Here is a 115,343-nt window from a genome sequence, read left to right on the forward strand (position 1 = left end):
ATAATTCTCGGTTATCATTACACGTTGGCATACGGGAATTGGTCTTGACGTCCTGCTTCCGATGATTAGGACCGTTTGACATGAGCATCTTCTCGTAAATTGCCAAGCGGTCAACACGGGGAAGATGGATCAAAAAGTCCAGGGTTTCTGTGAAACAGATTACGTTAGTTATCCAGCAGGTCATTTCAAGATTAATTGGTAAGTTGACTTTTGGACGGTAAAATTATGTGTAGCGTATCTTCTGATACCCCTAAAATGGAAATTACCAAATTTCAGCTGATTAAGACGCCATATTTGTTATTGTCTTCAACGAAAAAATAATAAGGGACGTAAAAAATTGCTGTCTCAAAGGATTTTTCTGTTGGCGATTTGCCTTTTTTTCGTTCAAGAGCAGTTATAATCGTTTGAGCTCTGTTCTATTTACGAGGGCGCTACATGAAGGTACTTAATATTAATCCGTCTGTTGCTGCGCTGAAGCCACCGCCTATTCCATTGGTTCAACAATCTGCTGCACGATATGATGGTAAGTTGGGGCCGCTGATCGACCTGTCGCAAGCGGTTCCAGGATACGCTACTCATCCATCGTTGTTGGAGGCATTGAAGAGCGCTGCAGGCCGGCCTGAATTGCTCGGCTATGGAGATATTGAAGGCGAAACCGAGCTACGCGTTGCCTACGCCACACATGTATCAGCGCTCTATCAAGCTTCAATCTCTTCTTCGCAGACTCATATAACGTCAGGGTGCAATCAGGCATTTTCGGTGATTGCGACAGCGCTGGCGGGTAAAGGCGACAGCATGCTTCTACTGACGCCGCTATACTTCAATCATGAAACCACTCTGGACATGTTTGGAATAAAAATCAAAACGGTTGCGACACAAGCCGACAACCGGTTCCTGCCGGACATCGACGCACTCAGAATGGCGATCACATCTGACGTGAAAGCAATCGTTTGTGTGACACCAAACAATCCAACAGGTGCAATCTACCCGCCCTTACTCATCAATGAGCTTTTTGACTTGTGCGCCAAAAAAGGAATCTGGCTCGTACTGGATGAAACCTATCGCGATTTTGGGCCCTCCGACGCTGCACCGCACTCGTTGCTGCAAAAGAAGGAATGGCAAGATCACTTCATCGGTCTCTACAGCTTCTCAAAGTCACTGTGCATTCCAGGCCACCGCCTCGGCGCAATCTTGGCGGGTGAACAAATCATCCAAGCTGTCACGAAGATCATGGACAATCTGCAAATATGCGCGCCGCGTCCACCGCAAGTTGCCGTGGCTGAAAGACTGAATGAACTCGATGCGTGGCGTGAACAGAACCGCCAAGAAATCCTGAATCGGCAAAAAGCACTTGAAGCCGTAATCGCTGATCTACCCGGTTGGGCCATCATCTCGATTGGCAGCTATTTCAGCTATGTGAGGCACCCATTGGATTTCAGCTCTTCGGTGGAGGCAGCGGCGTATTTGGCGCAACAGCGAGGTGTCGTGACATTACCCGGCGCTTTCTTCGGCAGCGGTCAGATGCCGTTTCTTCGCTTCGCCTTCGCCAACGCGACCTGCGCCGAGTTGAATGAGCTGCGCGGTCGTCTCGGCTGATTGCGTGAAGATTGCTTCGATGCATATGCGACCGTTGGTCGACTTACTTAGTATCATCGGCGCGTCTTTGATGGGCTCAAAGACGCGCTCAAGTGTGTTTTTCTGTTTGATCCTGCAAGCTTGTCCATGAGTCAGTGAGAAATCTATCCACCCTGAGCAGCCTTGCGTTCCAGGATTCGCGAGTACAGAGTTAGAGGCAAGCAAATCAAGAAGAAGATGAGAGCGACAAAGCCGTAAACCTTCAGTGGCTCGAATGTGGCATTATTTATGACCCCGGCCACTCGTACAAGTTCTTCGAAACCGATAATCGAGGTTACGGCAGTGGCTTTGATTAGCTGAACAAGAAAGCCTACGGTTGGTGCACGAACATAGTCGAACGCTTGAGGCAAAATAATGAGACGCATTTGCTGATACCAACTCAGGCCAAGCGCTGCACTACCGTCCCATTGGCCTTTATCGACTGCTTGTACCCCGCCACGCCAGATCTCACCCAAGAACGCGCTGGCATAGAAGGTTAAGCCAAGGGCGGCTGTACCCCATGCGTCGGTCCGAAGGCCTAACATTGGTAATCCGAAGAAAATAATGAAGAGCTGCAGGATCAAAGGTGTGCCTTGAAATAGGCCGATGTAAGCTTTTGCGAGGGTCCTAACATAGCGGCGAGATGAGATACGCATTGTCATGATGCCTAGACCAACAAGACCGCCTCCCAAAAAGGCAATTGCGGACAGGGCCAGTGTCCAGCGTGCAGCAAGAAGCAGATTCCGAATGATGTCCCAGTTGCTAAATTCAATCATGTGATGTCCGCCGAAATAAAGCGTCTCCCAATCGCCACCAAAAAGCGACGCATTGAGATGGCCATGAGCAGATAGATAACCGCCACGACTGAATAGGCCTCAAAAGCACGATATGTCTTAGATTGCCAAAGCTCCGCCATATGTGTGAGTTCACGCACTGCGATCTGTGAGACAACAGCGGACTCCAGCATCATGATTATTATCTGACTGGCGAGCGCGGGATAGATTACGATCAACGCTTGCGGCAAGATAACTTTGAGGAAGCCTATGTGCTTACGCAACCCTAGCGCCTGGAAAGCATCCCATTGCCCGCTTGGCACAGCATCCAGGCCAGCCCCGATGATTTCTGTCGTATAAGCCGTCACATTTAAAATCATAGCGAGAAGGGCGGCGTATACCGGATCAAGTCGGATGCCCAAGGCTGGAAGTCCGAAATATATGAAAAACAGTTGAACCAGGAACGGTGTATTGCGGATCAACTCGACGTAACAAACGACCAGTACACGTAGCAGACGATATCCACTGCGTTTCGTTGCTGCCAAAAGCGTGCTGAGAACAACACCCACCACCGCAGTGACCGAAATCAAAAACAGTGTCATGGAGACGCCTTGCGCGATAGCGCTCAGCGCCTCCTTGAGTACCTCAAGGCTCATGTCCGCCTAATTCCTGACGAGATTCGCCGGATCAAGCGGAACTTTGAGCCATTTTTCAGATGAAGTGTTCAATGCGCCTGACTCCATCATTTCAGCTATCGCCTCCTTAAGCGCAGCCTTCAACGGCTCTTCGTCATGGTTCAAAGCGACATGGGAGGGCGACGTCAAAAGCTGAAACTTCTGTTCTGGCTCGAGGTCCGTCTGTTCTGCAAGAACCCGTGCGCCTACATCATTACCGACTACCATCAGATCAACCTGGCCTGAGATGAAAGCTTGGATGACTGCGCTGTAGTTGTCGAAACGCCGGATTGTCGTGTCATCGGATGCAGCTTTCGTGAGCGAGGTGTCTTCCAATGTGCCTCGGTTCACGGCAACGGTTTTGCCTGCCAGATCTGCTTCATTCTCGATTTTCATAGCTGCCGGCCCGATTACTCCGATGTAATACGGGGCATAGGGTGCCGCATAGTCGATGACTTTGAAGCGCTCGTCGCTGTAGCCGACGCTCATAAGAACATCGACGCGCTTGTCATTAAGAAGTGGAATGCGATTTTGGCCCGTCACGTTCACGAGTTCAACGTCAACGCCCAATTTCTCGCCAATGAAGTTAGCCACGTCGATGTCATAACCCTGGATACTCAGGTCCGAGCTCGCAGAGGAGAATGGCGGAAAGTCGGGAAAGATACCGATTTTGATCGTACCGCTAGATTTGATATCCTCCAGAGCGTCTGCGGCAACCGAGGATAAGCTTGCCCCGACCAAAAGGACCGCCATCCCAAATACGCTTGCCAACTTCATAATCTGTTGTTTCATTTGTGTTCTCCTTTTCTACTGGAATTACATTTTCTGGTGCGGCTTCTACGACCGCTTATGCTTCAAAGACTTACTGGCTGAATTGTTCCCCTGGATGCGTTACAACTCGCGGATTGGTCTTGAGACAGCCGACATGCTGGCAAGACAGACAGTCTGTCTCGGCTTGGCTAGAAGTCGGTGCACAGAACTAGCCTTATTTTTCATGTTGCAACCTTGGCTCAAGGTCTCGAGCGAAGCGGTTTGAAGCTACTGAAATATGGCTGTCCATGAGTGTGACGGCGAGATCAACCTCGCCTTGGCGATAGGCGTCTAGGATTTTGCGATGTTCATCTTGTGAGACGACGCTCTGGCCATGATGCTGCATATAAATGTGTGTGTATCGATGGGCGATCGTATGCGCCCTCGTGATCATCCGTTCGAGATGACGCATTTTGGCTGGAGCGTAGAAAGCCAGATGCAGCCTGAGGTTCCAATGGCTGGACACGGATACATCCGTCAGCTTCTCGAAGTCATCAATCAATGCTTCGACTTTGTCCAAATCGCTTTCTGTTGCCTTTGGGAGTGACTCCCGGACGGCGAACTTTTCCAAGTGAAGTCGAAGTTTGAAACTCTCAAACATTTCGGACACAGACGTCGCAGAGACCACAAACCCACGATTAGGCTCAAAGTCTACTAAACCTTGACCTTCCAGTTGATGCAGGGCTTCTCGCAAAGGAATTTTACTAGTCTGTAGTGCATCTGCGATACTGGATTGCTTTAAAGCAGTACCACTTTGTAAAAGACCAGAGATGATCGCCTCTCGGATCACGTCAGCTGCTCTTCGTGGCGCATTGGAGGAATCCAGATCCATCCGGTCTGCCAATCGTGACAATTGATTCATCGAGTGATCAAAATCCACGATTTCCACCCTGATGTTCACCTGATATCACCTCCAGGAAGCGAATTTCACCTTCTGAGATATTTGAAACCACTAATCTCAATCCCGTCAAACTTCCTGCTATATCGTATACCTATTGCTGGCATAGGGCGTCACAATTCCTGTAAATCGGTAGATTCGTCGCTGCTTTCATTATGATGGTATACTATTTTATAGACCTAGGGGAGGAAAACTATGAGGAATGTGACTAGGCCGCTCATCGCGGTTGGTCTGAGTGCCGTATCTCTAACAATTGCGGCGCACGCTCTATAGCGGATCAATCTGGCTGTAGACAGTCTATAACTTTTGCCACTTTCGTGATCTGCCTGTTGTTATGTTCTGACGTTAGCGGAGTTGAGCATAAACGATGCACGAGGCTGTCACCTCCAGGATACAAAAATGAGAGAAAAAGTCAGTCTTCCAAAAACCGATAAGCTACTCGCAAAACTCAAAACGCCCACCTCCATTTTGGTGCGAAGCCATGGAACTTTATACAGTTGTGGTGTTCCCCCCATTGACCTCGAAAATGGAACCCTGGTGGAAGGATCGGTTGAAAGTCAGGCTGAGGCCGTATTGGCTTTGATGAAGCAAGCACTCGAAGAAGCTGGATCTTCGATGTCCAAGGTTATCAAAACAACAATCTTCGTCACTGACACAAGCCATTTTGGCCCTGTCAATGAGGTCTATAAAAAGCACTTCGAAGAGCCTTATCCAGTGCGATCATTTATAGCTGTAAAACCCTGGTCCATAAACATGGACATCGAGATTGAGTGTATTGCCGAATGTTGAACCAACTCACGAATTGCGGGCTGCCACAACATCTAATGCAATTCAAAATGATTGGATTGACGCCATGTGATAAACGGTCAATGCAGAATTAGGCTTCGCATGGCTTGGGCTGCAAAAAATGGATGTCAGCGATGAGGTGGCGAGCAAAAAGAACAAAGAAAAGTGGTATGGTGCATTCCAGGTGCTCCAAAGCAACAACCCTACTGTCAATTGAGTAGAGTGGATAGTCATCTGCGGTCGGTCCGGTTCTCGCAAGTTGACACTAATCGGATGCATAAATACGCTTGAGGAACAACTGGCAGGTGAAGTCGTGGTTGAAGGTATCGTCTTGCCCTCAGAACTCAAGAACATCAACATGAGCCGGGCCGACGTTGGGATGTGCTTTCATCACTTCAATGCCTCCCAAACCTTACTATTTTTGAAAATTGCGTGCGCGCTGGCGCAAATTTAGGCGCGAAAGACGCCAAAGAATACAGCCGAAAAGACGGCGGTGTGCTTTCTGAATGAGGTGATATTTCCCTGTCCGAAAAAACGCAATTGTTTTTAAGTCAGATACTTGGGCACAATAAGATTGATAAAGAAGCAGGGCATCGTGCCCAATACATACATATATCACTCATCGTTCAAGCTCCTCAAAGCGCAGCTCCCACATTAGGCTGAATATGAGCCCGTCCTGAATCTGATCCGGTACTGCCTCCATCAGTCGATCGCGGAACTCGGTGGCAGCTTTCCGGTGAATTGCATCTGCGACGATACACCCTGTCCGCTTCCTGTGATCAGATCCCTCCCGCGGCATGGAAGTCGATAAGTGCATATCCGGGCTCAAACCGTGAATACCGAGTATTCCAGGGGTAGACTTTGCGATCTCGGCTGAGCTCAGCATCGTAGCACGTGCTAACACCGATTGATTGGTGATAATCAACGAAATGTATGACCCGGTACCAATACCACTAATCCAGTCGACTTTCATCACGCGCCGAAAGGTGTTGGTGATGCGATCCAAGTTGGTTTTGGACCAATAGCTCTGATCTTCAATCGCATTTTGGTACGCTGGAGACGCGAGCACATCAATCGACCCCACCCGGTACAGCGCCAGATATTTCCGGACGCTAGCGTCCGCAGCCTGATAGCGTCGTGCCCAGACGAACCCGGGTATAGCAACACGTTCTGCTAGATGTTCTTTGTCATACCAGGCATTGAATTCGTCCTCATGCTCTGGCGGGATATCCATCCACGTCATTAGTTGTGCAGCGTCAGTATCGCGAAATCTCATTGCTTCTCCAGTTGTTGATGGGTTCATGAGGTTCATCCTGACTAGCCGCCAAGCGGCAATGTTAATTATAGACCATACCTATTTGACGACATGAACCCCCATTTGTTTTATGTCGTTAAAATCGAGGATGGGCGATGCTGAGATCTGAAATAGAAACTGCGCTTTCAAGCCTAACGGGAGTTGAAACAGCGACGATCGGGCACTTCATGACCGAAGGTTTTTTAGACCCGGAAATATCTGCAATTGTTCCTCAGGCGCGCATTTTTGGTACGGCATTCACCTGCCGTTTTGGTGGTGATGATGGAACCGCGTTGGTCCACGCAGTGTCCGAAGTGGAGCCGGGCCAAATAATTGTAGTTGATCGTATGAATGATAGAAAACACGCATGTTGGGGCGCGGTGATGACGGTAGCCGCGCAGGAGCGCGGCGCTGTTGGAGCTGTCATTGACGGCTATATCACCGACAGAGCTGCAATTGTTGAGGCAGGTTTTCCAATCTGGTGCCGAGGCTTTTCACCTATTACGACCAAGATTGGCAAAGGACATGGCTCCATACGCTTAAAGATCAAATGTGGAAACGTGGTCCTGAAACAGGACGACGTCGTTCTTGCCGACGAAAATGGGGTCGTCGTTCTAAACCCGGAAGATGTTGCCGCTATAGCTGCGAAAGCGCACGAGCTCCAAGGCCAAGAACCTAAGGTGATTGAACAGCTCCGAAAGGGAAAGAGTTACGCGGAAATCAACCCACCTCCCGAACTCTTCGATCATCATAATGATATGCCGCCGAAGTAGGGCGCAGACCAGGATGGCCTGGGCGCAATGATGATTACCTCGAAGAAGTAACTAAGACTAGCCAGGGCCGCTTTAACACACGCTCTTGACATGGATGCTCTGGATCAATCCAGGAGCTAAATCCACGTTCTTTGTAACGAAGAATTTCTTGGATGCAAGCCGGGTCTTTGCTTGCAGGATATGACTCTTGAACGAGGTGACTTAAGACGGCAGTCTTTCCAAGTCTGCAAGCGCTTATTGTGTTTGTATAGCCCCTAGAGAGCTTCTGCAAAGAATATCGGGTCAAGTGGCTTCGTGGCCTTCGAAAGGGCTCCAAGTTCACCGAAGGTTTCTTCACTAATTTTAAGGTAGAAGGGCCAAGATGGGCACGGCCAATTGCATTGACCATTTCAAGCGCTGCGCGGTGGCGCATTTCACCGAGCCTGGCTAGCGGTTATTTGCCCACGGGCAGCGCCTAGTTGTGACGCTTCTTTGGTGTGTTCCAAATGCCAGTCGCGTCGGAAACGATTACCTCAGGCCCGACCAACTAGGCGGCCGCGTTTTTCGGGTGCGAGGAAGTCTATGGATAACATAGGGCAACTCTATTTGACCCCGCCCTGCCTACGATCTCATTCTTTCAAGAAAAATAAATGCCACAGTGGAGACGTACCGCCCAGACAGTTTTAAAGCAACGGGGAACACTCAGATGATTCGAAGAATAAACACCGTAACTATAGCTTTTGCGGCGATCATATCGCTGAGCCTTTCCATGCCAGCATCTGCCGGTAAGGATGACAATACATTGAATGTTGCCTTTGCTGCAGAACCTGAACCATTGGACACTTACAAGATTGCAGGTCGTGAAGGATTGATCCTCACGCGGCATATCTACGACGGACTGCTTTACAAAGACTTGGATACTGGCGAAATTTTGCCTGCCTTGGCCGAAAGCTGGGAATTTACAGGTCCGCTAACCATAGAATTTACACTCAGGAAGGGTGTGAAGTTTCACAATGGCGCTGCGTTTTCTGCAGATGATGTCGTAACTACACTCAATACGGTGATCAACCCTGACTACGGAACACGTTATTTGATCTCGGTTGACTGGATCGAGAGTGTCGAAAAAATCGACGACTATAAGGTGCGCATCAATATGTCCAAGCCCTTCGCTGGTGCTGTGGAGATGCTGGCCGACGCATTATCGATCTATCCTCATGAATTCTTTTCAAAGAACGGTACTGACGGCATAAGCAGAACTCCGATCGGCACCGGACCATACCGGCTTGTCGAACAAGAGCCCGGGGTACGCTATGTGTTGGAGCGTTTTGAAGATCATTATGCGGACAGCCCGAAGAGTGGCGCCAGTATCGACAGGATTGTCGTGCGCTCAATACCCGAGATGAATACTCAGTACGCCGAACTCATGGCGGGTGACTTGGATTGGATTTGGCGGATTCCACCCGATCAAGCCGCTAGACTTGAAAGTCGCGTTCAGATCATTAGCGCGCCAATCATGCGTATCGGCTACGTAGGATTTGCACCCGAGGCTTTGAATGGTGACAGCCCTGTATCTGATCCCAAAGTACGTCAGGCCCTTATCCACGCAACGAACCGCGGCGCTATTGTCGACGCCTTTGCCGGTGGCGCATCGAAGGTACTGAACACACCCTGCAACCCAGCACAATTTGGCTGCGCACAAGATGTGGCTCAATATGAGTTCAACCCCGACAAAGCGAAAGCGCTTCTTGCCGATGCGGGTTACGTTGATGGGTTTGAGCTTGAAATGATCTTTGCCGCGATGCCGCGAGCAACTGCCGAGGCAGTCGCCGGCGATTTGGCAAATGTCGGCGTCACAGTGAACTTGAACGAACAGCAATACGCGGCTGGCATAGGTCAATGGCGCAACAAGGAAGTTCCCGCCTTCTTCTCGAATTGGGGAAGTTATGGGATCGGCGACGTCGTCTTTATTCTATCAAACTTTTTTGGGGGTGGAGCAGATGATCTTGTGCAAGACCCGGAACTGGCGCAATGGTTGAAAGAAGCCGACACATCATCAGATCGCGCTGAGCGCGAGGCACTTTACACCAAGGCCGTAAAGCGGATTGCAGAACAAGCCTATTGGATGCCGATGTATAATTTCAACGTCAACTACGGCCTTTCTCCTGATCTGTCTTTCACTCCGCACCCGGATGAATTTGCCAGATGGTGGCAGGCCGACTGGAAATAAAGTCTCCCTCATGACTGAGTGAACTGCTTTGTGGTTCACTCCCTTTTTCTTGTTTGGCCTAAATGACGGTATTCATACTCAAACGGCTCGTGATAGCTTTTTTTGTCTGCCTTGCGGTCTCGGCAATCAGCTTTGCCTTGATGTTTCTCTCTGGTGACCCGGCGATTGCTATCGCAGGCTCAGGTGGCCGCGCAGAAGATGCGGAGGCAATTCGGGTCGCTTATGGATTTGATCGACCAATTCTCGTTCAATATGTGGATTGGATCTGGTCCGCTCTCCAAGGTAATTTAGGACAGTCGATCTACTTCAACATCCCTGTTTCGGAAATCATCGGCAACCGGATTGGTGTTACGTTAACACTAGGATTCATAGCATTTGGCGTAGCTCTGATAGTTGCGGTTCCGCTGGGGATCGCCGCAGCCATGCATCCCAACGGCCTGATTGACCGGATCGCGCTGATACTCGCTGTCACCGGGCAGGCAATCCCCAGCTTCTGGCTTGGATTGATGGCAATTGTTGTCTTTGGTGTCTGGTACGGATGGGTGCCCATCTCCGGCACTGACGAATGGCAAGGTTACATCTTGCCAGTGATCGTACTTAGCTATTACGCACTTCCAGAAATGATGCGGATCACCCGTTCCGGAATGATTGATGTTCTGGCATCGGATTATGTGCGTGCCGCCTACGCCAAAGGATTGCCGGCACGTCAGGTCATCTGGAAACATGCTTTGCGTAACGCTGTACTGCCACTCGTGTCACTGTCGGCTGTGCAACTAGGGCAGCTGTTATCCGGATCCATTGTCATTGAAAGCGTATTCGCCCTGAATGGCATGGGTCGGCTGGCCTGGGAATCATTGTTGCGAAGCGATCTACCTGTCGTTCAGGCGATTATTCTGCTGCTGTCATTGCTTTATGTTGTGCTCACAACATTGGCCGATATTTTTAACGCGCTCCTTGACCCACGATTGCGGGGAGCCTCAGTGTGACCGATCAAGTTGTCAACTCTCGTTCAAGCCCGGTATTGCGACGTATCCTTACAAATTCAGGAGTAACGATAGGTGGCGGTATCCTCATCATCTTTGTCCTGATGGCAATACTCGCGCCACTGTTGGCTCCGCATGATCCGTATGCGCAAGACCTCTCGCGCCGTATATTGCCGCCATTCTGGCATGACCGGTCGGTATCCGAACATCTGCTTGGAACAGATCATCTGGGAAGAGATTATCTCTCGCGATTGATCTATGGATCTCGTGTGTCTCTTGGTGTGAGTGCAGGGGTGATTTTGGTGGCCGGCTCGATAGGGATCACTTTGGGCCTGTTTGCCGGTTACTTCGGCGGTCGCGTCGATATGGTTATAAGTTTTATAATTACAACGCGGTTATCACTTCCCATCGTCCTGGTGGCGCTCGCTGCGGTCGCCGTCGGTGGCGCATCGCTACGCACTTTGATCCTGGTCATGGGCCTCTTGCTGTGGGACCGGTTCGCCGTTGTTACGCGGGCGGCGACACAAAGTTTACGAAGCCAAGAGTTCATCATCGGCCTTAGGGCGATCGGTGCCAGAATTCCCCGAATTTTGTTTTTGGAAATCCTGCCGAACATGCGCAGCACAATATTGGTAGTTGTTACTCTGGAAGTGGCTAATGTCATTCTTCTGGAGGCGGCTCTGTCTTTCTTGGGTTTGGGAGTGCGCCCTCCCACGCCCTCGTGGGGACTAATGATCGCAGAGGGGCGCGACAACATTCTTTTTGACCCATGGCTGATCGCCCTACCGGGCAGCTTGCTCTGCCTGCTCGTTCTTGCGGTCAACCTGTTTGGCGATGGGTTGCGTGACATCACGGGGCCAAAACGCAAATGACCGAACCCTTGCTTGACATCCGCAATCTGCGCGTCTCAATCCCAACTGATGACGGCACGTTGAAAGCCGTTCGAGGTGTGGACCTCCAGGTGAACGCTGGCGAAACATTGTGTTTAGTTGGTGAAAGCGGATGCGGTAAGTCGATGACCGCAAACGCGATCATGGGACTTTTGCCGCGCTATGCCATACAGAAGAACGATGGTTTTTCGATCTGCGGAACAACCCTTAACGGCAATTCTGCTACCGCCCTGCGAAGATTGCGGGGAACAAAGATGGCGATGATTTTTCAGGACCCGACTGCCGCGCTAAATCCGACACTTACTATAGGAAAGCAATTAACCGAGGCGGTGATACGTTTCGAGCGTCTGTCGCGAAAACAAGCCAATGCGCGTGCCATTGATATGCTCGGGCGTGTTGGTATCACCCGAGCAGCCTCACGGCTACCGCTCTATCCCCACGAATTTTCGGGCGGTCAGCGGCAACGCATTATGATCGCTCAAGCACTGATGTGCCGACCTAAGCTATTGATTGCAGATGAGCCTACGACAGCCCTGGATGTTACCATTCAGGCGCAAATCCTGAGATTGCTGAAAGACTTGCAGGAGGAAATGGGCCTTGGTCTGCTTTTTATAACCCATGATCTTGGTGTAGTTGCGGCCGTCGCCACAGAAGTAGCTGTGATGTTTGATGGCCAGATCATCGAACGCGCGCCGCGCGATGAGTTGTTTAGAAACCCTGCTCATCATTACACCCAGAAGCTGCTGAAAGCTATTCCAACTCCGGGGAGCATGCCAAGGCGTCAACTATCGCGCATGTCTCCTCCCGTGATTGAAGTTGATAGTATTGCTAAGGCCTACCACCTGCGGCGCGGCATGTTCAAAGAGCCCGAGAAAATTGTGGCTGTGGACCAGCTTTCTATAGAGCTGCATGAAGGTGAAACCCTTGGCCTGGTTGGCGAATCCGGTAGTGGTAAGAGCACTGCACTGAACATGATCCTTGGGCTGCGCAAGCCGGATGCAGGCGAAGTGCGTATTGATGGGCGTCCAATCGAAAAAATCCCTGTCGCCGAGAGAGTACGGCTCATTCAACCTGTTTTTCAGAATCCAAATGCATCGCTTAATCCCATGCGACGAATTCGCGATCTAGTGACCCAGCCGTTGCGCCTACATGGGGTCGAACAGAACAACAGAGATGTAGACGAGTTGCTTGAACGCATTGGACTTAAAGCCAGGTTGGCAAATGCCTATCCCGGAGAACTGTCTGGTGGCCAGCGGCAACGCGTCGCGATCGCCCGAGCGCTTGTCCTTCGCCCACGTGTATTGATCTGTGATGAACCAACATCTGCCTTGGACGTTTCTGTACAGGCGGAGGTTATCAAATTGCTGCTGGAATTGCGGCGTGACCTCAACCTGACCATGATTTTCGTCAGCCATGATTTGTCGGTAGTCCAACATCTATCCGACCGGATCGCCGTTATGTATCTCGGCCGCAAAGTAGAGGAAGCTACTACGCGTGCTTTGTTCGACACCCCACAGCATCCCTACACACGTTCGCTGTTGGGCTCGATGCTAACTCTTGGTGCTGACGGTGCTTTGCCAGACTTACCGACGGGAAACGTAGCTGCTGATAGCTTTGTGCAGTGAAGTGGTTGTGCTTTCACTCCTGATTGCTCGCATTCGGCCGACAAGTCAGCTTTTAGCTGCACCCACTACGCTAATTTGATGTAACCCCTCCCCAAAGACAGGGCCGCTCGGGTCTTTTTATAGGAAACGTTGCTATTCGCCCCGGTTGTCGGGGCTGCAGGCAAAGCGTGGTCCATGCGGCGGTCTGGTTGACCGTGAGCGGATCGCGACGATGTTCTGGGGGCTGAAAACCGGGCCTCCAACGGTCCAATTCAGTCCTGCTCCAGTGTTGCAGCGCTTGCCCGATATCCCATATCGAACTGCGCACCACATCTTGGATACGACATAATCAGCCCATCGTCTAGTTTACTAATTCAGTAGGGCAATATTCAGAGATAAATTTCAACGAGTACTGATAGAAATCTACTCAGATTGCTGCAGTAACGATGAATTCTACAAAATATCCTGGTGTAGCCAGTTTGGCTTCTCCGCACGCACGCGCAGGGGGATTTTGAATGTCGATCCACGAATCGTAAACTTCATTCATGGCTTCAAAATCAGCCATATCGGCAAGCCAAACTATAACTTGAAGAGCCTTGGATTTGCTCGTACCAGCTTCGGCCAAGAGACGGTCAACTTCTGACAGGGCATCTCGCGTTTGAGTGGCAATGTCGGTTCCCTCCGATCCGACCTGACCGGCCAAATAGACCGTGTCTTTGTGAATGACGATCTGGCTCATCCGTTTCCCTGAATGCATGTATGTCGGCGCCATTTTCACTGTCCTCTTGTTTGGATTCGAGAATACGGATTTCTAACGCCTACCAGGATTCAGTGTCCAACGGACAGCCATAGACAATGCCTATACTTAGTATACTGCTTTTCTATCACACTCGTACTATCATGTTCGTCAACGGGAGACGCAGGGACATTTAAAACTGATGGAAGCGGAAGAGCAGGAGCTGAACTGGAACTTGTTCCGGGTTTTTTTCGTGATCGCGGAAGAAAAGGGGATCACGAAGGCTGCAAACCGTCTCGGCCTGCGCCAGCCTTCGGTCAGCAGTTCACTGCAAAAGCTGGAAGCCCAGCTCGGATGTCAACTTGTCTTCAGGGACAGCAGAAGTTTTGAACTGACCTTGCGTGGCGAAAAGATCTATCAGGAATGCAAGGAAATCTTCCTTTCCGCCGAACGAATTCAGTCTCTTGTGCGTGACGCGACCGCCGAGGAGCGTGGCGAACTCAGCTATCAGATTATCAGCTATCTGCATTCCTCGTTATTGGATGAGCTGTTTCGTCTCTATCATCAGCGGTATCCGTCAGTCATATTCCGCGGCAAAGTTCAGAATAGTCAGGATATTCTGGACAATATTTTGAAAGGCAGCGTGGCTATCGGCATTTGCCTGTTACCAAAACCTGTCGCAAATTTGCCGTCCATCAGGCTGTTTCGGGAAGAGTTCAAAGTCTATTGCGGAGCAGAACATCCCTATTTCGGTCAAGAATCCATCAGTCTGCGCGATCTTCGACAGGAACCGTTTATTTCTTTTTCCTGTGCTTCGGGCGCCAGCGGCCTGGAACCGATGATCGATCTTCGCAACCGGGCGAGGATCGGTGAAAGAACCACAGGCGAAAGCACCAATTTCGAGGAAGTCCGGCGAATGATCGTCGCCGGATTGGGCATCGGCATTCTGCCGTATCCAGCCGTGAAGGATGACATTGTCGACGGGGTGCTATGGCCAATCGACATTGCGGATGAAGCGATCGGAGCTGACGTCTATCTTGTGCATGCGCCAGAGCAGGACCTGAAACCCGCAGAGCGCAAATTCGTCGACCTGCTCAAGGAATTGAAAAAGCTTTACCCAGATCTTGAATAGCGAAACGCGCATCGGTAAGCGCACGAATGCCCGGCAAAAACAGCACTTGCTCCCTTATAGATCAAAGGGGCCGACAAGAAAGCAGCTCAGCAAGCGGTAGATCTGTTTTCTCTGGCTACCGTGTTCACCTGCACAGCGGCAGCGAGGTCTTCAAGCGACACGCCGGCGGATTTGAAAACAGTGTAGCTGTTTTTCGAGGTCCGGCCCGGATGTTCACCACAGCAGAGTGACTTAAGATCAGCCTTTATGTCATTTGGTTGCAAATGCCCGGTTGCCAAAGGCTGTGCAAGATCACCAGCCAATTGCGCGCCGGCGCGATCATCTACAAATACTTCGGCCTGACTGATCGCCAGATCATCGCTTTCCCGCATGTCGGCTCTGAAAGAGCCGATCAAATCCAAATGAGTCCCGGGCCGAAGCCAATCCCCTTGGACGATGGGTGACTGTGAGGCCGTCACTGTCGAAACGATATCCGCTTTTTCACAGGCGAGTTTCAAATTGGTAACCGCTTCGGCAGGAAGCCCAACGCGCGCAAGCTCCCTGGCAATTTGCAGTGCTTTTTCAGGGTTTCGTCCCCAGACCGAGATCTTTTTCGGCGCACGGACAGAAGCGTAGGCTTCGCCGACGGATCGTGCCAACTGGCCAGTGCCGACAATGAGGTGGTGCCGAGCGTCGTTTCGGGCCAGATAGTCGGCCGCCAGAGCAGAAGCAGCCGCTGTCCGGCGGATAGTCAACGCGTCACCATCAAGAACAGTTTGAAGTTTACCGGTCGCTCCATTGAACAACATGTAACCCGCGTTGATCGTGGCCTCACCTTGGCTCGCATTCCACGGGCAATAGGTCACCACTTTGACACCGAGGGCCTCGCCCGGCAGCCATGCTGGCATGATCAGCATTGATCCGGGATCACTGGCCTTGGATCCCGCTGGCGCGGGAATGGACAGCACCTGACGCGGAGGCGCTTCCACTTTGCCGTCCGCGAACCAGTTGCGTAGTTGCTCAATCAGTTGAGGCCAGTGCAAGGCATCTTCTACAGCACTGTGTGATAAGAATTCAGTCACGATCAGCCCTGCCGATTACAGCGTGAAACAGGATGTTCAATCCGGCGACGAAGTCCTCAGGCTCGCAATGCTCTTCATTGTTATGCGTGATACCGTCCTTACACGGTGTGAAAATCATGGCAGTCGGACAGTGAAGGGCCAGATGATAAGCATCGTGTCCGGCCTGACTGTGAATGTCACGCCAGTTGAACTCCATTCGAATGGCTTGCTCCCTCAGCCCCTGAACAAGATTGGTGTCGAAAATATCGCCGCCCCACTGCCACTCGTCCTCAATGGTTGCAGTGCAACCCGTTTTGGCGGCGCTTTCAAAAAGCGCGCGTCTCATTTTTTCCGCCATGACCTTTGTAGTTGCCAAATCCGGATGACGCACATCACACACCGCCTCGGCTGTATCGGACAAGATGCCCGGTTTGTTGGGCCACGCCGTCAACCGTGCTGCGGTCGCTTTGCCATCATAAACCGCATATTCCCAGCCAATATCATCGATTGAGGTCAACCATCGGGCACCGGCAACAAGGGCATTTTGGCGAAGGTTCATCGGCGTCGGACCAGTATGAGCGGTGCGGCCGGAAAATGAAGCCCTCATTCCATGACTTGGGTAGCCGCCAACCACGATCCCGACATCACGCCGTTCCGCATCCAGGATTGGGCCTTGTTCAATGTGAAGTTCATAGTAGGCATCTATGTCACCGGCCTTGCAAACGTCCGGTCCGGCGTAACCGATGCGTTCCAGTTCGTCCCCGAACCGGGTCCCGTCATCACCAATTCGGTCTTTTGTCCAGGCAGCTGAGTATTTCCCCACGAAACAGCCCGAGGCAACCATGGGCGGAGAGAACCTAGCCCCTTCTTCGTTGGTCCAGTTCACCACAACAATTGGTCGCTTCGTATGGTGTCCTGCATCATTCAATTGACGAAGAACCTCCAGGCCAGCAAGAACACCGGCGATACCGTCAAATCGCCCTCCATTTATCTGCGTGTCGAGGTGGCTTCCTATCAGGATCGGAGCAAGTGAATTGTCTCGTCCGTCGCGGCGGGCGAACATGTTGCCGACTTCGTCTACCGACACGGTCAGACCTGCCTCTTTGCACCAGCCGGCAAACACATCTCGCATTTCACGATCGCTGTCGGAAAGGGTTAGTCTGGAGAGCCCACCAGGCCGCCCTTGGCCGACTTTCGCGGAAGCTTCAATCGTGCTCCAAAACCGGTCGATATCGACCCGCATGTCAGCGGAAATACCCATGATTCTCCTCGTGGATTTTCTAACTCTTTGACCCGACGGGCAATCTCATCCCGGCAAATGATACTGCCCTGTCCAATTTCAGCGGGGCAAATAGCCAGAACCTATGCGACACAAAGCGTTCAGATATAGATTATTGAACTGCGATGTAGTCGATTTCGATATCTCACGGCAGCGGTTAGGGTTTGATGGCGACGAAGGCGCGTGCGGCGGAGTTCGGCAGCTACATTGCGACCTCCGCTTTTAAAGAGCCAGGACATGGCTTTACCAAGTCTAGCAAGTCCAAAGGTCGCCAACGACACATCGACAACCTCCCTCATCAATCCTCCCTTTCCGTAAACAACGCAGCTGCAGACCTTTCACAAATCGGCTAGGCCTGAATCAAAAACTAACCCCCTGCGACCGCTATCGAACACATAGTTCCTGGCTATTTGCCTGCGTCCTGCAGCTGGGAGAAAAATAGCGCCTAGCCGGGAACCAACGTGTTCCACCAAACTGCGAAACCTGAGGGGAAAATATGGATCGCCGTTCATTTTTAAAAAATGCCGGGCTGGCTGGCACCGGTGGTGCGACGTTGCTTGCAGCTCCAGCCGTCGCTCAAGAACGCAAAGAATTCACTATAGTGTCGAGCTTTCCGCGCGATTTTCCAGGCCTCGGCATGTCAGCACAGCGGCTTTCGAAACGGATAACGGAATTGTCCAATGGTCGCCTTCAAGCCACATATTATGCGGCAGGCGAAAGAGTTGGCGCATTTGACGTCTTCGATGAAGTCGCGTCCGGAAACGCTCAAGCCTACATTTCAGCAGACTACTATTGGGTTGGAAAAGATCCTGCCTTTGCTTATTTCACTTCTGTTCCGTTTGGGATGACCATGCCGGAGTGGAACGCTTGGATCAAATTCAAGGGAGGACAAGAACTCTGGGACAAAGTTTCTGGAAATTTCGATCTAAAAGCTCTCCCGTGCGGTGGGACAGGAACGCAAATGGGCGGCTGGTTCAACGTTGAGATTGAATCGGTGGACGACCTCAAAGGCCTAAAGATGCGCATCCCAGGCCTCGGCAGCTTCGTAATGTCGAAACTGGGTGTGTCCGTGGTGTCTTTACCCGGAGGACAGATCTATGAAAATCTCGTTTCAGGTGCGATCGATGCCGCCGAATGGGTTGGCCCCTACAACGACTATTTCATGAAATTCTACGAAGCTGCCAAGTACTATTATATGGCTGGCATGCATGAGCCCGGTGGCGGCAATTCTTTCGGGATGAACAAGGTCTGGTGGACAAGCCTAACCGAATGGGAAAGAACTGTCATCGAAGCGGCCTGTATGGAAGAAAATGCCGCTATGAACGAAGAGTTTCTCGCCAACAATGGCATCTACCTGAAGAAACTTGTCGAAGATCATGGCACACAACTCCGTCAGTTTAACGAAGAAACCTGGGACGCATTCGGTGAAGCGGCCATAGAAGTGATTGAGGAAAATCGCGGGCAGTCTGCGCTCACAGCAGAAATTCACGACCACTACCGCGCAGCCCTCACTGAACTCGGACAATTTCGAAAGGGCGCCGAAATCACATATTCCAATCAGAGAAACAGAGTTCTGGGACTTTAGTTGCGCTCCTTGAGCTTTCTTCCCCCGGGGGTAATTTTGAACCCTCCAACTTAACGGCGGGCCTCGGTCCGCTTTTCTTTTTCTTGCCAGTCACTTTTGTTAGTTCGACATGCTCGGTGATGCTGTAAAAGCTGAATACCACCTTGATTTGTAGACACCTTCTTTCCTAATTTTGAGGCGAGGAGGCTATTATGGGCACAAGCAATTTCAGTGACGAGTTCAAGCGGAACGCGGTGGCGTAGATCACCGAGCAGCTACCCCGTTTTGGAGGTTTCGAAGCGTCTGGGTGTTAGCGCACTTTCCCTTAATGTTCGGAAGAAGAAGTTCTCAAAGCCGATCAAGCTGCGAAGGTTCATCGACTGAAGCAGGAACTGGCCCGCATCACCGAGGATCGCGGCATCCTAAAATAGATGAGACGTAGTCGAATGCGTACCTCGCCGAGAATGCAAATTGAGGTACGCGTTTGTGCGAACACCTTCAACAGGGCGTGTTTTTTGGACAATCAACCTATGTATGAGATGCGTCAAAGGGATGTCGCACGCAAACTTGCGCTTGTCGAACAGCACACAGACACTGAAGAACGCATAACCGTTCGCGACGCGGTGGAGCTTGGTCGTACGCCTTTCCTGTCTGCGCTCGGGCCATGGCGTCAGGAAGATGACGTCATCGTATCTGGCGCCCTTGATGCAGTGGATCTGAGCGGCTTTGGGAACCGGTACTGGCATACTTTATCAGGTGGTGAGCGGCAGCGGGTCCATATTGCCCGTGCATTGGCTCAGGAACCAGAAATTCTCCTTCTGGATGAGTCGACCAACCACTTGGATATTCGGCACCAACTGTCAATTCTACATCTTGTCAGAAGCCTTCCGGTTACCAAGATCATTGCTCTACACGATCTAAACCAGGCGCTGATGTGTGACCGCATCTGTGTCATGCAGGCAGGGCAAATCGAAGCCATCGGTTGTCCACCGGATATCCTGACTGAGTCCCGTTTACGTGACACGTTCGGTGTGTGTGGCCATTTCATGAATGACCCTTTCGACGGGACGCCTGTCATTCGTTTTCATAGCGCTCACAAAGGAAACTGACCCATGCGCCTTTTACTCTCGATTTGCCTTTCGCAGCTTTCCGGATTGGCGATAGCGGAGACCTATGAGGTCAAGATGTTAAATCGCAACGATAGCGGGTCGATGGTCTATGATCCTCCCTATCTGAATGTCGAGCCCGGTGACACCGTCAAATTCATAGCGAAAAAACGGGGGCATAATGCAGCAAGCATAGACGGAATGATTCCTGTGGGTGCGGAGCCCTTCAAAGGGAAGACCAACGAAGAAATCGAAGTAACCTTCGAGGTTGACGGCCTTTATGGCGTAAAATGCACGACGCATTTCGCGATGGGTATGGTCATGCTTGTCGAAGTCGGAGAGCCCAAAGCGACAATGGACAATACTCCAGAGGATTTGCCGCGGCGCGCTGCTGAACGCTTTCGCACTTACCTTGGTCATGTCAGCCAGTAATCACAATAGCGTTGCAGCCTATCAACAAGAGACTACCACAAGATCCTTTTGAAGAGTTTTAGCGCATTGTCTGTCTAACCTTATCCAGCATCTGCATACAGGCATCAAGCTCTGATTGGAGGATATATTCGTCCGGACGGTGGGCGCGGGTAATGGAGCCCGGACCACAGATAATCGAAGGTATCCCGGCTGCGTGAAACAGGCCGGCTTCGGTGCCGTAGCTAACTGCCTGAATGGCTCGATGTCCGGAACAGTCTTCCATGAAACCAACCAGGTCCGGATCTTCTACAGGGGCAAGGGCGGGATAGCTTGATAACTCCGAAAAAGTGATCTCAATCGGTTGCCCGGCAGCTTTGGCTTCAAGCTTCAGGTGATCCAGCTTGGCAAGTATCTCGCCGGTGATCAATTTTGGCTCGTAGCCCGGAACGGAACGGACCTCGAACTTCAAATTGGCAGCCTCTGGAATGATGTTCACCGCTGCACCGCCATTGATGACGCCAGCAACGACAGTCGGATAGGGGGGCGTAAAGCTCTCATTGAACGGGCCTTCGCTTTCCAACCTTTTCGCCAGATCACGCAAATAGAGAAGTGTCTCGGCTGCCGGATACAGGGCGTTTATCCCGAGAGCCGGATTGGAACTATGGGCGGAACGGCCTTCGAAGCGCAGTTCCATTGCCTGTTTGCCCTTGTGGGAGAGCACAGGCCGCATGTCCGAGGGTTCTCCGACGATACAGAGCCGGGGCAGGGCACAGAGATCCGGGATGGCGTTGATCAGATGCGGAACGCCCCGGCAACCTATTTCCTCGTCATAGGAAAATGCGATATGCACCGGTTGCTTCAAGTCAGCCGCTTTGAAAATAGGTGCCATAGCTAGAACGCAGGCAAGAAATCCCTTCATGTCGCTGGCTCCGCGGGCTGTAAGTTTGCCGCCGAGATCGGTCAAGATGAACGGATTTGCGGTCCAGTCCTGACCTTCTACAGGCACAACATCCATATGGCCGGAGAGAACTATACCTGGCACGTTCGTTGGACCGATCGTGGCGAACAGATTGCTCCGGTTGCCTTCTGGGCCAGGCAAAATATGAGGCTCAACGCCTTGGTTTTGAAGATAGGAGGTGACCCAGTTCACCATATTGATGTTGGAGGTGCCCGGCAGTTCCGGAATGGAGACCAGTTCTGCCAGAATCTGTTGTGCGGTCATCTCTTGCGGCGTTGCCAAACCGAATCCCTCGTGCATGTATAATCTTGTGAAACTAGGTGTCTGTGAGCTTATTGGGAAACTCAAGAACGTCCTGCTGTTTACCGTTAGTGACGGGATACATCCTGCCGGATTACCTTAAAAACCAGCGCCCGTTCACAGTTGTTCTTCGATAGGCTGTGTCAGTTCTTTACAGTTGAAAGGCATCCAATGCAGTCGTCTCCCCTATCCTCGTTGCAAGTTATGTCCTGGAGCCGGAAAGACGGTTACACGCTTTCGACCGATCAAGACCGGATTGATCTGGAAGTGCTGGCAGATTTTTTGAAAAACGACGCCTATTGGTCCAATGGTTTGCCCGAAGCAGTGTTGAAGCGGGCTCTTGCCGGCTCCCTAGTCATGGGGGTTTATACACCGGACGGGCGTATGGTCGGCTTCGCCCGGCTCGTAACCGATTGCGCTGTCTTTGCCTATTTGCGGGATGTGTTCGTTCTACCGATGGAGCGAGGGAAAGGGCTTGCCGTTTGGATGGCCCGGCAGATCAGAGACCATCCGGACCTGGCGACCATCAGCACCTGGATGTTGGCAACCAAGGATGCACATCAGGTCTATAAAAAGGCCGGTTACCGGCCGGTTAAACACCCCGAGTGGTACATGACCGTTCCTAAACATGACCTCTAAGCATAACCTTAGGTTATGGGAAGTTGAGCTTTTTCGATTGGCGTTGCCTGTTGGCCCGCTCCATTGTCCTCTCGATTGCAGGAGATGGACATGGCATATCGGATTGGGGTTGACGTCGGTGGGTCGTTTACCGACTTCGCGGTTCTCGATGATGAAACTGGTGACTTGGCGACCCTGAAGGTCTTTTCGCGTCCGGATGCACCGGGCGAGGAGATCGTTACAGCCCTGACGCGACTGCAAGAGAGCGGTCAAGTGGAAACCGGGGCAGTTCGCCGCTTCACTCACGGCACGACAGTGGGGATCAACACGGTCATCCAGCGCAATGGCCCGAAACTGGCGCTTTTTACGACCGCGAACTTCGAGGATGTGCTTGAGCTGGCGCGGCTGAAAATCCCGGAAATTCACAATCTTTACTCCAAACGGCCGGTGCCCTTGATCCCGCGCGAATGTGTGATGGGGATCGATGAACGGGTCCTCTCGGATGGGTCAGTTCAAAAGGCGCCGGAGCGGAAGGATATCGAGCGGGCGCTGCAACTGGCGCGGAAGAATGGGGCCGAGGGCATCGTCGTCGCCTTCCTGAACGCTTACCGGAACAGTGAAAACGAGAAAACGGTCGCTGCTGTTCTCAAGGAGATCGATCCAGGCCTGATGGTAACCACATCCTCCGGTACCTGGCCGGTGATCCGCGAGTACGAACGCACATTGACGGCGGTTATCTCAGGTTATGTCCGGTCCAGGGTGTCGCATTATCTCGACCGGTTGGAACAATCCCTGAAAGCACAAGGAGTTACGGTGCCTGCCCTTATCACCAAGTCCAATGGAGGTGTAATGGGTCTTGATCAGGCGCGTGCTGAATCTGTTCAGATGCTTCTGTCCGGCACGGCATCCGGCGTAATTGGAGCAGGTTACATTGCACAGGCGTGCGAGTATGCGGATGTACTGACCCTAGATATTGGCGGCACGTCTGCGGATGTGGCGGTTTTACAAGATGGGCAGGCACAGCATGGTACTGGCGAACTTGTAGGCGAATTTCCAATCCACATTCCATCCGTTGCCGTCAGTTCGGTCGGTCAGGGGGGAGGTTCCGTCGCATGGATCGATCCTCTTGGTGTCCTGAAGGTCGGACCGGAAAGCGCTGGTTCCACACCTGGCCCCGCCTGCTATGGACGCGGAGGCACAAAGCCAACCATCACGGATGCGATGGCGGTTCAGAACCTGATTGGTCACGGTGATCTGGGCTATGGTGCAGTTAGCGTGGACCACAAAGCAGCGCGAGCTGCAATAGAGCCGCTGGCAGCACAGCTGCAGGTCAGTGTGGAGGAGGTTGCCGCCAGTATTGTCGAAATTGCGACCTCCGCCATGTATGCTGAAACACAGGGGCTTGTATCCCGTTTCGGTATCGATCTGCGCGGCTATCACTTGATTGCCTTTGGCGGCGCGGGTCCTATGCTGGCCTGTTATCTCGCTCGTGAGTTGGATGTAGCGGGTGTTTTGGTGCCGCCCACCCCTGGTGTCGTTTCGGCTTTGGGAGGGCTCGTCGCTGACCTCCGCAATGACTTCATCAAAACACTGTTTTTGGAATTGACGTCGCAGAATGTCAGCACGTTGGTGGCGCCGCTTGATGAGATGATGGCGGAAGGGTTGCGCTGGCTCGCAGATCAAGGATTTGACGGAACGCCGCAGATCACCGTGAGCGCTGACATGCGTTATCGCGGCCAGTCCTATGAAATCGAAACGCCTCTCGATCGCCAAGCGGTAGAGAACGGGGAAATGGCGGCTATCGTTCAAGCGTTTCACCGGGAACATGAACGGCTCTTTGGACATTCGGACTCATCAATGCCGGTGCAGCTGATCAATCTGAGGCTGGTGATTTGCGGCCCGACTCCGAAGCCTCGTTTGCCTAAGCCATCGATGGCAGCCAGTGCTCCAGAGCCGGAAGAGGCGGTGCAGGCCTATTTCGATGGCACATCCGTGGATGTGCCGGTCTACCGGAGGTCCAGTCTAGCGCCCGGGCATAAACTGGCGGGACCGGTGATCGTTGCTCAGGACGATACGACAACGGTCGTTCCGCCGGATTTCGGCCTTCAGGTCGATTCCTTTGGCAATCTGCTGCTGACACGGGGGAGTTAAGGCGATGGTGATTGCAAGAAGTCTGCAAGTTCTGGCGAATTTTTGTGGTGCGGCGGCGGATGCCATGGCCCACACACTCATGCGCACTGCACATTCCGCCTTCATCAAAGAAACAGAAGACTTTTCCTGCCAAATCGTGTCGCGGGAGGGATTGGCTTTCGCAAATCCCCGGCACTTTGGCGCACCCTGGTATTCCGGCATCGACTATGGACCGTTGCTTGCACATTTCGACAACTATAGGGCTGGCGATATATGCATTACCAATGACCCGGAAGCCGGTCACGTCTCCACCCACACACCTGACATTCACATTTGGAAACCTGTTTTTCATAATGGAGAAATTGCCTGTTTCGTCGTTGGTCACATCCACAACACGGATGTAGGTGGTGCAGTCCCTGCGAGCCTTTCGCGCAGCTTGACTGAGATCGCGCAAGAGGGCTTGCGAATTCCTCCCGTAAAGCTACTGGAGGCCGGGGTGGAAAACACCTTTGTCGCCGAGCTGATCCGCTCAAATGTGCGCATGCCCGAGCAGAATCTCGGAGACCTGGCGGCACAGATAGCATCGGTGAATGTCGGCGAGCGCAAGATGGGCGAGATCATCCAGCGGTTCGGTATTTCCACGTTTCTGGATGGAGTTAAAGCTATTCTCGATCATGCGGAAGCGCAGGCCCGGGCGGTGATTGCCAATGTGCCCGATGGCGACTACTTCTTTGCGGATTTTGCCGATGAGGACAGCCCAGGCGGTTTGCCGGCAAGGATAGCAATAACCGTACGGGTTCAGGGTAACACGTTGGAACTCGACTATACCGGAAGCGATCCTCAGCTTGCCTCATCGCTCAACATGCCGACCGGTGGCCGGGAACGCCACCCTCTTGTGATGGTCGGTCTGACTTATGTGCTTGCCACCTTGTCGCCTGGTATTTGGCTCAATGCAGGGACTTTGCGCCCGGCGAGGGCGGTGTTGCCGGAAGGCTCGGTGGTGAACTCGGCACCAGGGGCGGCGATTGGGATGCGCTCCTTGACGTGCGCGATGACGCAGATCGTCACGATTGGTGCATTTGCGCAAGCCGTGCCAGACAAGATCCCGGCCGCGGCTCCGGGTGGCAATGCGATCCTCAACATCAAGGCCGCTACCAAGTATGGGCGTCCGGTTATGGCCTCTATCGGTCCGGTCGGGGGTGGTGGCGGCGCGACGCCTTTCGACGACGGAAGTGACGGAGCAGGAGGGACAACGGGTTTCCTTCGCAATACCCCCTTGGAGATTACGGAAGCGGAGGTGCCCATCCAGTTCCGCCGGTACGGCCTGGAGGCTGACTCCGGCGGCCCTGGCAGATGGCGCGGAGGCCTGTCGGCGGTTATGGAATTTCAGGTGTTCTCGCCGGGGACTGTGGTAACGGCGCGCAACCGGAACCGTTCAGTAATGGCTTCTTGGGGGCTGAGGGGAGCCGGGCAACCCAAAGTTTCGACCTTTGAGCTCAATCCGGGAACCGAAAGGGCGGAAAACCTAGGTAACACAGACCTGGTGAAATGTGGCCCTGGCGACATTATCCGGGTAGTAGGTCCGGGAGCGGGAGGTATTGGCCATCCTTTCGAACGCTTAACTGAGGATGTCGCAGCAGACGTCCGCCGCGGCTATGTCTCCGTAGAAGCTGCCAAATGCATCTATGGAGTTGTCTTGAAGAAAGGAGCGGTTGATGACGCTGAAACCGCTAGGCTTCGAACATCGCTTTCTGTCAATAAAGGGCTTTACAGTTTTTCCGCTGAACGCCTCGCGTTCGAGGCTGTTTGGAGCCGGGAACGTTATGAGCTTTTGACAGAGTTTCTGGCGAAACAACCGGTTGGCTGGCGTGCATTCTTAAAGCAGGCCGTTTTCCAAGCTGTAACCGACCGTGGTTCAACTGAAAATCTGGAGACCGGAATGCAGGCAATTTTCGAAGATCTGCAACAGAAACACCATCTGTAACGCTTGCTCGAGGCACCATTTTGTGGCCCTTTATCGGCTATGAATTCGCGTCAATTGGAAGTGTTTCGCGCCATTATGCGCGAAGGAACGCTTACGGCCGCCGCCAATGCACTCAGCGTTTCCCAGCCGGCCGTCTCCAAAGTCTTGCAGCATCTGGAAGACCAGCTCGGCTATCGGCTTTTCGAACGGGCCGGTGGCCGACTAGTTCCGACTGCGGAAGCACAGCTTCTCACCGGTGATGCCGAAAGGGTCTTCCGTGAGTTGGAGGGCTTGAAGGATCTGGCCAGGCGGGTGGGCGAACGAAAGGTTGGCCTCTTACGTCTGGGCGCAGCGCAGCCGCTGGTGCAATCCCTGCTTCCCCGTGCGCTTCAGATCTTCCGGCAGAACTATCCGGATGTGCGGGTACATTTGCACAGTCTCCCGGCGCTAGAAATCGCCGAAGCTCTTAGGGCTGGCGATATCGATCTCGCCATGACGCTGTCACCGATTCTTGCTCCGACCGTGCGCACGCAAACCCTCTGCACTGTTCCGATACGGGTCTTTCTTCGCGTGGATGATCCTCTGGCCGGCAGTGAAGCGCTTTCCCCATCAGATCTGAGCGGCCGTGATCTAGTATCCTATGGCAGCCATGCGACAATCGGTGCTGCCCTTGATGAGGCTTTCCGGGAATATGGTGAGACGCGGCAGGTTGCGATTGAGGTCGCAACGTCGGTTGCCGCCATACCACTTGTCGCTGAGAAGCTAGGGATTGGCCTGGTCGATAGTTTAGCACCTGCCGGCAATGGGGTCGTCAGCAAGCCATTCTTTCCTGAATGTACAATGCCGCTGACGATTTCCCGAGACAGCGCCCGTCCGCAACCGCGCTTAGCCGAGCCGTTTTTGGCAGCGTTCAAAGCGGTGCTGTGATCTTACCGCATAGAATATCGTTGCCGCGTACCCAAACAGTGAATTGGACTGTTGCAATGGGCGCGAAAGAAGCAAGTTTGGCCAAAGAGCGGCTAGAGTGGCAGTGACAATCCGGAGTTCTATATGTCGCTCACCTTTGATCCCACTCAGCCTGAGTTTCGGTCCGCGCACTACATTGGCGGGTCCTACGTCGATGACAATCCTTCCATTCCCATGTTCCGTCCCTCCGACGGACGGGAATTTGCCGGCTGCCCGATTGCAGGCGTAGATACTGTCGACCGTGCTGTACAAGCGGCCAAAGCAGCCTTGAAGACAAGCGGTTGGGGCGGCCTGCGCCCGCGCGAGCGCACCGACGTGTTGCGGCGGTGGGCCGATCTCATCGACGAAAACGCGCTGAAACTCGCTCAGCTCGAAACCGTGCCCTCAACCCGCCTGATCAATCAAATGATCAAGGGGGATATCGCTGTAACCGCCGAGCAGATTCGTTTCTTTGCGGAACTTGCCGACAAGGAAGGCGGAGACACCGCCCCCACTGCCGAGGGGCAACTCGGCATGACAATCACTGAGCCTTATGGCGTCGTCGGTGCGATTACCCCCTGGAATTTCCCAATTTCCATGACGGGTTGGAAGCTTGGCCCGGCGCTGGCGGCCGGCAATGCGGTTGTGCTCAAGCCGTCGGAAATGACGCCTTTCACCAGTCTCTTCATGGCGGAGCTGGCAACGCAGGCAGGTATACCCGCGGGTTTGATCAACGTTGTCCTTGGCGATGGTCCGACCACAGGAAACGCCTTAACCGGTCATGAAGACATCGCCAAGGTCAGCTTTACCGGATCTACCCGGGCAGGCCAGGCGATCATGGAAAACATCGCCAGAAATGGCATGAAACCAATGACGCTGGAACTGGGTGGCAAGAGCCCGCAGATTGTCTTCAATGATGCGGATCTGACATTGGCGGCCGACAACATAGCGCGTTCGATTCTATTCAATGCGGGGCAGGCCTGTGTGGCCGGAAGCCGTGTGTTGGTGCATGAAAGTGTTGCCGATGCTCTTACGGAGGCACTGGCTACACGCATGTCCGGCCTGGTGCCAGGGCCAGCTTGGAATGAAGCAACGAACTATTCCGCCATCATCTCAGAGAAGCAGATTTTTCGTATGGACGAGATGTTGCAACGGGCATGTACAGAAGGGGCAGAAATCCTGCTTGGGGGAGAGCGTTTCGAAGGTCCGGGTTACTTCTACAAGCCCACCCTTGTGACCGGTGCCGGTCAGGACAACACAGCCGTGCGAGAGGAAATTTTCGGCCCTGTCCTGACTATCCAAAGCTTCTCCGATGATGAGGAGGCCTGCGAGGTGGCCGATCATCCGGTGTATGGTTTGTGCGCAGGCATTTATACCAGGGACCTCTCCCGTGCATTGAAGACTATCCGGGCCGTGACGGCGGGTACCGTCTGGGTCAATCGCTACGGGCGTTCGCGCGACCACATCCTTCCTACCGGCGGCTACAAATCTTCCGGTTTCGGCAAGGACTTGGGCAAGGAGGCCTACAAGGCCAACCGTCAGTCAAAGACTGTTTTGATCGATTTGTGAGAACAGCATGAGCAAATATCGTATTGCCCTCATTCCGGGCGATGGCATCGGCATTCCGGTGACTGATGCGGCCATGGCAGTGGTTGAGAAGGTTCTGCCAGGCCAAGTGGAAACCGAGACCTTTCCATGGTCTTGCGACTACTATCTGGAAACCGGAAAAATGATGCCGGAAGACGGGATTGAGACGCTGCGTAGCTTCGATGCCGTTTTTCTCGGAGCGGTCGGCTGGCCGGAGAAAGTCCCGGATTCCATATCTCTTCACGGTCTGCTTCTGCCGATCCGCAAGAGCTTCGTGCAATTCGCCAACATCCGTCCGCACCGCCTGCTGGACGGGGTTGAGGGTCCGCTGCGGAAGACGGATTTTGATATTCTATGCATACGCGAGAACACCGAAGGCGAATATTCGGGAGCAGGCGGCCGTGTGCATCAGAGGACTTCTGATGAGGTTGCTGTCGAAACTTCCATCTTTACCCGCACCGGTGTTGAACGCATCTTACGGTTCGGTTTCGAACAGGCGCGCCAGCGCTCTGGCTGCCTGGCTTCGGTGACCAAGTCCAACGCTCAAAAGTATTCGATGGTGTTCTGGGATGAAGTCACTCAAGAAATCTCAGCGGAGTACCCGGATGTCGAAGTCAGCCAATATCACATCGACGCCCTAGCAGCCCGCATGGTCATGGCTCCGGAGAGTTTGGATGTGATTGTTGCCTCCAATCTCTTTGGTGACATCCTTACTGATCTTGGAGCCGCTATTCAGGGCGGTCTCGGCTTTGCCGCTTCGGCCAATATCAATCCTGAACGCAATGCGCCGTCCATGTTCGAGCCGGTTCACGGCTCAGCGCCAGACATTGCTCATCTGGGTATCGCGAATCCACTGGCGGCGATCTGGTCGGCTGCAATGATGCTGGAACACCTTGGCGAAGCCGAGGCTGCGGGACGGATCCGGACTGCTATGAACAAGACGACCGCTCAAGGCTTCGGTACGGTAGCGGGTAAACACAAGACCGACGTGATCGGTAATGCTGTTCTGGCGGCACTGGCATAGGAAATGACCATGAATTCGATGAAAAGAGTTTCAGACCTCAAGGATAAGAATCTCTTCCGGCAGGCCGCTCTGATAAGTGGCCAGTGGGTCAAGGCCTCCGATGACAGGGTCATCGACGTGGTCGATCCCGCGACCGGGGAGGCAATCGGAACAGTGCCCAATTGCACCCGTGTTGATACAGAGATTGCCATCGCAGCTGCTGACGAAGCTTTCCAGAGCTGGCGCAAGGTTCCCCATGAACAGCGGGCTCTTCTCCTTGAGCGTTGGTTCGATTTGATGCAGGAACATGAAGATGATCTCGCCCTTCTTCTGACTTTGGAACAGGGCAAGCCGTTGGCCGAGGCCAAGGGTGAGATTGGTTATGGCGCATCTTTCGTCAAATGGTTTGCGGAAGAAGCCCGCCGTATAGACGGCGGCCTGATCCCTTCCCCCACATCTGATCGCCGCATCCTGACCCTCAAAGAACCGGTTGGCGTCTCCGCCATTATCACGCCGTGGAATTTCCCCAATGCAATGATCACCCGTAAGGTCGGGCCGGCGCTGGCCGCTGGCTGTACGGTGGTGATCAAACCGTCCGATCTGACCCCTTATTCCGCGCTTGCTCTTGGTGTTCTTGCGGAACGAGCCGGAATTCCTGCCGGTGTGATCAACATTGTCACCGGCATGCCGATCGATATTGGAGCTGCGCTGACCAGCAGCGAAACCGTGCGTAAGCTGTCTTTCACAGGCTCAACCCGTGTTGGTTCCTTGTTGATGGAACAATGTGCTCCAACGGTAAAGCGCCTCAGCCTGGAGCTGGGTGGCAATGCGCCGTTCATCGTATTTGACGATGCGGATCTGGATGCAGCGGTCGGGGGGGCGATTGCCTCCAAGTTTCGTAATGGCGGGCAGACCTGTGTGTGCTCCAACCGCATATTGGTTCAGTCCGGTATCTATAACGCGTTTGCAGAAAAGCTCTGCGCTGTGGTCAAGGCGATGAAGGTCGGTCCGGGGCAGGCCGGGGCGGAGATCGGTCCGATGATCAACTCAGCGGCGATCGAGAAAATAGACCGTCACATTGACGATGCGGTGTCCAAAGGAGCCAAGATCATGGGGCAGGCGAAAACCCCCGACGGTCAATATGCTGCACCGACGGTTTTGGGCAATTGCGACACCTCCATGCAGCTGGCGAGCGAGGAGACCTTTGGCCCGCTGGCACCGCTGTTCCGCTTTGAAAAGGAAGAAGATGCCATTGAAATTGCCAACGCCACACCATTCGGTCTGGCAGCCTATTTTTACACCGAGAGCTTGGCCCGCGCGTGGCGTATGGGTGAGGCATTGGAATTCGGAATGGTCGGGCTGAACACCGGCATCGTTTCGACGACAGTTTCACCCTTTGGTGGCGTCAAACAGTCCGGACTCGGCCGGGAAGGCGCGAAGACCGGCATAGAAGAGTATCTTGAAACCAAGGCTTTTCACATGGGTAACCTTTAAGCGGACCATTCCCATTCAATATGTTTGCGAGAAGCGGCGTCATAAGATGCCGCTTCTCATCTTTGGTTTGGTTGAGCAGTCAGCTCACTTTGTCTTTCATTTTGAAATAGGCGCCAACGAGCGGCAGGAACCAGGGCTTGCCGAAGTGACCGGGAACCGCTGGCCACGGCAGTCCCTGCCATGGGTTGCGATTGGCCTTTCCGGTCATCACATCAGCCATGATCTCCCCCATATGTGTTGCGATCTGCGCACCGTGACCTGAATAGCCCAAGGCGAAGTGCATGCCGTCCTGCTCGCCAGCCCTGGGGTAGCGGTCCTTGGTCATGTCGACCAGTCCGCCCCAACAGTAGTCGATCTCGATCTCGTTAAGCCGCGGGAAGATCTGGGCCAGGCTGGCCTTCAGGATTTCACCGCTTCTGGCGTCAGACGTCTGGTCTGAAGTGGCCGAGAAACGGGCACGGCCGCCGAAGATCAGGCGATTGTCAGGAGCAAGGCGGAAGTAATTCCCCACATTGAGAGAGGTCACACAGGTGCGGTTGCCGGGCATAACGCTGCTGGCTTCCTGATCCGTCAAAGGACGGGTGGCGACAAGGAAGCTGCCGACCGGGATGATGCGGCGGCGGATGTACTTGAAAAAGGAAGGGGTATAAGCGCCCGTTGCCAGGAAAACCTTCTTCGCGTCTACCTGTCCCTTTGGGGTTTCAAGAGTGAAACCGTCAGAGGTTCGGCAGTAGGAAGTTACCGGAGCATTTTCGAGTATCTCTGCTCCTTTGCTTGCGGTCGCCGTGCCCAATCCGGTCACGAATTTACCCATGTGCATCATGGCACTCTTGGGCTGCAACATAGCACCGTGGAACTGGCTGGAACCGATTTCGCCGGAAAGTTCCGCCTTCGAGAGCATTGTAGCTTCCGGGTCGACTTGCCGGGCGAGCTGTTCGCAATTGCGTGCAAGGCTTTCGTAGTGAGAGGCCTTGGACGCAAGTTTCAGTTTTCCTGAGCGCCGGAAGTCGCAGTCGATCTGTTCTTCGGCGATGATCCGCCTGATTGTCTCGATACTGTCGTCAAAGGCTCGATACATGGCGACCGCCTTATTAATGCCGAAAGAACTTACTGCGCTGGCAAACCCGTGAGCGATACCATTGTTCAGGTGACCTCCATTGCGGCCAGAAGCGCCGAAGCCGACGTGTTCGGCTTCCAGCACGACAACCCGGAAACCGTCGGCTGCAAGTTTGCGGGCTGCTCCCAACCCCGTGAAACCTGCGCCGATGACAGCGACGTCATACCGGCCCGTTGGAGACGATTGACTGCCATCTTCGAACCGGGGTGCGGTCTCGTGCCAATAAGAAGCGAATTTCATGCAAACGGCCTTGTTTGTTTTAGAGACCGAATACCCCCGGGAGGCCGGAAATATCCTTGATTTCGGTGTATTCGTAGAAGGGATTGGCAGGCTCGTGGCCACGGTTGACCCATACCTTGGACTTGATGCCCATGTCGTACGCGGTCATCAGGTCATAGCGGAAGGACGAAGATACGTGTGTGATGTCCTCCGGACCGCAACCGAGGGTGTCGAGCATGTATTCGAAGCCGTTCATTTGCGGCTTATAAGTTCCGGTTTCTTCTGCTGTGATGACCTTGTGGAACGGCGCGCCGAGCCTTTCCAAGTTTGACATGATCTGGCTTTTCATGGCGTTAGACAGGATCACCAGTGGTATTTCCTTGGCAACTTTGGCGAGGCCTTCTGGTACATCCGGATGCGGACCCCAAGTCGGTACTTCCTCGTAGATCTGTCTGGCATCTTCTTCGCGGTATGTCACGCCGTTGAGCTTGCAAGTCCGTTCTAGAGAATTTGCTACAACATCGGCATAAGGCTTCCAGGCACCGAGTATTTCATCCAGGCGATATGCAGCGAAGTTTTTGATAAATTTCAACATCTTTTCGTCAGAGAGCTGTTCTCCGTAGACCCTGCGTGCCGCGCCGGCCATGTCGAAATTGGTCAAAGTGCCGTAGCAATCGAAGGTGATGTATTTGGGACGGAAGGTCATTGCGTCTTCTCTGTGCCTTGCCGGGTGAAGGAAACCCGAGTTTGTGTTTATCGGTGATTTCATCTTAACCGGTGTTTGCAAAGCGGCTTGCTGCATTTGCCGCTTGGGAGAGAACAAACGACCGAATAGTCCGTTTCCGGCAGCACCATATTGCGTGAATTGGCGTTCTGGGTTCGGGTTGGTTGGAAATCATGGCCTGGTTAGCAGTAGATCATGCTTCAAGAGGCCGAGTGAACGGCAAATGACACCGCTGTTTGGGCGAAAATCCCGCACCCATGCGTTCCCGGTCGCTGTAAAAAAGAAGAGCGAAATATAAGATCTTTGGGACACCATGCAGACGGACATCGTATTCACGACATTTGAAAAAGAGCACATCGAAGAGGCGGTTCGCCTGTCGAAGGCGGCAAGCTGGCCGCATCGGACCGAAGACTGGGAAATGGTGCTTGATCTGTCTCAGGGCGTCGTTGGTATTGAAGACGGCAAGGTGGTCGCTACAGCACTTGCCACATCTTTCGGGCCGGTTGCGACGATGAATATGATCATCGTTGATGAAACCATGCGGGGCCGTGGCCTTGGCCGGAAGGTTATGGCGACGGCTATGAACACTGTTGAGCCCGTGGAATGGCGCCTCGTTGCGACCAGCGACGGCCTGCCGCTCTACGAAAAGCTCGGCTTCGAAGCGTACGGCGAAGTGGTGCAGTGTCAGGGGATAGTCGCCCAATCGGATGCTGTTGTCGAGATTTCCGACGATATGGACGACGGTCTTGTGTGGGCCGTTGAAGCCGAAGCCCAGGATCTCGCTGAGCTGGACAAGGACGCCACCGGCATGGCCCGCATGCCGTTGCTCGAAGCCTTCCTCAGGCTCGGAAGCGTTCTGACGATTAAGGAAAATGGCACGATTGTTGCCTGGGCCGCGTTACGCTCCTTTGGCCGGGGCCATGTTGCGGGACCGGTTGTAGCCCGCAATCGCGAGGAAGCTAAGCAGTTGCTAAGCCCATTGCTCTCTTTGTGTGATGGCAAGTTTCTTCGTGTCGACACCACCAAGAGCGCAGACCTGGAAGACTGGCTTGCCGGGTTTGGTCTTGCGCGTGCTGGCGGCGGTATATCCATGCGAAAGGGGCCGTCCCAGACGCAGACGACTGGTCACAAGGCATTTGCACTTGCCTCACAAGCCCTTGGTTAGTTCTCCGGAGTTTCAAAATGCGTCCCAATTCTTTACTTGAGCTTGATCGTGCTCACCTGATCCATCCTGTTGCCAGCTGGCGTGGACATGAGGCCGCGAGTGTCAGAGTGCTGTCAAGCGCAAAGGGAGCGACAGTAACGGACTCTGAGGGCCGCCAGCTTCTGGACGGTTTTGCCGGCTTGTGGTGCGTTAACGCAGGGTATGGCCAGGAAGGTGTTATTGAGGCGGCAACTAAGCAGCTGAAAGAGCTGCCCTACGCGACCGGTTACTTCGGTCTTGGATCAGAGCCTGCCATCCGTCTCGCCTCGCGGCTTGTAGATCATGCGCCGGGCGATTTGCAACATGTCTACTTCACACTCGGCGGGTCGGACGCAGTCGATACCACGGTGCGCTTCGTCCGGTTCTATTGGCATGCAATGGGTAAGCCTGAGAAGGACCAGTTCATTTCCGTTGAACAGGGCTATCACGGTTCAAGTTCGGTCGGTGCGGGCCTGACGGCACTGCCGGCATTCCACGCCGGTTTTGGTGCGCCATATGATTGGCAGCACAAAATTCCGTCTCATTACAGTTATCGCAATCCGGTCGGCACCGATCCTGAAGCCATCATTTCAGCTTCCGTTGCAGCCTTGGAAGCCAAGGTGGCCGGAATCGGTGCCGATCGGGCCGGTGCTTTTTATGTTGAACCCATCCAAGGTTCCGGTGGAGTGATTGTGCCGCCGGAAGGCTGGGTCAAGGCCATGCGTGATGCTTGCAAGCGTTTGGACATTCTATTCATTGCTGACGAGGTAATTACCGGTTTTGGTCGCACGGGTCCGCTGTTTGCCAGTGCGGATGAAGGTATTGTTCCGGACATGATTACCGCAGCCAAGGGCTTGACCTCCGGCTATGTCCCGATGGGGGCGGTTTTCATGTCCGATAGGATGTATCAGACGATGGCGGACTACGCCGGACCAGCGGCCGTTGGCCATGGTTACACCTATTCCGGTCATCCGGTCAGCGCTGCGGTTGGTCTCGCCGTTCTGGATCTTTATGAAAACGGCCTGCTCGACAATGGCCGCAAGATGGGCGAACGATTGATGGCGGGACTGGGTTCTCTTGGGGACCATCCACTTGTCGGAGAAGTCCGCGGCCGTGGTATGTTGGCAGCCATCGAAATGGTCACCGACAAGGAAGCAAAAACACCGCTTCCCCCCAGCGCGCAGGCCGGCACCCGGGTGTTCGATCGTGCCTGGAACAACGGTTTGATTGTACGTGCCTTTGCAAATGGGGCGCTTGGCTATGCGCCGCCGCTTTGCTGCACCGCAGACGAAATCGATCAGATCGTAGAAAAAACCGGGAAGGTGCTAGATGAAACACTGGAAGACCCCGATGTTCGCGCGATGATGGCCTGATATATGGCGGTCCTGTTCACATCGACCGCTGAGCGTGGCGTAATTTTCTCCGAACGCTTTGCGCAGGCGATGCCCGATCTGCCATTTTATATCGGTACGGCTCCCGATCCCGCGTTGGTGGAATATTTGATCGCCTGGACCGCTCCTGACAATTTGGCAGAGGCCTATCCCAATTTGAAAATGATCTTTTCTGTCGGAGCGGGGGTGGATCAGTTCAACTTTGATATACTCCCTTCCCAAATTGGGATTGTGCGGATGCTCGAGCCTGGTATCCGCGAACAGATGCGAGAATACACAACCCTCGCGGTACTTGGTCTGCATCGGGACTTGCCGCTTTACATTGCGCAGCAGAGGGGCAGGGTCTGGAAGCAAGCTCTGAATGTTCCCGCTTCGGAGCGGCGGGTCGGTGTGATGGGGCTTGGTCAGCTAGGGCAGACAGCGCTGGATATGCTGAAGCCATTCGGGTTTGAGCTTGCTGGCTGGAGCCGTACGCCCAAAGCTCTGCCGGGTGTCGAAGTCTTTACTGATCGCACAGCTTTTTTGGCGCGCACCGATATTCTGATCTGTCTTTTGCCCCTGACCAGCGCAACCGAAGGCATCCTCAATGCTGAGCTGTTCCGGGAACTGCCAGCCGGAGCCGCCTTGATACACGCCGGGCGTGGTAAGCAATTGGATGGCGATGCATTGCTTTCGGCCCTTGATGCGGGGCATCTTTCGGCGGCTTGGCTGGATGTCACCGACCCTGAACCTTTGCCAGAAAGCAGCGGATTATGGCAACACCCGAGCGTTGTTATAACCCCCCACGTTGCATGCCAAACCCGTGCTCGTGACGGGGCTGACCATGTTATCGCAGGGATAAGAGCTCATCGGGCGGGTGATCGGATTCTTGGATTGGTTAGCCGTGAAAAAGGTTACTGATTTCCTAGTGTGGTGAGACAGGTTTCTGACCCAAGTTAGAACGGCATAAAATGCTGCATTCTGATCGAAATCAATACCCAATATAGGCCCTCAGGGAGCATACTGAATAAATAAATCATGAAAAAAGTCGTAAAATGGCTGTTGAAAGGGATTTAGAGCGTTTGGGGTGATAAGTACAAAATGCTGCATAAATTATAGATTTGCCTATCTTGTATGCGGTCAACTTAATCGTCTCAGTTCCAGAACCGATGGCGTTACGGAGCCTTCAGAAGCAAGAGGAAGCTTCGTGTTCTTAGGGTGATCTAGGGACGGGCGAGAGAGCGCAAACGAACAAACTGGCTGTCTACGTGGGCGCTGCGGCCGGTCGAATAAAGAGCCCGTAACCTGTACAGATGGGGAATGAGAATGACGGATAAATTGGCCAACAACTGGACACAAGCAGACGACCGTATGGTCGAAGCCGCTCTTCGTCAGGGCGCTTCCCGGCGCGACATCATGCGCTTGTTCGTTGCCGGTGGCATGACCCTTGCCGCAGGGGGCGCAATTTTGGGCCGGGCGTCTTCCGCACTCGCTGCAACCCCGGTCAAAGGCGGTCATTTCCGGGCCGCCGGCTGGTCATCTTCCACGGCAGATACACTCGATCCCGCCAAAGCTTCACTATCGACCGACTATGTGCGCTGCTGCTCGCTGTACAACCGGCTCACGTTCCTTGATGAAACAGGTCAACCGCAGTTGGAACTTGCGGAATCCATCGAGAGTGCCGATGCGAAAGTCTGGACGATCAAGCTGAAGCCCGGCATCACCTTCCACGACGGCAAGGCCCTGACTTCCGAGGATGTGGTCTTTTCCATGAAACGGCATCTCGATGAAGCTGTCGGTTCCAAGGTGAATTCCATCGCCAAACAGATGACGGGCTTTAAGGCGGTTGATCCGTTGACCGTCGAAATCACTCTGGCATCGGCCAACGCCGATCTTCCCACCATTCTCGCAATGCACCATTTCATGATCGTGGCCGACGGAACCACCGATTTCTCCAAGGGGAACGGTACCGGTCCCTTCAAGCTGGAGACGTTTGATCCAGGTGTAAAGTCCGTGGTGGTTCGCAACGAAGACTACTTCAAGGGCCCTGTTCCGCTTGACAGTTTTGAGTATTTCGCCATTCCGGATGACACTGCGCGCGTAAATGCTCTTTTGTCCGGCGATATCCATCTGGCTGCGTCCATCAAACCGCAATTGCTGCGCCTTATGGAAGGGAATGAAGGGGTTGAAAGCTCCGTTTCAACATCTGGCAACTACACCAACATGAACATGCGTCTCGACATGGCGCCGGGCGACAAAGCCGGTTTCATCGAAGGTGTTAAATGCCTGCTTGATCGTGAGCTGATCGTTAAAGCGGTGATGCGCGGTTATGGTGAAGTTGCTAATGACCAGCCGATCCCGCCGATGAACGCGTTCCATAACGCTGATCTAAAGGCGCAGTCATTCGATCCGGAAAAGGCTAAGTCTCTGTTTGAAAAAGCGGGTGTCCTTGGTGAGACAATCCCGGTTGTCGCCTCAACCGCAGCTTCGCACTCCGTTGAGATGGCGACAGTCCTGCAGCAGGCAGGTTCCAAAATTGGAATGAAGTTCGATATCCAGCGGGTTCCGTCGGACGGATACTGGTCGAATTACTGGCTTAAAGCACCGGTCCATTTCGGAAACATCAATCCGCGTCCGACCCCCGATATCTTATTCTCGCTTCTCTATGATTCCGCTGCGCCGTGGAATGAAAGCCAGTACAAGTCCGATACATTCGACAAGATGATGATCGAAGCTCGCGGCGAACTGGACTTTGCCAAACGCAAGGCCCTTTACGACGACATGCAGGTCATGATCGCCAACGAAGCGGGGACAGCGATTCCGGCCTTTATCTCGAATATTGATGCCAAATCCAACAAGCTGAAAGGTCTGAAGCCTAATCCCTTGGGCGGCCAGATGGGCTACGCGATGGCAGAATACGTCTGGCTCGAAAGCTAGTCCGTATTTTGACTTCAAGGACCAGATCCGGCTGTCGCCGGATCTGGTCCTGGTCGCTATCATCAAAGTTGTGCGGTTGCGTGCATCGGCCCGTTGTTTACCGACATGGTGGGCAACGTCATCATTCCCCAAGGCAATTATATGACCGGACAAATAGCGCGTCTGATCCTGGCGCGGCTCGGCATAGCGGTAATTACTCTGCTCATCGTGTCCGTAGTGGTGTTTGCGGCGACACAATTGCTGCCCGGCGATGTGGTGGAAATACTCCTCGGTCAGGCGGCAACGCCTGAAGCGGTTGCCGGTCTGCGCGAAGCCATGAACCTTAATGACCCTGCAATCGTCCGCTATGTGAAATGGCTGGCTGGTCTTATACAAGGCGATCTTGGAACGTCCTATGCCAACAACATGGACGTTTGGGAGTTGATAGATTCCCGCTTGGCCAACACCTTGCGTCTGGCCGGGATAACGACGGCCATAGCAGTTCCCTTTTCATTGACGCTTGGTATCCTGGCAGCTGTCTACCAAGGATCGCTGATCGATCGAATTGTCACGACTTCGATCATTTCGATCGTATCCATCACAGAATTCATGATTGCTGCGACGGCGATGCTGATTTTTTCCGTGTGGCTGAAATGGTTGCCATCGATCTCATTTGTTGATGACGCAGTCGGCATATCGGGTCAGCTAAAGGCCTATGCCATGCCGGTCATGACGCTTCTGGTTGTCGTATCGGCCCAGATGATCCGTATGACACGCGCCGCAGTGATCGAGGCATTGAAAATGCCGTATGTCGAAATGGCTTTGCTCAAGGGTGCGTCCCGTTCAAGAATGGTCATACATCACGCCCTGCCTAATTCAGTTGGCCCGATCGCAAATGCCATGGCTCTGTCGCTTTCCTATCTTTTAGGTGGCGCGATCATCGTCGAAACCGTTTTCAGCTATCCCGGGATTGCAAAAGTGATGGTCGACGCAGTTGCGACCAGAGACCTTCCACTTATCCAAAGCTGCGCCATGATATTCTGCTTCGGTTATCTGTTTCTCATCACCTGCGCTGATGTCATAGCCATTGTTGCCAATCCGAGGCTGCGCAAATGATGTCCGTTTCCCGTGTTTTCAAACCCCTATCCGGCTATCGTTTCAATAGTATTGGCATGGTGTCCGCCAGCATCATTCTATTCTGGTGTGTCGTGGCGGTAATCGGGCCGTACTTCGCGCCCTATGAACCCGGTGAAATTGTCGATTTCATCTATTCTCCGTTCGGTCCGGTGACCGCAGAATTCTGGATGGGATCGGATGACCTTGGACGCGATGTCTTCTCGCGCCTGATCTATGGGGCAAGATACACCGTCGGCATTTCTGCCGCAGCGGTGCTGTTGGCGAGCTTTTGCGGCGTTTCACTTGGTATGGTCGCCGCAGTGACCGGAGGTTGGTTCGATACTGTTTTGAGCCGTTTCCTCGATGCGTTGAATTCAATTCCGTCGAAGTTGTTCGCCCTCGTCATTGTGGCAGCAACCGATTCCACGATCCCGATCTTGATCGTGCTCCTGGGTGTTATTTACACGCCGGGAAGTTACCGATTTGCGCGTTCTTTAGCAGTCAACAGCAATGCCATGGACTACGTGACCGTTGCGAAGGCTCGGGGAGAGCGGACTTTTTACCTCATCACGCGTGAGATCTTTCCAAACATTCTCGGGCCGGTCCTTGCCGATCTTGGAATGCGTTTTGTCTTTATCGTGCTGCTTCTATCCAGCATGTCATTTCTCGGGCTTGGGGTTCAGCCACCAAATGCCGATTGGGGCGCGCTTGTAAAGGAAAGCATGGGCGGACTGAACTATGGTGCACCTGCAGTGATTTTTCCGTGTATCGCCATAGCTAGCCTTACCATCAGCGTGAACCTTTTGATCGACAATCTACCAGTCAAGATCCGGGATCGGAGTGAGCAATGACGCACCTTGTCGAAGTTCGGGATCTCAAAGTCGGCGCGCAAACCGACTCCGGCCGTAAAATAGAAATCATAAAAGGGATCAGTTTTTCGATTGCCAAGGGGGAGATCGTTGCGCTGATTGGCGAAAGCGGCTCCGGCAAGACGACTACCGCGCTAACGCTTTTAGGATATACGCGCGCGGGATGTACGATAACCGGCGGCCAGGTGATGTTCGGCGGTCATGACCTCGTGAAAATGGAGGAGACGGAGCGCAGGGAACTCCGGGGAACGGATGTCGCCTATATACCGCAGAGTGCAGCAGCTGCCTTTAACCCGTCGAAACGCTTGATTGATCAAGTGGTTGAGGTTGCGAAGATACACGATCTGATGCCCAGGGCAGAAGCCCGGGCCCAGGCGATTGAGCTGTTTCGAGCATTGGCACTGCCTAGTCCGGAGACCATCGGGGAGCGCTACCCGCATGAAGTCTCGGGCGGCCAGCTTCAGCGCCTGGCGGCCGCGATGGCCATGATCGGAAATCCCAAACTGATGATCTTTGATGAGCCAACCACAGCTCTCGATGTGACCACGCAGATCGATGTTCTCAGGGCGTTCAAGGATGTCATGAAGAAAGGCGGCATGTCCGGGGTCTATGTTTCACATGACCTTGCTGTTGTGGCGCAGATAGCGGACCGCGTTATTGTCCTTAAAAATGGAGAGATTCAAGAAGAAGGAAGCACAGAAGCGATACTGCATAATGCCAAGCATCCTTATACCAGAGAGTTGTTGGCCGCATTCGATCCGGTCCATCACGTCGCACGAACAATTGATGCAGACAAAGACCGACATCCGATCGTAGAAGCCGAGAATATTATTGCCGGATATGGTGCCATGACGCGTGATGGGCTTCCTGTCAAACTGGCCCTGAACAATGTTAGTTTGAGGCTGGAAAAAGGGCAGAACCTTGGTGTGATTGGCGAAAGCGGCTCTGGAAAGTCCACGCTTGCCCGTGCCCTTGCAGGTCTATTGCCTCCGGTTTCGGGAAATGTGCAACTTGGCCGGCGCGAGCTTGCTCCGAATGCACGGCTCCGATCCAAAGAAGATCTCCGCAGAATGCAGATTGTCTTCCAACTTGCCGATACCGCTCTTAATCCGGCCAGGTCAATCGCCGAAATTCTTGGGCGGCCGCTTACGTTTTACCACGGACAAAAGGGAAGCGTCCGGGAAGCACGTGTTGATGAACTTCTTGATATGGTTCACATGCCGAGATCTCTGCGCAACCGGCTTCCAGGCGAACTTTCCGGCGGTCAAAAGCAACGTGTGAACTTGGCCAGAGCCCTTGCGGCCAATCCGGAGGTGATCCTGTGCGATGAGATAACGTCCGCACTTGATACCGTTGTGGCAACTGCGGTGATTGACCTGCTGAAGGAATTGCAGCGGGAACTTGACCTCTCCTACATCTTCATCAGCCATGACTTGTCGACTGTGCAAGCCATTTGCGACAGTGTAATGGTGATGCACAATGGCCAGGTTGTTGAAGTTCTGTCGGCAGACGATCTGCCGCATGGAGCCACACATCCATATTCCAAGCAGCTATTCGCATCAGTGCCTAAACTAGATACGGGATGGCTGGATAGCATGCCGATGGTTGCGGTGTGATATCAAGCAACTCGCGGAAGCCATTGTCAAATAAGGAGCCGCACGGTCAGAGCCTTAGGTCGAAAAGATCCGTTCTAGCGGTAGGTGCGACTTCACAAAAGGCGATTTTATCACGACAAAGCTGAAATACTTGTCGATCCCGATCTCCATGTCGATCAGGCGCTCCATGATCAGCTGATAGTCACTGATGCTGGCGGTGACAAACTTCAGGAGGTAATCATAGCCGCCTGAAATCAGGTGGCATTCTACGATTTCCTCAACCTTTTCAGCTGCGCGCTGGAATTGCTCAAAATCTATCTTCCGATGATTTTTCAAGGTTACCTCCGTAAAAACGGTAACCGTAGGCCCGAGTTTGGCAATGTCGATTTGTGCCGCATAGCCTGTTATGTAACCGGCCTTTTGCAACTTCTTTACGCGGGCCAGGCAAGGGCTTGGTGATAGGTGTACGAGCTCTGCCAGCTCCACATTGGTAATGCGGCCGTTCTTTTGAAGCTCGTGTAAAATACGGATATCAATCCGGTCTAATTTCATGCTGGACCTGTATCACCTCAGGCCAAGATACGAATTTTATGCGGACAAGGCAATGGATTAATACTCATTGTAATTAATGCGAAAAAGGCGATTTCTGGCACTGGATTGCAAGGCTGTTGGGTAAAAAACAGTATTTTATGCTGACCTCGAACTATCTGCAGCATCATCATTGTGCCCAAGCCTTTAGATTGGCGTGCAAGGAGAATGGAATGCCTGCACCACTATTAAAGATCGATACAGAAACGACCCATCCTAAAGAAGCGGACGTAGTGGTTATTGGAGCTGGTATTGTCGGCGTATGTGCCGCCTACTTCCTGGCCAGGCGGGGGCTCAAAGTGGCTCTTGCGGAAAAGGGCAGAGTTGGCGGAGAGCAATCGTCCCGGAATTGGGGCTGGTGCCGTCAACAAAACCGCGACGCCCGAGAACTGCCCATGGCCACAAAGAGTTTGGCTTTATGGGATCAGCTATCCAAGGAAGTCGGTCCGGAAATTGGCTTCAAGCGGTGCGGATTGCTTTATCTTTCCAACAATGAAACTGAATTGACCACCTGGGCTAGGTGGCGGGATTTTGCTGCTGAACATGGCGTGACGACACATGTCCTGACGGCGGATGAGGCATCGGAGCGTGGACAGGCGACCAGAAAAACATGGAAAGGCGGGGTTTTCTCGCCAAGTGACGGCATCGCTGATCCGGCGAATGCAGCTCCCGCAATTGCGAAAGCAATTGAAGGCCTTGGTTCAAAGGTGCTCCAGAATTGCGCAGTTCGCGGACTAGAGTTGGAGGCAGGCCGGGTGTCCGCTGTAGTGACTGAGCACGGCGTCATTCGAACCAACTGTGTGGTGATGGCTGGGGGGGCATGGGCCTCGAGTTTCTGCCGCCAGCTGGGTATTCGGTTTCCACAATCTTCTGTGCGGTCATCAATCCTGTCCGTCTCCCATGCAGATGGGCTTCCAGATGCTCTGCATACGGCGGAGGTTTCGCTAACGGCACGCGGTGATAGTGGCCATACATTGGCGATTTCGGGAAAAGCCAAGGTTGACCCGACGCTTCAAATGATGCGTTTCGGCTCCTCCTTCATTCCTATGTTCCTGAAGCGCCGCGGATCTTTGGTGCTTGGCGGCCTGCAAGGCATTCGGTCAGGACATGAAACGCTGGCACGATGGCCTCTGGATAAGGAAACTCCAATGGAGAGGATGCGCATCCTCGATCCCACACCTGACCGGAGTCAAATTCATGCAACGCTGGCAAGGGGCAAGGAGCTTATTCCTGCGTTGAAGCACAGCCAGCTGACGGCAGCTTGGGCTGGCTACATCGACAGTACACCAGACGGTGTCCCTGCAATCGGAGAGACCGACATTCCCGGTTTCCTGCTTGCAGCGGGGTTCAGCGGACATGGATTTGGAATAGGTCCAGGAGCTGGCCATTTGGTTGCTGACCTGATCACCGGCATGGATCCGATTGTCGATCCACTGCCTTACCACCCGTCTCGATTTGCCCGATCTTCCTGGGGCAAAGTTGCAGAGTTTTAAACAGAATCGTCCAATAATGACACCTTCTCTCTCCTCAGTTCCAAGCGATCTAGTGTTTCCGGGCGTGGTTGACGTCGTCGTGATTGGCGGTGGTATCGCAGGCGTTGCCGCTGCTTGGCAGCTGGCTCTTCGCGGTACCAAGGTCGCCCTTATCGAAAAGGGTGTCATTGCAGGAGAGCAATCTTGCCGGAATTGGGGCTGGTGCCGCCAACAGAACCGGGACGAAAGAGAACTGCCACTTTCCATTCTGTCCCTGCAAATGTGGGAAGATCTTGCGCACCAGGCAGGGGGCGATGTTGGTTTCCGTCGATCAGGGCTCGTCTACGCGTCTAGCCGTGAGTCCGATCTGGCCGGGTGGGAAGCCTGGGGACGGATGGCGAAAGGTTATGGCGTAGACACTCGCATGTGCTCTGCCCGCGATTTGAAGAACCTGTTGCCTGGTAATATAGGACAATGGATTGGAGGCGTTCACTCTCCGACCGACGGACGCGCAGAGCCAGCGCTGGCAACTCCAGTACTTGCTGAAGCGGCAAGGCAGGCAGGAGCGGTTTTGTTCCAGCATTGCGCCGCCCGCGAAATTGAATTTTCGGCCGGCAGAGTTTCTGCTGTAGTCACCGAAAAGGGTACGGTTCAGTGTCAATGCGTATTGGTGGCAGGTGGAGCCTGGAGCGGTATGTTCTTGCGCCACCACGGCGTGGATATTTTCCAAGCCTCCATCCAGTCTACATCTTTCGCAACTCAAGTCGCTCCGGAGATAATCTCTGGCGGCGTGTCCATGCCGGATTTGGCCATCCGCCGACGTACAGACGGTCGATACACAGTTGGGCTCAGCGGTTTTGCCGTCCTTCACCTATCACCCATGGGGCTTCGGCAATGGCGTCCCTTCTTGCCAACCTTCATCGAGCGTTGGCGTAAAATGAGCTACACAGTTGGAACGTCGTTCTTCAACGGCCCCGATGCCCACTGCACTTGGAAAGCCGACGGGTTGTCTCCGTTTGAGAAAACTCGGATACTGAATCCAAAGTCCGACCAGCGCTCAATCAAACGCGGGTTGCAGCGCCTTGCGAAAGTATATCCAGATCTTCGTGGTGTTGGAGTTGATCATGAATGGGGCGGTATGGTCGATTATACGCCAGACGCCATTCCGGTTATCGGGCCTGTCGCATCAAAACCTGGGCTGTTCATCTCAACCGGTTATAGCGCACATGGGTTCGGTATAGGTCCTGCAGCCGGGAAACTCGCTGCAGACTTGATTACGGGTTCGCCCCCTTGCGTTGACCCTACTCCCTTCCGTTACGAGCGGATGATCGACGGAACGGATCTCGGATCGGTGGGAATGATCTAGAAGCTAGTCAAGCAAGTATCAAAGTTCATCCGAGCGCTTGGTTTACAAGTCCAAAAGTGGTGAGCGGTCCAGGTTTTGGCGGTTCTCCCAATGTCATCGTCGTGACAGTGTCAAAGAGTCCGATACCTGAATTGGAAAGGAATTGCCTCAGCGGGCCGTCGTCTGCCCGTGTGTCTACTCTTGTAAACTGGCCATGGAGTGCAGCAACATGGGGCTGAATAAGTTTAACCGCGTCTTCTTCCGAGGAAGCCACTACCGGTCCGATGACATGGCCGCGTCCAAAGCGACGGCGTAGCGCAAACCCGACGATTTCACCCGCCTGTTCCAGGACTGTTCCTTCTGACACTGCCGCAATCTTTTCCAGGACCGGGCTTCGGTTCGCCCCATAGGCTTGTTCATCCAATTCGATGATCGCCGGCAGATCGCTTTGCTCAAGAGGTCTGCTGTGCTCTGGGGTCACGGGCACGGATTTGACGATGCCGTTATGCTGGTAAACGGTTTTTTGCGGGACGAAATCAAGCGAAATATAAAGACGATATGCTGCCTTGGTCGCGTTCAAGATCTTGTTGCGATGAGTTGTTCTTTCAAGAATATGCTGCATCAGCCAGCGGCCGGCTCCGTGGTCCTGGAGGCGTGGAGAAGTGATAACCATTCCGATGGAAGCAAGCGTTTCACCCATTGGAAACCACATTGCAGATCCTAGAACGCGGCCAATTTTATCTCTGGTGACGAAGCCTTCCCCTAGGCCGAACAGCATGGCCCAGTCGTTAGCCCGATGCGGCCAATTCACACATATGGAAAGCTCGTGCAATTTTGAGATGTCACCGTGGTTCATCTCAGACAAGCTGAGTAGGTAGCTGTCTAGCGTTTTAGTCAATTCATCTTGCACGATTCGGCTCCACTACGCATGCCCGCACACTGTAACATCGCACAACGGAATTTCCTGCTCTTTTGAGCAGGATCTCTAGCATGATTGCTGTCAACTCGAAATCAGCCTGTGTCGCTTTGGATGCTTGCTGTTTGCTCAAGCGGTACTGGATCCTCCGATGACAAAAGGCTTCCAGCCTGAACAGCCGCTCCTACGAACAGACCGTAGCCAGGCCGAGGCACGTTTTGCGTGCTATTATCTTCTCAAATAGGTCGGGTTTCTCGACCCTGCAGATTGCTCGGCTCTGTTCTCCAAAGCCGACCGGGCAGCGCTCTGGAACCCGGCCAGTTAGAAATAGTGACGTCGTTGTGGCAAAAGTTATCAGTCCAATAGAATTGAGAACGCGCGGTCTAACGTCATAGGTTTGCCTCTGTAATGCCACGAGAAGAAGTTTTGTCTTCTAGAGACGGCTTCTCGTCGGCCCGATTCTAATTTCCTTGATAGTGTGCACGATGGCTTCAGTGACAATCAATTTGAACGTCTTTCTCAAGGCACTTTGTAGGTTCCACCATTTATGTGCGCAGTGGTTAGGGACGGCAGTTGTTCTTGCCGTGACTTCCGGGCCCCTCCTGGCCGACGAAAACCTTACCAAAGCTATTGCGTCTTTTCGTGCGGAAAGTGGCGCGATGCCGGCGGAGAGACTTCTCGCCGCAACCGAGCAGGCCGCGGAACGCGGCGACTGGGCTGCGATAACAACGATCGATCTGCACCTGCTGCAAGCTGTGCTTCAACAGTTGAAGCCAAGCCGTGCGTCAGAACTGCTTTTGCTTGTGGCACAAGGCGAGGGATATTCAGGCACGCCTGACGAACAGGACAAGATCGTAAGCATGGCTGAACGTTTTGCGAGAGAGCGCCTGCCGGACAAGGCCGCGCGACTGACCTTGGATATCAACCTCGGCTATGTGTATCTGCAGACCAACAGAGCTGAAGAGGCACTGTCGCGGCTCGATGGCGCGCGCCTCAGGCTTGAGAAGGCAAATGACGCCGAAGCGCTGATGAATCTATGTGGTTTGGCCCCGTCATCGTTTGAACGCAGTGGGCATATCGAGCAGGCGGGGCAGTTATATCTCGCGTGTGATGAAAGCGAGGTTGTGCGTTCCAACCCAACGCAGCAGCGGGGCTTTTTTTGGCACAATCACGCGATGTTTCTGCAGGGTCGTGCGGCATTCGATGAGGCCATCCGGCGTCATCGTTGGGCGCTGCAGGATCTGGGCAATTACTATGGACTGCCTTCCCGCCAGGTCGTTGACGCGTATGATGGGTTCGGCCAGACGATGTTGGCGGCAGGCGATCTGGGAGTGGCCGACAGTCTAGCAAGTCTGGCAGTGCAGTTCTCGAGCGAACTGGACGGCGCTGAAACGTCAGCCAGCCATTGGCGTTTGGTCAACAATGCGGCGGCGGTCAAAAGGGCACTGCGCTTGCCTGCCCGTGCGCTTGAACTGGACTATGCTGCCTATGATTGGCGAAAACAAAACCTGGGGGAGGATCACAGCGACACTTACATTTCGTGGCTGAACTATGCGCTTGATCTTGTGGAGATGGAGCGGTGGGAGGATGCCAAGGCGCAGTTCTTAAACCTGTACAGGGGATATGATGATGGTGCCCCCATCCCGTATCCCAAAGATATCGTGTCTTACTATCTCTTTTACCTGGATGCGCGGATCGCGTTCGAGCGAGGCGAAGGTTTCACGCTGCCAAAACCCGATCTGTTATTGCGTACAGGCACCCCTCTGGAGCTTGTCGAGGGGGTGATGCATCTGCTGGTTCAAAACGATCTTGCCAAAGGGCGTGTAGCAGAAGCACTTGAGCTTGCAGCATGGAACGAACGTTTCATGACGCGTAACGCAGGCGAAATTCATCCTACCCGGTTTGCCGCCGCTTTCTTGCATGCGCGGATTCTGGGAGAGCAGGACAAGGCTGCGGCCTCGAAAAAGCTGGCCGAAACCGACATTGAACTGTTCAACTGGACTCGCAGACAATCGCTTAGCGGCAGCTATGACGCGTCTTTGGCAAGTCGGGCCTTGGCGGACGACCTGTTGCTCTATATGGCGCACCATGCATTGGAAGTGCCAGAATTCATGCCGCATTTCGCCGAAGCGCTGCATCGTTGGAAGGTCTTGGAATCCCCCGCCGATCGGGCCCTCCAACAGGTTGCTCGAACCAGCTCCGACACAGCTTTACGGGCTGCGGCACGCGACTACAGACTTTCTGCAGCGCGCTTCCGTGAACGGGTCCGGGCTGAACCGGTAACCCACGCAATCGCCGCGATGGACAACGATCTGAAAAAGCAGCGCAAGTTGCTGAATGCCTCGCTAACCACAGCGGGTTTGCCTGAGGTGGAGCCACCTTTGGCACCTATCACGAAAACCGGTTCGTCCTTCTCCGTAGAACCAGGCGAAGTGGTGATCGACATGATCGTACTGCGAGACTGGCGCCGCCCGGACCGAGACGGGTGGTCGAAGCACCTGGAACTCTACGCGGCCATCCATCGTGCGGATACGCCACCACGGATCGCACGGATCGCTAAGCTTGACTTCACCGCACGCGCAGCGGAAAGCATATATGACAGCCTCTGGCGTGACATCGGTCTTTGGGTGTCGAGAGAAGTCAAGGATGCCGAACGTGTCTTCATTGCCCCTGATGCGATGCTGTTCCAGATGGATCTGCTCGCGGCACGCGATGACAAGGGGCGCAGATTGGGTACTATGAATGACATTCATCTTCTGTCTTCTCGGGCAGCTTATGAAACCCACAATGAGGCCGCAGCCTTCAAAGCCGGCACAAGAGTGGTGATGGCGGGTGGGCTCTTTTACACGGAAGAAAAGGAGGCTGATCCTGATTTCCTGCCCGGCAGCCTAAAAGAGGTCGACCGCATCGCCGCGCTTGTCGACGAGGGCGGCGGCATTTCGAATACCTTGCGGGGCTTTGAAGCTTCTGTGTCACGCTTGGCCAGTGCGGCTCGGGAAGGCGATATCCTGCATCTTGCCACCCACGGCTTCTTCATTCGAAATCAGAGCGAACCTTACAGCCTGCGCAATGCAGGGCTTCTACTGTCGAATTCGTCTGACGGTCAGGACCAGGATACTATTTATGCCAGCGAATTGATGGACTGGGACCTGAGCAGCGCCCAACTCGTCGTTTTGTCGTCGTGCAATTCGGGCGTTGGCTACGACACGCCGATCGACGCAGTGCGGGGGCTGCCTCTGGCGCTGGCGCGTGCCGGTGCTCGGCGCAGCATCGTAACGCTTGAGGAGATTCCCGATTTTCAGACAGCGCGTGTGATGGAGCGGTTCTATCAGCATGTTACAAAAGGCGGATTGACCTATTCCGACGCCTTTCTGCTCACCAAGCGCGAGATCTGGGCGAACGAAATCGATGGCGTGTCCGAGGAAGTGGCGTCTGCCTTCGTGCTCTATGTACATTGAGTTTGAGTTCGTTTCTAAGAACTTGCCGACCTCTGCGTGTAAAGGGTTCCCGCAGCGCCTCAGTCTGCACATATGTCTTACCGTTGTATTCGCTAGGCTCGCCACACCCTTCGCACTAGCAACAAATATTCGCGCCTTTTCACAGAAAGACAAAGACGTCCGTACACATTCCTCCAGCCCTTGGTCACGTGAAATTGCCTACGAGTTTTGAAAAAAGATGCGGTGGATTGCTGAGCAAATGGCCTGTGGTACCGCTTTCGTCCGGGTTGACCTTTACGCATGCAAAGACCGCATTTTCGTTTGAGAGCTGACACTTTATCCCGGGGGTGGATTTCCGGGATGCGTCCCATAAGCTTGGGATAGAAAGCTCGGCGACTTGTGGGATCTGCGCACGAAACCACTTCAACTAGGGAAAACGAAACTGCGTGCCGCGTCGTCCGACAATGCAAAGGCATAGCATTCGAAGCAGCGAGGAGATAAAGATCCAGTAGAACGCGCCAACAAAAGCGTATACCTCGATGTACTAGAGTGTTCATACAGCCGTGCCAAACGCATCGTTTGCCGGGGCGAGAATGCCAAAGAAACCGATGATGATGATTTCTCACCGGTGACTATGTTGATCGTGGCTGAAAGCTGTGTAACAGATACTTTCGCTTAAGAAACTGACTCTCGTAACAGAGGCAGACGTTTGCAACAGGGCGCCTTAAAGTCGTCGCCACCAACTCAGATCGAATTGGCTCGCTCTTCCTTTTCCTCTCCCGCCGGTGCTCCGTGTACCTTTTCGCGGAACCATTGGGCCACAACGTACAGAGCTGGAATGAAGAAGACGCCGACAAGCGAGGCTGCGATCATGCCGCCGAATACCGGGGTTCCTACGCCTTTTCGTGCCAACATGGAAGCGCCTGTCGCAACAACCAACGGGAACAGGCCCGCGATGAAGGCAAAGCTGGTCATCATCACGGCGCGGAATCTTGACCGCCCCCCGTCTATTGCGGCATCGATGATGCTCATCCCCTCCGTACGGCGGTTCATAGCAAATTCTACGATCAGGATTGCGTTCTTGGCCGCGAGAGCGATCAACACCACGAGCCCGATTTGCGCATAAATGTTGTTGGCGAGCCCAGCTATCAGCAATGCCGACATCGCACCACAGACCGCGAACGAAACTGACAGCAAAACGATCAACGGAATCGTCCAGCTTTCATACAACGCTACTAAGAATAAATAGGCAAAGAGAACGGCCAAACCCAAGACAATCGGAGTTTGGCCAGCCGCTGCGATTTCCTGTTGTGCGGTACCTGTCCAATCAAAGCTATAGCCTTTGGGCAGCGATTTTGTAGCAAGGTCTTGCATCGCGGTGATGGATTCACCCGAAGATACGCCTGGGGCGGGGTTGCCGGAAATGGTGACGGACCGATAGTTGTTGTACCGCACTAATTTCTCTGGGCCGGTCGTTAATTCTGTTGTGGCAATAGCCCGGACAGGGACCATTTCACCCTTGTCGTTGCGCACATGAATACGGCCGACATCTTCTATATTCTGTCGGAACTTTTCTTCAGCCTCCAGATTCACCTGCCAAGTCCGGCCGAACAGGTTCATGTCGTTGACATAGTAGCCCCCCATTGAAACCTGCATGGCTTGGAACAGCGTGCTGACATCTACACCCAGAGTCTGGAGCCTTTCGCGGTCAAGCTTCAGGTCCAATTTGGGGGTGTTGGCCGAAAATGTCGTATAAACACCTTTCAAGCGCGGGTCGCTCTTGGCACCGGTAATCAGCCCTTTGGCTGCAGCTCCCAATTCAAGCGGGCTGCCGCCTTGCAAATCCAGAAGCTGGAATTCAAAGCCTGCGCCAGTGCCCAGACCCGAAATTGGAGGTAGATTGAATGGAATTCCAATGGCCGATTTCAACGCCGCCAAATGCCGGTGAGTATAAGCAATCGACGCATCTACAGAAAGCGCAGGGTCCGTCCGGTCTTCGAAAGGCTTCATGATTGCGATCATAAAGCCCGCATTCGACTCCGTCAGGCCATCAAGAATGCTGAATCCCGTGACCGTCATCACATTCTGAACGCCCGGTGCTTTCTTTAGAATTTCATACGTTTCGTCCATCACATTGGCCGTGCGATTGACCGATGCACCTTGAGGCAATTGGATTTCAACAAAGTATGCGCCTTGATCTTCGGTCGGCAAAAAGCCGGACGGGGCGATCTTGAACAAGGTACCTGCGCCAAAAACCGCTAGGCCCAAGAAAACCAGTCCAAGTACGGCGCGGCGTGCAAAAATCCCGGCGACGATGGCATAGCCGTCACGCGCGTTGTCTATTCTCCGCGACAGCCATGCCAACGGCCCCTTTCTGGGTCCTTCATGACGTTTCAACAAGATGGCACACAACGCAGGGCTGAGCGTCAGTGCATTGAGCGCGGAAATCAACATTGAGAACGAGACGGCGACCGCAAATTGCTGAAACATTGCACCGGTGATACCAGGTACAAACGCAACCGGGACGAAGACGGACAACAGCACAAAGGTAATCGCCAAGATGGGGGCGGTGATCTGCCCCATCGCCTCCGCTGTAGCATCGGCAACCGATAGGTCAGGCCGTTCCGACATGACCTTTTCGACGTTTTCCAAAACAACTATCGCATCGTCTACAACGATACCGATCGCCAAAACCAGCGCTAGCAGTGTCACCGTATTTATTGAGAATCCAAGCGCCAACATGAACGCCAACGCTCCGATCAGCGAAACCGGAACCGCGATCAGAGGGATCAGAGCCATCCGCAGGCTGCCCAGGAACAGGAAGACAACAATGACAACCAGACCGAAGGCTTCGATCAGTGTCCTCACAACCTCATCAATACTGGCCTCGACGAAATAGACGGAGTTATACGGTATTTGCCATTTCACCCCATCGGGAAACGAGGGTTCGAGTTGCTCGATGGCTTTGCGCACTTCTTCGGCTGTGTTCAGGGCGTTTGCGCCGGGTGTTAGGTAAACACCAATCATGGCAGTCGGGCTGCCGTCAAATTGTGCAAAGGAATCCTGCGACTGCGCACCTAGGTCGACACGCCCGATATCGCGAACATAGATGAATGAACCGTTCGGATCAGCCCGAACGACGATGTTTTCAAATTCCTCGATCGTGCTCAGACGTCCTTGCGTCTGAATGTTCAACTGAAACGCGGGATCTTCCGTCATTGGTTGCGCACCGACTCGACCGACAGCAGCCTGCACGTTCTGGGAATTCAGGGCGTTGATCACATCTGATACAGCCACGTTCAGGCCGGTCATGGTATCAACGTCCAGCCATATTCTCATCGAATAGTTTTGAGCACCGAAGATGGTCGCGTTGCCGACACCGGGCGAGCGTTTGATGCTGTCTAGCAGGTTGATGGTTGCAAAGTTCGACAGATAAAGCGTGTCATGCTCGGGATCGTCGGATGTGATTGCGATCGCCTGCAGCAGGGCCGTGGATTGCTTTTGCGTAATCACACCTGCGCGCACCACTTCGTCGGGAAGGGATGCAGTAGCCAACGCCACACGGTTTTGCACGTTGACGGCATTGATATCCGGGTCGGTTCCGGGCTTGAACGTGACCTGCAGGCCGTAGCTGCCGTCTCCACCACTGGTGGACTTCATGTAGAGCATATCGGAGACGCCAACAATCTGCTCTTCGATCGACTGTGCGACCGTACTTTCTACAACCTCGGCGCTCGCCCCGGGATAAAAAGCCGAGACTTGAACGGTTGGCGGAACGATGTCCGGCAGTTGCTGAATCGGCAGACGTGTGAGCGAGATCAACCCAGCTAGCGTGAACAGAATGGAAATTACGATCGCAAAGCGCGGCCTGCGAATGAAAAGACGCGAAATCATCCGCTTATTCCTTGGCTGACTGTTGGGAGCTGTCAGCGGTCTCAGTCGTGACTTCCATGCCAACACGCACCTTCTGAGAGCCCTGAGTGATGACCTTGTCACCCGCCTTCAACCCATCGGTAACGACAGCCTGTGTGCCAGTAACTTCGCGCGTCTTAATCGGCGTTTTGGCAACTTTCCCATCGGTTCCGACGGTCAGTACAAAGTATCCACCCTGGTCACTTTGCAGGGCGTCAGCCGGAATGATCAATGACTTTTCATCCGGACTGTCGATAACGCTGACACGCGCTAACTGATCGTTCAACAGGGCTCCATCCGGGTTAGGGAAAATGCCTCGAACGAGCACCGTATCTGTGTTTTCCTGGACCGTTGTATCAATGACAGCTACTTTGCCTTTGTTTTTGTAAACCTCACCGTTCGCCAAGATGAGTTGCAACGCAACCTTGCCGCTTTCAAGGATTTCACCCTGTTTCTGGAAATCCAGTAGTTGCGCATTTGAGACCGGGAAGGTCACATAAATTGGGTCGACACTGGACAACGTCAGCAGTGTGCCGCTCTGCGGGTTCACAAAGGCTCCGGTGCCTATACTGGTCAGCCCAATCCGTCCGTCGAAGGGCGCGGTGACTTTTGTGTAGGACAACTGGATTTGCGCATTCTGTAAACTGCCTTGTAACTGCATGATCAGACCGTTTGCCTGACCCTGCTGCGCTTCTGCCTTTTGTACGACCGATTCGGAGACATCACCGCGTTTAAACAGCTTTTGCTGACGGTCCAGTTGAATGTCTGCAAGCTTCTTCTCCGCCTTTGCCGCTTCAATCTGACCTTGGATCTGTGTGATGTCCGCTTTGTAAGAATCCGATTCAATCTCTATCAAGACTTCGCCCGAGGCGACTTTTGTCCCATCCTTGAAATTTACCCTTTCAACGAAGCCCGCCACACGGGCAACGATGTCAACTGAGCTCACCGCCACGACACGACCGAGATAGGTATCGCTATAAGTTACCGACTCAAGCTTTGCTTCAGCGACAACAACTGATGGTTTTGGAGGCGTCTGCGCCTGAATTGACGTCGAAATCAGAACAACTGACAGAACTGTAGAGATCAAAGCTCTGCAAAAGCGGTGACCAATTATGATAAACGACATTTCAAAACCTCTGCCGGATCGACACAACCCTGGAGGGAGCCGCTAGCACCCGATTGTTTGCTTACAAACTGCGTCCTTGTAGTTCTGCGCAGTGACAACTCATGCCCAACGTTAAGTATGGTTCCCACAAAAGCTTGAACAATCGGGCGGAGAATTCTCACTTCTCGCTCCGAAAACGAGAGCGGGCGCGAAAAGGCTCCCCATTCGGTTCACTGCAACACTTCGTGTTGATTTCGTCTGCAATCCCTGATCACCTCGTTCGGACCCGATCCGACCGCTCCTCTTCTCAAATTCGAACCCAACGCTGTCAGGCTAGGCTTGAGTGAAGGATTGCGGGCGAACAATTGCGTAAAAACAGCCGTAACCTCGCGCGCGACTAAACCTTAAGTAACCTGACATAACCGTGGATACGATTTCACCAAGCGGCCGAATGATTGTGAACCGCGATTGGGAAGACTCGCCGGTTGGCTAGCCAGGTCATAAGCCGCATCGCCGAAGAACCTATTGAAGGTCTTCCTTTGCCTGCGAAAAAGCCTCCTTGCAGTCGGGCTGCAGCTTGTCCATGCTTTTGGTCAGACACTGGGCGATACGCCCACCACCAACAGGAACGCCGTCGCAATGCTCATCGATATCTGCATGGCACTGCTCAACTACATAGTTGACGGTATTCAGGATAATCGACAACTGCAGCAGGCCTGCCTCAAAGGCGATTTCACATTGCTCAGAGAGCTTGTCGTTGTGAGCCATTAGGCAAGCTGCAATTCTGCCCCTGCTTGGTGTAACACTGTCACAGTATTGAGCCAGCTCCTGCTTGCACTCTGCCCCAATAACTTCAGCAACAGACTGTTGAGCGGAGACCGGTGCAGTTGGCAGCAAAAGCACCATAGAAAACAGCGACAACTGGGTGGCAAAACCAAAGATATTTGCGGTCACATGAGAACCTTTCACAATTCAGAATTAGAACGGTCGTGGGGGCTAAGCTCCCCAAATTCGCGAAAAAAGAAACCGTAGACAGAACCACAGGAGTTCCGATCAACAACGCGGCATTGATAGACTTAAGGACCACTACAATAGTACCAGTATCCCTCTGTCAGCGCTGAGTTGGTCCAGGTCCAGCACAGCGAAGGGTCCGGGGGAGGAGGTGGGGTGTTGGCTGCGACAACTATGATCGCGCCCATCGTCACACCAAACGCAACGGCCCCCCAACGAGCCCCTCTCCAACCATACGGGCGGGTCCTGACGTTGACGTGAATATTTACGTTTCGGTTGCGATTTACGTTGATGTTCGTGTTTTTGTTGCGATTAATGTTGGTATTGCGGTTAACGTCGGCGTTACGATTAATATTGGTGTTGCGATTAACATTTCTATTGCGGTTCACTTCGTGACCACCTACTCGCGCCCCTCGACTGCGAGCGCTACCGCCCCCGCGCCTTTCGGCCAACTGGATATAGTCCGTTTTCGATGACAATGCCGGTGATTTTTTCCAGCTATTTCCAGCTGAAAACTCGGAAGCCAAACCATGGGCGCTGCCAGAGCTAGCCGCAGATCCTATTAGCAATCCGGTCGTCAGAACGGAGATCAAGCACAACCTAATAGACACTCAGTTTTTCCTTTCTTTTAAACTTGGCAGTCTCGTCAAAGCCCTGTCGCACGATCTTCGATCTTCCCAAGGGAATTCTTCAATTCGCATGACACCAGCGTTCCAAACGGGACCCTCTTTTGCCCCCCCAATCGTGAGGCGCTCGTTGCCCGCTGGCACAAAATCAACGATTTGGCGCTTTCTGAGTGTCAGAATGGGATACTCAAGCGCATTTTTCCGCAAGGCGCTTTGGTTCTCCGTTTGATGGCCAAAGGCGGAGATTTCAAAGGGTGCGTCACTTTCCGACATGACAGTTACACCAACAAAATTCATTAACTGGCTCCTTCAGCGCAATCAAAAGAGACCTCCCTCTATGACGCTGGTCTGAAGCTTTCTCGCGACATAGGGGTGCTCGTTGAGGGCAAAAGGTAGGGTTCAGGACCGTTGATACGCTGTCTGCGCGGCCAAGAATGCTAAGAACTTGGCATTCTTGATCTTAGTGCGGAAATTTTGGACCAGTATTTCTAATCAGCGACAAAACACGCAACACAGTCTAAAAAAATATGTAATTTTAAATATTAAATAGATAATCTAACAATGAATAATAAATATTAAAATAACTCAAACTGTGCATAGCATTTTTTTTAAATATTTCAGATATAGCTCCACAAAACAATATTTAGATCGACTTTCGATGAGAAAATGCAATTTATAATAGCAAATTGCAGTACGGAAGTGATCTATTCCAAGTGTTAGGCTGTGCTTACAAACCTCGAACCCAGAGACGCGAAGCGGCCATACTTGAAAATGCAGCAATTTCTGCGACTGAATTCCGAGCTATTGCATCGACGGATTCATTGGTTCAGGCGCTTATTAGATAGTGCTCTTTCTACGAAGAATTCTCAGCTCTGGCAGCATCAATCCAATCAGACAGAGCTTTGGCGTCGGGAATTTCGATAGCGCCATACTTCAGTACGATCATCCCTTCCTGCTCAAGCTTCTTCAGCGCTTTCCCCACTGACACTCGGGACGCCCCAACGGCGACCGCCAACTCGGACTGGTTCCAGTTTAGTACGCCGGAAACTTCGGATTCCTCAGGCAGATTCTTCAACAACAGTGATGCTGTAAAAGCGGTTAGATTTAACAGACGGATATCGTCCACGATGCTGAATGCCGTATTCAGACGATCTAATGCCATCGGTAGAATTGCGCCAGCGATTTCCGGGCGCCTTTCCATCAATGTCAAAAAATCTGCCTTATTGACAAAGCCAATCGTCGTTTTGCCTGAAGCCACAGCATTCTGCGTCCGTTTGCGCCCGGTAAGCACACCTATGATGCCAATGACATGGCCTGCACCCAACGCAGCCAGCATGACTTCTTTGCCGTTGGGGTCTATACGCCCCACTTTGATAGCACCTGAACGTACAATGAGCAGACGATCTCCGTCATCGCCGCTAGAATGAATCATCTGACCATCTTGAAAAGTGCGGCGACGTTCTACCGCTTCGATTTCAGCCTGAACTTCAGAACTGAGCAGATCCACGAATTTAAGGCTACCGTGATCCAATAATCCAGTCATTTCACCCTTGTCCTTAGAACGAGCCATCGAGCACAGTTGTTTCAGAAAAAGAACTCATCATGCAGAAACTCCAGATATCAGCGTCGCGGTAAAGTAATTCGCAACACGAGTGAGATTGTGGCTTCGCTGTGGACTCAAAAGGTTTGTTCACCCGCTCTGAATATCTGAGACTGGTTGGTTACCAAACACAATCAGTTTCAGGATCGATGGAATGAACAACCTTCTTAGATTCCACACCTAGGCTTCAGACCCATAAAATGGGTATGCAAATCAGTTGAACTCTACTTCAAGCTCCTGAAGAGGAGTTAGGCGATGTCCAATTGTTTGTTCTGGCTCAGTGATGAGCCGTTTTCGAAGTCGCAGCCACCGTTGCCGACCGATAAGCGGGGCGGGGCCCGTGTCTACGACCGGCGGGCGCTCAGCGGCATCATTCTTGTTCTCTCACAGGAGGTTCCTTGATTTTATCGGGCTAGAAAAATTAGCCGACAATGTTGAGTGCGAGATTGCATCCGCGCTTGAAATCTTCCTCTTCCAATTCAAGCGCGTCGCGGATCGCTTTTGACGAAATCGCTTCCTGATCCTGACTGTTCGCCTCATCGATCAGGTAGATGAACCAACTTCTCAGCGAACCAGGTCCAGGCAGGAGTTCATTCACGATTTGCTCGCTGGTGACCTCGTTTTTTCCATCTTCCTCTAGCACCTGCTTTAGAGCGAACAAGATCGCCCTGGCCGCAGCCACTTCCGGCAGCTCCGATTGGTTGATCGCACCCATCGCGGTCATGTAAGCGGGCTCCTCAATTTCAGGGTCAAAAACGTATCAAACGTCAGGAATGGGCAAGTCCGAAGAGAGACTTCTTCAGGTTTAGCTTGTGATCGTACGCCCTGTCCATCATGGCGCGAAAGTATCCGCCGGGCGACGTGATTTGCGACGGATCGCGCAGGGCCTTTTCGGCGACCACAGCCAAACAAGTCGCCGGCAGGTCTTTTCCGTGGCGCAAGACGGCCTGTTTGTACCCTGCTTCGCTGAGGCCGATTAGGATCCGCAATTGCTCGGCCGCATCGCAAAGCTGTGTCCAGGAGGAGAGGCGGAAACTAAGTTCGGTTTGAACCAGCGAACATGCTGAATTGATCAATCCGATTGAAACATCGTCAAGGGAGCCGTTCTTGCTGCCCCGTTCAGGCGCTTCCGCTTGCTCAATCGCTTGTTGCGTGTGGCTGCGGGCTCCGCAAGGCTCTTTTTCAAGAGCCATTTCAACGGCGGAGCCGTTGTCAGATTGAGAATTGATTTCTTGCTCGTGAGAGCAAGTCCGTTTGTTACTTGAAAATACAGAAAGTGGTGGGGTTGTATCATATAAGCGGGTGTCATTTGAACCACCTGCGCATGTCATTTTTGGCTCTATATTGCTATGTTGCGTTGTCCGCTGCAGCGTATTTTCCACAGCCAGCAGGACCTCGTCATAAAGTGCCTGGAGCCATTCGGCGCAGCTCTCTGGCTGGTCTTTAAGTTCGGCGACCAGTTTTTCCGCATGCAAGGCATAATCGGACAGATCCGCGTCCGCGGCTTCTACAAGATCAATGATGGCCCTAGAAAGGCGGGTAACGGCCCGTTTGGATCGTTTTTTCAGATCGAGCGCTTCCCTGTATTCGTCCGCGAGGACAGCGAAGGCATCAAGATTGAAACAGGCAGGTGTGAAATCCAGACCGTAGGCTTCATCGGGGATCCCGCCATTTTTCCGATAAATGTAACGCCGGCCGGTGGGACTGTCCCGATAAGCAAGCACACCGGCTTCGACAAGCGTCTTCAGACTTCTGGAAATGCTTCTGATCGAAGCGCCTGTATATTCGGCCAGTCGCTCATTTGAAATCGCAACAACGGGGCGTTTGCCTGGAGCGAAGTCCGTCGGCCGGGCCAGGCCGAGCAGAATATCCAGGATTTGATACGCGGTGCGCCGGATGCCCAGGGCAGGGGCGACACGTTTAAGCGTCCTGGCAAGATCTGCTTTGGCAACATCAGGCCGGTTTTCTTGTCGTGCCAGGGCTGCGCTCGCCAGAATCCCGTCTGACAGCTTTCGGAAGCTGGCAATGTGCGGACGTGCGGAAGGGTTCGCGCTTTTGCGCGGTGTAAACGGTTGATTTTGGTCCATCGCTTTAATCGAGATCAGACGCAAAAATCCGTTCACCGAAACGGTGTTCGTGATTGACAATGATGTGGGGAATGCGCTACTAAAAAGGTGCTAAATTTTTTTGAGGCATCCCCCGCTTCCGGTTCGTTCCGGTGGCGGGTTTTGTCTTTCTGGGTCTCTGTTCTCCTTTTTGGTGGGGGATATCAGGCGGCTCAAAACGGACCATGGACGAACCTTCGTCGACATGCCGTGAGTTATGCACAGCTGTAAAATTCACGATGACAATTTTGCAGATCTAGAATGACTAGATCTGATTCACGGTGCAGTCGCAATGTCGCCATGAAACCGGTCAGAAATGTGTTCAAATAATCTTATAAGTTGTATGTCGAATTCCAACTCAGGAAACTTAGGTCAATACAACCCAACACCATCCCGTGCAAATTCCCTTTGGCATGGCGAGTGAATTTTTCCGAACAAACGATGTTTCTATGAAGCATTAGGTCGTGTGTGAGTAACCTACACCGCTACCCGCGGGGTCACACTACATCCGTTCATCTTGAATAGTACGGCTCTATAGTCGTTCCTGCGAAATATCCCTAAAGCAAGAACGCTGTGGGTTTTCGGAGCTCGCGCGACACACTGAATTTAGCACACTTTTGCCACAATTATAAGTGCGTTGCTGCAATGCAACACTCGTTTGTCGTGTACTCTGTTTTTGGCCCCTAAGGAATTGACATGAAGAATCACGTTGTGCGCATATATGCGCCAAACTATTAACAGGATTCACTTTTTCCCGTAATCCTGACTGTAAATAGCGAGTATTTTCGGTGCACGGACCTTAATACAACCCTTGTTTTAACAACCACAGGTTTTTCGCGTCACACGCAAACGGTTCCGCCAAGATGATCTCTTCAAGCAATCCAAAAACAGCAGGGTCGACGTGCGCGTCATCACCTCTGAAGCACAACCTTATTGTTGCAGTTGTCTCTGTCACAATCTGCTTAAGCGTTCCGGCACAAGCAACCGTCATTGAATGGGACGCATCCGGTAAACCGATCGTTCAAGACAGAACATCTAAAAAGCCTGCCCGGACCACCACGCAAGAGTCCTCTCAAAATCCAGCGTCGTCCTGGGCCAAAAATGCCAATGCGGATCTTGAACGAGCACTCAATCAAAAGTTGTCGCGCGAAATCGCCCTGAAGTTCTCCGGACAGGACGGCGTGGTGGCCGCGGGCCTGACAGCCCTGGAATTCATCGACCTCTTTGAGGCTTTGATTGCGCGCGAATCCGCATTCGATCAAAGGGCCGTTTCGGAAAAGGGCGCTCAAGGGCTCGGACAGCTCATGCCGGAGACGGCGGCGGATCTGAAGGTCCGTGATCCCTTTGACCCTTATGAGAACCTGAATGCGTCAGCCGCCTATCTAACCCTTTTGTTGGGCGAGTTTGGGCGAGTTGACCTGGCGCTTGCCGCCTATAATGCCGGCCCGACCCGGGTGAAAAAACTTGGGCGGGTCCCGCGGATTGAAGAAACACAAAATTATATCCGCGCAGTGCTGCGACAAGCGGGACAACCCGTCCCGGACCTTCCCGACATCCAACAAGCTTCAAACCAGCATTCTGAGCCCCAGGAGAGCTCTGAACGCCTCGAAACCTCGTCCAAAGCACCGGCCGGGGTCCCCTTAACAGGAGATGTTTCAGTATGGGAATTTTAGCGAAGCACAGCCGTTTGGCTTTTCTCACATTGATCGCGGCGGCCGTGATGATCAATCCAGCCATGGCGCAGGATCTGTCTCCGATCACAACCTTCTTCACGACCATCGGCACGGCACTCACTGGCACGCTCGGCCGGGCGGTCGGCCTCGTTGCGCTTTGCGCCGTCGGCTTCCTCTTCATGACCGGCCGGATGAACTGGATGTTTGCCGGATCGATCCTGATCGGGCTTGTGATCCTCTTTGGTGCCGCAACCATTCTCGCAGGCTTTTAAGAGACAAAAGGTCTTGTCAATTATGAAGGCGCCGCTCTTCAAGGGCCTGACCCGCCCCGTGAGTTTCGTGGGGCTGCCGATGGCGTATTTTGCATCGCTGTTGATCCTGGTCGTGGGTGGCTTCATTGCCACCCTCTCCGTGATCTATTTGGTCTTGAGCTTCGCGCTCGGATACGCCGGTTTGCGGCTCCTGGCAGCCTATGACGCACGCATATTCGATGTGGTGCTCGTCACCATCCGCGTCACGCCGTTCAAATCAAGCCAGCTGAAGGGTAGGGGAGTCACCTATGGCCCGTGACACCTCCCTTGCCGTTCAAAGCCTCATCGACAAGTCCGTTGATGCGCCGGAGTCCTTGTCCGCGCATTTGCCATTCTTGTCCCAGATCAACGACCAGACGATCATGCTGCGCGACGGCGATCTGATGACCAGCTTTGCGGTCGATGGTCTGGCCGCCAAGACCACGAACGAGAGCGACATCGAAACGCTCTCCCAATCGATCTCGGACCTCATTGCCCAGCAATATGGCGATGTGGGCTTTTACGTACACCGGATTTCTTCCAAGGTGCAGCCCCACCTCGATCCGGTCGCCGGCGAAGGAACCTTCGCGGCTCAGATCGATGGGCTCTGGCAGGCGCATCTGCGATCGGCACAACTGCGTCATCGCACGACTGTCTTTACGCTCACAATGCGGCCTTCCAAGATCACGGGACTGTTCGACAGGTTCCGGGGCGGCAAAACGGGCAGTGCAGAGCGGATCGCGCGCCGCTTTCAGCGCCTCAACGACATTGCTTCCAGCTTCATCGAGATTGCAGGCCCCGCCCGGCCAAGGCGTTTAATGCTCTCCAGTGGCGAATGGCTTGGGCTTCTGCGAGCGATGCTCACCGGTGACTTTGCTCTGTTGAGGCCAAGCCGAGCCTACGTCCCGCTCAACGATTTGGTTGCGACCACACCGATCCATTTCCAGGACGACAGTTTTACCATCTTCGGAACGCATTCAGGGACAACCAAAGCCGGAACGATCCTGACCTTGAGGGATTATCCGGCCGAGACCTATGCCGGGATCCTCGATCTCCTGGATCTGGGCATCGACATGTGTGTGACCAACTCCTTCACGCCCCAGGATCCGGTCTCGGCTCAGGCGGACATCCGCCGCGTCATCCGGCAAATGAGCGTTGCCGACGATGCGGCTGTGTCGCTGCAAATGCAGCTGAACGATGCGCTCGATGATGTGGCCTCCGGACGGGTCGCGTTCGGCAAGCATCACTGCACCATCGCGCTTTATGCCGATGACCAACGGCAACTGGACGAGAACATTTCCGCGGTCGATCGGGTTCTGACCGGCGCGGGCGCTTCGGTCCTGCGGGAGAACTTCAGTGCCCGGCCAGCCTATTTTGCGCAAGTGCCCGGCAACTACAGCTACCGCACCCGCGCCTCGTCCATCAGCTCGCTCAACTTCGCGCACCTGTCGGCCCTCCATGGATCGGCGAGGGGCCTGCCGAAGGAATCGACCTATTGGGGCGAAGCCATCACTATTCTACCGACAGCAAACGGGGAACCTTACCGCTTTAACTTCCATCTGCCCGGATCCAGCGACAGCGAACCGGTTGTCGGTCATTCTCTGGTTCTCGGGAGAACCGGGTCCGGCAAGACGCTCGGGACGGCGTTTCTGCTGGCCCAGGCGCAGCGCCTATCGACGCGCCTGATTGTCTTCGACAAGGACCGCGGCTTTGAAATGGCAATCCGCGCCCTTGGCGGCAGTTACAATGTGGTTCAGGTCGGCACGGACACCGGGTTCAATCCATTCACATCGGAAGCGGACGAACGGGGCAGTGCGTGGCTGGCGGATTGGCTGGAAAGCCTGCTTAAGCCCAAGGACGGGGAACTCACGCCGATCCAGATCGAAAGTCTCGGCCGGGCCTGCGCCGCCAATCGCTCTGCTGAAGACAATCTACAGACCATGGGCCATTTCCGCTCGCAGTTCCGCTCCACCAATGACGGCGGCGATCTGCACCAGCGTTTGGGCCGGTGGGACCGATCCGGCCAGTTCGGATGGCTTTTCAATGGCGAGGGCAGGGACAGCCTGACTTTCGAGAACGACATCACGGCCTTTGATGTCACGGAGATCTTCGACAACCCGCAAACGCGGACGGCCTGGCTCTCTTATGTCTTTCGGCGCATTGAGCGCACGGTGGAAGACAAGCGGCCCACGCTGATCGTGCTCGATGAAGCCTGGAAACTTCTCGATGACGATTATTTCCGCACCCGTCTCAAGGACTGGATGCTGACAATGCGGAAGAAGAACGTCGCCGTCGTTCTTCTGACCCAGCAGGCAGCGCATATCACAGAGAGCGCGGCGGGCAGCGCGATCCTCTCCGGCATCGCGACCTTGCTGATTTATCCATCCAACAAATCGACGCGCGACGAACTTGCGCCGCTCCGTCTTACCGACAACGAGCTTGGCTTTGCCGTCAGCTCCAATGTCGGGCACCGGCTGGCACTGATCCGTTCAGGCGACGCCAGCATCATCGTTGACATGAATCTTGCCCCGCTCGGATCCCTTTTGAAGGTTCTGGGCGGCGGCAATGGGGAGGGGGCGCCCCAAGGCTGGCGCGAGGATCCCGATTTCTGGAAGGGCATCGAATGACAAAGAAACTACTCATCCTCGCCGCGATTGCACTCGGATTGTCAAGCTGCGCCGGGGTTCCAACGGAATACAGGTCACCGTGTGCCTGTGATTACAGACCCCTCAACCCTCCAAGCGAAGGAATTGCGTAATGATCAGGACAGCCAGGAAACTCTTGTTTGCGGGTGTGATGTCCGTTGGTCTGAGCACCAGTGCGACGGCTGCCGGTATTCCCGTGATCGATGCTGCGAATGTGGCGCATGCGTTGTCGCAGATCGACAACCAGATCAAGGATTACGCCGAGCAGCTGAAACAGCTCGCGACCATGAAAGACCAGTTGCTCAACATGCAGGAGCAATTGACAACCCAGATCACGCAGCTGGAATCCATCACCGGCATCCGGCAGATCGCCAGCGTTCTGAATTCCCAGGAGCTCAAGGATCTGCGGCAGTCGGCGAACTCACTCAACAGCATCATGAGTTCGGTCATGAGCGGAGGGGACATTGCCGGTCAGGCCGGAGCCATCAAAGCAAAGGTCGATGAATTGAAGTCAACATTCGAGTTCACCGATCTCGACATGTTCCTGTCCTCTGAACATGCGCTTGACAAGGCCGCGGCCCATCTGGCCGGAGCAGGGGTGACAGCGGTTGCCACAGCCGAAGACGGCTTCACAAAGGCCGACGCAGCCGCACAGCGCGTCACGCTACTCATCGATGGCATCGACAACAACGAAGATCTGAAAGCGGCCATTGACTACAACACCCGCGTCCAGGCGGAAGTGGCGGTTCTCCTTGTTGAGCTCCTTCGGGTGCAATCGGCCAATGCCAATGCCCTTGGCATGGGTCAGGCGGCCACGGCCCGGGACGTTATGGCCGGCCGGAAATTCATTCTAGTTGGCGATCAGGACGAGGAGTAATCGCGATGTTGAAGACACTCATTGTTGCCTGCTCGATGGTAGCGATTGCAGGCACGGCACAGGCGGCCTCCAAGACCTCGTTCGGCTGTGGCTATGCGTCTCCATTTGGTGGGGACGCATACAAGAAATTCGACGCAGAAAACGCAAACAACGCTAGTGCCAGTAAGCTCCTAAGACACTACACCATCATCTGGCAAGAACAGGAGGTTGCTCGAGTTTGCGAAGCGTACGGCCGTGGCGAACCTGCTGAGTTTGGATGCCTCATAGACAGACGCGACTACGACGCGATCCTCGCAATGATGCCCGATAACTATAAAAGTTTGGGGCTTGTCGAGCTCAACAATTGGGCAGCAACAAGAGATGTCAGCCTTGCCCAAGAAACCCGGAAATACAAAAACCTGGCGCACAATGCCTGCGTCAAATCGGGTGCTCGTAAAGGTAAGCTCAAGGAGGTCAATTGATGGCCTCCTTTATCACCGACACGTTGGATTTGATCGATACGGCTGTTTCTAGCTATGCGGAAACAGTCTTCCAAAGTGTTTCTTCCGAGATCAACACTGCCCTTGTTGCCGCCGGTCTCGTCGGTCTTTCGCTGATCGCACTCAACTCAATCCTGGCGTTTTCGACGGTCAGCATGCGCAGTTACATCACCTGGTCTGTGCGCTACATCATCGTATTGGCCGTTGCGACCAGTTGGACCCAATTCGAGCCAATCTACAACATCATCACAGATGTGCCCCAAAACTATGGGGGGGCTCTGCTTGCAGCCTCGGGTGCCAATGTTAGTGACAACGCTGGCTTGAATGCCGCCATGGACGAAATGGTCACATCCATATTCGATTATTCGGACCAGATGAACGAAGAATCCGGTTGGCTTGGCATCAGTATTTCGGCAGTGCTGCTATCTGTATTGGGAATGATCATGGCATGTGTGGCCATCGTCATTTCTACAATAGGTAAGGTTGGACTAGGGCTGGCCATTTCGATCGCACCGCTCGCAATCGGTGCTCTTGCCTTTAACGGCACACGCCAACTCTTCGAAACCTGGTCGCGCATGACCATTGGCATCGCTCTGATCCCTCTCGTTCTCGCCGGAATTATGGGTGCGGTGATCGGTGTCGGACAAGAAATTTTGGCTAATACACCGGATGCGACTACGATTTCCGACATCGCCGGCTTCGTGATTGTCACCCTTGCCGCCATCTTCATGATGAAAAACGTGCCGACCTACGCAACCGGTCTTGCCGGAAGCGTTGTTGCCGTTGGAACAGGCGTTTCCGACGCCATCCGAATGGCAAGCTCAACCGCGTCCATGGCAGCCGGGGCGGCAACCGCGCCGGTGAGAGCCGCCTATGGTGCGGCCGCCCGGCTTGATGCGGGTCAGCAAGCCGCCGCGGGCGCCGCAGAACGCGGCAGTCCGAGGGCCGGTCAAATGGCCGCCTTCATCACCCAGGCAGCGCGCATGAGCAAAGAACGGCAACGCTATTCGGATCTATCCTATATGCGCGGACCGTCCGGACGGCCTTCGGCCCAGAACCCGAAAGCACCAAAGGCGCCGCAAAGCTCCAAAACCAGCAAAAGCTAAACCGGCAGACAGGCACGAAGCACAATGCGTCAAAACACACCTGATGAGGTCGCCTACTCGTTTGAGGAAGAAGTGTTCTTCTCACTCCGGCGGCAGCGCAATATCTGGTCGGTCATCGCCATATTGAGCCTCATCCTGGCGATCGCATGCATTGGCTTCGTTGCCATGCTCCTGCCGCTCAAGGAAGTGCGGCCATACCTGGTCATGGTCGACAAGACGACGGGCGAGGCCGAACGCCTCGCCCAGGTCGAACCCCTCTCGCTCTCCGAGCAGGAAGCCGTCATCCAGGCCGAACTCGTTCGCTATGTCACCGACCGCGAGACCTATGACGTTGCCGACAACGCCACCCGCATTCCCGATGTCCTGAACCGTTCAACCGGTCAGGCAGCGGAAAGCCTGCGGGCGCTCTGGAACTCCGCCAACGAAGACTATCCGCCGGAACTTTATGAAGACCGCAACCGGCTGAAGGTGACGATCGTTTCCATGTCGCTCCTTGGCGACAGTCACGCCCAGGTCCGCTTCCGCAAGGCGCTACAAGAAAGCGGCTTGGACGACATTGAACGCGACTTCGTGGCAACCGTCCGCTTTGCCTTCGAACCGAAGGTCGAACGCAATCTACAGGCCGTTTGGGCAAACCCGCTCGGCTTCAAAGTCTCCAATTACCGCATCGACGCGGAAACACTCACCAACAGGGGCGCACGATGATCAAAAAAACACTGACCGGAACGGTCCTGTGCCTGGCAGCCTTAACGCTTCCCGTCCTCGCCGAATCCGTTCCTAAATCGCTTCCTGCTGATTCACGGATCAAGCAGTTCGTCTATAATGAGCACACCGTCTACCGGCTGGATCTCCACACCAACTTCATCTCCACCGTCCAGTTCGGCCGCGGTGAGAATGTACAATCCATTCAGGTTGGCGATAGCGCATCCTGGCAGATCGTCAGATTGAAGCGCGGCGATGTGATTTCTATCAAACCGCTCAACTCAGATGCCGTCACCAACATGACTGTCTATACGGACCGGCGCGTCTACACCTTCGAGCTGCGCGCCCATCGTGGCCGTGGGAGCCGGACTGGCGGTCTCAACTTCCGCACCACCTTCAGCTATCCAACGCCCGTTGTTGCGCAATTTTCCGACGCAAGTTCCTTAAGCAGCCGCAACTATGATTACAGCGTTGCCGGCAGTGCCGACTTTGCGCCCACATCCGTCTACGATGATGGCAAACAGACCTATTTTGTCTTTGACGGCTCCGGGCGTCAGCCGGGCGTCTTCAAAGTGGGGCAGGGGGGCCGTGAATATACCGTCAATTCACGCACTGCGGGCAATACCATCATTGTCGATGGGGTCAGCGATGAATGGACCGTCCGCATTGGCGGCGATGCCATCTGTATTGCCTCTAGCTCCAGAGTGGCCGGATGGAGCGGGGTCAACAAACCATGACCCTGAGCAACGAACCCGAAGCAGAAGACAAACTGTCGACCCGTCAGCAACGTTTGAAGGGTGGCGGCGGATCCACGAGCCCGCTCATCTACGTTCTGTTCTTCATCGGGATTGCGGTCGCGGCGGCCTTTCTGCTGTTCCCCCAGGAAATCAGCAGGCTTCTTGGCCTATCCACCTCCGAAAGCGAGGCGATCCAGCGGACCTCTGAAACCAACAACACAGGGCTGAACACCAATCTTCGACCGCGGCAAAGTCTCGACACGGACCAGCCGGAACCGGAAATCGTGATCAGGCCGGTTGAGCGGCCCGCACCGGAAATCCTGGCCCCGCCACCGGACAGATCCGCCGAGCTGGAAGCGCAGATCGATGCTTTGCAGGCGCAGATCCAGGAGCTCTTGACCAGGCCCGCTCCTGCACCGGCATCGGGGATCTCGCCGGAAGATCTGCAGGCAGCTTTGGCGGAACAGTCAAAACGGGACCGCGAGGCAGCCGAGAACCGGGAAGCCCTGCTGCGCGCGGAAATGGAAGCCAAGCTTGCCTCTTTAAGAGCACCGTCACCGTCAGCACCGGCGGGCCCGGACCTGGACGAACAGGAACGCTTGAGGAAGCTCAAAGAACTGGAAGAGCGCAGAGCGGCCCGGGAAGCGGAGCTTCGGGAGCGTCTCTTAAGCGACGCCAACATTTACGACGAATCCGAGGAAGGATTCACATCCGGGCCCTCTGAGGGACCCGACGGCGTTCAGGAGATGTCTTCCAATGAGCGCTTCTTGAGCCAGAATGCAAATCTGGGCGTCTCCACCTCGAAGGCGCGCGATCTAGGTGACATTTCCAGGACCATCGTTCAGGGCACGATCATAACGGCCGTCCTGGAAACCGCCGTCAACACGGAGCTGCCAGGTTCCATGCGCGCCGTCGTCTCCACACCGGTCTATTCCTATGACGGGCAGGAAGTTCTCATGCCCAAGGGAACGCGCCTGATCGGAACCTATAATAGCGATATCTCCATTGCCCAGAAACGGGTCCTCATCGCCTGGAACCGGGCGGTCACGCCGGAAGGAAAATCCATCTCACTGGCCGCGACCGGTGTCGACCGGCTCGGCCGCGGCGGCGTTGAAGGCAATGTGGATTCCCGCTTTGTGCAACGCTTCGGAACGGCAGCGCTCATCACCACCATCGCATCGCTCCCAACCTTCATTGCCACCGTTGCGTCCGATGGCAATGAGACCAGCGATGCAACGATCTCGCTGGCCTCCGACGTCAGCGACGATCTGGAAGATCAGACCGAAAGCGTTCTTGAGGATTATCTGAGCCTGCCGCCGATCATCCGCCTACCGCAGGGCTATGAGGTCAAGGTGTTCGTCAATCAGGATCTCGTCTTCTGATGCATGCCGTCAGTTCCTATGTGGAAAGCAACCTGAAGGCTCTCAAAAGTCTGCTCACGTCCGAAGACGTCAATGAAATCGTCATCAATCCGGACCGGGCGATATTCGTGGAGCACTCCGGCTCCAGCTACATGGAGCCGGTCACGGATCTGTCGCTCACCGACGATGAAATCCACTCCATCGGATATAATCTTGCCGGCGAGACCAAGAACACGCTCGGCGAAGCGCAGCCCATCGTTTCCGGCCGGGTCCGCGTCTTCGGTCACGATGTCCGCGTGCAAGTGGTCATTCCGCCAGCGATCGAGGCCGGTGTCAGCATCTCGATCCGCAAGTTCGTCAATCGGGTCTTGAGTGTCGATCAGATCGGCTTTGTCGCCGGCAAGCCCATCGATGTGGAGAAGGAACGCGAGCAAGAGCAACAGCATCTTCTTGAGATGGCCGGCAAAGGTCAGTTGGCAGAGCTGTTGACGCAGGCCATCCATAAAAAGCTCAACATCCTGATTTCTGGTGGCACATCCTCCGGCAAGACCACCATGGCGCGGGCCTTGCTCTCCCTGGCACAGCCGGAGGAACGCATCGTCACGATCGAAGATGCCGTTGAGCTCCGGCCGGAGCACAAAAACAGCGTCGCGCTTGTGGCCGAGCGGTCCAGGGAAAGCAACCGGACCGCCGCGCGATTACTGGAATCCTCCCTTCGCATGCGTCCGGACCGGTTGATCCTGGGCGAGATCCGCGGCGGTGAAGCCTATAACTTCCTGGAAGCAATCAACACCGGCCATCCCGGCTCCATCTCCACCATTCACGCCGACAGTCCCGCGCTCGCGCTGGAGCGCATGGCGCTGATGGTCATGCAGACCGGCGTACCGCTCACCCGGCAGGACGTCATTGAATATGCCAGCGCCACAATCGACATGATTGTTCAGGTGGGGCGCCGGAACGGAAAACGCGGCGTTCTGGAAATCCATATGCCGCAACTGGAAAAACACTAAGGAACTAATATGCGTCTGATCCTCGCCATTCTTTTGCCCTGGCTGCAGTTCTTCACCATCGGCCGTCCCTTCGCCGGCATCATCTGCCTCGTTCTCCAGATAACCATCATCGGCTGGATCCCGGCCGCGCTTTGGTCGGTCTATGCCCTCGGCCAGTACAAAACGGACAAGAAAATCGCCAAGGCGGTCGCCGCGCAACAAAGAACTGATCACACTTAATCCTGGCCGGAACACGAATGGACGATGCCGTTACATGACGCTCCAAAACTTGCTCGACATCCTGAGAAAACAAGGAAATACACGACGACTTTTGGAACTGCGTCTGTCGGCATATCAGCTCTCAAGAGCAATAGGTGGTCAGACCAGGATCATGACCGTCAGCTGCGTTGTAACGACGCCTTTAATTCTGCTGCTCTACAAGAGTGACAGGCTCACCTGGTTGTCTGAAGACACGCTCATGACGGCGATCGTCGTTGTCTTGGTCGCCGCGACCTTGGCGATCTGCCTGAACGACGTGTTCTTAAAAACCTTCGCGGCACAAATCACCCTCGATGAGGCGAACGCGCTCGATCGTTTGGCTGCGTCTGGAAATGCCGAAGCCGCCTTCTGCCTTGCAGAGCTCCACGCCAAGCGCGGCGCTGATGCCCATGAATTCATGTGGCTTGAACGAGCCACAAAAATGGGGCATCGCAAGGCAGCGGAGCTCCTGCGAAAACGCAACTCATAAGACACTTTCTATTGGATCAAGTTAGGTGCAGTGCACCTGCCACACTTTGACAAAGATGCGGCATACGATGATGACAGCCGGCCAGCACTGTCATCAATCTGTCTTTTCCCGAGAGTATGCGCTGCCCATCAACAACCATTGTGAGGCAGTACATGCTGGAAACGGAGCGTCTTCTCCTTAGGCATCCGAATGCATCGGATTGTTCAGCTTGGACTGCTTTGCTTTGTCAGTCAGCTCTCCTTCAAGGTAACTCAATTCACGTCTCCTACTCCGAAAAAAAAGGAATTAATTTTTTCACTGATTTATCTTTTCTAAATCTCTACCTCGAATTACGCTAAGGGCGTGACGCAGGTGGAGCGATCTATTGAAAAATAACAGTGCGGTCTTGCTGTTCTTTATCTCTATTCTGTCGACTAATTATTCTTTTGCCGAGGTAAAGCGAAGCGTTCTCGCCATTCACTCTTACAATTCAGAGCATGTCTGGACTGGAATGCTCAAAGACGGCATAGACACTACCTTCGCTGATGACAATAACACTCGATTGTTCCACGAATACCTGGATGCGAAACGGTTTCCGGATCAACTGCATGCTGATGCATTTTTTGAGTATTTGATAGGAAAATACGCGACCACCCAACCCGATCTTGTGATGGTTTCCGACGATGTCGGCCTGCAGACTCTATTAACGCATCGAGATGGCTGGCTTGCAGATGTTCCAGTCGTCTTCATGGGGATCAATCAAGTATCCCAATCATTGATCGATTTGCCGAGAACCACTGGTGTTTTCGAAAACCGCAACATAACAGCGACTGTGCTAGACATCAGAGCCATAACCGCAAAGGATGAATTGATCGTGATCTCCGACCGGGAGGCGGCGGGGAGTGCCAATCTTTCCAAAGCAAAAGAGGCAGCGGACCACGAAAAGGCACCTGACAAGATCCACTTCATAGAAGAAATCTTCAAAAGGGACGCCGTTCAACAGCTCAGCCGTTTTCCTGCCGATGCGCCTATTCTGCTTGTGGGTCAAATCATCGATGGAGACGCCGGAAATGCTTTGATTGGATGGCGGGAAGGCACGGCTCTTCTGTCTAGTCAGCTGCCGAACCCCGTTTTCACGATCGCCATCATATCCATGAAACACGGTTCGCTGGGTGCCCACAATCTTGATGGTGTCCTGCACGGCGCTCAGGCCGCCAATCTAGCGAAACAGATCTTGAGCGGCACCCCGGCAGATGACGTGCCCGACCTTGTGAACGCCGAAAGCCTTTGGATATTGGACTGGCAGCTGATGAAAAAGCTCGGCTACACAGAGAACCCGTTCCCGGCCACTGCGCAGATCGTCAACAACGACGAAAGCTTCTACCAGAAATACAGATACCTCGTCTGGAGTACTAGCCTCGCTTTCGCTATCGCCATTCTCATAATTCTACTATTGGTCGAGATCATCCGGCGTGGCAACCGGACACGCGATATCCTGATTGAAAATGAAGAGCGATACAAAGACTTGGCACAGGTCGGTTCTATTGCGTTTTGGGAAACGGATGCCGATGACCGTGTCCGGTACGCATCGAACAATTTTACTCCATTGATGGGCATCCAGCCAAGTGAACTAGTTGGCCGTCCAATCATAGACCTCGTCAATTTGGATCCAAGAATCGAATTTCCAGTTGAAGAGACCAAGCGCCTGATGCGTGCTCATCGTCCAGTCAAGAATCTGTCGTTTAATGTACATAGCTCCGCAAAGGATCTTCAGATCTATCTGTTGAACGCAACCGTAGCCACCGATAAGTCAGGCGGATTTGCCGGATATCGCGGCGTCCTTCGGGAAGTCACGCAAGAGCATCAAATTTCTCAGGAGTTGGCCTATCTTGCCGCCTTCGATTCAGTTACTGGCCTTGAAAACCGTACGAGCTTTTTCAAGAAGCTAAAAGACACAGCGGGGATGCCAAGCAAATCAGCTGCGCCTGTATGGGTCTGTTTTCTGGATCTTGACAGATTTAAGACCGTCAACGATACGGCCGGACATCTTGTCGGCGACGCCATGCTTGTCGAAGTAGCAAAGGTCATCGGAAATTGCCTTGGAGACGGTGATCAAATTGGCCGTTTGGGAGGCGATGAGTTCGGCTTGATTTTAGGGGCACGTTCACCTTCAGACGTGAAGGTAACATGCGACTCTATCGTGAAAGCAGTCGGTGGCTATCATTTTCAGTGGCAGGATCGTCTTTTTTCCGTCGGTGTCAGCATCGGCGCTGTTCCGATAATAGACGGCCTTACCGAGACCGAATTGCTCAGCAAAGCCGATCTGGCCTGTTACAAAGCTAAGGAGGCGGGCCGGGGTCGGGTTTACCTAACCGACTTTGACCATGGTGATCTCTATGACGAAGAGCGGGAAATGGGTTACATTGCAAACGTCTCTCAAGCGTTGTCGCAAGACCGGTTCTTTCTCGTCAAACAGCCGATTTGTCCACCCGAGCATGGCGGCACAGACGCGAAACACTACGAATTTCTGCTGCGCTACAAAGACGAACACGGAAACCTGATCTCGCCAAGTGTCTTTGTACCTGCTGCCGAAAAACATGGCGTCATTGGTCTGATAGACCGTTGGGTCGTGGAGCGCGTCTTCATGTGTTACGAGGACTATTTTCCTGACGAAGATGTTTTAGTATCCATCAATCTTTCCGGCATTAGTCTCAGCAGTGAGGAATTCGTCGATGAGATCGAATTGCTTTTGAAAAACAGCGCCGTCAAACCGGAAAACATTTGTTTTGAAATCACTGAGACCGCGGCGATTTCACAACTAAGCCAAGCATTGACATTCATTGAGCAAATGAAAAAACACGGTATCAAATTCGCACTCGACGATTTTGGCAGCGGAACCTCTTCATTTGGATATCTCAAACAACTTCCGATCGATTATGTGAAGATTGATGGCAGCCTTGTCAGAAACATTTTGATCGAGGAAACAGATCTGGCTATCGTTAAGGCGATCAATTCTATCGCCCATCTGATGCACATGAAGACGATTGCAGAATTTGTCGAAACAGACGAGATAAGAACGCTACTAGCTGGCATCGGTGTCGATTACGTTCAAGGTCATGCTGTCGGTCGTCCAACCTAAAAGATCTTTCTAGTGGTGAATGGTCCCATAGTGCCATCTACCCGCTTCCAAAGCTGGCGTCTATGATCGCCTGAACTAGCTAAACCACGAAATCACAGGCATAAGCAACTGGTGTTCAGATGAGATCGCCGAGCTTACTAGACGTAGTAGTCCTTACTACTATTGGCATTCGACCGCATTTGGAAAACATCCGCCGAACCGAAGGCTCGTTTAGAGAGGTTTATCCCTACGCTGCTGTGTTGCTTAGTTCATTTAAGCTTGACTAAATTTCTTCTGTCTCAATTTCGATAATACTCGATCCCTGGTTGGACTGTTCTGAAACTAGCTGTACGCTCCGAGCAATTTCTTGAGTTGGTTCATCATGCTTTGCGACAACGTCGGAAATGGAAATGTCCCGCAAGCACCCACATATCTAGACATGGAGCGGTTCTATCAGCATGTCACGAACGGTGGAATGACCTGTTCCGAAGCCTTTCACCTCACTAAACGCGAGATCTGGGCGAACAAAATCGAGGGCGTGTCCGAGGATGTGGCGCCTGCCTTCGTTTTTTATTCGCATTGATTCCAAATGTTTGCCAACAACTGGCAACACTGCATTTGATTAGCAGCATAAAAAAACACTTTTTAGCTGAGTTCGCGCAGAAAATAGCTATCAGCCATTATGCAAGCCGTTGCCAGCGAGCATTTATGCCTATTTGAACGTTATTGCTAAAATTTAATAAAAAAATCAAATAGGCATAAGACGCGGTTCGTAACCATATGTAGAAAGACGCTCGATTCCGTCTTCTTTAATGAGAACTTGTTCTTCGAGTTTAACGCCTTCGCCGCCTTTCTCGTGGCCAATAAAGGCTTCGACGCAGATCGTCATATTCGGTTCGAGCACACCGTCTTCACCGATTTCATCCCAATCTACCATGTGCCGGATCAGAGGCCATTCTCCTGCCATTCCATTCCCGTGCGCGAGCACCATGTATCGATTGGGGATATAGGCTTCGGGTATTGGCCAAGACTTTTCAGCAAACTCACGAAAGCCGACACCAGCACCGAGCAAAGCGATATTGTGTTCAAGCATCTCGTAAGCATAGCCGTAGATCTTCCGCTGCTCTGCCGTGGGCGTTACGTCCCCACACAGAAAAGTGCGAGAAAAGTCAGTGTAGTACCCGAAACAACCGATTGCGTCCGTATCGAGTGCAACAAGTTCGCCCTCACGCAACGGTTTGTCACTTGTCTCCTGAAACCACGGATTGGTGTGACTACCTGAATTGAAGAGCCGCGTTTCGATGTATTCTCCACCACCTTCAATGAGCTTTTGATGCATTTTGGACCAAACTTCGTTTTCCGAGCGCCCTGGCTCGATGTATCGCTCCATTTCCGAGACGGCAGCTTCAGTGCATCGGACAGAGGCGCGAATCAGCTCCAATTCGTTAGGCGATTTAATCGCACGGGCCTTGTCCAGGGGAACTTCCGCATCCGAGACTTCAACTGCGAGAGCTTGAAGGGCTCCGACCATCTCTGTTGTGGGGCGGTCAATTCCGAGGCGCATGTTCCCATTTCCGTGAGCTTTCAAGAGCGCAACGATTTCATGGGCAAAATTTTTCAGGTGAGTCTGGTACTTAGTTTCAGAGTAGAGTGGGTGTAGTGCATGCGCAGGCCTCACTTCGTGAACCGTATCAAGCCCTGCGGACAGATGTCCGCAACCGTAGTATTCAAACAAGACAACCGGCCCTTCGGCCGGCACAAAAACATATCGTCCGGGATTCCGGGCCGTATTTACCTGCATGTTCCTTGAATTGCAGGCATAGCGCAGATTGATGGAATCAAACAGCAGTACTGCCGCAAGTTCGTGCTTCTTCAAGGATGCTCTCAAGCGCCGTAGCCTGTCGCGTGCTGCAGCATTAGCAGTTTCCGCACTGGGCGGAGCAAAGGACGTTTCGGTCAACACGTATGGCCTCCGAGAGGATGTAAAGGTTGAAACTGAGCTCTCAATTCAAACTATCGAAGCGCATTATTTCAGCCCGCTAGGCCATCAACTAGACGGTTCTGGTCCGCATCGATATGGGCCTGCATGCAGCGGCCATAGGCCTGTCGTGTACTATCAGCAGTGCCAATGTACCCAGCGTCTTCAGAATAGCCGAAAATAGCTGTGTGGCGTTCACCTTTACCTTCACAAACACGATGCAGTGCGTAGCGGCCCATGAAGAGTTGAAGGTCTCCGACGTCGAGTTCAAGCGTTTTGACTGGGTCTTGCCAACCGTCCAACACAGCCCGCACATCATCGTAGTTTTCGCTACCAGGTGCACGAATACCGGGGCAATACTCAAACAGTCCGCCTGAGTCCGGTTTGACCGTCATCAAGCTGACAATGAATTCATTCGTGTCAAAATGCCAAGGAAGCGTGGTGTCTTCGGGCATGACATTGACCACCAGACCACGCATAGGGTCGGCAAACTCGTGAAGCACGGGCTTGTCAAAACAATCGGCCAGAAAACGCTTAAAGGCAGGGGCTCCATAAAGCTTTTGAATCAGAGCACTTTCAGGTATTAGATCACGGGTTACAAAGCCATTCGTCGCATCCTGAATGCGGCGACGCGGGTGGCAATCGGGAAAACTCTCGTCAACCGAAATATAGGGCGTAAAACGGCTTTGCTTGACCTGCACATTGGGGGCAAGCCTCATACTCTCTTCTCGCAGTTGCTCTAACTGTTCTGCGCGTATGAACCCTTCTATCCGAGCGCAGCCATCGTTATTCAGTCCGGCCTGTGCACTTTTCACCGCAGAGGCGTAGTCCAAGCTATTAGGTGCCAGCAAAGGATAGGCCTCGAGGTCGACAAGGGTTTCGAGAACGAAGTCAAATGAGGTGGGCTTAACCATTCCAGTCTCCTGTCCATATCGCGTCACTTGACTTGAAAATAAGTCGCCCAAGAACATAATAAAAATTTGAATTTCAGGCCAAAAGCAGTAGTTTTTCTAATATGTTTTTAGATCGCTCTCACCTGCAGCTGCTGATCGGCCTTGCTCGTAACAAATCCTTGTCGCGTGCAGCTGAGGCGCAGAACATCACACAGTCAGCGGCGAGCCAGCGTTTGAGGGAGGCAGAGCGGAGGCTAGGTGTTTCGCTAACGCAAAAGCAGGGCCGGTCGCTGACATTGACGAATGCAGCAGAACATCTGGTTGAGAAAGCTCTGGTAGCTGAACGGATTCTAGCTGAAGCGGAAGCAGAAGCACAATGGATCTCGCGAGCCAGTGGGCCTCGGCTGCGCCTAGTGCTGACAGTTTTTGATAGACTTGATATTGTCACGCTCAGTGATGTTCTGGAGCGGCGCGGCATCGGTCTGACACTCCTTCGGAGAATGCCTGAGCAAGTGGGCTCCTTGCTAACCGATGGCCTTGCGGATGCTGTGTTAACACTTGAACAGCATGCCCCACTTGGGCATTTGCGTACTCATGTAACCCAAGATCACCTAGTCGCTGTTTGCGCACCAGGTCATCCGTTCGCGATGGCGGATGAAGTGACAGCAGAGTTGGTTTCGCATGAACGGTATTTCACCTACAGCGAACAACCAGGAGCAGGATTCGAGTATGAGCACTTCTTCAGTCCGGCAGGTGTGATGCCGACAAGGGTAGAGCGGATTGAATCTAGTGTTTCGCTTATAGACCTGGTTGCCGCGGGGCGTGGCGTATCAGTCCTTCCAAGGCTTTCGGTGGCACGCGATGCCAAAGTCGGCCGAGTAAAAATGCTTAGCTTGCCTCTACCCATTCCCGTAAAATGGTGTCTCTCAAGTAAGCAAACCTTCTCAGTTGATTGCACTCCGGCCGAGGTGAGTGAATTGTTAGCTACAATTCTGCGCTCAAGTAACGCAAGTTAGTTGCCTAAGATGCATTGTAGGTCGAGAATTGTGAAAACAACTTGTCCAGAGAAATAGGTTCAGACCTTGTATAGCGAGCTGCTAACTAAGAACTTTATAACTTCGTTTAGCAGTATATTGGCCGAACTCTTGTGTACTTATTGATTTTGGTAGTCAGTTAAAGTTTACGTCTTCCTTTGCTTGCCTGGAGGTCTCAATTTCGGCGTCGGATGAAACGCCTAACTGTCTGGGTGTGGTATTGAGGAGATTCTGAACGCTATGCGATTGAATTTGGGCGGGAACAATGGAGGGTTTTGCGTAAGTTGATGTCGTGTTCAAGCTCTTTTCCCGCCCAAATTAAATCGTACAAGGCTTCAGCTGACCGGGGATTGAAAGAATTGAACGTGTGGCTTTCCCGGGGCGAGTACCTGCGGTTCAAGGTCGCGGATTACCAAGACTTCCGCGGCATTTCGATAAGCTTTGCAAAATAGCTGCTGCATGACTCTTTGATTTCGCTAAGTAGAAGGAATTGCCTTCAATCTCTCTACTGAATTTTGTTCACTAGTGCCAACGCAGCGCTCGCGCTAGCGGAGTCAACACCGACATTTCCGTGTGATTGAATTTTTGCTTTTCAATGGCGAGGATGTAACGGAAGAGTTGGACTACATCCCCGGAGGCTTCATCATGAACCGTATCTCGCGCCCCCGCTTGGCCTGCAGTGGTTGCGAGACGATATGCCAATCACCTCTGGCCGAGGCCATTGGCCGACATGTTCGCGCCGGACAGGCCATCTTCGCGTATGATACGCCCACCAAGATGCAGGTGAAGGGCAAATGCGCGACGGCACGCATCTGGACCTACGTTCGGGATGAACGGCCATGGGGTGGCGATGATCCGCCCGCCGCATGGTAACGGTTCAGCACCGACCGCGAAGGCAAACACGCCGACGGTTACTCCGGATTCAACCAGCTCTATAAGTCCGGCAAAATCCAGGGAGTCGCCTGTATGGCGAATGTGCGGTGGAAGTTCGCAGATATCTTCAAGGCCAGCGGGCTGGAAGTTGCCGAAGAAGCGATCAATCGGATCGAGGAGCTAATTCCAAGGCGACAGGAAGAACGGAGTAAGAAGTAGTCGATGTCAGATTTGTACGAATAGATTGAGACCGGTGGTGGTCCGCACCTTCTTGTGCCGGAAGAGCTTCTGAAGAAGTGGCGTGGGATCGAAGGCTGGTCGGACCATGAAGACCCGGATGACGAAAGCGACTACGCTCGGGGTTGCCGCATAACGAACTGGATCGGAACGGTGCGATGCGGTGCGGTGACGGCGCAGCAACCGTCCTAGCCGGAGATGTTGGACCAATCGCCTGGATGACTGCTGAAGGCCTCGAAGAAGCATTTGCGGCCAAAAACGCAGAGCAAGGCACTCTGGAGACAGGGGCTTCAGGACATTTACGACTTATGGATGCTTCGGATATTGGAACTGATCTCCTTCAGCCCAACCGGTCCCTCAGCCTTAAGCCTGGCACTTATTCCATCCAAGCGGGATACTTCAACACCGAAACCGTCATGATGATCGTTCGAAAGCTCGTGAAGTTCTGAACAAGCACTACCAGCTATGCGGCTTGGCCGGGCGGTTGCTTCTTGAATTGTTTTTCTTTGAGAATATCAATTGGCAAAAGACTAGCGCTGCGGATTGTTGCAAACGCAAAAGCCACTATGATTGTGCCACACTTGGAAAAATCTTCTCCAATCAAGACAATTCGGTTTTTATTCAAAATACCTGAAAGATGCAACAAACTCAAAAACGCTGTAAATAATAAAGGCAGGTAATTTACTTTTCTCGAGCATCTCCGGCCAAGCACGTTATTGTGAATTTGTTTTAGTCTGCTTTTTTCCGAATTTCGAACATACTAATCCTTAGTCAAAACACCGATTGAACTGAGGGAGATTGCTATGCAAAGTCGGCTTGTTTCTTTAGGAAGTTTCGCTGTTGCGCTACTAATGTCTTCAACCGCATATGCTGCTTGTGATGTGCAAAAATCAGGGGACGAACTAACTGCTGATGAAGCCCAATCCATTTATGATTGCCTAAAGTCCGACCTGCAGACCGGATATCAGAACGGCCCGAAACGTTGGATTCCTGCAGATTTTGTGAAAGACTATCCAAATTGGACGCAGGCTAGTGCGTTTCCAGCAGCTCCCGGCTTTCATGGCGGCCGCTTCCTCATGACATATGTCAACTCGATTGGTGCGGACGAGTACCTTAAATACAAGGCAGAAAATGTTACTGTCCCGGCTGGAACTAGGATAGCCAAAGAGTCGTTTTCGGTCGATGGTGACGGCAAAGTCAGCAAAGGCCCATTGTTCCTTATGGAGAAAGTTGCAGGTGGTAAGTCACCAGATACAGGAGACTGGTATTACATGATGGTTTCGCCAAACGGGTCGCCGCAGGCAGTGAATGTAATCACAGCGTGTAGTGAGTGTCATCTAGAGAATTTTGGGGAACAAGGTGGCCTTGGTTATCCGGTAGAAGATGCTAGGATTAAGTGAAGTTGGCAAGAACCCAAATGACGTTTGTACTTGCAACATCATTTGGGTTTTTTATTTTACAGGCTGACTTAATACGATTAACAAGAAATCTTACTTCTAATTTTCCAATATTAAAGATATATTCAAGTTATTCGAACAATTTTTTACTTCATCTTTACTCTGATGCGCCGTCTTGGTCAAGTTGAGCAAGGTAAGCGATCACGTTTGCCCTATCGACCTCCTTTTTAAGCCCTGAGAACGCCATTTTCCCTTTTGGAATGAGCTCCTTCGGTTTGGTTGGGTAAACGTCGAGCGTTTCGGTATCCCAAATTTTCCCCTTTCCTAACGTAATCAAAGACTTCGAATATTTGTATTCTTCAACAACACCCCAAGGCCGACCTACATCTTCGGAGATCTGGCCGAATACCTTGCCGGAAAGGGAATGACGCACACACGCGGTAACCCCTATCATCCGCAGACCCAAGGCAAGATCGAGCGCTGGCATCGGCCCCTGAAGAACCGGTTCTGCTGGAAAACTACTTTCTACAAGGTGATCTCGAAGCGCAAATCGATACGTTCGTCAGCTACGACAACCATCTCCGCTATCACGAGAGCCTGAAAAATCTCACCCCGGCCGCTGTCTACACATCTCGCGGCCAGACCATTCTGCTCGAACGGGAAAGGACCAAAAGGAGGCCCATGAAACAACGGCGCTTGGACGAGTGCGTGGCTGCCTGGCTGACCACGAGTCCGATGCCTAGCTCGAAGAAAGGACGCAAGCAAGAAAACTGCGAACAAAAATTACAGTCTATTTAATCGCGCCAGCTGTCAATCCGGATTGGAACTGGCGGGTCATCAGCAGGTAGGCGACCACCACCGGCAGTGTTGAAATCACCACGCTTGAGAACACAAGCCCCCACTCCGTTGAATAGGAACCAATGAAGGAGACGATGCCCACAGGCATGGTCTGGGCTTCCGGCTTGAACGAGACAATGAGCGGGATAAAGAACTCGTTCCACATCCAGACACCGTTCAAGATCGCGACCGAGACAAGCCCCGGTTTCATGAGCGGCAGAACGACCTTCCAGAAGATCTGACCTTCAGTTGCCCCATCCAAACGCGCCGCGTGGACAAGATCACGCGGCAAGGCCGCGGCTATCGGCGTCAAAACCAGAACGCCGAGTGGCAGCCCCATCGCGGTGTAAGGCAAGATCAGGGCGAGCAAAGTGCCGAGCAGTCCCAGGTGTTTGAGCACAATGAACAGCGGCAGGATGATCGCGTGAACGGGAACAAGCAGCCCTGCGACAAACAAGGTATAGAGCCCCATCGCAAAGCGCTTTTCCTTGCGGCTGAGGCCATACGCAATCATCGCAGAAAGCAGAGTTGAAGCTACGACGGCGACGCTAGTCACGATCACCGTGTTGGGCAGTGTTACAGATACATGTGCATCGCTCCAGGCCCGGGTGTAATTCGAAAACGCGAGTTCCTTGGGGAAACCGAAGGGATTCATGAAGAATTCCGGAACGGTCTTGAAGGACGCCAGAACCATGAAGAAGAGGGGGCCAAGAACCCACAGCGTTGCAAGGACCAGAACTCCGGTCCGGAGAGCGGTCAATGCACCTCTTTGAAAGGCCGTATCACTGCGGACCAATGCGGGGCTTGTCATGACTCAATCTCCCTGCTGCGCAACATCCGGATCAACAGCTGAACGATGACGGCCATGACAATCATCATCAGCAGCGCCATGGCTACGCCGAACGCAAACCTGATATCGGCTGACGAGAAGGACGAACCACCAAAAGCGGTGCGATAGATCAATGTCCCCAGAACATCGGTTGCAAAATTTGGTGCCCCCAGAGGTCCTGTCAGTACGTAGACCACGTCGAATGTTCTAAAGGTGCCAATGAACGTCAGCACCGTGAGGGCCGTAAAGGCCGGTGAAAGCTGCGGGAAGACCACGCGCCAGAACACTTGCCGCGAGTTAGCACCATCCATCTCGGCAGCCTGCTTCAATTCCTCGGGAACGCCTTGCAACCCGGCCAGATAGATGATGATCGCCCACCCCAGACTGTTCCACGCGGTGACCATAATAATGACCATCAGCGCAGTACCCGGTTCACTGAGCCACTGTTTGGCCAGGAAACCCAGCCCAATTGCCTTCAGCATGGGATTGATTAGCCCGATATTGGGCGAGAGCATCAGCGTCCAGATAAAGCCGGTCGAGACGAGAGACATGATCACCGGCAGGAAAAGCACCGTCCGATAGAACTGCATGAAGCGTGGTTTTTCATTGAGTAGAACTGCAATGTAAAGACCGACTGTGTGCTGAAACAATAAGATTGCCAGAAAGATCAGGGCATTGTGAAAGGCCGCCCGGTAAAAGGGCCAATAACCGAGAATTTCAACATAGTTGCCAAGACCGATGAATTTTGCGTCCGCCCCGAGGCCTGTCCAATCGGTCATTGAAATGGCAAAAGCGAGTATCAGCGGCACGAGCATGACCAGAAGAAAGAACAGGAACCCTGGCGCTACAAACCAGAGATGGCCAAGGTTCCGTCCCATCGAGGAGGGCAGTCTTCGCGCTTTTTTTGAATTTCCGGCCATTCCAGCCTCTGATACCGTCAGTCAATCAAAAGAGCGGCCAGTTTCTCCTGGCCGCTCACTGTTGTCAGTTCTTTGACGGTTTGACCGCTGCCTGCAGTGCTTCCGAAAAAGCCTGTGGCGTCATCTCACCCAGGAAAAGCGCAGCAACGTTCTGCTGGGCCACGGACCAGACGTTCCCGGTTTCCGGCAACTCGTAGAAAACCCGCACATCGTTGGACTTTGCAGCAGTCGTGAACTCGTCAAGGATCCGATTGTCAGACGGTGAGACATTGGCCGAGGTGCTCATGGTGATGGTATCAACAACCATCTGCTGAGCCTCGTCACCCAGCATCCACTGCAGGAAGGTGAGCGCTGCATCCTGGTTTTCCGATTTCGAATTGACCATGAAGATGTATTCAAGCCCTGTAACCGTTGCAGGCGTTCCGCCCTCTACGGCCGGGAACGGCACAACACCCAGGTCAACGGCAGGATTAATTTCCTGATATCCGGCATAGTCGGCCGATCCACCAGGCATCATTGCACCCTGCTTCATTGCGGCCAGGGCCTTTCCTTCGACATAAGGTGTCGACAGGGCACCGGGCTGGACGCATGCGGCAATTTCCTGAAGAAATTCAGCCGCCTTCAACATGTCCGGATCGTCGAAGCGGCGCTTGCCAGCTCGAATATCAGCGAAACCGTCCGCTCCCATGATGGAAGATGCCATCATCATGTACATGAAAGAAGGAACGATACCGTCAGATGCCGGGATGACCAGCGGAGTGACACCCTGCTCTTTCATGGCGGTACAGGCCTCCATGAATTCTGCCTGGGTCTGTGGTGGCTCGATGTCGAGTTCTTTCAGAATATCGCGGTGATAGTAAAGCCCAACCGAATAGGAGCCGAGGATCGGAACACCATAAACTTTGCCATTGCTGTCAATCGCTTCGGCAGCCGCAGGACGCAAACTTGAAACGTCAAGTTTTCCGGTCAGGTCGATCACATAGCCTGCATCCGCAGCTGCCTGCGTTTCCGGACCAGCAGGAAGACCGAAAAGGTCCGGGGCTTCACCAGCTGCAAGAGCCGTGTTCAGCCGCGCGGAATAATTGGTTCCGGCAATCTCCTCGAGTGCAATTTCGATATTAGGATGAGCCGCCTCGAACTTATCGAGGATCGCCTCAACCCTGTCTTTCCACTCCGGGTGCTGATGCCACATCGACAGAACGACCTTGTCGTCGGCAAATGAGGACCCCAGCGAAACTGCGAGAACCGAGCCGGCCAGGAGACCGGAACGTAACATGGATTTCATCTTCTCTTCCTCCCTGGAAATGCCGCTTCGCGGCTTCAGTTTTCAGATGTTAAATTCTCTTCCAATGTTCGGCCTGTTTCCGGATGGAAGAAATGCAGACGCTCGCAATCAATCGCGAGCCGTGCCTTCTGACGGGTCTTCACGCGCGATCGGGACGAGAAACGGCAGACACAATTTGCGCTGATCCCACCTTGAGCCTGGAAATCGACTTTACTCAGATCCCCATCGTCATCTTCGACTTCCTTGAGGGATTTCGCTTCGAGCATGACATGAGCCATGTGGTCCGATCCGAGCGATTCAATCAGGGCAACGGAAGCGTCCAGACATTGGTCCGCCGGATGTCCGGACTTCACCTCGGCGTCTTCGATGTCTTCAGGCCGCACACCAAGCACGACCTCACCGCCAGCTTGCATCCGCAGCTGTGGGCAACGCAGTCTGACGCTTTCTGGTATCTTCAGATCCTGTTCTCCGAAGCGGGCAAACAATGTTCCCTCGCGATCCAGTAGACTAATCCTGAACAGGTTCATTGCCGGAGACCCGATGAAGGCAGCGACAAACGTGTTTGCGGGATGGTGATAGATCCGGTCAGGGGTATCGACTTGTTGCAGGACCCCGTCGCGCATCAGCGCCACTCTGTCACCCATGGTCATGGCTTCAACCTGGTCATGAGTGACATAGATGGTGGTCACTGCCAGCTGGCGCTGGATCTGCGCGACCTCAGAACGCATTTTGACGCGGAGTTTGGCGTCCAGGTTGGAAAGCGGCTCATCCATTAGAAATACCGAGGGTCGGCGAATAATCGCACGGCCCATTGCAACGCGCTGACGTTGCCCGCCAGATAAGCATGCGGGCTTCCTTGTCAAAAACGGCTCAAGTTGAAGCGTCTTGGCGACATCTTTAACCCGCTGTCGGATTTCATTTTTTGGAACCCTGGCGATCTGCAAGGGAAACGCAATATTGTCGAACACCGACAGATGCGGGTAGAGCGCGTAACTTTGAAAGACCATCGCGATATCCCGGTCCCGGGACGCAAACTCGTTGACAATCTGATCACCTATCTGGACCTCGCCGGTGGTGATGTCCTCAAGGCCTGCAATGAGCTTGAGCGCCGTAGATTTCCCGCACCCGGACGGCCCCACTAGCACGAGAAACTCTCCGTCTGCGATTTCGAGATTCAGGTCGTGAAGCGTCGCGGTATCAGTCCCCGCATACTGTTTTCCCAAGTTTTTGAGGATCACTCTGGCCAACGTTCACCTTCTCAGATCGGATGACAGGCTGATTATTTATGGAAATTTTATACACGAAAATCACCATTTACAATATCAAAACTAAAAAATAAAATATTATTTATATGCTTTTGTAGCATTATTTTTTGATTGAGTCAGGACGTGAGACTCGAAAACTGCGACGTTCGATACTTACTTAAGTGATTGGATAAATTGCGTTTTTAGCGAGGGGTGGCCAGCGTTGAGTATGGAAATTCTACTGCCTGACTGGTAGCATTTTCGGTTGCGCAGATTGTGCCTAATCTGTGCCGGGGAAACTAAGGTAAACCTGTTGAGGAAGTGTGCCACAACGCCGAAATCAGTGATGCGGTCTTCCATGTTTGGCGCGTACGCTATGGCGACATTGGACCTGTTGCGGCAGGGAGATTATCTGGCGGTCTTGCCAAGCAGCTTCCTGAATTCGGAGAACGGGCGCGGGCTTGAAGTCGTTGAGACGGATCTGCCTGCCATCAGATTTGCTTCGGGTACGATCTATCGTCGAAGCCTGGAGGCAAATCTCGCGATGCAAATGTTGCTTGAAGTTGTGCAGGGGCAAGTGGCCACATTTTCGAGCTGGGAGCCGGGCTTCCTGAAACCCTGAGGATGCGCATTGATGTGCGGGTTGTAATGTTCGGGCCGATTTAAGCCTAAAGTCCGAGGGCCCGCATCTGCTGTGACATTTGTGTAAAAGAGCCGGAAACATGCTTGTTTATGGCAGCCTCGGCCCGGGCGGCGTCGTTGGCGTTAAAGGCAGCCAGGAGCTCTCTGTGCTCTTCCATGATGGCCTGATAGCGAACGGGGCTTATGCGCAATTTCGCGGCGTGGACATTCAGTGCGGTTCGGAGCTTTTTCCAGAGATCCGCGGCGACCTGATTGTAGTGCTGGCGGCAGATTAACCAGTGAAATTCCAGGTCCAGTTTGCGGAACTCTATCAGGTCCGCAGACGGCAGGGCTTCAACCTTGCGCTGGATTTCTTCCAGCTCCGCAATCATTTCCGGCTGCGCGTAGTCTGCAAACCAGGTCACGAAATAGGGTTCCAACAGCTGCAACACCTCGAAGATATTCTGGATGGTGTTGGCATTCGCCTGTTTGACCACGGCCCCCCGGTTGGGGTGAATTTCGACGAAACCCTCTCCTTGCAGCAGTCTCAGAACTTCGCGCACCGGACTGGTGCTCACGCCGAAGCGCTTGGCAAGTTCTGAAACCTTGAGCCTTTGTCCAGCCTCTAGCTGGCCGGTTGAAATCTCGTTGAGGACAGCTTCGTAAAGCGAGGCCTCTTGGTCTTGAGATTTGTTGAAAGCGTTCATGTCTTTCCTCTGACCAGCGCCGTCTGCCAGTTCTAACTATCAATCTGTGGACGCCTGCTCAATCCGTATTGATGCAATTTTTGTCGTTTTATTCGCGAATGCGCCTCGGAACGTGCCTGAAATTTTACATAAAATCGATGATAATAAAAAAATAGTCGACGATTTTTCGATTATGATGTTATAAACTTCAAAACAAAGGAGAGGTGCACAGGATGACAGAGGCTTCGAAAGTGATTGACTGCGAGCTTCCACCAGCCCCCAGAGGCTGGGAAGATCGCGCTGCCAGAATCGCGTCGATCACGCCTCACATCGTGCGCGTGGGTAAGCGCAACCAGCTCCTCGTGAAGCTGGAGACGGAAGACGGTCTTTATGGATGGGGGGAAAGTGGCCTCTCCGGGCGGGAAGTCGCGGTTTCCGCGGCAATCGACCATTTCGCTGCCTTCCTGCTGGGGCAGGATTCACGGCGCATTGGCCGGATTTGGCAGGAGTGTTACCGCAGCCAGTATTTTGAGGGTGGCCGCGTTCTGACTGCCGCAATGTCCGCAATCGATATTGCGCTTTATGATGTGCTTGGCAAACGGTTGAACGTTCCTGTCTACCAGCTCATAGGCGGCAAACAGCGGAACCACGTTCCCTCCTTTGCGAGCACAATGGGGGCGACACGTGACGAGATCCTGCAACAGTCGCGCGAGCTCGTGATGGCAGGGTGGGACTGTATCCGGATCTACCCCTCCAATTTCAAAGACGATGAGACCTTCGACCCGAAAGCGGGACTGGGAGACGTGGCGGGAGATCTGATCGCACTCAGGAAGGAGTTCGGCCACGCCATCACGCTGGGGATAGACATGCATCACCGGCTTAGCGTGGCCGAGGCGGCAAGTTTCTGCGCCATGCTGCCTCCGGGGACACTGGATTTCCTGGAAGAACCAATCCGAAGCGAAGCGCCGGAGGCGTATGCCTCTTTGCGCCGGATGACCAGCATTCCCTTTGCTATTGGAGAAGAATTTGCCTCCAAGTGGGCAGCGGCACCATTTCTTGAGCAAGGGCTGACGCAATATATGCGTCTCGATATCTGCAATATCGGCGGCTTCACGGAAGCGCTCAAAGTGGCCGGCTGGGCAGAGCGGTTTTACATCGATCTGATGCCGCACAATCCCCTGGGGCCAGTTTGCACAGCAGCGACGGTGCATCTCAGCGCCGCAGTCCCGAATTTCAGCTGGTTGGAGACCCGTCAGTCCCCTGTTGAAAATCTCGGTTTTCACGATCCGGACCTGTTCCCCGTCCAGCCTGAACTTGCAGGTCCTAACTACCTGATCCCGGAAGGGCCGGGCCTCGGGGTGGAAGTCGACGAAGAAGCGATCTCCAGCCAAAGCCCAACTCCCGTTGAGGCCCCTCATCTGAGGCGCCCGGATGGTTCAGTCACCAACTGGTGACCGGCCGAACTCTCTTTGCTGATAGAGGAGGAGCAAATGAGTCAAAAAGGAAATCTGAAGTCTGTTCTGATCGGTGGTGCCGCAATGGTGACACTGGCTCTCGTCCAACCGGGGCTTGCCTGGTCGGCGGATTTCAAGGAAGCGCCGCAGTTGTCCGAAAAGGTAAAAGCGGGCGAATTGCCGGCGGTTGAAGACCGGCTTCCCAAAACACCGCTTGTCCTGGAGCCGGTGACCAGCGTCGGCGAATATGGCGGCACGCTGCGCAGAGCCATTCTCGGAGGAGGAGATCAGCACAATATCGTTCGTTTGATTGGCTCTGAAAATCTTGTGCGCTGGAGCCCCGACTGGGCGACGATCGAGCCGAACATCGCAGAGACTTTTGAAGTCTCCGACGACGCAACGACGTTTACCTTCAAATTGCGCGACGGCATGAAATGGTCGGACGGCGAGCCTTTTACAGCCGACGACATCATGTTCTGGTACGAGGTCCTGCTGGATGAGCGCCTGACGCCGACCAAACACCCGAATTTCGTCGGAAGCGCAGGTCCTGTGAAGGTCACCAAAATTGACGACACGACAGTGGAGTTCAAATTCGAAGAACCCAACGGTCTGTTCCTTCAAAACATGGCCTATGGATTTGGGTACTATGTCGTCAACTATCCGAAGCACTATCTTTCCCAGTTCCATGCCGATCACAATCCGGATGTCCAAAAACTGGTCGACGCCGAGCCGGCCGCGGCTGACTGGGTGCAGCTGTTCAATCTGAAGGCCGGGCCGATGCATACGCCTATCTTCTGGCAGAACGCGGACAGACCGACGTTGCACCCCTGGCATCTGGTGAACGGATATGGCGCTACGGAGCGTGTCGTCGCAGAACGCAATCCTTACTTCTGGAAGGTCGACCCGGACGGCAAGCAGCTTCCCTATATAGACCAGATCACCTGGGATCAGGTTGAAGACGTGGAAGCCATTCTGCTGAAGGCGTTCAACGGCGAGATTGATTATATGGCGCGCCATATCGGACGGCCCGTCAATCTGGCAGCGCTTACGGACAACAAGGAACGCGGCAAGTACGACTTCTATCAGGTCGGCGATATTCCAGGCAGTCAGACCGCACTGATGTTCAATCTGAACAATGGCGATCCGGTCAAAAACGGGATTGTAAACAACCTGGAGTTCCGGCGGGCGATCAGTCATGCCGTCGACAGGTCCGCGATCAATGACATCGTCTATCTCGGTGCCGGAAATCCGGTGCAAACAGCGCCGCATCCCCTGGCACCATTCTACAATGCAGAATGGGCGAACCATTCGACGAGCTATGATCCTGAAAAGGCCAACGCCTTGCTTGACGGCATCGGTCTGGACAAGAAAGATGCCGAAGGCTACCGGCTCGGTCCGGACGGTGAGCGTTTTACACTCGTTTTCCTGGTCGCGGATGTGTTCGGCTGGCAATATCCCGATGTGATGGAGCTGGTTGCTGGTTATGCCAAGGATGTGGGTCTCGACTTTCAGGTCCGTGCAAGCGACCGGTCGCGGCTATTTGAAATCGTGAGCTCGGGAGAGCACGATGCGTACATCTGGAACTGCCCGGGGGGGCTGGTGGATGCCTATGCGAACCCGGATTGCTATCTGCCGCGCGGGCAGGCTGTGTTCTGGGCGCCGAAATGGGCCGCGTGGGGGGCTGACCCCAGCACAGGAGAGGAGCCGCCGGAAGAGATCAAGAACCTGTTTGAGATCTATCGCGGCGTGACCTCGACAGCTGATCCGGCAAAGCAGGAGGAGGCCCTTGTGGATCTGATCGACAGCGCCAGCAAACAATTGCTGACAGTCGGGCTGATCCAGAGCAACGGGGCCTTCGGTATCGCAAGGAACAATCTGCGGAACCATGTCGATCCGATGCCGATTGCCGGTCAGTTGTGGACGCCTGCACCCTATACGGCGCAATTCTACTTCGAGGGCGGGGATAACCTTCCGTGAAGTGACACTTCGCCCGGCCATCTTGCGGCCGGGCGTATTGCACCGCGAGGTTTGCCCTGTCCTCCGGGCGACCTCGCGGTTCTCTTTCCACGCAAAATCCCTGACGGGCTCTTAGAACATGCTTGGGTTTTTATACCGACGCCTGCTTTACATGATCCCGACCGTTTTTCTGGTTTCGGTCGTAACATTCGTGATCATCCAGTTGCCGCCCGGTGACTATCTGGACACTCTGGCCGCCGAGCTCAGCGATTCAGGCGGGCTCGACGAAGGCACGATGCAGGCGCTGAGAGACCAGTATGGGCTCGGGCAGCCGATGTATGTCCAGTATTTCAAGTGGATTTCGCAAATCCTGTTTCATGGAAACTTCGGGATCTCATTTGAAAAGAACATTCCGGTGAATGACATCATCTGGGACAAACTCGGGTGGACCTTCGCGATTTCGTTGCTGACACTCCTGTTCATCTGGATGACCGCCCTGCCCATCGGCATCTATTCAGCCGTGCGCAAATACTCTGCGGGCGACTATATCGCGACCTTTTTGGGCTTCATCGGGCTGGCGGTGCCCAATTTCCTTCTGGCGTTGGTGATGATGTATGTGGCGTTCAAGTATTTCGGCCAGAGCGTCGGTGGCCTTGTCAGTCCGCAATATATCGGCGCCCCCTGGACGCTGGACAAATTCCTGGACCTGCTCGCGCATATCTGGATGCCCATTGTGGTGGTCGGCACGTCCGGTGCTGCGGCCTTGATCCGCATCATGCGGGCCAACCTGCTGGATGAGCTCTATCGGCCCTATGTGGTAACGGCCCGCGCCAAAGGCATGTCGGAGTTTCAGCTTTTGCTGAAATACCCGGTGCGGGTTGCGCTCAACCCGTTCGTTTCAACGATCGGCTGGATCCTGCCGACGTTGGTGTCCGGGGAGATCATCGTCGCGGTTGTCATGAACCTGCCGACGACCGGTCCTCTGCTTCTGAGGGCGTTGCTCGTTCAGGACATGTATCTGGCTGGTTCTCTCATACTGCTGGTCAGCATCCTGACCGTGATCGGCACGCTGGTTTCGGACCTGCTGCTGGCATGGATCGATCCAAGGATACGTTATCAATGAGCGTCGATACTATGCTTGAGCCGACAGATACGAATGAGGAGCGCACGCCCGAGCTGTTGGGACCCTGGGCTCTGATGTGGCGCAAGTTCCGGCGTCACCGGGTGGCCTATGTCAGTCTGTGGATCACCGGGTTGATCTACTTCATGGCCCTTTTCGGCGATTTTCTGGCTCCGGAAAAATTTGACGAAACCAACCGGCGGGGCATCTTCGTGCCGCCTCAGGGGATCCACTTTCTGGTTGAAGGTGAAGATGGCGGATCGTCGTTCCAGTTGCATGCAAAGGCACTGAAGATGCAGGTGGACCGGGCGACCATGCGGCGCAGCTATGTCGAAGACCCGACCAAGATCATTCCCCTCGGCTTCTTTGTCGAAGGCTACGACTACAAGGTCCTCGGTCTTGTCCCGTCCAATGTGCATTTTTTCGGTCCAAAGAACCCCAAGGACATTGTCTACTTCCTCGGGTCGGACAGGCTTGGCCGGGATGTTCTCAGCCGTATCATCGTCGGTACGAAAATCTCCATGTCCATCGGCCTCGTCGGGATCGTTGTCTCACTTGTGATCGGGGTCTCGCTGGGGGGGCTGTCCGGATATTACGGTGGCTGGGTCGATACGCTCATTCAGCGCCTTATCGAGTTTCTGCGCTCCATTCCCACGATACCGCTCTGGATGGGACTTGCGGCGGCCATTCCGCTCGGATGGCCACCGCTCAGAACGTATTTTGTCGTGACAATCATCGTGTCCATGATCGGCTGGACGAGCCTGGCACGTGAGGTGCGTGGCAAGTTCCTGTCCCTGCGCAATGAGGATTTCATCACGGCTGCCCGGCTGGACGGTCTGACCGACTGGGAAATCATCCGCAAGCACATGGTGCCATCCTTTTCCAGCCACATCATCGCCTCGTTGACCCTGGCCGTGCCGTTGATGATCCTGGCGGAAACCTCACTGTCGTTTTTGGGCATTGGACTTCAGCCGCCGATCGTTTCATGGGGAACGCTTCTGAAAGAAGCGCAAAACATCCGTTCGATCATCGAAGCGCGCTGGCTGCTGATCGCGCCGGGGTCAATGATCGTCCTTGCCGTCTTGGCACTTAATTTCCTGGGGGACGGCCTTCGCGATGCCGCAGATCCACATGCCCATTGATCCCACACCTGCCGGCAATGGCCAGGATCCGCTGGTCGAAATCCGCGGCTTGAAGACCCACTTCTTCACCGACGACGGCGTGGTCAAGGCCGTTGAAGGGGTCGACCTCGACATTTTTGCAAACAAGACGCTCTGTATCCTGGGAGAATCCGGGTGCGGCAAATCGATCATGGCGCGCTCGATACTGCGAATTGTCGATGCTCCCGGACGGATTGTCGAAGGAAGCATCGTCTATCGGCCCGGAGATGGGCGTTCGATCGATCTTGCGAAAGCCAGACCGGGATCAAGACAACTCCGGGAGATCCGTGGTCAGGACATTGCAATGATCTTCCAGGAGCCGATGTCGTCGCTGGGGCCGATCACCAAGATCGGGAAGCAGATTGTCGAGACAATTCATCTGCATCGCAATGTCACCAAATCCGAGGCCAGGGAGCAGGCGATAGAACTGCTTGATAAAGTGGGCATTCCAAGGCCCGCGGAACGCTTTGAGGCGTATCCCTTTGAGCTGTCCGGCGGGATGCGCCAGCGCGCGATGATTGCCATGGCCCTCTCATGCCGGCCCCGTCTTCTGATCGCGGATGAACCGACCACTGCACTTGATGTGACGACCCAGGCACAAATTCTGGACCTGATCGCTGAGTTGAAGGAGGAACTGGAAATGGGCGTCCTCCTGATTACGCACGACCTTGGGGTGGTTGCGGAAGTCGCGGAAGATGTGGCGGTCATGTATATGGGCAAAGTGGTCGAAAAGGGCGATGTGTTTTCGATCTTCGAGGAGCCACGCCATCCCTACACAAAAGCGCTGATGCGGTCCGTCCCCAAATTGGGCATGGAACGGCAGCATCGGCTTCCGGCCATCAGAGGCATGGTGCCACATCCCTTGGCACGCCCGTCCGGCTGCGCTTTCCGGACGCGGTGCGACAGCGTTGTCCAAGGTGTGTGCGATGCGCGCGAACCGGAACTTCAGCCGAGCGGCACCACCGAGGTGGCCTGTTTCAGGTGTCAGGAGGATACTCATGTCTGATGCGATCCTCCAGGTTCGGGACCTCAATATGCATTTTCCGGTTGGCGGCGGGTTCTTTGGCCGTCCGACGGATGTGGTGCGCGCCGTCGACGGTATCAGCTTCGACGTATTCCGGCAGGAAACCTTCGGCATCGTCGGTGAAAGCGGCAGCGGCAAAACGACGCTCGGGCGATGCATCATGCGGGTTCTGAACCCATCGTCCGGTAGCATTGTGTTGAGGCGCAAGAAGGGCGGTGAAGTCGATCTTTGCCAAAGCAGCGCGGCTGACCTGCGCGATGTCTGGAAGGACATGCGTATGGTGTTCCAAGACCCGCAGTCCTCCCTCAATCCACGACTGCGGGTGCTCGAGATTGTCGGCCAGTGTTTGCGCAAATCCGAGAACCTGAGCGGGCAGGACCTGGCCGACCGGGTTGCCGAACTGCTTCGCCAGGTGGGCTTGAGACCGGAATTTCTGATGCGCTATCCAAATGCGTTTTCCGGCGGTCAGCGACAGCGCCTCGGCATTGCCCGGGCCCTGGCAACCCGTCCGGAGCTCATCATCGCGGACGAGGCGGTCTCGGCTCTTGATGTGTCCATTCAGGCGCAGATCCTCAATTTGCTGCAGGATCTCCAGGACCAGTTCGATCTGACCTATGTCTTCATTGCCCATGACCTGGCGGTCGTTGAGCATATCTGCGACCGGATTGCCGTGATGTATCTGGGACAAGTCGTGGAACTGGCCGAAACGCGGGAGCTTTTCCGCGCTCCAAAGCATCCCTATACACGCGCTCTGTTGGAAGCCGTGCCTGTTCCCGATCCACGCAAAAGACGCCAGACACGCAAGCCGGTGAAATTGGCTGATGGAGGGATTTCCTCTAAGGGCTGCCGTTTTGCCGCCCGTTGTCCACACGCAAAAGATCTTTGCCGGAACGAGCCACCACCTGCGCGCCGCGTTGCCGGTGCGGATGTGCTTTGCCACTTCGCGGGTGACATCTGACCAACACCTGGACGAGCCCCGACGGCTGGCCGCAAGCGCATCACGAGGATGCAAGAGAGGAATGCTGTTGCCATGACAACACTTGGTTCGCCCGCAAGGAAGCCCAACGTCCTGCATATATCGACAGATCAGCAACGCGGGGATTGCATCGGTCTTGATGCCCGGGGTGTCAGAACGCCGAACATTGATCGGATCGGCAAGCAGGGGGTGCGGTTTTCAAAGTGCATTACACCCCATCCCATGTGTCAGCCGGCGCGCGCATCGATCTTGACCGGAAAATTGCCCTATCCGCATGGGGTGAGGGACAACGGCCGAAACCTGGATGAGAAAATCGGATCGCTTGGGCTGGCCAACGTCTTTGCCGAAGCGGGTTATGACACCCGTTTCATCGGCAAGGCTCATTTTTCGAGCAACGAAACCTTCGCCCCGACGGGCTCTCCGGAGTGTTATCACAGCACGGCGGATTTTCCTGCAGACTGGGGCGGCCCTTATTTTGGCTTTCAGCAGGTCGACCTGATGTTGCGCCCGCATCATCATTGCGGCTGGCAGGATCCGCCCTTTACGCTCCACTATGAACACTCCTTGACATCGACTGGGTCGGGCGCGTTCGGTGGCAACGGATCAAGGAACAGCTCCAACTGCTCTCAGCGCATTTCCAGGCCTGGCGGTCTGCCCACGAACCGATGTGGCATTTCTCGCATGGATCTCGTTCCCTGATCGCATCCGCCCTTCCCAAGGCCTGGATCGTAATTCCTCCGTCTATGATGAGGGCCTGTCACAGGCTTTTTCGATTTCAAGGTTAGGGTTTCCGGTTCCTCTTCATTGCTGGAGAACTCCAGCCACCATCCACCTACGTTAGCAACACCAGCAAGGCGGCCTTTGGAGGCCTTCAAGTCATCCGCTGCTAAATAGACTTTATTGGTGATTTCAAGCACCTTGCCAAAGGAGGCTGCGCCAGGCTCCGTGATCATGAAATCCTGGATATCGACTCGCCGGCCCGCATGGGATGGTCGGGTTGCCCCGACCATCCCATGATCGCTGTCCTTTGACATTTTTGGTTGCGGTTCGGCGCGTATTTTGCATATGTCCGTCATCTGATTTCAGGTGTTCCAGGGAGCAAAATCGCTGAATCTCTGGCAGGGAACTTCTGCGTTTTGGCATTTACAGATCGTTGCCTTTCTCTATGAATTGGACTGCTTCGACAACGCTAGGCAACTGCTTCGTTCCCCGCTAGGAGCAGCATTTGAGAATTGCCTTCGCCAATGTCGGTAGTCAGACCATCGACCAGCTGTCTTGTCGGTTCACTGCCTTTGCAGAGCCGGCCACCAATGTAATTTACGGCTAACTAGACAACATCAGCTACGACGGCCTGGTCGCGGCTCTGACGGGCAAGTTCCTCGAGAAATTCTATAATGTCATTTATCGCATAAGCGCGGTTATCCCGGCGTCTTGTCGCCGGTATCTACCGGGGTACGGACGGTTACCCTCACAGAGCTCAGGTAACCAAGACCGATGAGAGCGACGCCGATCAGTCCGATCACAAGTTCGGGTACATGCGTGACAGATTGCAGTAGGAGAGCGAGCGAGAGCACGAGCACGGAATAAAAGGCTCCGTGTTCGAGATAGCGGAATCTAGCCAGGGTTTGCTTGTCGACAATCATGATCGTCAGCGCACGCACATACATGGCGCCAATGCCAAGTCCAATTGCAATCAGAAACAGGTTGGTCGTTAGGGCGAACGCTCCAATAACACCATCAAACGAAAAACTTGCATCAATGATTTCAAGGTAGAGAAAGCCGCCAAGGCCGGCCCGGGCACCCGATTTGGCCATTTCCGAAGCACTCTGATCCAGGATCTGAGCGAGGGCGTTCACTGCTGTAAATGTCAACATGCCAAAGATGGCTCCAATGACAAAACGAGTGGTGTTCTCCTCCGCTTGCAGCAGTGCGAAACCCGCTACGACACACAGCACCAGTAGCATATCGAAACCGCGGATTTTGCTGCAAGTGACCATTCCGGTTTCAATGTTTTCTACCCAGTGCACCTCCTTTTCTTCATCGAGAAAAAACGAGAGAGCAACGAGTATCAGAAATGTGCCTCCGAAGGCACATATCGAAATCTGGGCTTCTGCAATGACGTTCGCATAGTCGTCCGGACGGCTGATCGCCAGCACGATTGCTTCCAGAGGGTTAATCCATGCAGCAATTGCGACAACTGCCAGCGGGAAGACTATCCTCATCCCAAAAACTGCAATCAGGATCCCCCAGGTCAGAAAGCGGCGACGCCACACATCGTCCATAAGCTCCAAACGGTTGGCGTTGACGATTGCATTGTCAAAGGAGAGTGAAATCTCCAATGCAGCAAGAATGAGTGCTGACAGGACAAATGAAATATGCTCCATCGGGGTATTGGTCGCGTAGTGCCCATAGATGGTGGCTGAAACAAGCCCTGCGATCGTTACGGCTATCGGCCATTTCAGGTAACTCCGGACTGCGTCCATCAGTGTTTGTCTCCCGCCGAGGTCCTCTTGCAGCCGACGCGATTTAGCGTTTTTGAAGCTGCTGCTGCCGGAGGGGAGACATAAAGTCTTATTGCCCAAGAGGGGGCAGTTGGAAATTTCTGTTCCACTGAGTGGAATAAACAGGAAGAATTCGGGACAAACTACCCTTATGTTTTAAAAGCTGGTTTTAAGCGGATAGTCCAAGGAGGGAGGTCTTGTCAGAGCGGTCTGGCGAAGCCCGGCTATTGTTGCGGGGACTTCGGGTGGTTTCCGAGATCGGAAAATCTGAGCGTCCGATTTCCTTTCGGCAGATACAGGAAGCGACAAATCTGGCGAAAGCCACTTTGTCTCGCATTCTGGCGGCCTTGCGAGAAGACGGCTATGTGAGCCTGGACAGTTCGGGAAAGGCCTATGTTCTCGGGCCGGGCATGCTTGATATCCTGTCGATTTCCCAAGAAAGAGTAAGCGATCGATCATTTAACAAGGCTGAGCTTCAGCGCCTGGCGGATGAATTGGAACGGTCGATCTGGTTCTGGCAGGTTGAAGGCACCACAATTCGTCAAGTAGAGCATTTTTTGCCCTTCAACCTGGCGCCCGTTTCCGAAGGCTCAGGCAAAATCGCAAAGCGGCTGGACAGATCGGCCGCTGGCATAGCCGTGTTGTCCACCATGGAAACCGGCAAGCTAACATCAACGCTTTCAAGATTCTCCGAAACAGAGCACCCGGCCACCGAGGGCGTTTCCCTTTTGCTGGGGTTCGCAGCCGCGACCGGATTTGTGACGCGCAGTTCAGGCACCGGTGTTTCAACCGGCACCACTGCAGCTCAACCTGCGACGGAGTTGGCTGCTGCAATAACAGATTTGGAAGGTGTGCCTTGGGCGGCGATCTCTACAAGTTGTCCGGTTGCGGAAGTTTCGGACACTGAATGCTACCAGATCGGGCGCAAACTGGCCTTTGCTGCGTCTCAGATGTCCACGGGGCCGACAATCGGTCCGCGAAAGAAAGATGTGGGCCAACGTGTTCTGCGTCGTTCAGACGTTGCCGGCAAAGAGGTGGCCATTGAAGTTCTCAACCCGGATACATTTGACATGGTTGGATCATCGCCATGTTGGGACGCAGACCAAGACCGGCTTGTTTGGATCGACAGTTTGGGCGGAGCGATCAATTGGCGGTCACTTGGAAGTCATAGCCGAACAGATGGGCCGCCGCGCGGTTCACCTGCCGGTAGGTTGCCCTATGACGAGTTGCCTGGTGCAATTACACCCTATTCGGATGGAAACGCGATCGTTGCTTCTAGGGAAGGTATTTGCTTGATCGACTACCAGCGAAACAAGCGTTCGGTTCTTTCCCATCCTGAAAAAGATGAAGCGCTCCGCAAATTCTCTACGGCCAAAGTTGGCCCCGAAGGCCGTCTCTGGGTGGGCACATTGACGCCGTTGCCAGTCGAAGGGTTCCGGCAGGGGATCGTCTACACACTTGCGCGGGACGGTGTTGTAACAAAGGTACTGAACCTGGAAAGGGGGCCGAAGGGACTTTGTTGGAGCCCTGACGGCAGTCATCTCTTTGTGACCCAAGCCGGTTCCAAAACCATCTTGCGGTTTGAAGTCGATGAAGATACCGGACTGCCTGTGCATCCCCGCAGATTTGCAAGACACACCGGCGAGGGAACTCCGAACGGTCTTGAGATCGATCGAGAGGGATGTGTTTGGGCGGCAATCTACGGGGGGTGGCAGATCGCAAGATACGATCCTCAAGGCAGGCTTCTTCAGCAAATTGACCTGCCGGTGCCGTTGCCGACCGGGCTCTGTTTTTGTGGCCAGAATAGGCAGGATCTTTTTGTCACGACATGCCGATTGCATGTTCCTCCCGAAGTGCTTCTCGATGCGTCTTCTTCCGGTGCCGGTTTGCTGATTTCAACTGAGACAGCAGGCCTTCCGGAACACAAATTTCGAATTTAGTGAGCAAATTGTTTCGCTAGGCGGAACAAAAACTGGCGCTTCTTTTTCCAGCAAAACACATTGGATAAGTTTCTTGAGGACGGCCGGTAACCAAAGATCTGTGCTGTCCTTGGGAGGAAAAAAATGCCAACTAAATCCATTCTGAAGAGCTCCGGAGTCGCTTTGTCCTGCTGTTTCCTCACAGCAGCTTTCATCGGCCCGGTCACTGCCATTGCAGGTGAAACAATCTCGGTTGCAGCGCTCGTCGAGCCGCCATCGCTCGATGTCGCAAATGCGTATAATGCAAACAGCCGGACCGTGTTGGGAAACGTCTTTGAGGGCCTCGTTGGCCGAGATGGCGTCACAAATGAATTTGTGCCGGAGCTGGCGACTTCCTGGAGGCAGATCGACGACAATTCCTGGGAATTCACAATTCGCGAAGGTGTTCAGTTTCACGACGGATCTGTTCTCGATGCAGCAGGGGCGGCAGAGGCACTCGCCTGGGTTTGGAGCAAAGAAAACGGTTTTCAGATCAGGGCTCTCGGCGGACCTGAGATGACCTTTGAAGCCAATGGCGACACGACGCTCGTGGTGCGTACAGAAGCGCCGGACCCGTTGCTGCTGACAAGAATGTGGCAGACCTATATCCCGTCGGCGGACCATATTCGAAACCATCCGGAGGAATGGGGGCAGGTTGCGGTTGGCACTGGGCCTTACAAGGTAAAGGACTGGACCCGCGGGACTTCGATTACCCTGGAAGACAACGAAAACTGGTGGGGCTATGGGGCAAATGATGCCTATGGTGAGATCCAGTATGAAGAAGCTACCTTCCTGTTCCGTCCGGAAGCCTCTTCCCGCATAGCAACCTTGCAGGCCGGCGAAGTGGATTTTGCCGAACGTCTTCCAGGTGAACTCTGCAAAGCGACCCTGTCAGAGCATTGCATTCAAAGTCCGGACACGACGTCTACTTATTTTCGTCTGGACAGCACCAACCCGGTGCTTGGCGACAAGAGAATACGGCAAGCACTCTCTTTGGCGATCGACCGGGAAACGATCGGGGAAGTGTTGCTTGGTGGTGCGGCAACTGCGACCATGATCGTCGGCCCAGCCGCAACCGGTTACAATCCCGAGCTCCCGCCGCTTGCCTTTGACATGGACAAGGCGAAGGCATTGGTTGCAGAAGCCAAGGCCGATGGCGTTCCCGTGGATAGCACTCCATTGAAAATGGCGACAATGTCCGGTGGTTTCATCGGAAATGCCGAAGTAATGGAAGTCGTTCTTGAATCACTCAAGCAGATTGGCATCACAAATGTGACGGCCGAGGTGCTGGAACGTGGACCGGCCTGGAAGGACGTCTTCATTCATGCCCCGCGTCCGACCGACCCGGCGCGTGGACTGATCGCGCTCCACAAGCACACAAATGACCCATACGATTTCGCTTCGACTGTTGGTGCTTTCTATACATGTGAAGGGCGCCTGTCTGTCGCTTGCAACCCTGAAATTGACAAGCGGTTGGCGGCAGCGGTCACCCTGACCGGCCCGGAGCGCCAGGCTGCGCTCGCCGAAATCGGTCAGATCACTTACGAAGACCTTTGGTATGTACCGCTTCATCACGAAGTCAGATTTCATGGAATTTCAGACCGGGTTGAATTCAATCCGCCGCTGCATGCCGGCGTTCGTTTGACGGACATCAAGCTGAAATAAGGCTCCTCCCTGGCACGGGGAAAGCGCTCCGCATCTCACGTCAAACTTCGGTAGACTGGTGCGGAGCGTTCTATTTCTGAGGCCCTTCAAGGAAATCAACATGCAGCAATATGTTCTGCGCCGCCTGTTTCAGTCGATCTTTGTTGCAGCTGCGGTGCTTGTGCTGGTCTTCTTTGTCGGGCACGTGATCGGCGACCCGGTCGAGCTTATGTTGCCAGACCAGGCTTCTGCCGAGCTGATCGCTGAAACGCGCGCCAAATTTGGCTTCGATCAACCATTGTCCGTCCAGTTTGGCGAGTTTGTCCGTCGTGTGATGAGCGGATTTGGCGACTCCTTGTGGCAGAAAGCGCCAGCACTTGAAATCGCCCTGGATCGGATAGTGCCGACTTTTTACCTGACGATGTGTGTGCTTTTGCTGTCCCTGCCAATGGCGCTGCTGCTTGGAACACTTTCAGCATATTACGTCGGTACCTGGATCGACAAAGCCATAACCGTATTCACACTTGGCGGCATTTCGACGGTGGATTTCTGGCTAGGGCTACTCTTGATCATTGTTTTTGCCATTACGCTCGGGTGGTTGCCGACATCCGGATACGGGTCCTTCGAGCATGTCATCCTGCCAGCGCTCGCACTGTCTTACCGCTCCATTGGCCGCATGGCGCAAATCACGCGAAGTGCGATGATTGACGAATATGCCAAGCCCTACATTCACGTCGTGCGTGCCAATGGAATGCCGGAATATCTGGTTTTCGGACACGCGCTGAAAAACGCCTCCATTCCTATCTTGACGATCGCAGGCGATGAGATGGCCATGCTTATGGGGGGCGCTATTGCAGTTGAAACCGTCTTTGCCTGGCCTGGAATCGGCAGGTTGCTTGTCCAGGCCATCTATCACCGGGATCTGTTTCTCATTGAAGCTGCGGCCTGCGTCATCGTGCTGGTGATTATCTTCGTCAACCTCGTGATCGACCTTGCTTATGCCTGGCTTGATCCGAAACTTCGTTACGAGTGAGCTGCGGATGTCGGTAACACAACAGGCAGGCCCTGCTGCATCCAATTCGAGCCAGAATTTGGAAAAAGCAAGTGATCTACCGGTCAGACCCGGGCTGGCGCAGTTCCTTTCAGCCCTGGTTCGCGATCCAGTGACGTTCCTGGCCCTTGCGTTCATGCTTATTCTGGCACTTTTCACTGTCTTTCCAGAATGGTTTGCGCCCTATGAACCGACGGCGCAATCTCTTCGAACGCGGAATTCGCCACCGCTGACCTTCCCGGCAGACGGCCCAGTGCATCTCTTCGGAACGGACACGCTGGGACGCGATATCTTCAGCCGCATCGTCTATTCAGCACGCGTTTCGTTGCTTGTTGCCTTCTGCGGCGTGATCGCCTCCGGGTTGCTCGGGATTTCACTTGGGGTCGTGTCCGGCACGCTGCGCGGGCGCACCGACGACATCATCATGAGGTTGGCCGATCTTCAACTCGGCTTTCCGTTTTTGATGCTTGCTCTTCTGGTGCTCTACGCACTTGGTCCCAGCCTTGCCAATATCATCTTGATTTTCGCCACCGTACGCTGGCCGGTCTATGCCCGTGTTGCCAGGTCTTTGGCCATGTCTTTGCGCGAAGCTCCCTTCGTGGAAGCGGCCCGTTCTCTGGGAGCATCAAACGCAAGGATCATCTATCACCACATTCTGCCGAATATGTCGTCGCCTCTGATCGTTCTCGCTACGACCGAAGTCGCAAAACTGATCCTTGCCGAGGCAACCTTGAGTTTTCTGGGTCTTGGCATTCAGCCGCCGGCGAGTTCCTGGGGTCTGATGGTGGCAGCTGGACGGGATTATGTCGCTCTTGCCTGGTGGCTTGTTGCGTTTCCCGGGCTCGCGATTTTCCTCACGGCACTCAGCGTCAATCTGCTTGCGACCTGGCTGCGTGCGGTGACGGACCCCGTCCAACGGTGGCGCTGGCTGCGTCCGCGAAAAACAGAGGAGGAGGGGTGATATGCAAAGAGCGGTCAAAGCCGAAGCTGGAGCGCTCCTTCATGTTGAGGATCTCCGCGTTCGGTTCACAACGGATCTGGGTACCGTAACAGCGGTCAACGGTGTCGATCTCACGCTGCAACAGGGGGAAACCCTCGTCATTTTGGGGGAATCCGGTAGCGGCAAGAGCGTAACGGCTCAGGCGATAATGGGGATTGTTCCTTCGCCTCCTGGCGCCGTCTCAGCTAAGGGAATTCAACTACTGGGCCGGGATCTGATGCGTCTTTCCCCTTCCGAACACCGGAGAATCCGGGGACGCGAAATGGCACTGATCTTTCAAGATGCGCTGACCTCGCTCAATCCGAGACTTACGATCGGTACTCAAATATCCCAGATGCTTCGGTATCATCTCAAAATGAGCGGATCGCAAGCGCACAGACGTGCGGCTGAATTGCTCGAGCTTGTGGGCATACCAGATCCCGATACCCGTCTTGACGCTTATCCGCATCAACTCTCTGGCGGTATGCGTCAGCGCGCTCTGATCGCCATGTCGGTGGCGCTGAACCCGAAGCTTCTGATTGCTGATGAACCGACAACAGCGCTTGATGTCACCGTTCAGGCGCAAGTTCTCGACCTCATCAAGAAACTGCAATCGGATGCGGGGATGGGGTTGATCCTGATCACGCATGATCTGTCTGTTGCGCGGCAGGTCGCAGACCGGATTGCGGTTATGTATGCGGGACGGATTGTTGAACAGGCAAGAACCGACGCTTTGTTCGAAAATCCAGCACACCCCTATACGCGCGGCCTACTCCGTTCGACGCCAAGTGCTGCAAAGCTGGGCGAAGACTTGACACCTATTCCTGGCTCGCCACCCGATCTGAGAAGGTTGCCGGCCGGTTGCCCGTTCAATCCGAGATGTTCGCAGGCACGGCAAATGTGTTTTGAGCTCCCGCCGGCAAAAACCGAAATCGGCCATGGTCATCTGAGCCGCTGTCATTTCTCCGGTGACGCCGCATGACGATGGGGGATATTCTAGACAACCCGGCAACGAACGGCGTTCCGCGCAATCGTAAAGATCAAATTCTGGCCGCGGAAAACCTTACGTGCCATTTCACAAGAACAAAGGGCCCATTCTACGCCCGCAAAACGGAAACAGTCAAAGCGTTGCAGGATGTTTCCTTTGGTCTCGGCAGGGGACAGTCCCTTGGGATCGTTGGGGAATCCGGATCCGGAAAATCAACGCTTGCGCGATGTCTGATGAGGCTTGAAACGCCAACAAGCGGCAAAATCCTCTTCAAGCAAGAAGACATTTCCCAGGCAAATTCGTCAGCGCTGCTTCCCGTCCGACGGGACATGCAAATGGTGTTTCAGGATCCCTGGGCCAGCTTGAACCCCAGGCATACGGTTGCTCAGATCATTTCCGAACCCTGGGAAATTCATCCAGATGTTGTTCCGCTTGCTGATCGTGCCCAAAGAATTGCAGAGCTGCTCGAAATGGTTGGGCTGGACAAGAACTTCGCTCATCGATTTCCCAATCAGTTTTCGGGTGGGCAACGCCAGAGAATATCCATCGCCCGTGCACTAGCGCTTCAGCCGGATGTTCTGATTTTGGACGAAGCCGTCTCCGCGCTGGACGTATCGGTCCAGGCTCAGATCCTCAATCTGCTGGCTGGTCTGCGCGAACAGTTGGGAATGACCTACCTGTTTATTTCGCACGATCTGTCCGTGGTCAGGCACATCTGCGATCGGGTCGCCGTCATGTATCTCGGCCGGATTGTCGAAACCGGTTCCACCGAAGACATTTTCCGGAACCCGCGCCACCCCTATACCCGGGCGCTTTTGTCCGCCATGCCGGATGCTCCGGAAAGCGAGCGGGTCGTCCTGGAAGGCGAGGTGCCAAGTCCTCTCAACCCACCGTCGGGGTGTGGTTTTCGAACCCGTTGCTGGCTGACGAGCCGATCCTGTGCAGACCAGCCGCCCGAGCTTCTGTCTTCAGACGTGTCTGACAGTTCATCGAGCCACAAGATCGCTTGTTTCCACCCATTGCAAAGTATTTGAAACGTGGCGTTCATTGATACTCACACGCATTTCCATGATCCGGAAACCGTCGATGATCTCCTATGGCCCAAGCCGGGAGATCCCTGGAACAGGACCTGCCTTCCGGACAACTATAGAGACGAAGTTGGCGCCGGTCCCGTCGTCGCTGTCGAAACGAGTCCTCGGAAGATTGATGATGTTCGTCTTGCCCATATAGCCAATAGCGACGATATGATTGTCGCCTATGTCAGCAATCTTCAGGCTTTGAAACCCGGTTTCGAGGCGAGGCTCGAGTTGGCATTGAAGGACTTGAAATGGCGGGGTCTTCGCCTGCGTCCCATCGAAGCCTATGAACTTCACTCAAAGGTGTTGTGCGATGCGCTGGCGGCCATGTCGGGGAAGGGCCATGTGGAGCTCGGCTTGAGGCACCCGGGCCGTTTGAACGAGTTCCAACACTTGTGCCGGGCGCTGCCGGATGTGAATTTTGTCCTCACTCATTGCGGCCATCCCTCTCTTTCAGAACCGCCAGAGAGAGTAGCTTTTAAGGTACTGGAGGGATTAGACAATGTCATTATCAAGTTGTCACCTCCACAATTCGAGAGCTTTAGCTCACCGGATATTCGCTACCGCTTGCAACATCACATAAGCTTGCTGCGTAACATGCTTTCAGCGGAGAAGTTGATGTATGGCAGCAACTGGCCTGTGAGCATAGAGGCAAATGAGTTCAAGGATTGGTTGGGACAGTTGTTTTCAACGCACAGCGGAGAAGCTGAAGCAGTTCTCGGCGGAACCGCAAAGCGGGCTTATCGTCTCGAGCAAGTAATTGAGCCAATCGTTTCGATAAGGCCGTGAATGATTAGCGTAATAAATTCTATCACAAGCTTGAGCAAGATTCGGGCATATTCTTTTAATATTTTAAATATCGAAATTCTAGTTTCTTGTCTTTGCGTCAGAATACTTCCCATTTCCGCACTCCAGAAAACTCAGAAAAACGTACGATCAAAAAAGTAACACGACGCTCACGAGAGCGTTATATTGAAAACACAAAAGTAAACATGTCATCACACGAGGGTTACCGATGTTGCTTTTCAATATTTAATAGCCATTTCAGGTGCACAGCGTTCAATCGACGCTGAAAAGATGCAGTATCGAAGTTTCGGGGCGGCATCATTGATTAAATTGGAAAATAACATGGAGAAATAATATGCGTACTATCAAGAAAACCCTGTCGACGGTTGTAGCAACTACTTTCGTTTCTGGCGCTCTCATCGGCGGCGCTTTCGCAGATTTCCCGGACCAAACCTATGGTGACTCAAACGGCAACAACCCTGTCTCCATTCAACAGATGCAGATCGGCAATGCCAAAGCTCTTCGCTCTTCTGGAAAGTTGAGCAAGTCTACCTCTGTGAGCCATGCTGCACTTGCCGATTTCCCGGATCAGACTGTAGGCGACGCAAACGGCAACACTCCAGTGGCCGTTCGTGTGCAGGCCATTCGCGCAAATGACAGCAACCTGCTGATCTTGCCCTTCAAAGGCGATTGGAACGGGACATCCAAACAAGGCTTTCCACGTCAGTAAGTCTTACGAGCATAGCCTCTCGACTAAAAGAAACGGCCGCGCACAACGCGTGGCCTTTCTTTGTTTGAGGATAAGCCCGAAACCAAAACAGATGACGTCAAACAAGAACCAATCGGAAACTCAGACAACCAGTCTCCCAATCATCCAAATCAATTAACTGTGGCAATGAGCTTTAAGTCCGTATGACGTGCTCTGTCACCTCTTCCAGACAAGTGTCAGACCTTTCTGCCTCAAAGACCTTTTTGCCATGGCTCATAACGACAAATCGATCACAGGCCTGGAAGGCATGATAAATGTTGTGCGTGACCAAAACCGAAGAAGTCCCCTTCGCTCTCAATTCACCGACATATCTCAGCAAGTGTTCAGTTTCACGAACAGACAGGGCTGACGTCGGTTCATCCAGAAGCAATATGTTCCTCTGAAAATAGACCGCGCGCGCAATCGCGACTGCCTGTTTTTGCCCGCCCGACAAAAAACCAACTTCCTTGTCCGGATCATCTATGCCGGATATTTGAACAGCGCTTCCCAGGATTTCAACAGTTCGCCGGCGCATTTCTGTGTGATTTAGTTTTCCGAATTTGTTGACGATCTCACGGCCCAGAAAAATGTTGCGAGAGATCGACATTGTATCAACCAATGCAATGTCCTGATAGATGGTCTCAATACCAGCATTCACCGACATTGCCCGTGAATTAAGTGAAATCTGTTTGCCGTTAATGAAAATCTCGCCTTTAGTTGGCGGGTTAATGCCTGAGATCATTTTCACAAGTGTCGATTTTCCAGCGCCATTGTCGCCAAGTAGCCCGACAACCTCGCTCGGGCTGATGTGAAAGTCGACACCGTCCAGCGCATTGAACGCACCATAGGACTTCACGATGTTCCGCATTTGAAGCAATGGCAGAGTCAATTGAGCCTCTCTAAGGGGTGTTAAGCTTTGCGCTGGATGGCCGAGTTAAGAACAACCGAAAACACGATCAGTGAGCCGACGAACATATCGAAGTAGAAACCAGGGGCTTGGAGCAGCAACAAAACATCTTTGATTGTGAACACCAGGAATGAACCAAGTACGATTCCAAGAATGGATCCACGCCCCCCCATAAGAGCGACGCCGCCGATGACACATCCAGCTATCGCTTGTAGTTCAAGGCCTAAACCTGCGCCTGGCTGAACGGAACTTACTCTTGTTGCTGCAATTACGCCGGCGACTGCAGCGCAGCTGCATGCAATTGCAAAGGCAATTGTTTTAACGAGGAATGGATTGACGCCTATCGCCGTTGCGGCTTTCTCGTTTCCACCGACTGCAAAGAAGTGGTTCCCGATCCTGTGATGATGAAGGAAGAAGTACGTCACCAATGCCAAAATCAGGAACCACACCGTCCCCATATGCACGACACCGAATTGGCCATTAAATATGCTTTGGAAAGGTTCGGGAGGCCGAAACCTGAGCGCAGATGAACCATTGACAAGCAATGTTGCGCCTTTCCAGAAAAGCATAGCGCCCAGTGTTGTGATAAAGGACGGGATTACAAAAATAAGAGTTATTGCACTGTGAAGAATTCCTGCGCACGCGGCGAATGCCAGAGAAATCGTGAGTCCGATGAAAGGTGCTAATGCACCAAATGTCGGTTCAAGTGCATTCGAAACCATGCCGCAGAGGATTGCACAAAGGGAGTAGAGCGCTCCAACAGATAGATCGAACTCTCCCGAAATCATTAAGATACCGACCCCAAGCGCAATTATCCCGAGGGGGGCAGCCGCCTTCAGTGTCACACTGATGTTTGCTGCCGACAGGTACCGGAAATCATCTGGGAAAATGACGGCTGCACAAATACAGACGATTTGCGTAAGGACAAACATGACTGTTATGCCGCCCTCAGGTTTAGTCCTAATCCAGTCAAGAACCTTTTGCGTGGCACGGCGTTTTTGGCGCGCTTCAATAGCGCGCCAGATATGCTCTGATTTACTCACATTTTGCATGTTTGGGCTTTCGTTTCGCTGGCAGTGCCGTTGCACGATCAAGGCTCTATACGTTGAGCCTTGAGACGCCTTAGTAGCGAATGGTCAGCGTGTTTCTCCAGCCCAACGGCCCAAGAAGCCCGTGTTGCTGCTGTCGATCAAACCATCACCACCTGTATCCATGTCTGAAGGGTAGAGGCCGTACTTCAAAAGCAGGGCCATCTGTGCGACAGAAAAATACCCTTGACTGTAGGGTTGCTGATCAACAGTTGCGGTCAGGTCGCCGCTTTCAATGTCTTCGACGATACTTTGAGAGACATCAAACCCGCCTGCAGGGATATCAAGGCCAGCCTCTCTTATTGCAGCAACGGCTTGAGAGGTTGGTGTCTGTCCCAGACCAATAACAGCTGCCGTGTCAGGATGACCTAGAAGATATTGAGTCATCAGTGACCTCGCGTTAGCCTGATCGACCCCCACACCGAGGAGTTCGGTTTTCACACCTGCCTCTTCTAAGGCCTTCTCGACACCCTTGTGCCTTTCACTCGCATAAACCGCTTCCGGTACTTCAACAGGAGTGAAAACGACATCGCCCTCTTTGAGACCATGCTCGTCGATCATTCGTTTCCCAATCGCATAGCCTGCGCTTTGGAAACTCTGGCCTACAAAAGCAAAACGACAGGTGCCGCCATCTTTTCCTTTTGAGTCTTCAATATTGTGCAGAATGACCGGTATACCCGCTTCGACAGCCCGACACAGGACTTCATCAAATGCATCATCATTTGGAACCGTTGTGACGATACCGTCGACTTCGTTGGCAATCGCTAACTCTAGGATATTGTTTTGGTTTATCGGATCTTCGTTGCCGTATTGGACATCGATGTTAATACCCTGCTGCTTTGCAGCATCCAAAGCACCAGTTCGGACGACTCCATGGAATGGGTTGGATTCAGTCGACCAGATTAGAAACAGGACATCTATATCCTTCCATTCGTCCGCATAGTCGGAATCCGCTGCCATGGCCGTCGCCCCTAGCATCATTGCCAAGGACGCAGTTAGGCCAAAAACGCTTTGCCGAAAATTCATTATGCTTCCTCCCTCCCTATTTCGTTGCCATTAACAGTCCTATTCAGGAGGAAAAAAAGTCAACGGGACATGACGCTTTTTCGTCAGATCTGATGTGATTATGGATGAATTGACCGAAATATCGTCAAAATCTTCCAGGTAAATCAATCATGGATCTGTGAAAAGACTGTCCTTGCAGTGGCTCAGATCCTTTGTCACGAAGCATGGCTGCCGTCTTAAACAGGTCCTTACTGATACTTTCTATGTCCGTTGACAAAATCATGTCCGCAAAGCCGTCGCGCATAGCATCTACGGATGCGTCATCGGTCTCATGTAGTATAAGTGAGACCTCGTTTGCTTCTCGGGCTTCGCGAAGAGCAGCAATGATGCCTGATCTTCCGCCGCCTGCGACGTAGACACCCTTTAGATCAGCATGCCTATCAAGCAGTTCTCGCAAGCATTCGTAAGCAAAATCGCGCGCGTCAAAATTGGCTATCGGATCAAGATATTCTAGATGTGGATTCAACTCGCGCATCGACGCCCGGAACCCGGATTCCCTCAGCATATGTCCGTGCCAGCGGTGACCTCCTACAAATACTGCTACTTTGCCTTTGGCCAATAGGTTCGACATAAGCCAACCCGCCGCCCTTCCATCAGCGATGTTGTTGCTGCCCACATAATATCGGCGGGCGTTTTGGCCGAAATCGGTCAGAATGGAGAAGACCGGAACGCCGCAGTGTTGCAATTCCTCGACCGCACGATTGACGACCGGATGATCAATTGCCACTGCACAGACAACGTCAGCGTTACCTGCAAACGAAACCAATGTTTCTGCATAATCTTGAGGAGCTTGTGTTGCGACGTTGGCAAAATACAAATTTATCTGCGAATGAGAAAAGCTTTGCGCCGCATTCTCTAGCGCGGACCTAAATGACTTGTAAAAAGGGTTTTCTGCATTCAAGAGCAAGACCCCGATATTTAGAGCGGGCAGTGCTTCCTGCATACGTTGTTTGATCAAGTTGACGGCATGATATCCCAGCTTGTCGGCGGCAGCATAAACCTGGATAGCAGTTTCGTGACGAACGGCTTCGCGTCCGTTCAAGACCCTGTCGACCGTTGAAGTGCTGACGCCGGCTTCGATTGCAACATCACGTATTGTTGGTCGGCGTTTCATACTCTCATTCCTGACGATTTTTCGACGATAGCATCAGAAGAGTGATGTAAATTGATGCAAATCGTCAAGCAATGGTTGCCATTCTGTTTCTCTCGATGTTCCGTGTTCGGCGTCAAGCTGGGGCCTTTGGCCAAAGACCAATGGAGGACCCGTGTCCAAAGACTATTCGCTACTCGGTCCGGAGGCCGCCTCCGCAGCAGAACGAGGGATCGCCAGCGCCGACTGGTATCACCCGGAAATTCCGAGAAAGACAATGAAATCGCTGATGCAGCGCCGCGACGGTCCTGCATTGCGCGACACTATTATCTGGCTGGCGGCCTTGATTGGTTTCGGCGGCGCAGGCGCTTTTTTATTCCCAAGCTTGTGGTCGATTCCATTTTTCGCAGCATACGGTGTTCTCTACGGATCTGCCGGCGACTCGCGATGGCATGAGTGCGGACACGGTACGGCATTCAGAACGAGGTGGATGAATGACGTTGTTTACCAGATCGCCTCGTTCTTTATGATCCGCAACCCGGTCACCTGGCGGTGGAGTCATGCACGCCATCACACCGACACGATAATTGTCGGGCGTGATCCGGAAATCGTCGCAATGAGACCTCCGGATTTGGCTCGTATGGGGCTGAATTTTTTCGGGATCCTGGACACCTGGCACGGTCTTAAGACGATGCTGGTCAATGCATGCGGCAAGCTGGAAGCCCAGGAGCGCACATATGTCCCAGAGCAAGAGCAGCACAAGGTCATCCGCGTTGCACGCATCTGGACCGTGATCTACGCAATGACGTTGGGGTCGGCACTTTACTTCGGTTCTGTCCTTCCATTGCTGTTGATCGGTGGCCCCCGGCTCTATGGATGCTGGCACGCGGTGATGACCGGCATTCTTCAACACGCAGGCCTTGCTGAGGATGTGCTCGATCACAGATTGAATTCACGCACTGTGTATATGAATCCGATCAGCCGCTTCATCTACTGGAACATGAATTATCATGTTGAGCATCATATGTTTCCGATGGTGCCTTATCATGCGCTGCCCAAATTGCACGACACGATAAAACACGATCTGCCGGCTCCGAATCCGTCTATTCTCAATGCCTACAGGGAAGTATGGCCGGCGCTGAAGCGGCAGGTCCGCTACGAAAACTGGTTCATCAAGAAGGAACTTCCGCCGACGGCTCAGCCGTATCGCGCAGAATTTCACGCTGACGTTGAGCCGATCTTACCTCTTAATGCTGCAGAATGAGAGAATAATAATGGCAGACTGGGTGCGCGTTTGCGCGCGTGACGAAATTGAACCAGACGATATGCTTCGCTTCGATCATGATGGACGAACTTTCGTAATATATAGAACTGAAAATGACGAGTTCTTTGCTTCAGATGGCCTCTGCACCCACGAACAGGTTCATCTGGAGGACGGATTGTTGATGGACTATGTCATCGAGTGTCCCAAGCACAATGGGCGATTTGACATTCGGACAGGGGAAGGCTTGGGCGCCCCGATCTGCGAGGCTCTGGCGACCTATAATCTTCGTTTTGAGGGCGAAGATGTTCTTGTCGAAATACCATGACGCCATCACGTGTTGTCATCATCGGCGCCGGCGTTGCCGGAACAACGGCAGCATTTGAACTGCGTAAACAGGGTTTTGAGGGGAAGGTATGCCTGATCGGAGCGGAAGACCATTGGCCGTATAACCGAACTGAACTGTCAAAAAACACAGGCACACCTCCAAATCTACTTTATTCCGAAGAAGCATTTGCAGAAGCCGAGATCGAGTTTCGGCACGGTGCCATGGTCCGGAAAATCGATCGGGCCAACAAGTTCGTCCAACTGCAAACTGAGGATACGATCCAATATGATCGACTGCTTCTGGCAACGGGAGCAAGAGCTGCGGTACCCGGTGTCTTTCGCAATCTTGCGGTGCTTCGCACCAGGGACGACATAGACGCTTGTTTTGCTGACCTGAAATCGCAAGACCGTTTGGTCATTATCGGTGGAGGTCTGATTGGCACGGAGATTGCCGCAACGATGGTGCAGCGCGGGTTTCCTGTCGCGATCGTCGAACAACAACCGCGCCTGCTGACGAGAGCCTTGCCGGAAGAGATCGCCGGACGGCTGCAGGCAAACCTTGCAGAGCATGGGGTGGACCTGCATCTGGGTGCGAAAATTGCTTCTGTCGACGCGCAAAAGGTCGTCATCGAAACGGGAGCGGAAATACAAGCGGACAGGATTATTCTGGCAATCGGCGCTCGTCCGGACATCGATCTGGCTGCCGGCTCCGGCTTGTCGGTGGATGATGGAATCCTGGTGAACGACGGTTTACAAACCTCAGATTCGGCGATTTACGCAGCCGGGGATTGTTGTCGTTTTCCAGCAGCAAATGGCACCATGCGCCTTGAAGCCTGGCAACCGGCGATTGACATGGGCCAACTCGCAGCCAGGGCAATGCTTGGGAAAACAGGCTCTCGCAGACTGCTGCCGAGCTTCTGGACGGATCAATTGGACCTGCATGTTCAATCGGTTGGTTATGCCGACCAGGATGGCAAGTGGCTTAAACGTGCAGGAAAATCGGGATCTCTGATCATGTTCCAGCTTGATGGCGCTTCGCGGCTTCAGGCTGCGGTGGGTGTAGGGCCCGGAATGAGTATCGGCAAAGATATGCGGATAGCGCACCACATGATTACGTCGGAAGCCGTCATCGACGCAGCAGATCTGGAGTCTTCCAAGACGTCGCTCAAAACACTACTGAAGGAAGCAAGTCTATGTTCAACCGAGCGTCATTGACGGTTCACGATCTCAGGGAATTGCGTAAAGAGCGTCAACTCACGATGCTGCGCGTTGAAAGTCTTGAAGAGGCCGAAGCCGCCTCCAAAGCTGGAATCGACATGGCATCAGCGCCGGAAGCCCTCGTCGCGCACCGCAGCTTTAGGGACGCGGCCCCCGATCTGTTCACAGTCATTGGAGAGGATTTCTGGGTCGCAGGCCATGGACACGACTATATACGATGGGCATATAAGGCCTACAGCACGGGCGCGGATGCGGTCTATTGCTGTGCATCACCCAAAACAATCGGCCTTATGACAGACGACGGCCTGCCTGTTTGCGGGCATCTCGGCCTGATCCCACAGAAGATGACATGGACCGGCGGCTTCAAAGCCGTCGGCAAAGATTTGCCGACGGCTGAGCTGTTGGTCGATCAGTTGCGTCAACTGGAAACAGCCGGAGCATTTGCAGCAGAAGTCGAGGTTGTCCCAGGCGAAGTTGCGCGTGTATTGACGGAAAATACCGATATCCTAATGATATCGATGGGCTCCGGGGACGGGTGTGATGGTCAATATCTGTATACGTGCGATGTCCTTGGGGAGAACACGGGACACGTTCCAAGACACTCCAAGGTGTATCGAAACTTTGCTGCAGA

The 115,343-nt window shown here is 53.6% G+C and carries 102 protein-coding genes and 2 pseudogenes (1 of these 104 running past the window's edge); 70 read left to right on the plus strand and 34 right to left on the minus strand.

What is annotated here, in order from left to right; all coding sequences use genetic code 11:
• Positions 1-435 precede the first annotated feature (435 nt).
• Positions 436-1,596: an aminotransferase gene (locus ABVF61_RS30230; protein WP_353997342.1), complete on the plus strand. Its 1,161-nt coding sequence runs from the start codon at positions 436-438 to the stop codon at positions 1,594-1,596.
• 143 nt (positions 1,597-1,739) lie between these two features.
• Here ABVF61_RS30230 and ABVF61_RS30235 read toward each other — a convergent pair whose 3' ends face one another.
• The 4 genes from ABVF61_RS30235 to ABVF61_RS30250 form a co-directional block, all read right to left on the minus strand.
• A complete protein-coding gene (locus ABVF61_RS30235) occupies positions 1,740-2,390 on the minus strand; it encodes an amino acid ABC transporter permease (protein WP_353997343.1) in 651 nt (216 codons plus the stop codon).
• Positions 2,387-3,043 carry an amino acid ABC transporter permease gene (locus ABVF61_RS30240; protein ID WP_353997344.1) on the minus strand — a complete coding sequence of 219 codons (657 nt, stop codon included), beginning with the start codon at positions 3,041-3,043 and terminating at the stop codon, positions 2,387-2,389. The genes ABVF61_RS30235 and ABVF61_RS30240 overlap by 4 nt, the downstream gene beginning before the upstream one ends.
• A gap of 6 nt (positions 3,044-3,049) precedes the next feature.
• On the minus strand, positions 3,050-3,853 hold the full coding sequence (locus ABVF61_RS30245) for a transporter substrate-binding domain-containing protein (protein ID WP_502950037.1): 804 nt from the start codon (positions 3,851-3,853) through the stop codon (positions 3,050-3,052).
• Between the two features lie 193 nt (positions 3,854-4,046).
• Positions 4,047-4,772 carry a GntR family transcriptional regulator gene (locus ABVF61_RS30250; protein WP_353997345.1) on the minus strand — a complete coding sequence of 242 codons (726 nt, stop codon included), beginning with the start codon at positions 4,770-4,772 and terminating at the stop codon, positions 4,047-4,049.
• Between the two features lie 396 nt (positions 4,773-5,168).
• Here ABVF61_RS30250 and ABVF61_RS30255 point away from each other — a divergent pair, with 396 nt between their 5' ends.
• The gene (locus ABVF61_RS30255) at positions 5,169-5,558 is read left to right on the plus strand and encodes a RidA family protein (RefSeq protein ID WP_353997346.1); all 390 of its coding nucleotides are present in this window, start codon (positions 5,169-5,171) and stop codon (positions 5,556-5,558) included.
• Positions 5,559-6,174: 616 nt separating this feature from the next.
• Here ABVF61_RS30255 and ABVF61_RS30265 read toward each other — a convergent pair.
• Positions 6,175-6,858: a hypothetical protein gene (locus tag ABVF61_RS30265; protein WP_353997347.1), complete on the minus strand. Its 684-nt coding sequence runs from the start codon at positions 6,856-6,858 to the stop codon at positions 6,175-6,177.
• 107 nt (positions 6,859-6,965) lie between these two features.
• Between ABVF61_RS30265 and ABVF61_RS30270 the strand changes: the two genes are divergently transcribed.
• The 5 genes from ABVF61_RS30270 to ABVF61_RS30290 all read left to right on the plus strand — a co-directional run bounded on the left by ABVF61_RS30270 (position 6,966) and on the right by ABVF61_RS30290 (position 13,326).
• Positions 6,966-7,622, plus strand: a complete 657-nt coding sequence (locus ABVF61_RS30270) for an RraA family protein (protein ID WP_353997348.1) — start codon at positions 6,966-6,968, stop codon at positions 7,620-7,622.
• A 685-nt stretch (positions 7,623-8,307) separates the two neighbouring features.
• A complete protein-coding gene (locus tag ABVF61_RS30275; protein WP_353997349.1) occupies positions 8,308-9,828 on the plus strand; it encodes an ABC transporter substrate-binding protein in 1,521 nt (506 codons plus the stop codon).
• A gap of 62 nt (positions 9,829-9,890) precedes the next feature.
• Positions 9,891-10,814, plus strand: a complete 924-nt coding sequence (locus ABVF61_RS30280; RefSeq protein ID WP_353997350.1) for an ABC transporter permease — start codon at positions 9,891-9,893, stop codon at positions 10,812-10,814.
• Positions 10,811-11,683, plus strand: coding sequence for an ABC transporter permease (locus tag ABVF61_RS30285; RefSeq protein WP_353997351.1), 873 nt, complete (start codon positions 10,811-10,813; stop codon positions 11,681-11,683). Before ABVF61_RS30280 ends, ABVF61_RS30285 begins: the two co-directional genes overlap by 4 nt.
• Positions 11,680-13,326 (plus strand): dipeptide ABC transporter ATP-binding protein, encoded by a 1,647-nt coding sequence (locus tag ABVF61_RS30290; RefSeq protein ID WP_353997352.1) that lies wholly within the window; start codon positions 11,680-11,682, stop codon positions 13,324-13,326. The genes ABVF61_RS30285 and ABVF61_RS30290 overlap by 4 nt, the downstream gene beginning before the upstream one ends.
• 406 nt (positions 13,327-13,732) lie before the next feature.
• On the opposite strand, the gene ABVF61_RS30295 is transcribed toward ABVF61_RS30290, so the two are convergent.
• On the minus strand, positions 13,733-14,077 hold the full coding sequence (locus ABVF61_RS30295; protein ID WP_353997353.1) for a RidA family protein: 345 nt from the start codon (positions 14,075-14,077) through the stop codon (positions 13,733-13,735).
• 166 nt (positions 14,078-14,243) lie between these two features.
• On the opposite strand from ABVF61_RS30295, the gene ABVF61_RS30300 reads away from it, so the two are divergent.
• Positions 14,244-15,173 (plus strand): LysR family transcriptional regulator, encoded by a 930-nt coding sequence (locus ABVF61_RS30300; RefSeq protein WP_353997354.1) that lies wholly within the window; start codon positions 14,244-14,246, stop codon positions 15,171-15,173.
• Between the two features lie 86 nt (positions 15,174-15,259).
• Here ABVF61_RS30300 and lhpI read toward each other — a convergent pair whose 3' ends face one another.
• Entirely contained in the window at positions 15,260-16,234 is a 975-nt protein-coding gene (gene lhpI, locus ABVF61_RS30305; protein ID WP_353997355.1) for a bifunctional Delta(1)-pyrroline-2-carboxylate/Delta(1)-piperideine-2-carboxylate reductase, read from the minus strand.
• Positions 16,227-17,474, minus strand: a complete 1,248-nt coding sequence (locus ABVF61_RS30310) for a Zn-dependent hydrolase (protein WP_353997356.1) — start codon at positions 17,472-17,474, stop codon at positions 16,227-16,229. Before ABVF61_RS30310 ends, lhpI begins: the two co-directional genes overlap by 8 nt.
• A 514-nt stretch (positions 17,475-17,988) precedes the next feature.
• Here ABVF61_RS30310 and ABVF61_RS30315 point away from each other — a divergent pair.
• The 3 genes from ABVF61_RS30315 (at position 17,989) to ABVF61_RS30325 (ending at position 20,594) form a co-directional block, all read left to right on the plus strand.
• On the plus strand, positions 17,989-19,077 hold the full coding sequence (locus tag ABVF61_RS30315; RefSeq protein WP_353997357.1) for a TRAP transporter substrate-binding protein: 1,089 nt from the start codon (positions 17,989-17,991) through the stop codon (positions 19,075-19,077).
• A gap of 443 nt (positions 19,078-19,520) precedes the next feature.
• Positions 19,521-20,165, plus strand: a complete 645-nt coding sequence (locus tag ABVF61_RS30320; protein WP_353997581.1) for an ABC transporter ATP-binding protein — start codon at positions 19,521-19,523, stop codon at positions 20,163-20,165.
• Between the two features lie 3 nt (positions 20,166-20,168).
• Complete coding sequence (locus ABVF61_RS30325; protein WP_353997358.1) at positions 20,169-20,594, plus strand: pseudoazurin; 426 nt, start codon at positions 20,169-20,171, stop codon at positions 20,592-20,594.
• A 58-nt stretch (positions 20,595-20,652) separates the two neighbouring features.
• On the opposite strand, the gene argE is transcribed toward ABVF61_RS30325, so the two are convergent.
• Positions 20,653-21,831 carry an acetylornithine deacetylase gene (gene argE, locus ABVF61_RS30330; RefSeq protein ID WP_353997359.1) on the minus strand — a complete coding sequence of 393 codons (1,179 nt, stop codon included), beginning with the start codon at positions 21,829-21,831 and terminating at the stop codon, positions 20,653-20,655.
• Between the two features lie 171 nt (positions 21,832-22,002).
• Between argE and ABVF61_RS30335 the strand changes: the two genes are divergently transcribed.
• The 7 genes from ABVF61_RS30335 to ABVF61_RS30365 all read left to right on the plus strand — a co-directional run bounded on the left by ABVF61_RS30335 (position 22,003) and on the right by ABVF61_RS30365 (position 31,571).
• Positions 22,003-22,470, plus strand: coding sequence for a GNAT family N-acetyltransferase (locus tag ABVF61_RS30335; RefSeq protein WP_353997360.1), 468 nt, complete (start codon positions 22,003-22,005; stop codon positions 22,468-22,470).
• Positions 22,471-22,560: 90 nt separating this feature from the next.
• Positions 22,561-24,600: a hydantoinase/oxoprolinase family protein gene (locus ABVF61_RS30340; protein WP_353997361.1), complete on the plus strand. Its 2,040-nt coding sequence runs from the start codon at positions 22,561-22,563 to the stop codon at positions 24,598-24,600.
• A 4-nt stretch (positions 24,601-24,604) separates the two neighbouring features.
• On the plus strand, positions 24,605-26,563 hold the full coding sequence (locus ABVF61_RS30345; RefSeq protein ID WP_353997362.1) for a hydantoinase B/oxoprolinase family protein: 1,959 nt from the start codon (positions 24,605-24,607) through the stop codon (positions 26,561-26,563).
• Between the two features lie 39 nt (positions 26,564-26,602).
• Positions 26,603-27,469: a LysR family transcriptional regulator gene (locus ABVF61_RS30350; protein WP_353997363.1), complete on the plus strand. Its 867-nt coding sequence runs from the start codon at positions 26,603-26,605 to the stop codon at positions 27,467-27,469.
• Between the two features lie 123 nt (positions 27,470-27,592).
• The gene (locus ABVF61_RS30355; RefSeq protein ID WP_353997364.1) at positions 27,593-29,056 is read left to right on the plus strand and encodes an aldehyde dehydrogenase family protein; all 1,464 of its coding nucleotides are present in this window, start codon (positions 27,593-27,595) and stop codon (positions 29,054-29,056) included.
• Between the two features lie 7 nt (positions 29,057-29,063).
• On the plus strand, positions 29,064-30,098 hold the full coding sequence (locus tag ABVF61_RS30360) for a tartrate dehydrogenase (RefSeq protein WP_353997365.1): 1,035 nt from the start codon (positions 29,064-29,066) through the stop codon (positions 30,096-30,098).
• Positions 30,099-30,116: 18 nt separating this feature from the next.
• A complete protein-coding gene (locus ABVF61_RS30365; protein WP_353997582.1) occupies positions 30,117-31,571 on the plus strand; it encodes an NAD-dependent succinate-semialdehyde dehydrogenase in 1,455 nt (484 codons plus the stop codon).
• 79 nt (positions 31,572-31,650) lie between these two features.
• On the opposite strand, the gene ABVF61_RS30370 is transcribed toward ABVF61_RS30365, so the two are convergent.
• On the minus strand, positions 31,651-32,928 hold the full coding sequence (locus ABVF61_RS30370; protein WP_353997366.1) for an NAD(P)/FAD-dependent oxidoreductase: 1,278 nt from the start codon (positions 32,926-32,928) through the stop codon (positions 31,651-31,653).
• 19 nt (positions 32,929-32,947) lie between these two features.
• Entirely contained in the window at positions 32,948-33,613 is a 666-nt protein-coding gene (locus tag ABVF61_RS30375; RefSeq protein ID WP_353997367.1) for a haloacid dehalogenase type II, read from the minus strand.
• Positions 33,614-33,944: 331 nt separating this feature from the next.
• Between ABVF61_RS30375 and ABVF61_RS30380 the strand changes: the two genes are divergently transcribed.
• From ABVF61_RS30380 to ABVF61_RS30410, 7 genes are all read left to right on the plus strand, one after another.
• Positions 33,945-34,796 (plus strand): GNAT family N-acetyltransferase, encoded by an 852-nt coding sequence (locus ABVF61_RS30380; protein ID WP_353997368.1) that lies wholly within the window; start codon positions 33,945-33,947, stop codon positions 34,794-34,796.
• A 17-nt stretch (positions 34,797-34,813) separates the two neighbouring features.
• Positions 34,814-36,187, plus strand: a complete 1,374-nt coding sequence (locus ABVF61_RS30385; RefSeq protein WP_353997369.1) for an aspartate aminotransferase family protein — start codon at positions 34,814-34,816, stop codon at positions 36,185-36,187.
• Positions 36,188-36,190: 3 nt separating this feature from the next.
• Entirely contained in the window at positions 36,191-37,105 is a 915-nt protein-coding gene (locus tag ABVF61_RS30390) for a 2-hydroxyacid dehydrogenase (protein ID WP_353997370.1), read from the plus strand.
• A 405-nt stretch (positions 37,106-37,510) separates the two neighbouring features.
• Positions 37,511-39,121, plus strand: a complete 1,611-nt coding sequence (locus ABVF61_RS30395) for an ABC transporter substrate-binding protein (protein ID WP_353997371.1) — start codon at positions 37,511-37,513, stop codon at positions 39,119-39,121.
• Between the two features lie 141 nt (positions 39,122-39,262).
• Positions 39,263-40,216, plus strand: coding sequence for an ABC transporter permease (locus tag ABVF61_RS30400; protein ID WP_353997372.1), 954 nt, complete (start codon positions 39,263-39,265; stop codon positions 40,214-40,216).
• Positions 40,216-41,067 carry an ABC transporter permease gene (locus tag ABVF61_RS30405; protein WP_353997583.1) on the plus strand — a complete coding sequence of 284 codons (852 nt, stop codon included), beginning with the start codon at positions 40,216-40,218 and terminating at the stop codon, positions 41,065-41,067. The genes ABVF61_RS30400 and ABVF61_RS30405 overlap by 1 nt, the downstream gene beginning before the upstream one ends.
• Positions 41,064-42,701: an ABC transporter ATP-binding protein gene (locus tag ABVF61_RS30410; RefSeq protein ID WP_353997373.1), complete on the plus strand. Its 1,638-nt coding sequence runs from the start codon at positions 41,064-41,066 to the stop codon at positions 42,699-42,701. Before ABVF61_RS30405 ends, ABVF61_RS30410 begins: the two co-directional genes overlap by 4 nt.
• A gap of 54 nt (positions 42,702-42,755) precedes the next feature.
• Here the strand turns inward: ABVF61_RS30410 and ABVF61_RS30415 are convergent, their stop codons facing one another.
• Entirely contained in the window at positions 42,756-43,232 is a 477-nt protein-coding gene (locus ABVF61_RS30415; protein WP_353997374.1) for an Lrp/AsnC family transcriptional regulator, read from the minus strand.
• Positions 43,233-43,441: 209 nt separating this feature from the next.
• Here ABVF61_RS30415 and ABVF61_RS30420 point away from each other — a divergent pair, with 209 nt between their 5' ends.
• On the plus strand, positions 43,442-44,761 hold the full coding sequence (locus tag ABVF61_RS30420) for an NAD(P)/FAD-dependent oxidoreductase (protein ID WP_353997584.1): 1,320 nt from the start codon (positions 43,442-43,444) through the stop codon (positions 44,759-44,761).
• A gap of 16 nt (positions 44,762-44,777) precedes the next feature.
• Complete coding sequence (locus ABVF61_RS30425; protein WP_353997375.1) at positions 44,778-46,106, plus strand: NAD(P)/FAD-dependent oxidoreductase; 1,329 nt, start codon at positions 44,778-44,780, stop codon at positions 46,104-46,106.
• Between the two features lie 25 nt (positions 46,107-46,131).
• On the opposite strand, the gene ABVF61_RS30430 is transcribed toward ABVF61_RS30425, so the two are convergent.
• Complete coding sequence (locus tag ABVF61_RS30430) at positions 46,132-46,995, minus strand: GNAT family N-acetyltransferase (protein WP_353997376.1); 864 nt, start codon at positions 46,993-46,995, stop codon at positions 46,132-46,134.
• Positions 46,996-47,660: 665 nt separating this feature from the next.
• Between ABVF61_RS30430 and ABVF61_RS30435 the strand changes: the two genes are divergently transcribed.
• Positions 47,661-50,459, plus strand: coding sequence for a CHAT domain-containing protein (locus ABVF61_RS30435; protein ID WP_353997377.1), 2,799 nt, complete (start codon positions 47,661-47,663; stop codon positions 50,457-50,459).
• Positions 50,460-51,182: 723 nt separating this feature from the next.
• Here the strand turns inward: ABVF61_RS30435 and ABVF61_RS30440 are convergent.
• From ABVF61_RS30440 to ABVF61_RS30460, 5 genes are all read right to left on the minus strand, one after another.
• Entirely contained in the window at positions 51,183-54,332 is a 3,150-nt protein-coding gene (locus ABVF61_RS30440) for an efflux RND transporter permease subunit (protein ID WP_353997378.1), read from the minus strand.
• Positions 54,333-54,336: 4 nt separating this feature from the next.
• Positions 54,337-55,476, minus strand: a complete 1,140-nt coding sequence (locus ABVF61_RS30445; protein ID WP_353997379.1) for an efflux RND transporter periplasmic adaptor subunit — start codon at positions 55,474-55,476, stop codon at positions 54,337-54,339.
• Positions 55,477-55,977: 501 nt separating this feature from the next.
• Positions 55,978-56,409, minus strand: a complete 432-nt coding sequence (locus ABVF61_RS30450) for a cysteine rich repeat-containing protein (protein WP_353997380.1) — start codon at positions 56,407-56,409, stop codon at positions 55,978-55,980.
• Positions 56,410-57,077: 668 nt separating this feature from the next.
• Positions 57,078-57,389 (minus strand): hypothetical protein, encoded by a 312-nt coding sequence (locus ABVF61_RS30455; RefSeq protein WP_353997381.1) that lies wholly within the window; start codon positions 57,387-57,389, stop codon positions 57,078-57,080.
• A 556-nt stretch (positions 57,390-57,945) separates the two neighbouring features.
• Positions 57,946-58,635: a Crp/Fnr family transcriptional regulator gene (locus ABVF61_RS30460; RefSeq protein WP_353997382.1), complete on the minus strand. Its 690-nt coding sequence runs from the start codon at positions 58,633-58,635 to the stop codon at positions 57,946-57,948.
• 312 nt (positions 58,636-58,947) lie between these two features.
• Here ABVF61_RS30460 and ABVF61_RS30465 point away from each other — a divergent pair, with 312 nt between their 5' ends.
• The gene (locus ABVF61_RS30465) at positions 58,948-59,094 is read left to right on the plus strand and encodes a hypothetical protein (protein WP_502950038.1); all 147 of its coding nucleotides are present in this window, start codon (positions 58,948-58,950) and stop codon (positions 59,092-59,094) included.
• Between the two features lie 19 nt (positions 59,095-59,113).
• Here the strand turns inward: ABVF61_RS30465 and ABVF61_RS30470 are convergent, their stop codons facing one another.
• A complete protein-coding gene (locus ABVF61_RS30470; RefSeq protein ID WP_353997383.1) occupies positions 59,114-59,416 on the minus strand; it encodes an RNA polymerase subunit sigma-54 in 303 nt (100 codons plus the stop codon).
• Between the two features lie 43 nt (positions 59,417-59,459).
• Complete coding sequence (gene repC / locus ABVF61_RS30475; protein WP_353997384.1) at positions 59,460-60,779, minus strand: plasmid replication protein RepC; 1,320 nt, start codon at positions 60,777-60,779, stop codon at positions 59,460-59,462.
• Positions 60,780-61,936: 1,157 nt separating this feature from the next.
• Here repC and ABVF61_RS30480 point away from each other — a divergent pair.
• The 14 genes from ABVF61_RS30480 (at position 61,937) to ABVF61_RS30545 (ending at position 75,522) form a co-directional block, all read left to right on the plus strand.
• Positions 61,937-62,470, plus strand: coding sequence for a lytic transglycosylase domain-containing protein (locus ABVF61_RS30480; RefSeq protein ID WP_353997385.1), 534 nt, complete (start codon positions 61,937-61,939; stop codon positions 62,468-62,470).
• A complete protein-coding gene (locus ABVF61_RS30485) occupies positions 62,458-62,742 on the plus strand; it encodes a TrbC/VirB2 family protein (protein WP_353997386.1) in 285 nt (94 codons plus the stop codon). Before ABVF61_RS30480 ends, ABVF61_RS30485 begins: the two co-directional genes overlap by 13 nt.
• A 22-nt stretch (positions 62,743-62,764) precedes the next feature.
• Positions 62,765-63,040 (plus strand): VirB3 family type IV secretion system protein, encoded by a 276-nt coding sequence (locus ABVF61_RS30490; RefSeq protein ID WP_353997585.1) that lies wholly within the window; start codon positions 62,765-62,767, stop codon positions 63,038-63,040.
• A complete protein-coding gene (locus ABVF61_RS30495; protein ID WP_353997387.1) occupies positions 63,030-65,387 on the plus strand; it encodes a VirB4 family type IV secretion/conjugal transfer ATPase in 2,358 nt (785 codons plus the stop codon). Before ABVF61_RS30490 ends, ABVF61_RS30495 begins: the two co-directional genes overlap by 11 nt.
• A gap of 130 nt (positions 65,388-65,517) precedes the next feature.
• A complete protein-coding gene (locus tag ABVF61_RS30500; RefSeq protein WP_353997388.1) occupies positions 65,518-66,282 on the plus strand; it encodes a type IV secretion system protein in 765 nt (254 codons plus the stop codon).
• A 5-nt stretch (positions 66,283-66,287) separates the two neighbouring features.
• Entirely contained in the window at positions 66,288-66,743 is a 456-nt protein-coding gene (locus ABVF61_RS30505) for a hypothetical protein (protein ID WP_353997389.1), read from the plus strand.
• The gene (locus ABVF61_RS30510; protein WP_353997390.1) at positions 66,743-67,867 is read left to right on the plus strand and encodes a TrbL/VirB6 family protein; all 1,125 of its coding nucleotides are present in this window, start codon (positions 66,743-66,745) and stop codon (positions 67,865-67,867) included. The genes ABVF61_RS30505 and ABVF61_RS30510 overlap by 1 nt, the downstream gene beginning before the upstream one ends.
• Before the next feature lie 24 nt (positions 67,868-67,891).
• Positions 67,892-68,572 (plus strand): VirB8 family type IV secretion system protein, encoded by a 681-nt coding sequence (locus ABVF61_RS30515; RefSeq protein WP_353997391.1) that lies wholly within the window; start codon positions 67,892-67,894, stop codon positions 68,570-68,572.
• Positions 68,569-69,306 (plus strand): TrbG/VirB9 family P-type conjugative transfer protein, encoded by a 738-nt coding sequence (locus ABVF61_RS30520; RefSeq protein WP_353997392.1) that lies wholly within the window; start codon positions 68,569-68,571, stop codon positions 69,304-69,306. The genes ABVF61_RS30515 and ABVF61_RS30520 overlap by 4 nt, the downstream gene beginning before the upstream one ends.
• Positions 69,303-70,688: a TraB/TrbI/VirB10 family type IV secretion system protein gene (locus ABVF61_RS30525; protein ID WP_353997393.1), complete on the plus strand. Its 1,386-nt coding sequence runs from the start codon at positions 69,303-69,305 to the stop codon at positions 70,686-70,688. Before ABVF61_RS30520 ends, ABVF61_RS30525 begins: the two co-directional genes overlap by 4 nt.
• The gene (virB11, locus tag ABVF61_RS30530; protein WP_353997394.1) at positions 70,688-71,677 is read left to right on the plus strand and encodes a P-type DNA transfer ATPase VirB11; all 990 of its coding nucleotides are present in this window, start codon (positions 70,688-70,690) and stop codon (positions 71,675-71,677) included. Before ABVF61_RS30525 ends, virB11 begins: the two co-directional genes overlap by 1 nt.
• 9 nt (positions 71,678-71,686) lie before the next feature.
• Positions 71,687-71,896 carry a YqaE/Pmp3 family membrane protein gene (locus ABVF61_RS30535; RefSeq protein WP_353997395.1) on the plus strand — a complete coding sequence of 70 codons (210 nt, stop codon included), beginning with the start codon at positions 71,687-71,689 and terminating at the stop codon, positions 71,894-71,896.
• 34 nt (positions 71,897-71,930) lie between these two features.
• Entirely contained in the window at positions 71,931-72,404 is a 474-nt protein-coding gene (locus tag ABVF61_RS30540; protein ID WP_353997396.1) for a hypothetical protein, read from the plus strand.
• Between the two features lie 364 nt (positions 72,405-72,768).
• Positions 72,769-75,522 carry an EAL domain-containing protein gene (locus tag ABVF61_RS30545; RefSeq protein ID WP_353997397.1) on the plus strand — a complete coding sequence of 918 codons (2,754 nt, stop codon included), beginning with the start codon at positions 72,769-72,771 and terminating at the stop codon, positions 75,520-75,522.
• Between the two features lie 727 nt (positions 75,523-76,249).
• Here the strand turns inward: ABVF61_RS30545 and ABVF61_RS30550 are convergent.
• Both ABVF61_RS30550 and ABVF61_RS30555 read right to left on the minus strand, forming a co-directional pair.
• On the minus strand, positions 76,250-77,464 hold the full coding sequence (locus tag ABVF61_RS30550; protein ID WP_353997398.1) for a M24 family metallopeptidase: 1,215 nt from the start codon (positions 77,462-77,464) through the stop codon (positions 76,250-76,252).
• Between the two features lie 68 nt (positions 77,465-77,532).
• Complete coding sequence (locus tag ABVF61_RS30555; RefSeq protein ID WP_353997399.1) at positions 77,533-78,393, minus strand: HalD/BesD family halogenase; 861 nt, start codon at positions 78,391-78,393, stop codon at positions 77,533-77,535.
• A gap of 101 nt (positions 78,394-78,494) precedes the next feature.
• Here ABVF61_RS30555 and ABVF61_RS30560 point away from each other — a divergent pair, with 101 nt between their 5' ends.
• The 6 genes and pseudogenes from ABVF61_RS30560 (at position 78,495) to ABVF61_RS30585 (ending at position 81,916) form a co-directional block, all read left to right on the plus strand.
• Positions 78,495-79,388, plus strand: a complete 894-nt coding sequence (locus tag ABVF61_RS30560) for a LysR family transcriptional regulator (RefSeq protein ID WP_353997400.1) — start codon at positions 78,495-78,497, stop codon at positions 79,386-79,388.
• Positions 79,389-79,979: 591 nt separating this feature from the next.
• Entirely contained in the window at positions 79,980-80,279 is a 300-nt protein-coding gene (locus ABVF61_RS30565; protein ID WP_353997401.1) for an IS66 family transposase zinc-finger binding domain-containing protein, read from the plus strand.
• Between the two features lie 39 nt (positions 80,280-80,318).
• Positions 80,319-80,498, plus strand: a pseudogene (locus ABVF61_RS30570) (IS66 family transposase); the annotation flags it as partial.
• Between the two features lie 54 nt (positions 80,499-80,552).
• Positions 80,553-80,708, plus strand: coding sequence for a hypothetical protein (locus tag ABVF61_RS30575; protein WP_353997402.1), 156 nt, complete (start codon positions 80,553-80,555; stop codon positions 80,706-80,708).
• Positions 80,675-80,965 carry a hypothetical protein gene (locus ABVF61_RS30580; RefSeq protein ID WP_353997592.1) on the plus strand — a complete coding sequence of 97 codons (291 nt, stop codon included), beginning with the start codon at positions 80,675-80,677 and terminating at the stop codon, positions 80,963-80,965. Before ABVF61_RS30575 ends, ABVF61_RS30580 begins: the two co-directional genes overlap by 34 nt.
• A gap of 354 nt (positions 80,966-81,319) precedes the next feature.
• Positions 81,320-81,916 (plus strand): cytochrome P460 family protein, encoded by a 597-nt coding sequence (locus ABVF61_RS30585; protein ID WP_353997403.1) that lies wholly within the window; start codon positions 81,320-81,322, stop codon positions 81,914-81,916.
• Positions 81,917-82,070: 154 nt separating this feature from the next.
• On the opposite strand, the gene ABVF61_RS30590 is transcribed toward ABVF61_RS30585, so the two are convergent.
• Entirely contained in the window at positions 82,071-82,400 is a 330-nt protein-coding gene (locus tag ABVF61_RS30590; protein WP_353997404.1) for a c-type cytochrome, read from the minus strand.
• Here ABVF61_RS30590 and ABVF61_RS30595 point away from each other — a divergent pair.
• A pseudogene (locus ABVF61_RS30595) lies at positions 82,290-82,612 on the plus strand (integrase core domain-containing protein); the annotation flags it as partial. The gene ABVF61_RS30590 and the pseudogene ABVF61_RS30595 overlap by 111 nt on opposite strands.
• 91 nt (positions 82,613-82,703) lie before the next feature.
• On the opposite strand, the gene ABVF61_RS30600 reads toward ABVF61_RS30595, so the two are convergent.
• The 4 genes from ABVF61_RS30600 to ABVF61_RS30615 all read right to left on the minus strand — a co-directional run bounded on the left by ABVF61_RS30600 (position 82,704) and on the right by ABVF61_RS30615 (position 87,031).
• Positions 82,704-83,561 (minus strand): carbohydrate ABC transporter permease, encoded by an 858-nt coding sequence (locus tag ABVF61_RS30600; RefSeq protein WP_353997405.1) that lies wholly within the window; start codon positions 83,559-83,561, stop codon positions 82,704-82,706.
• A complete protein-coding gene (locus ABVF61_RS30605) occupies positions 83,558-84,499 on the minus strand; it encodes a carbohydrate ABC transporter permease (RefSeq protein ID WP_353997406.1) in 942 nt (313 codons plus the stop codon). The genes ABVF61_RS30600 and ABVF61_RS30605 overlap by 4 nt, the downstream gene beginning before the upstream one ends.
• A gap of 64 nt (positions 84,500-84,563) precedes the next feature.
• Entirely contained in the window at positions 84,564-85,784 is a 1,221-nt protein-coding gene (locus ABVF61_RS30610) for an ABC transporter substrate-binding protein (RefSeq protein ID WP_353997407.1), read from the minus strand.
• 35 nt (positions 85,785-85,819) lie between these two features.
• A complete protein-coding gene (locus tag ABVF61_RS30615; RefSeq protein WP_353997408.1) occupies positions 85,820-87,031 on the minus strand; it encodes an ABC transporter ATP-binding protein in 1,212 nt (403 codons plus the stop codon).
• A 373-nt stretch (positions 87,032-87,404) separates the two neighbouring features.
• On the opposite strand from ABVF61_RS30615, the gene ABVF61_RS30620 reads away from it, so the two are divergent.
• On the plus strand, positions 87,405-87,650 hold the full coding sequence (locus ABVF61_RS30620) for a hypothetical protein (RefSeq protein ID WP_353997409.1): 246 nt from the start codon (positions 87,405-87,407) through the stop codon (positions 87,648-87,650).
• A gap of 46 nt (positions 87,651-87,696) precedes the next feature.
• On the opposite strand, the gene ABVF61_RS30625 is transcribed toward ABVF61_RS30620, so the two are convergent.
• On the minus strand, positions 87,697-88,356 hold the full coding sequence (locus ABVF61_RS30625) for a GntR family transcriptional regulator (RefSeq protein WP_353997410.1): 660 nt from the start codon (positions 88,354-88,356) through the stop codon (positions 87,697-87,699).
• A gap of 212 nt (positions 88,357-88,568) precedes the next feature.
• Here ABVF61_RS30625 and ABVF61_RS30630 point away from each other — a divergent pair, with 212 nt between their 5' ends.
• From ABVF61_RS30630 to ABVF61_RS30660, 7 genes are all read left to right on the plus strand, one after another.
• On the plus strand, positions 88,569-89,789 hold the full coding sequence (locus ABVF61_RS30630; RefSeq protein ID WP_353997411.1) for a mandelate racemase/muconate lactonizing enzyme family protein: 1,221 nt from the start codon (positions 88,569-88,571) through the stop codon (positions 89,787-89,789).
• A 36-nt stretch (positions 89,790-89,825) separates the two neighbouring features.
• Complete coding sequence (locus ABVF61_RS30635; RefSeq protein ID WP_353997412.1) at positions 89,826-91,766, plus strand: ABC transporter substrate-binding protein; 1,941 nt, start codon at positions 89,826-89,828, stop codon at positions 91,764-91,766.
• 118 nt (positions 91,767-91,884) lie between these two features.
• Positions 91,885-92,868 carry an ABC transporter permease gene (locus ABVF61_RS30640; protein WP_353997413.1) on the plus strand — a complete coding sequence of 328 codons (984 nt, stop codon included), beginning with the start codon at positions 91,885-91,887 and terminating at the stop codon, positions 92,866-92,868.
• A complete protein-coding gene (locus tag ABVF61_RS30645; protein WP_353997414.1) occupies positions 92,865-94,007 on the plus strand; it encodes an ABC transporter permease in 1,143 nt (380 codons plus the stop codon). Before ABVF61_RS30640 ends, ABVF61_RS30645 begins: the two co-directional genes overlap by 4 nt.
• Positions 93,997-95,031 carry an ABC transporter ATP-binding protein gene (locus ABVF61_RS30650; protein WP_353997415.1) on the plus strand — a complete coding sequence of 345 codons (1,035 nt, stop codon included), beginning with the start codon at positions 93,997-93,999 and terminating at the stop codon, positions 95,029-95,031. Before ABVF61_RS30645 ends, ABVF61_RS30650 begins: the two co-directional genes overlap by 11 nt.
• Entirely contained in the window at positions 95,024-96,007 is a 984-nt protein-coding gene (locus ABVF61_RS30655; RefSeq protein WP_353997416.1) for an ABC transporter ATP-binding protein, read from the plus strand. Before ABVF61_RS30650 ends, ABVF61_RS30655 begins: the two co-directional genes overlap by 8 nt.
• Positions 96,008-96,079: 72 nt before the next feature.
• Positions 96,080-96,724, plus strand: coding sequence for a sulfatase-like hydrolase/transferase (locus ABVF61_RS30660; RefSeq protein WP_353997417.1), 645 nt, complete (start codon positions 96,080-96,082; stop codon positions 96,722-96,724).
• On the opposite strand, the gene ABVF61_RS30665 is transcribed toward ABVF61_RS30660, so the two are convergent.
• Positions 96,652-97,101, minus strand: a complete 450-nt coding sequence (locus ABVF61_RS30665; protein WP_353997418.1) for a hypothetical protein — start codon at positions 97,099-97,101, stop codon at positions 96,652-96,654. The two genes, ABVF61_RS30660 and ABVF61_RS30665, sit on opposite strands and share 73 nt — an antisense overlap.
• Before the next feature lie 342 nt (positions 97,102-97,443).
• Positions 97,444-98,508, minus strand: a complete 1,065-nt coding sequence (locus tag ABVF61_RS30670) for a DUF475 domain-containing protein (RefSeq protein ID WP_353997419.1) — start codon at positions 98,506-98,508, stop codon at positions 97,444-97,446.
• A gap of 215 nt (positions 98,509-98,723) precedes the next feature.
• Between ABVF61_RS30670 and ABVF61_RS30675 the strand changes: the two genes are divergently transcribed.
• From ABVF61_RS30675 to ABVF61_RS30710, 8 genes are all read left to right on the plus strand, one after another.
• Entirely contained in the window at positions 98,724-100,466 is a 1,743-nt protein-coding gene (locus tag ABVF61_RS30675; RefSeq protein WP_353997420.1) for an SMP-30/gluconolactonase/LRE family protein, read from the plus strand.
• Between the two features lie 123 nt (positions 100,467-100,589).
• Positions 100,590-102,149 carry an ABC transporter substrate-binding protein gene (locus tag ABVF61_RS30680; RefSeq protein WP_353997421.1) on the plus strand — a complete coding sequence of 520 codons (1,560 nt, stop codon included), beginning with the start codon at positions 100,590-100,592 and terminating at the stop codon, positions 102,147-102,149.
• A 100-nt stretch (positions 102,150-102,249) separates the two neighbouring features.
• Positions 102,250-103,161: an ABC transporter permease gene (locus tag ABVF61_RS30685; protein WP_353997422.1), complete on the plus strand. Its 912-nt coding sequence runs from the start codon at positions 102,250-102,252 to the stop codon at positions 103,159-103,161.
• A gap of 7 nt (positions 103,162-103,168) precedes the next feature.
• Positions 103,169-104,140 (plus strand): ABC transporter permease, encoded by a 972-nt coding sequence (locus ABVF61_RS30690; protein ID WP_353997423.1) that lies wholly within the window; start codon positions 103,169-103,171, stop codon positions 104,138-104,140.
• A gap of 1 nt (position 104,141) precedes the next feature.
• Complete coding sequence (locus tag ABVF61_RS30695; protein WP_353997424.1) at positions 104,142-105,140, plus strand: ABC transporter ATP-binding protein; 999 nt, start codon at positions 104,142-104,144, stop codon at positions 105,138-105,140.
• On the plus strand, positions 105,137-106,180 hold the full coding sequence (locus ABVF61_RS30700; protein ID WP_353997425.1) for an ABC transporter ATP-binding protein: 1,044 nt from the start codon (positions 105,137-105,139) through the stop codon (positions 106,178-106,180). Before ABVF61_RS30695 ends, ABVF61_RS30700 begins: the two co-directional genes overlap by 4 nt.
• A 3-nt stretch (positions 106,181-106,183) precedes the next feature.
• On the plus strand, positions 106,184-107,011 hold the full coding sequence (locus ABVF61_RS30705) for an amidohydrolase family protein (RefSeq protein WP_353997426.1): 828 nt from the start codon (positions 106,184-106,186) through the stop codon (positions 107,009-107,011).
• 352 nt (positions 107,012-107,363) lie between these two features.
• Entirely contained in the window at positions 107,364-107,738 is a 375-nt protein-coding gene (locus ABVF61_RS30710) for a hypothetical protein (RefSeq protein WP_353997427.1), read from the plus strand.
• 172 nt (positions 107,739-107,910) lie between these two features.
• Here ABVF61_RS30710 and ABVF61_RS30715 read toward each other — a convergent pair whose 3' ends face one another.
• The 4 genes from ABVF61_RS30715 to ABVF61_RS30730 form a co-directional block, all read right to left on the minus strand.
• Positions 107,911-108,624, minus strand: coding sequence for an ATP-binding cassette domain-containing protein (locus tag ABVF61_RS30715; protein ID WP_353997586.1), 714 nt, complete (start codon positions 108,622-108,624; stop codon positions 107,911-107,913).
• Between the two features lie 41 nt (positions 108,625-108,665).
• The gene (locus ABVF61_RS30720; RefSeq protein ID WP_353997428.1) at positions 108,666-109,715 is read right to left on the minus strand and encodes an ABC transporter permease; all 1,050 of its coding nucleotides are present in this window, start codon (positions 109,713-109,715) and stop codon (positions 108,666-108,668) included.
• Positions 109,716-109,799: 84 nt separating this feature from the next.
• Positions 109,800-110,711 (minus strand): substrate-binding domain-containing protein, encoded by a 912-nt coding sequence (locus ABVF61_RS30725; protein WP_353997429.1) that lies wholly within the window; start codon positions 110,709-110,711, stop codon positions 109,800-109,802.
• A gap of 190 nt (positions 110,712-110,901) precedes the next feature.
• Entirely contained in the window at positions 110,902-111,930 is a 1,029-nt protein-coding gene (locus tag ABVF61_RS30730; protein WP_353997430.1) for a LacI family DNA-binding transcriptional regulator, read from the minus strand.
• Between the two features lie 151 nt (positions 111,931-112,081).
• Between ABVF61_RS30730 and ABVF61_RS30735 the strand changes: the two genes are divergently transcribed.
• The 4 genes in view from ABVF61_RS30735 to ABVF61_RS30750 are tightly spaced (at most 7 nt apart) and all read left to right on the plus strand, a layout consistent with a single transcriptional unit that may run on beyond the window.
• Positions 112,082-113,170 (plus strand): fatty acid desaturase family protein, encoded by a 1,089-nt coding sequence (locus ABVF61_RS30735; RefSeq protein WP_353997431.1) that lies wholly within the window; start codon positions 112,082-112,084, stop codon positions 113,168-113,170.
• Positions 113,171-113,177: 7 nt separating this feature from the next.
• Positions 113,178-113,495, plus strand: coding sequence for a MocE family 2Fe-2S type ferredoxin (locus tag ABVF61_RS30740; protein WP_353997587.1), 318 nt, complete (start codon positions 113,178-113,180; stop codon positions 113,493-113,495).
• Positions 113,492-114,709, plus strand: coding sequence for an NAD(P)/FAD-dependent oxidoreductase (locus ABVF61_RS30745; RefSeq protein WP_353997432.1), 1,218 nt, complete (start codon positions 113,492-113,494; stop codon positions 114,707-114,709). Before ABVF61_RS30740 ends, ABVF61_RS30745 begins: the two co-directional genes overlap by 4 nt.
• On the plus strand, positions 114,688-115,343 hold the 5' portion of the coding sequence (locus tag ABVF61_RS30750; RefSeq protein WP_502950039.1) for a 3-methyl-2-oxobutanoate hydroxymethyltransferase. 151 nt of this gene lie beyond the right edge of the window; only the first 656 of its 807 coding nucleotides appear in the window; its start codon is at positions 114,688-114,690; its stop codon lies off the right edge, out of view. Before ABVF61_RS30745 ends, ABVF61_RS30750 begins: the two co-directional genes overlap by 22 nt.

It is taken from the genome of Roseibium sp. HPY-6 (assembly GCF_040530035.1).
GTDB lineage: Bacteria > Pseudomonadota > Alphaproteobacteria > Rhizobiales > Stappiaceae > Roseibium.

Coding starts and splice junctions, on each gene's coding strand:
- ABVF61_RS30230 (WP_353997342.1), top strand. CDS start 436: ATGAAGGTACTTAATATTAATCCGTCTGTTGCTGCGCTGAAGCCACCG.
- ABVF61_RS30235 (WP_353997343.1), bottom strand. CDS start 2,390: ATGATTGAATTTAGCAACTGGGACATCATTCGGAATCTGCTTCTTGCT.
- ABVF61_RS30240 (WP_353997344.1), bottom strand. CDS start 3,043: ATGAGCCTTGAGGTACTCAAGGAGGCGCTGAGCGCTATCGCGCAAGGC.
- ABVF61_RS30245 (WP_502950037.1), bottom strand. CDS start 3,853: ATGAAACAACAGATTATGAAGTTGGCAAGCGTATTTGGGATGGCGGTC.
- ABVF61_RS30255 (WP_353997346.1), top strand. CDS start 5,169: ATGAGAGAAAAAGTCAGTCTTCCAAAAACCGATAAGCTACTCGCAAAA.
- ABVF61_RS30265 (WP_353997347.1), bottom strand. CDS start 6,858: ATGAACCCATCAACAACTGGAGAAGCAATGAGATTTCGCGATACTGAC.
- ABVF61_RS30270 (WP_353997348.1), top strand. CDS start 6,966: ATGCTGAGATCTGAAATAGAAACTGCGCTTTCAAGCCTAACGGGAGTT.
- ABVF61_RS30275 (WP_353997349.1), top strand. CDS start 8,308: ATGATTCGAAGAATAAACACCGTAACTATAGCTTTTGCGGCGATCATA.
- ABVF61_RS30280 (WP_353997350.1), top strand. CDS start 9,891: ATGACGGTATTCATACTCAAACGGCTCGTGATAGCTTTTTTTGTCTGC.
- ABVF61_RS30290 (WP_353997352.1), top strand. CDS start 11,680: ATGACCGAACCCTTGCTTGACATCCGCAATCTGCGCGTCTCAATCCCA.
- ABVF61_RS30295 (WP_353997353.1), bottom strand. CDS start 14,077: ATGGCGCCGACATACATGCATTCAGGGAAACGGATGAGCCAGATCGTC.
- ABVF61_RS30300 (WP_353997354.1), top strand. CDS start 14,244: ATGGAAGCGGAAGAGCAGGAGCTGAACTGGAACTTGTTCCGGGTTTTT.
- ABVF61_RS30310 (WP_353997356.1), bottom strand. CDS start 17,474: ATGGGTATTTCCGCTGACATGCGGGTCGATATCGACCGGTTTTGGAGC.
- ABVF61_RS30315 (WP_353997357.1), top strand. CDS start 17,989: ATGGATCGCCGTTCATTTTTAAAAAATGCCGGGCTGGCTGGCACCGGT.
- ABVF61_RS30320 (WP_353997581.1), top strand. CDS start 19,521: ATGCAAATTGAGGTACGCGTTTGTGCGAACACCTTCAACAGGGCGTGT.
- ABVF61_RS30325 (WP_353997358.1), top strand. CDS start 20,169: ATGCGCCTTTTACTCTCGATTTGCCTTTCGCAGCTTTCCGGATTGGCG.
- argE (WP_353997359.1), bottom strand. CDS start 21,831: ATGCACGAGGGATTCGGTTTGGCAACGCCGCAAGAGATGACCGCACAA.
- ABVF61_RS30335 (WP_353997360.1), top strand. CDS start 22,003: ATGCAGTCGTCTCCCCTATCCTCGTTGCAAGTTATGTCCTGGAGCCGG.
- ABVF61_RS30340 (WP_353997361.1), top strand. CDS start 22,561: ATGGCATATCGGATTGGGGTTGACGTCGGTGGGTCGTTTACCGACTTC.
- ABVF61_RS30345 (WP_353997362.1), top strand. CDS start 24,605: ATGGTGATTGCAAGAAGTCTGCAAGTTCTGGCGAATTTTTGTGGTGCG.
- ABVF61_RS30350 (WP_353997363.1), top strand. CDS start 26,603: ATGAATTCGCGTCAATTGGAAGTGTTTCGCGCCATTATGCGCGAAGGA.
- ABVF61_RS30355 (WP_353997364.1), top strand. CDS start 27,593: ATGTCGCTCACCTTTGATCCCACTCAGCCTGAGTTTCGGTCCGCGCAC.
- ABVF61_RS30360 (WP_353997365.1), top strand. CDS start 29,064: ATGAGCAAATATCGTATTGCCCTCATTCCGGGCGATGGCATCGGCATT.
- ABVF61_RS30365 (WP_353997582.1), top strand. CDS start 30,117: ATGAAAAGAGTTTCAGACCTCAAGGATAAGAATCTCTTCCGGCAGGCC.
- ABVF61_RS30370 (WP_353997366.1), bottom strand. CDS start 32,928: ATGAAATTCGCTTCTTATTGGCACGAGACCGCACCCCGGTTCGAAGAT.
- ABVF61_RS30375 (WP_353997367.1), bottom strand. CDS start 33,613: ATGACCTTCCGTCCCAAATACATCACCTTCGATTGCTACGGCACTTTG.
- ABVF61_RS30380 (WP_353997368.1), top strand. CDS start 33,945: ATGCAGACGGACATCGTATTCACGACATTTGAAAAAGAGCACATCGAA.
- ABVF61_RS30385 (WP_353997369.1), top strand. CDS start 34,814: ATGCGTCCCAATTCTTTACTTGAGCTTGATCGTGCTCACCTGATCCAT.
- ABVF61_RS30390 (WP_353997370.1), top strand. CDS start 36,191: ATGGCGGTCCTGTTCACATCGACCGCTGAGCGTGGCGTAATTTTCTCC.
- ABVF61_RS30395 (WP_353997371.1), top strand. CDS start 37,511: ATGACGGATAAATTGGCCAACAACTGGACACAAGCAGACGACCGTATG.
- ABVF61_RS30400 (WP_353997372.1), top strand. CDS start 39,263: ATGACCGGACAAATAGCGCGTCTGATCCTGGCGCGGCTCGGCATAGCG.
- ABVF61_RS30405 (WP_353997583.1), top strand. CDS start 40,216: ATGTCCGTTTCCCGTGTTTTCAAACCCCTATCCGGCTATCGTTTCAAT.
- ABVF61_RS30410 (WP_353997373.1), top strand. CDS start 41,064: ATGACGCACCTTGTCGAAGTTCGGGATCTCAAAGTCGGCGCGCAAACC.
- ABVF61_RS30415 (WP_353997374.1), bottom strand. CDS start 43,232: ATGAAATTAGACCGGATTGATATCCGTATTTTACACGAGCTTCAAAAG.
- ABVF61_RS30420 (WP_353997584.1), top strand. CDS start 43,442: ATGCCTGCACCACTATTAAAGATCGATACAGAAACGACCCATCCTAAA.
- ABVF61_RS30425 (WP_353997375.1), top strand. CDS start 44,778: ATGACACCTTCTCTCTCCTCAGTTCCAAGCGATCTAGTGTTTCCGGGC.
- ABVF61_RS30435 (WP_353997377.1), top strand. CDS start 47,661: ATGCCGGCGGAGAGACTTCTCGCCGCAACCGAGCAGGCCGCGGAACGC.
- ABVF61_RS30440 (WP_353997378.1), bottom strand. CDS start 54,332: ATGATTTCGCGTCTTTTCATTCGCAGGCCGCGCTTTGCGATCGTAATT.
- ABVF61_RS30445 (WP_353997379.1), bottom strand. CDS start 55,476: ATGTCGTTTATCATAATTGGTCACCGCTTTTGCAGAGCTTTGATCTCT.
- ABVF61_RS30455 (WP_353997381.1), bottom strand. CDS start 57,389: ATGAATTTTGTTGGTGTAACTGTCATGTCGGAAAGTGACGCACCCTTT.
- ABVF61_RS30460 (WP_353997382.1), bottom strand. CDS start 58,635: ATGACTGGATTATTGGATCACGGTAGCCTTAAATTCGTGGATCTGCTC.
- ABVF61_RS30465 (WP_502950038.1), top strand. CDS start 58,948: ATGTCCAATTGTTTGTTCTGGCTCAGTGATGAGCCGTTTTCGAAGTCG.
- ABVF61_RS30470 (WP_353997383.1), bottom strand. CDS start 59,416: ATGACCGCGATGGGTGCGATCAACCAATCGGAGCTGCCGGAAGTGGCT.
- repC (WP_353997384.1), bottom strand. CDS start 60,779: ATGGACCAAAATCAACCGTTTACACCGCGCAAAAGCGCGAACCCTTCC.
- ABVF61_RS30485 (WP_353997386.1), top strand. CDS start 62,458: ATGGGAATTTTAGCGAAGCACAGCCGTTTGGCTTTTCTCACATTGATC.
- ABVF61_RS30490 (WP_353997585.1), top strand. CDS start 62,765: ATGAAGGCGCCGCTCTTCAAGGGCCTGACCCGCCCCGTGAGTTTCGTG.
- ABVF61_RS30495 (WP_353997387.1), top strand. CDS start 63,030: ATGGCCCGTGACACCTCCCTTGCCGTTCAAAGCCTCATCGACAAGTCC.
- ABVF61_RS30500 (WP_353997388.1), top strand. CDS start 65,518: ATGATCAGGACAGCCAGGAAACTCTTGTTTGCGGGTGTGATGTCCGTT.
- ABVF61_RS30505 (WP_353997389.1), top strand. CDS start 66,288: ATGTTGAAGACACTCATTGTTGCCTGCTCGATGGTAGCGATTGCAGGC.
- ABVF61_RS30510 (WP_353997390.1), top strand. CDS start 66,743: ATGGCCTCCTTTATCACCGACACGTTGGATTTGATCGATACGGCTGTT.
- ABVF61_RS30515 (WP_353997391.1), top strand. CDS start 67,892: ATGCGTCAAAACACACCTGATGAGGTCGCCTACTCGTTTGAGGAAGAA.
- ABVF61_RS30520 (WP_353997392.1), top strand. CDS start 68,569: ATGATCAAAAAAACACTGACCGGAACGGTCCTGTGCCTGGCAGCCTTA.
- ABVF61_RS30525 (WP_353997393.1), top strand. CDS start 69,303: ATGACCCTGAGCAACGAACCCGAAGCAGAAGACAAACTGTCGACCCGT.
- virB11 (WP_353997394.1), top strand. CDS start 70,688: ATGCATGCCGTCAGTTCCTATGTGGAAAGCAACCTGAAGGCTCTCAAA.
- ABVF61_RS30535 (WP_353997395.1), top strand. CDS start 71,687: ATGCGTCTGATCCTCGCCATTCTTTTGCCCTGGCTGCAGTTCTTCACC.
- ABVF61_RS30540 (WP_353997396.1), top strand. CDS start 71,931: ATGACGCTCCAAAACTTGCTCGACATCCTGAGAAAACAAGGAAATACA.
- ABVF61_RS30555 (WP_353997399.1), bottom strand. CDS start 78,393: ATGGTTAAGCCCACCTCATTTGACTTCGTTCTCGAAACCCTTGTCGAC.
- ABVF61_RS30560 (WP_353997400.1), top strand. CDS start 78,495: ATGTTTTTAGATCGCTCTCACCTGCAGCTGCTGATCGGCCTTGCTCGT.
- ABVF61_RS30580 (WP_353997592.1), top strand. CDS start 80,675: ATGCGGTGCGGTGACGGCGCAGCAACCGTCCTAGCCGGAGATGTTGGA.
- ABVF61_RS30585 (WP_353997403.1), top strand. CDS start 81,320: ATGCAAAGTCGGCTTGTTTCTTTAGGAAGTTTCGCTGTTGCGCTACTA.
- ABVF61_RS30590 (WP_353997404.1), bottom strand. CDS start 82,400: ATGCCAGCGCTCGATCTTGCCTTGGGTCTGCGGATGATAGGGGTTACC.
- ABVF61_RS30600 (WP_353997405.1), bottom strand. CDS start 83,561: ATGACAAGCCCCGCATTGGTCCGCAGTGATACGGCCTTTCAAAGAGGT.
- ABVF61_RS30605 (WP_353997406.1), bottom strand. CDS start 84,499: ATGGCCGGAAATTCAAAAAAAGCGCGAAGACTGCCCTCCTCGATGGGA.
- ABVF61_RS30610 (WP_353997407.1), bottom strand. CDS start 85,784: ATGAAATCCATGTTACGTTCCGGTCTCCTGGCCGGCTCGGTTCTCGCA.
- ABVF61_RS30620 (WP_353997409.1), top strand. CDS start 87,405: ATGGCGACATTGGACCTGTTGCGGCAGGGAGATTATCTGGCGGTCTTG.
- ABVF61_RS30625 (WP_353997410.1), bottom strand. CDS start 88,356: ATGAACGCTTTCAACAAATCTCAAGACCAAGAGGCCTCGCTTTACGAA.
- ABVF61_RS30630 (WP_353997411.1), top strand. CDS start 88,569: ATGACAGAGGCTTCGAAAGTGATTGACTGCGAGCTTCCACCAGCCCCC.
- ABVF61_RS30635 (WP_353997412.1), top strand. CDS start 89,826: ATGAGTCAAAAAGGAAATCTGAAGTCTGTTCTGATCGGTGGTGCCGCA.
- ABVF61_RS30640 (WP_353997413.1), top strand. CDS start 91,885: ATGCTTGGGTTTTTATACCGACGCCTGCTTTACATGATCCCGACCGTT.
- ABVF61_RS30645 (WP_353997414.1), top strand. CDS start 92,865: ATGAGCGTCGATACTATGCTTGAGCCGACAGATACGAATGAGGAGCGC.
- ABVF61_RS30650 (WP_353997415.1), top strand. CDS start 93,997: ATGCCCATTGATCCCACACCTGCCGGCAATGGCCAGGATCCGCTGGTC.
- ABVF61_RS30655 (WP_353997416.1), top strand. CDS start 95,024: ATGTCTGATGCGATCCTCCAGGTTCGGGACCTCAATATGCATTTTCCG.
- ABVF61_RS30660 (WP_353997417.1), top strand. CDS start 96,080: ATGACAACACTTGGTTCGCCCGCAAGGAAGCCCAACGTCCTGCATATA.
- ABVF61_RS30665 (WP_353997418.1), bottom strand. CDS start 97,101: ATGACGGACATATGCAAAATACGCGCCGAACCGCAACCAAAAATGTCA.
- ABVF61_RS30670 (WP_353997419.1), bottom strand. CDS start 98,508: ATGGACGCAGTCCGGAGTTACCTGAAATGGCCGATAGCCGTAACGATC.
- ABVF61_RS30680 (WP_353997421.1), top strand. CDS start 100,590: ATGCCAACTAAATCCATTCTGAAGAGCTCCGGAGTCGCTTTGTCCTGC.
- ABVF61_RS30685 (WP_353997422.1), top strand. CDS start 102,250: ATGCAGCAATATGTTCTGCGCCGCCTGTTTCAGTCGATCTTTGTTGCA.
- ABVF61_RS30690 (WP_353997423.1), top strand. CDS start 103,169: ATGTCGGTAACACAACAGGCAGGCCCTGCTGCATCCAATTCGAGCCAG.
- ABVF61_RS30695 (WP_353997424.1), top strand. CDS start 104,142: ATGCAAAGAGCGGTCAAAGCCGAAGCTGGAGCGCTCCTTCATGTTGAG.
- ABVF61_RS30700 (WP_353997425.1), top strand. CDS start 105,137: ATGACGATGGGGGATATTCTAGACAACCCGGCAACGAACGGCGTTCCG.
- ABVF61_RS30710 (WP_353997427.1), top strand. CDS start 107,364: ATGCGTACTATCAAGAAAACCCTGTCGACGGTTGTAGCAACTACTTTC.
- ABVF61_RS30715 (WP_353997586.1), bottom strand. CDS start 108,624: ATGCGGAACATCGTGAAGTCCTATGGTGCGTTCAATGCGCTGGACGGT.
- ABVF61_RS30720 (WP_353997428.1), bottom strand. CDS start 109,715: ATGCAAAATGTGAGTAAATCAGAGCATATCTGGCGCGCTATTGAAGCG.
- ABVF61_RS30725 (WP_353997429.1), bottom strand. CDS start 110,711: ATGGCAGCGGATTCCGACTATGCGGACGAATGGAAGGATATAGATGTC.
- ABVF61_RS30730 (WP_353997430.1), bottom strand. CDS start 111,930: ATGAAACGCCGACCAACAATACGTGATGTTGCAATCGAAGCCGGCGTC.
- ABVF61_RS30745 (WP_353997432.1), top strand. CDS start 113,492: ATGACGCCATCACGTGTTGTCATCATCGGCGCCGGCGTTGCCGGAACA.